Source organism: Neorhizobium turbinariae, from assembly GCF_023223505.1.
GTDB lineage: Bacteria > Pseudomonadota > Alphaproteobacteria > Rhizobiales > Rhizobiaceae > Neorhizobium > Neorhizobium turbinariae.
On record NZ_JALPRY010000003.1, the window covers coordinates 1 to 112,927 of the forward strand.

A 112,927-nucleotide genomic window follows, 5' to 3' on the forward strand; every position below is an offset into this window, starting at 1 on the left:
AAGGCAATGCCGTCATAAATAGATGGATCCCGATCTTCTCGACACCACAACACTCCCTCACGGGCCATAAACCCGAAACAAAACAATATCGCGGGGTGGAGCAGCCCGGTAGCTCGTCAGGCTCATAACCTGAAGGCCGCAGGTTCAAATCCTGCCCCCGCAACCAATCTCCCAAACAACCTCATACAGCCAAGCTCCTCAGCACCCGCCCGAGGCGCTTTTCGTGTTGGTGATCTGGATCGCAGCGCTCATCCGGGCTTCCTCGCCCACCAGAACTGATTTAGCCTGACGCTCAAGATCCTGCCCAGCTAGCAGCAGGCGGGGAGTGTTTGTTGTAGCCTTGGGACCACCTCATGAAAGCCATGTATTACGAAGCCTTCGAGCAGATGCCGGAGATCCGGGCGTTGCCGGATCCGGAGCCAAGCTTCGATGGCGTGGTCATCCAGGTGGGTGCGACCGGCTTGTGCCGCAGTGACTGGCATGGCTGGAAGGGGCATGATCCGGATATTCGCCTGCCGCATGTGCCGGGCCATGAACTGGCCGGCAGGGTCGTCGCGACAGGCAAGGGCGTCATGCGCTTCAAGGTGGGCGATCGGGTCACCGTCCCCTTCGTCTCAGGTTGCGGCCACTGCGCCGAATGCCATTCCGGAAACCAGCAGGTTTGCCCCAGCCAGTTCCAGCCGGGCTTTACCCATTGGGGATCGTTTGCGGAATATGTCGCGATCGACTATGCCGACACCAACCTGGTAACATTGCCGGACGAAATCGATGATGCGACGGCGGCAAGCCTCGGCTGCCGGTTTGCTACCTCCTTCCGGGCCGTCGCCGACCAGGCGCGCTCCGGGCCCGGCGATTGGGTCGCCGTACACGGTTGCGGTGGGGTAGGGCTTTCGGCGATCATGATCGCGACCGCTCTGGGTGCCAATGTGATCGGCATCGACGTGACGGAAGACAAGCTGGCGCTGGCGCGCCAGTGCGGCGCGGTCGCGACGGTGAATGCGAGTGGCGTCGCCGACGTGGTGGAAGCGGTACGGGAGATCACCAAGGGTGGGGCGCATGTATCGATCGATGCGCTCGGGCACCCGACGACCTGCTTCAACTCGATCAAGAACCTGCGCCGACGCGGCCGGCATGTGCAGGTCGGGCTGATGCTGGCGGAGCACGCCACGCCTCAGATCCCGATGGCGCAGGTGATCGGCCACGAGCTCGAGATCTATGGCAGCCACGGCATGCAGGCGTGGCGTTACGACGCGATGCTGGCGATGATCACCGCCGGCAAGATGAAACCGCAGCAGCTGATTTCCAAGAAAGTGAACCTGTCGGAGGCCGTGTCGGAACTGGTCAATCTCGACCGTGCCGAAACACCGGGCATCGCTGTCATCACCAGCTTCTGATCGTCGTCGTGCCATCGCCGTTGAGCGGTCGGTTTCGCTCTCCGGAACGCCCTGCCGAAGCGATTGCATCTCCCCATCACAGCTGACAGTGTCGGAGGTGAGGAAGACCGTGGGAGGAGAGGATCATGGCGGACTGGAAGTCATGGATGAAGGCGGGGCTGGCTGTTGCTGCGGCCGTGGTGATGGGCACGAGCGCCGCGCGGGCAGACGATCAATATCCCATCTCAACGGTGCGGATGATCGTACCTTACGCGCCGGGTGGCGGTGGCGACATCACGGGCCGGATGATTGCCGAAGAGATCAGCAAGCGCCTGAAAACAACGGTCGTGGTCGAGAACATCGGCGGCGCCAGCGGCACGATCGGAACTGAAAAGGCCGCGCGCGCCAAGGCCGATGGGTCGACGCTTCTGCTAGCCGGCAGCGCCATCTTCACCGTTGCGCCGCATCTGAACAAGATCGGGTTCGACCCGCTGAAGGACTTCGTGGCGATCGCCAATGTCAGCGAGTCGGTGCGGATGCTGAGCGTGCCGCCGGATCTCGGCGTGAAGAGCTACGAGGAGCTCGTCGCCTACGGCAAGGCCAATCCGGGCGTATTGAACTATGCTTCGGTCGGCGTTGGCTCGACGGGGCATATCATCGGCGTCGATTTCCTGCGCGTGGCGGGTGTCGAGGCGAAACATATCCCCTATAGCGGGGCGTCCCAGGCGGTGCAGGCGCTGCTTTCCGGCGACGTGCAGTTCGTGATCGATGCCATGGTCATTCCGCCGTCGCGCGAAGGAAAGCTCGTGCCGATCGCAGTGCCCGCCGATGCGCGCCTTGCCGATTTCCCGGACGTGCCGACTTTCCGCGAAGTAGGGCTGAAGGACGTGCGGTCCAGCGGCTGGCAGGCGGTGATGGCGCCGGCGGGGACACCGCCAGAGCTGGTGGCAATGATCGAGAAGGCGCTGAAGGACGCGAGCGAAAGCCCTGAGTTCCGCACCGCGCTTACCCGAGCCGGTTTTTCGCCGCGCTATCGGAGCAGCGCGCAGCTGCAGCAGGAACTGGAAGCCGAATATGCCTATTTCGGCGAACTGCTGAAGACCATGGACCTCAGCAAGAAGTAGTTTCCCTGAAGAAGACACGAGGAACATCATCCGACGCGCCACTTGATGGCGCGTCGCGCTTTTGTTGCAGCAGGATCCCCACATGCTCGAAAGACGCACCGCCGCCCCGACCCTTAGCGCCGAGGTCGCCAACTGGCTGACCGGATTTCCACTTGAGAACGCGCCGCCCGGAGTGCTGGAGAACACGCGGCTGCGGATCCTTGACGTGATCGGCGTGATGATAGCGTCGAGCCGGCTCGAGATGGTTTCAGCGGCCGCCAAGGCGGTGGGGGAAGCCGATGGCGGGCAGGGGAGTGCCTTTGCGGTCACCGATGCGGCGCCATTGCCGCCGGCTGCGGCGGCTTTCCTCAACGGCGTCATGTCTGCAGTACTCGAATTCGATGACACCCATATCCAGTCCAACATCCATCCGACCGGCGTCGTGCTGTCGACGCTTCTGCCGGAATGCGAAAGGCTTGGGCTGTCGGGGAGGCAGTTGCTGGAGGCGACGCTGATCGGCAGCGAGCTTCTCTGCCGGCTCGGGCTCGTGTCCCCGGTGCGGATGCATGAGGTGGGTTTTCATCCGAGCTCCGTCTACGGTGTTTTCGGGGCGGTCTGGGGGCTGGCGCACCTGAAGGGATTGTCGGTCGAACAGACGGTGCATGCGATCGGCCATGCGGCGAGCCTTTCGGCGGGCTCGATTGCGTCCTTCGAAGACGGGACGTCGACAAAGACGCTGCATATCGGCATGGCGGCATCGGCTGCCGTACGCGCGGTGGCGCTGGCGAGCCATGGCGTTTCAGGTCCGTTTCCGGTGTTCGAAGGCAAGTTCGGCTGGTTCAAAAGCTACTTCCAGTCGAAGCCCGACTTTCGCTTCTCCGCCTTGACCGATGAACTTGGTGAGCGCTGGGAAGTGCTGAACATCGCTTCGAAGATGCATCCTTGCGCCTACACGATGGTGCCCTTCATCGCGGCGACGATCGTCCTTCGGGACAGGCATGGCATCCGGCCGGAGGATGTCGAAGTCATCTATTGCGATATCATGCCGCGATCCTTTGCGACGGTCTGCGAACCGGTGGAGGAAAAACGCCGGCCGCGGACCTCCTGGCATGGGCGCATCAGCCTGCAGCATACAGTGGCGGAAGCGCTGGTGCGGGGGCGGATGGACAAGGATGCCTATGCGCCGGAGAGCCTCGCCGATCCGGTGATCAATGCGGTGGCCGACAAGGTTGTACATCGCCCTGACATGGTGGCTGCGGCCGATATCAGCCGTTCACGGGCAACGGTCTCCATTGAGCTTAAGGACGGGCAGGTGTTCACCCATACAATCGAGGACATGCCGGGCACCCGGCGCAATCCGATCAGCCGAGAGGCGTATCTGGAGAAGTTTCGGGCGAATGTTCGTGGCGTAATCTCAGAGGCGGAAGGCGAGGAACTGGCAGACACGTTGCTGCGGCTCGATGAGGTGAAGGACATCGGGTCCTTGTTTCGCAGCCTGCGCCGGTAAAAGATCTACTTGGATGAGAAACGGCCGGGGCATCACAGGATGCACCGGCCGTTTTTGTTTGCTTAGTCTGCGGCTTCCTGCGCCCCTTTTCGAACAAAGGAGGTGGTGGCGGCGAGCAGGATCGCGACGCCGAGGATCACGAAGGTGAGGCTGATCGGACGGTTGATGAAGGTCATTGGATCACCGCGCGACAGGGACATGGCGCGGCGGAAATTTTCCTCGAACATGGGGCCCAATACAAAGCCGAGGATGAACATCGCCAGGCTGCAATCGGCACGCTTCAGCAGGTAGCCGGCTGCACCGAAGACAACGAGCGTCAGGATCTGCAGTGAGGAGAAGCTGATGGAAAAGACGCCCACGCAGGCAAAGGCGAGCACGAAGAGGTAAAGCCAGTGGTAGGGTACTGAAAGCAGCTTCACCCAGAGGCCGATCAGAGGCAGGTTGAGGATGACGAGCATCAGGTTGCCGATCCACATGGAGCCGACAAGACCCCAGAAGAGCTGCGGGTTGTTGGTGATCATGCTGGGGCCGGGATTGACGCCCTGGATAAGCAGCGCGCCGAGAAAAAGCGCCATGACGGGGCTGCCGGGCACGCCGAGCATCAAGGTCGGGATGAAGGCTGTCTGGGACGCGGCATTGTTGGCGGCTTCGGGCGAGGCGACGCCTTCCACGGCGCCGGCACCGAACTGGCCGGGGGTTCGGGAAATGCTCTTTTCCACCATGTAGGCGGAGAACGAGCTCATGGCGAGGCCGGCGCCCGGCAGGATGCCGAGGAAGGAGCCAAGGGCTGTGCCACGAAGCGTTGCCGGCCAGGCGAGCCGAAATTCGCTGCGGCTTGGCCAGAGACGGCCGACCTTGGAGGTGACGAGGCCGGGCGAGGAGGGGCTGCCGATCGTGGTGATGATTTCAGAGACCGCGAAAAGCCCGACCGCGAGCACGGCGAAGTCGAGGCCATCGCGTAGTTCCGCAATGCCGAAGGTAAAGCGGAAGACGCCAGACGCGACATCGGCGCCAGCGAGCCCGAGGAGCACGCCCAGCACGGCTGAGCCGATGCCCTTGATGAAGCCACCCTTGGCGATGGAGGCCGTTGCGACCAGCGCGCAGAACACAAGGGCGGCATATTCCGCCGAGCCGAATTTGGCGGCGACCGAAGCCATGGCGGGGGCGGCGAGCGCAATGAGCAGTGTGCCGACGGTGCCGGCGAAAAACGAACTCAGGGCAGCAATGGCAAGGGCTGAGCCTGCCCGGCCCTGGCGTGCCATCTGGTAGCCATCCAAGCAGGTGATGGCGGAGGAAGCCTCGCCCGGAAGGTTGAGCAGGATGGAGGTGGTCGAGCCGCCATAGGCCGCGCCGTAATAGATGCCGGCGAGCAGAATGACCGAACCTTCCGGCGGCAAGCCGAAGGTGAGGGGCAGGAGCAGTGAAATGGTGATGATCGGCCCGACACCGGGCAGCACGCCGATCGCGGTGCCAAGCGTGACGCCAAGCAGGCAATAGAAGAGATTGTCGAGGCTGGCCGCGACCTGCAGCCCCAGCAGGATCGATGAGAAGAAGTCCGGCATGATCAGACGCTCCAGTCAACGAGATGGAACGGAATGCCGAGACCGAAATAGAAAATCCCGATGATGATGGCGACGATGGCGGTGACGAGGATCGGCAACTCCTTCAGGCGGCTGCGCTTGTCCGCGAGCCAGCCGATGCCGATCAGCGCCAGCACGCTTGGCAGCAGGCCGACGTGGTCGATCAGCAGGCCGAAGGCGAGAAGGGCGGCAAGCACCGCCAGGAACGGCCGGACCTCTTCGCGGGGCATGATGCTGGTGCCCGAGCTGCCCGCATTGGCGAGCGTGGTCTGGACGATCAGCGCGATTCCGAACAGGAACAGCACCGTGCCGAGGAGCACGGGAAGGGCCCCCGGGCCCATTTCCGACATGTCGCCGAAACCATAGTCGAAGCCAAGATAAACCGCGATACCGCCGATTGCCACGAACAGGATGCCGACCGCATGGTCTGCCTGAAAATGCATGAATGCTCCCCCGATTACTAAGTCACGTCCTCACGTGCGTTCGATTCGAGGAGCTTAACCCAGACATTGTCCAGCGGCACGGGCAGAAGTTCCATGTTCCGTCGTTCGGAACGAGGGCGCAGCTCTTGAGGTCTATTGCGGGACTGGAAGGCTAAGGCTTTCGATCACCTGGCATTCAGCAACGCTGCCGCCGTGGCAAGCTTCCAGCATCCGCTCCAGTTCGCCCTTGAGCGCCTGCAACTGCTCGATCCTCTTCTCCACCGCCGCAAGATGTCGGGCGGCGATCTCGTCGGCATGGGCGCAGGGCTCGGAGGGATGCGCGGCGAGGGTCAGCAACTCGCGGATATCGTCTACCTCGAAGCCGAGGGTGCGGGCGTGGCGAATGAAGTTCAGCCGCTCCTGGGCTGCTGTTCCATAACGTCGCTGCTGGCCGTCCGTGCGGGGCGGCTCCGGCAGCAGGCCAATCTGTTCGTAATAGCGAATGGTCGGCACCTTCACCGCGGTGCGCTTCGACAGTTCGCCGATCGACATGTCAATTTGCAAAATTCTCCGAAAAACTTTCAAGAGGCCCTTGAACCTCTAGTCACTAGAGGAACTATGTTGGGTGCAAATCGGAGAACGTCAATGGCTGATCCCTGCTGCAAACACGAAACAACCTCGTCGCGCGAGACACCTGCGCTCGATCTCGAGCATAATCTTGAGGCGCATCACCACGACCACAAACATGACCATGCGCACGAGCACGGGCACGAGCATTCCCACTCGCATGCGGAAGCATCCTGCTGCTCTGCCGGCGTGCCGACCTTCGATGGCATGGATCCGCGTTACAAGGCGATCCTGTGGATCGTGATCGCGGTCAATGGAGCGATGTTCCTCACCGAGATGATCGCGGGCCAGCTGGCTGGGTCACAGGCCCTGAAGGCCGACGCGTTGGACTTCCTCGCCGATACGGTGACCTATGGCCTCAGCCTCGCCGTCATCGGTGCGAGCCTGCGCACCCGCGCCACCGCGGCGCTGTTCAAGGGGGTATCCCTGACGTTGATGGCCATTTGGGTGTTCGGTTCCACCGTCTACCAAACGCTCATTCTCGGCGTTCCCAGTGCCGAGGTCATGGGCGTGATCGCGTTCCTGGCGCTTGCCGCCAATATCGGCTCGGTGGTGCTGCTGCGGCCTTACAAGGACGGCGACGCCAATGTCCGCTCCGTGTGGCTTTGCTCGCGCAACGACGCGATCGGCAACGTCATCGTCATGGTCGCGGCCCTTGGCGTCTGGGGCACATCGACTGCCTGGCCGGACCTTGCGGTCGCTGCCGTCATGGCCGGCATCTTCCTGAGTTCGGCGGTGCAGATCCTGCGCCAGGCCTGGGCGGAATACAAGGAAGGTGGCTCTCCCGCTCACGTGGAGGCGCATCACCACGGGTGATGCGCATCTTGCCCTAGTGATGGCGGAGGATGCCCGCGTCCTCTGCTGCCCGCAGGAAAGCGGCTTGTGCCTGGGCGCTGGTCGCCTTGCCGTCCAGCGCCTTGAGACAGACCTTGCGGGCCGCGGCAACCACCTTGCAGCGGTCCTTCGGCCAGGACGTCGCCAGGCAGGCAATGGCTTCCCGGGTGTTGCTGACACGGCGAAAATGGTCCGAGTTCTCGATCATCAGTTCCACGGGCTTGTCCCAAAGATCCTCGGTCATGTCTTCTCCTGCTATTTCGTTCATTCGCTACAATAGGAAGCAAAGCTGACCGTTCCTCAGACTTTGTGCCCATGCTGCCCGTGGTGGTATATTTCCCTCTGCCCGCCGCGCCTGATCAGGGCGCCTAGTGCTTCCGCTCCAGGTCGGCCTCGACCTTGTTCCGGCTGTTGCCGACCGCTTTCACGGATTTGCGGACGGCATCCTTGGAGACGCCTTCCTTCTTGGCCTCGTAACGAACCTCATGCTCCTGGCCGCCCGCAACGCGTGCGCGATCCTGTGCGCGACCTCGTGTCGTTGTCGACATGAAACAAACCTCCTGTTGATCGTGGTGCTGGAACGCGGCGCGATTCAGGTTGTTCCCATCGATTGCAACGTCGGCGTCCACGTTGACGCGCGCCGCCTTATCTCCCATCTGCGGAGCCATGTTGAAGAAGAACAAAAACAACGAAGCGATGCTCGTCCAGCGCTGGACCCTGACGCCTGCGGCGACCCTCGGTTCGGCGGTGCGTGCCAAGGGTATTCTGCTAGAGTTGCGGGCCCAGTTGCCGCTGGCGGTTCGCAAGTCGCTGACGCTGGTCGGTCTCGATCTGGTGCTGACGTTGCCGGAGGATGAGGAGGAAGACTTTCGCTCGGTGACGAGCCTCGTCAGCAAGGCGCTTGTCGATATCGAAAGCCTGCCGGTCATCCCGCGCGAGATCGAGGACATCCTGACGATCACCACCGGCGAGCGGCGCCGCTGGCTCGAAGACGGCCGCTTGCCGAGTGCCGGTACGCGCACCGTGAAGCTGCGGGGGCGGGCACGGCAGATCACCTTCCACGTCTTCGACCCTCGAGTGGTCGAGGACCTGCTCGACCGCGGCATCGTCGAAGACTGGCGCGAAGAGGATGCCGCCGCGGCAATTGAGAACCGGCGGCGGGCGGCGCTGAAGGCGAAGCTGACGCGCACGCTGAAGAGCGGCGCCAAGGCAAAGAAACGATCTTCGGCTGATAACAATGCCGCCGAGACGGATCTTTCCGGCTGGGAGGAGTTCGACCGAGACGGCCTGCTTCGCTAGCTGTTGCACTGGCCGAAGCGCTTCGGTGCGCCAGATGGTACGCATCGAGGTTGCCGAGGGAGGAACGCCTTGAACATCTGCATGGTTGGCCACGGGATGATGGGCACGTGGCACTCCGAAAGCCTCCAAGAGTACGACTGCGTGTTGCATAGCTTGGTCGGGCACGTGGCGGAGAAGACCGAAGCCTTCGCGACGGATCATGGCTACCTGAACTGGACGACGGATTATGCCGATGCCTTGAACGGCGACGTCGACGTTGTGATCCTCACCGGTCCAAGCGATACGCACGCCCCAATGGCAATCCAGGCGCTGGAGGCGGGCAAACATGTGCTGGTCGAGATCCCTATCGCGCTTAGTTATGCGGATGCGGAGGCCGTGGTCGAACTGGCGGAACGCAAGGGGCTAACGCTTGGCGTCGCTCATCCGATGCGGTTCCGCAAGGAGCACATTGAGCTCTGCCAGCGCGTGGCGGAAGGGCGGGAGCATGTGCGGCACGTTCATTCGCGGCTCTTTCTGCATCGCCTCGAAAACATCGGCTCGACCGGGCTCAAGCGAAGCTGGACGGACAACCTTCTCTGGCACCACGGCGCCCATCTCACGGATGTCGGGCTATGGCTCTGTGGCGGCGGCGATCCTGAAGCGGCGTTCCAGCGGAAATTGCGGGCCTTCTCGATCATGCCGCCACCGCTGGAGGCGACGGGCATCCCGATGGAAATGACCGCGACGGTAGAGACCGGCCCGCACCAGTCGATCGTCTGCACCGGATCCTACTATTCCAGGGAGCGCATCCTGGATGTGTTCGTCGTCACTGACCAAGCTGCCTACCGGCTCGACATCCTGAAGGGGACTTTGTCGGTGGATGGCGACGAGCGGCGGGTGCTTTCCGAGCAGGATAACAATGCGCAGGTAAGCCGCGACTTCGTGGATGCTGTGCGCCAGGGTCGTGCGCCGCGGGTGACCGGGCGCTCCGTGCTTCCGGCTATGCGCCTGCTGCAGGATATCGAGGACGAACAGAACCACTGGTGGGGCGAGCGGGCAAAATAACAGGTTTTGGAGAGCCCGCTCATCTTGATCTGTGGGAAGTTCATGCCGTGGCTGTTCGGCTTCCTGATTTCGGGCCACAGTCGGGCCATGACGTCCAAGATGTTCGCGCCCTTCACTAACCGGAATTACCGGCTCCAGTGGTCATCCGACCTGTTGACCTCCTGCGCGACCGAGATGGAAATCATCATTCTCGGCTGGTTCATCCTGACCGAGACCAATTCCGTTGCGCTGCTGACGCTCTACGCCTCGCTGCAATATGCCGGCACCCTGATCGCGCCGGGCTTCGGGCTTGCCGGTGACCGCGTGGGACACAGCAACATCCTGCTTTACATGCGGGTGATCTATTCGGTGCTTGCGGCGGCACTGCTGGCGCTGGCATTTGCGGGCCTGCTGGATCCGGTCTCGGCTCTGCTGATCGCGGGACTGGGCGGCCTCATCCGGCCGTCCGACCTCGGTATACGCAACGTCCTGACCAGCCAGATCGTGCCGCGGGAAAGCCTGATGACGGCAATCAGCCTGTCGCGCACGACGACTGATCTCGCCCGCATTGCCGGCGCGCTGACGGGTGCGACGGTTGTCGGCCTGCTGGGGCTTCAATGGGGATATCTTTTCATCGTCATCTTTTACGGGACGAGTGCGATCCTGATGCGCGATGTGAAGGTGGCCGCTGCCGTAACGTCCACCCTGAATGTCGCCTTCACCCCGGTCCGGGACTTTATCGACGCCATTCGCGCACTGCGCGCCACGCCATCGCATCTTGCCTCCGTGGTGCTGGCCTTCCTGGTGAACCTCACGGCCTATCCCTTCACGCTTGGCCTGCTGCCCTACCTGACGCGCGAGGTTTATGGCGCCGATCAAACGTCGCTTGGCTATCTGGTGGCAGCAACCGGTATCGGCGCCATGGCTGGATCGCTGGTCCTCAGTTACCTCGGGCAGTTGATCCCGCCGGCGCGCACCATGCTGATCTTCAGCGTCGTGTGGCACGTGCTGATCGTCGTTTTGGGCCAGACGACGTCAGTCTGGGTCGGGTTCTTCGTGCTGATGCTGATCGGCGCGGCATCCATGTTGTGCCTGCTGCCGCTCGCCGTCTTGCTTCTGCAGGGCGTCAAGCCGGAACTGCTCGGCCGCATCATCGGCATCCGGATGCAGGCGGTGTACGGCCTGCCGATCGGGCTTCTGGTCTCCGGGCCGCTGATCGGTAATTTCGGTTTCAGCATTGTGGCCGCTACCTACGGGACGATCGGCGGCCTTTGCACACTGTTGATCCTGTGGCGCTGGTACGGGCACATGTGGCCGATCAGTGCGGGGAGCAACCGCGCCTGAGAGGCGCAAAGTGCGAGAACCAACAAGAAAGCCACAGCTGCGGCGAAAGCTCGGCCGATGCCGTTTATGTGATCGGCGTTGCCTTGAGATGGTGCCTTAGTTCGGGAAGAACCCGGCCTTCATCTTTGGATTGCCGTATTATGTTCACCTCCCGACAGATCTCCCGCCGCTCATTCCTGCTGAGCTCCATGTCCATGACCGCCGCTCTGGCAGGCTGCCAGACGACGACCACCGCCACTGCGCCGGCTCCGGTGCCGCAGGCTGCCCCAGCGCGCCCGGTCGTGGCGCCGGAGGAGGCCGAACTGCAGAAGCGTTACGGTGCGTTGGAGGATGGCGGCCACACCATTCCGGCGGTGCCCTACCAGCAGATCGACCCGAAGTTCTACCGCCAGCGGGTGCCTGACCCGACGGGAGAAGCGCCGGGCACGGTGGTGGTCGATACTGCGAGCCGCTTCCTTTACGTCGTCGAGCCGGGCGGCACCGCGATGCGCTACGGCGTCGGCATCGGGCGCGACGGTTTTGCCTGGCAAGGCGAGGGGATCGTGCATTGGCGCCAGCCCTGGCCACGCTGGAAGGTGCCGGACGACATGATCAAGCGCCAGCCGCATCTGGCCCGTTATTCGGTGGAGAACGGCGGCATGGAGCCGGGCATCAAGAACCCTCTCGGCGCGCGGGCGCTTTATATCTTCCAGGACGGCAAGGACACGCTCTACCGCCTGCACGGTTCGCCGGAATGGCAGTCGATCGGCAAGGCGACCTCGGCCGGTTGCGTCCGGTTGATCAACCAGGACGTCATCGACCTCTATACCCGCGTTCCCTATCACGCCCGGATCGTTGTACGCCAAAGCGCCTTGCCGGAACCGGCTGCCGTCTGACGAGCGGCGCGACCAGATCGCTTCTTCTGCGTTGATGCACGGGCACCCCGCCCGTGTTCACAGGAGGAGAAGCATTGCCGATCGTCGCCACTGCCGCATGGTCGATCCCGAAGACCGTCGCCGACAAATTTCCGGCGGAGGGAAACGGGCTGTCGCGATACGCCTGCGTGTTCAACGGAGTGGAGATCAACACCACCTTCTACCGCCGCCACAAGCCGGCGACTTTCGCGCGCTGGGCGGAGTCGGTACCGGAGGCATTCCGCTTTGCGGTGAAGATGCCGAAGGAGATCTCGCATGTGCGCCGGCTGGAGGAGATCGCCGAGCCATTCGGCACGTTCCTGGAGGATATCGTGCCTCTCGGCCCCAAGCTCGGGCCGCTGCTTTGCCAGTTGCCGCCGTCTCTCTCCTTTGACGAGGACAGAGTGACGCGCTCGCTTGAGATGATGCGGGCCCACCACGACGGCCAGATCGTCATCGAGGCGCGGCACAAGAGCTGGGCGTCGCAAGAGGCGCTCTCCCTGCTGGAGCACCACAAGATCGGCCGGGTGCTGGCCGACCCGGCGCTGGTCTGGCCGCGCGCGAGCTTCACCGGCGATGTTCCTTATCTTCGCCTGCACGGTGCGCCGAAGATCTATTACAGCAGCTACAGCGATGAGGAGATCCGAGATTATGCCGCGCTGCTCGGGAAGAACAGCTGGTGCGTGTTCGACAACACGGCCTCCGGTGCCGCCATTGAGAACGCGCTGACGATGCTCACCGTGTTGGAGCGGGATGGACAACGCTAAGGGCGCGGCAGCATCAGCCCGTGATCGCGCTTCAGCACGTCCAGAACGATGGATGTCCTGACCTTCTGGACCGACTCGTGGGGCAGCAGCACGTCGTTGATGAAGCGCGACAGGTCGCTCAGGCTCGCCACCGCCACCTTGAGGTAATAATCCATGTCACCCGTCAGCGCGAAGGCCTCGATGACTTCCGGCAGGTCGTTGATCAGGGTGCCGAACCGGCGCGCGCCATCCTGGTTCTGGGCCGACAGCGTCACCGACACCACGACGAGGAGGTCGAGACCGACCTTGGTGCGGTTCACGATCGCCTTGTAGCCCTCGATGATGCCTTCCGCCTCTAGCCGGGAGCGGCGGCGCGAGCATTGCGACGGCGACAACGCGATGCGCTCGGCGAGGTCGTAATTGCTCAGGCGGCCATCCTTCTGCAACTCGCTCAAGAGCTTCAGGTCATAGTGGTCAAGCTTGGCAATCATCGCATCGATCCGCCTTTTCATGCACGAATGATGCATATCGTGAGCTGAGCGCGCTGATTATGCAAGGCGCTTGCGCCGGTGATGAGGCATCATGAAGACCGGAACCTGATGCCTAGCTACGGAGGAGTGCAGCATGCAGATGACGATCGGACAGTTTCTCCTGAAGCGCCTGACCGAAATTGGCATCGAGCATATGTTCGGGGTGCCCGGAGACTACAACCTCCAGTTCCTGGAGCAGGTGAAGGCGTGCGACGGGCTGCAATTCGTCGGCAACTGCAATGAACTCAATGCCGCCTATGCCGCCGATGGTTATGCCCGGCTGAAAGGTGCGGGCGCACTGCTGACGACCTATGGCGTGGGCGAGTTGAGCGCGATTTGCGGGGTGGCCGGCGCCGCTGCCGAACATGTGCCGGTGGTCTGCATCACCGGCGCGCCGCCGCTTCACGCGATGGAACAGCGCCTGCCGCTGCACCATACGTTGGCGGATGGCAACTACGACGACATGATGATCTGCTTTCGCCAGTTCACCGCGGCGCAGACGCGGATCACGTTCGCGAATGCGGTGGGTGAGATCGACCGGGTGCTGACGACCTGCCTGCGGGAAAAGAAGCCGGTCTACATCCAGCTGCCGTCCGACGTTTCTTATCTCACCGTCGAGGCGCCGGACGCGCCGCTCGATCTCTCATTTGCAAGCGATCCGCGCCAGTTGGAGGCTGCGGTGGAACATGCGCTGCGGCTGTGGTCGCAGGCGAAGCGACCGGCCTTGCTGACCGACATGGATGCCGATCGCCTCGGACTGCGCCATCTGATGGTCGAGCTGGTGGGAAAGGCGGCTGTGCCTTATGCGAGCCTGACGACGGGCAAGGCGATCCTCAGCGAGACACACGCGCTCTGGGTCGGTCATTATCTGGGCGAGGGTTCGAGCGTCGAGGCAAAGGCTTGGATTGAAGAATCCGACTGCCTCATCACCACGGCGCCGCGGTTCATCGAATTCAATTCCGGGCACTTCACGCAGAACCTGCCGAAGGACCACACCATTATGCTGGCCGGCCACAGCGTCACGATCGGCAGCGTGCGCTATGAGGGCGTGAATGCGCAGGAACTGCTGCGACACCTGCTGCAACAGGTTCCGGAGCGCGCCGGCGACAACCATCGCAGGCTGGAGGAGGAAGCCTGGTCGCCGCAAGCCGATGCGCCGCTGACGCAAGAACGCCTTTGGCAGCGGATGGCACGGTTCATCAAGGCGGGCGATACCGTGCTCGCCGAAAGCGGCACGTCCAATATCGGGCTGACGTCTCAGGCCCTGGCTCCGGATGTGACTTATATCAGCGCGAATATCTGGGGTTCTATCGGTTACACGCTGCCCGCGACGCTCGGCACCGCGCTGGCCGCCCCTGATCGTCGCCACCTTCTGTTCATCGGCGACGGTTCATTCCAGCTGACCGCGCAGGAGTTGTCCACGTTGCTCCGGTTGGAATTGAAGCCGATCATCTTCCTGTTGAACAACCGCGGCTACACGATCGAGCGTTACATCCTCGGCATGCAGGAGGCGTATAACGACGTCGCGAACTGGAAATATGCCGAACTCGCGGGCGTCTTCAGCGAGAAGGGCAACTTCCTCACCGCGCATGCGCGCACGGAAGGCGAACTCGAGGCGGTGCTGGAGAAGGCTGCCGTCAGCAATGCGTTGACCTTCATCGAACTGCATCTCGACCCGTTCGATGCCCCGGCGGCGCTGAAGAAGTTTGGCCCGGCAACCGCGGAGTTCGATTACGGCCCCTTGGGACCGCAGCGGCTTTCGGCCTGACGTGCAGCTAGTAAACCCGGCCTTCGGCCTTGCCGGTGCTGGTCGCGGTTGCCTTGAAATCGGCGAGCAGGGACTCCCGGCTGGCCGAGGGGCTGCTTGAAGAGGTTCTTGGGCGCGGGTGTGGCAACTCCTACTCGAAGAACAGGCTCACGGAGCCGCAGGGCCCGAAATCGGCGATGATCGTGTCGCCGTGGCGGGCTTCGATGGGGCGGATGAAGGAGCCGGCAAGAACGATCTGCCCCGCTTCGATCCGGTCGCCATATTGCGCCAGGCGGTTGGCAAGCCAGGCGACACCGCGCGCCGGCTGGTTCAACACGCCGGCGCCAAGGCCGGTTTCCTCGACCTCGGCGTTGCGTGAGACGATCGCGCCCATCCAGCGCATGTCGATCTGGTCCGGCCGCATGACGCGCCCGCCCGTGACGATGCCGGCATTTGCGGCGTTGTCCGCAATGGTGTCGAAGATGTTGCGTGGCTTCTTCGTCTCCGGATCGACCCGCCGGATCCGCGTGTCGAGGATCTCCAGCGCCGGCGTCACATAGTCCGTCGCGTTGAGCACGTCGTAGACGGTGACGCCCGGCCCCTGCAGCGGCGCCTTCATGATGAAGGCGATCTCGGCTTCGACGCGAGGCTGGATGAACCGGTGCTTGGGGATCGTGGCATTGTCCTCAAACAGCATGTCGTCGAACAAGACGCCGGAGTCCGGGATGTTGATGTTGAGCGCGCTCTGCATCGCCTTGGAGGTGAGACCGATCTTCCAGCCGATCACCTTGCGCCCGGCGTCGCGCTTGCGGCGCACCCACTCGGCCTGGATCGCATAAGCGTCGTCCATGGTCATGTCGGGGTAGGTCAGGGACACGAGCCCGGTCTGGACACGGGTCCGTTCGGCCTCATCGAGGGCGGATGCTGCGGCGTCGATCTGGTCCTTCGTCAACATGTCACACCTCTTCGTTGACGACGCTGTTGCGCAAGACGCCGACCCCTTCCGCCTCGACCTCGACCACATCGCCGGGTTTCAGCCAGATCGGCGGATCGAACCTTGCGCCGGCGCCGGTCGGCGTGCCGCAGACGATGACATCGCCGGGAACAAGGGTGGTGAATGCGGAGATGTAGTTGATGATCTTGCGGAAGGAGAAGATCATCCGGCTCGTCCGGTCTCGCTGACGGATCTCGCCGTTGACCCGGGTTTCGAGCGAAACGTCGGCCAGTTGCGCCTCGTCCTCATAGGGAGTGAGCCAAGGGCCCATGGAGGCAGAGGAATCGAAGTTCTTGCCCTGGGTCACGTTGAACTTGGCGTGCCGCACCCAGTCGCGGATCGTGCCTTCGTTGCAGAGGGTGAGGGCTGCAATGTGGGAAAGCGCATAGGCTTCCGGAATACGCCGGCCCCCTTTGCCGATGACGATGGCGATCTCGCCTTCGTAATCTAGTTGCTTGCTTTCCGGCGGCCGGATCAGCGGTTGCCCGTGGCCGGTAAAGGAGCGCGGAAAACGGACGAAGAGCGACGGATTCGGCGGAGCCGCCTGGCCGTCCTTGTACTCCTCGTTGCGGTCGGGGAAGTTTACGCCGACGCAGATGATCTTTTCGGGCGCGGGTATCGGGATCTCGTAGGTGATCTCGGCTTCAGCAAAATCGGCGGGCAGACCTTGCGCCTCGTCGACCAGTCGCTTCAGCGCGCCAGCCTCGATCACCTCGCGTAGCGTCGGCCATTCCGGATGCCGGATGGAGAGATCAACGATGCCGGTCTCACGGAGCAGCCCGTAACCGCTCTTTCCGCCGCGGCTGTAACTCACCAGTCGTGCACGCGTCATCCTGGGCTCCTCATGGGGCAATGATCGGCTGCGCCTTCAGGTCCGGCTCGCGGATCGTCGCGCCGTCGAACGTGCTGCCGTGCTCGAACCATGACCGCGGTGCGGGTGAGCCCCACAGCGTTTGCCGCTGCGGATCCTTCAGGTCCCATTTGATCGGTTCGAGCTCCGGATCAACCGTCTGGTAATCGGAGCAGTAGATCTCGATGCGGTGGTCGTCCGGGTCGAGGATATAAAGGAAGAAGGCGTTGGAGATGCCGTGGCGGCCGGGGCCGCGCTCGATGTTCTTTACCCAGCCGGTGGTTGCCATCAGATCCAGCAGGTCAATGATGTTGAGCGGCGTCGGCACCCAGAAGGCAGTGTGATGCAGCCGGGGTCCCCGACCATTGGTGAAGGCGATGTCGTGGACGCCGCCCTTGCGGTGTGTCCAGGCCGCCCACAGGCGGCCGGTTTCTTCGTCGGCGGTATATTCGGTAACGCGAAAACCGATCTCGTTGTAGAAGGCGACGCTTTCATCGACATTGGGTGAGAAGCAGTTGAAGTGGTCGATGCGAAGCGGCTTCACGCCTTTGTAGAGCGCGTATTTCTGGTGGATTGGCGGGAGCCGGTCCATCTTGCTGTAGAATTCCAGCGGCACGCCATGCGGATCGCGCGTCCTGAAGGTGCGACCCTGGAAGGGACGCTCCGCCCATTCCACCGGAAGCCCCTTGCCCTTGAAGAAATGCGCGGCCTTTTCGAGGTCCTCCTCATCGAAAACCTTGAAGCCGAGCTCGCCCGCCCGCGGCTCTGCGGCCTGTTTCAGCACGATGCAGTGGTGGCCGCGCTCTTCCATGGCCCGCAGGTAGATGGTGTCAGCCGTTTCGTCGGTGACCTGGAGGCCAAGCGTGTCGACATAAAAGGCGCGCGACTTGGCAAGGTCGGTAACGCAGAACTCGACATGGCTGAGGCGGACGATGTTGAAAGGCGGATAAAGATTCGGCTTGGGAAGCGGCATTGTTCCTCCTCAGATGTCATTCGCACACGATCTCGGCCCTCCCGCCGACGATCAGCCACCCAGCTTCGGGATGGCGTGTGCGCTCGTCGCAAAGGCGACGTTCTTTGTTTCCATGTAGAAGTCAAACGACCAGTCGCCGCCATCGCGGCCGATTCCGGAGCTCTTCGTGCCACCAAACGGTGTCGGCAAATGCCGGATATTTTCCGAGTTCACCCAGATCATTCCGGCATCAAGCGCATCGGTAAAGCGGAAGGCGCGGGTGACGTCCGATGTCCAGAGGTAACCGGTGAGGCCGTACTGGATGTCGTTGGCGATGCTGAGGGCTTCGGCTTCATCCTTGAAGGGGATGGCGGTGAGGACTGGCCCGAAAATCTCCTCCTGCGCAATCCGCATCGCGTTTGTCGCGCCGGTGAAGAGCGTGGGGGAGACATAACAGCCGCCACCGGGTCCATTGAACCTGGTGCCACCCGCGGCAACCGTCGCGCCTTCGGATTTGCCGATCTCGATATAGTCGAGGACCTTCTTCTCATGCACCGGATGCACGAGGGGGCCAACGACGGTTTCCGGGTCGAGCGGGTGACCGACCTTTATGCGACCGGCCTTTTCCGCCACCAGGCTAGTGAACCTGTCATAGACGCTTTCTTCGACGAGAAGCCGTGAGGAAGAGGTGCATCGCTCGCCATTCAGCGAATAGATCATGAAGACGGCGGCATCGGCCGCGCGATCAAGGTCCGCATCGGCAAACACGATGACCGGGTTCTTGCCGCCGAGTTCAAAATGCACGCGTTTCAGCGTATCGGCACCCTGTCTCATGATCGCCGAGCCGGTCCGGCTCTCGCCGACAAAGCCAATGGCCTTGATGGCGGGATGTTCGGTCAGTGCCTTGCCAGCCTCTTCGCCGAAGCCGTTGACGAGGTTCCACACACCCTTCGGCAAGCCTGCCTCTTCGGCGATCTCGATCAGCAGCCGCGCCGTAAGCGGTGAAAACTCGGCCGGCTTGTGGACGACGGTGCAGCCGGCTGCGAGCGCCGGCGCGATCTTCCAGGTGGAGAGCATGAAGGGTGTATTCCACGGCGTGATGATGCCGACCGGCCCAATCGGCACCCGCGTCGTCAGGTTGACCTGCCCCTGCGTCCTCAGGCTCTTGCCATCGCGCGCCTCGGGGGCGCGGTCGGCGAAGAAGCGGAAGTTTTCGGCCCCACGCAGGGCTGCCTTGGCCATGAACTTCAGCGCCTGGCCGGTGTCCATGCATTCCACGAACGCGATCTCTTCGGCGCGGGCTTCGATCGCATCGGCAATTTTGTGGAGGAGCTTCTTGCGCTGTTCGCCGCTGATTGCCGCCCAGGCCGGGAAGGCCTCGCGCGCCGCTTGTGCTGCCCGGTCGATGTCGGCCGCCTTGCCATGCGCCACCTTCGCCAGCGGCTTCAGATCGACCGGGGAGATTGTCTCGAAGGTCGTGCCGTCGAGGGCCGCCACAGCTTCGCCGTTGATGTGGTTCATCACGCCGTTTTCAGCAAAGTGGGCGAGGTAGCGTTGCGCCTTCGAAAGGTTTTCATCAAGCCTGGACATGTCGTCTCCCGCTCATTGCAACAGCGGCCTGAGGCCGGATCATGCGTTCGCCTGCCGCAAGCGCGGGTGGATGGCGTTCTTCTTCCAACTGAGATCCGGGTCGATCTCGCGGATCTCCATCGACAGAGCGAAGTGCGGTGTCTTGAACAGTTCTGACAACTCCTCCGCCACCACCGTGAAGATCTGCTCGCCAGCGCGCTTCTTCTCATCCAGGCTTCGGCCCACGCCGATACGGAAGGACAGGTCGACAAAGGCGTTTTCGGGAAGATTGTCCGCGACCGCATAAGCCTGGCACCGGATGGCGCGGACACGCACGGCGCCGACTTCGAACAGACCCGTGGCAAGGATGGTATCGAGCACCCGCGCGCAGAGCGCGTCGAAGTCGACCCGATCATCGAGGTTGGCGGAATATTCAAGCGTCAAGTGTGGCACGTTTCCTCCCTGCCGAGCTCAAGTCGCTTTCTCTATAATTATCATGTTAAATATGTTCCGGCCGGTGTCAACAGCATCAGTCTAGCCGCCGAAGCTGCCGATCTGGGTCGGCACATGGACATAGTTGCGGTCGAAATAAAGCAGCGCTTGCCCGTCCTTGCGGCTGCGGATCTCGGCGACTTCACCGATCAGGATATGATGCGTGCCGACGAGGTTTGCCTGCGTCAGCGAGCAATCGAAGGAAACGATCGCATCCGCGAGCGCCTGGTTGCCGGACCGCAGGACGATCCAGTCGGCGGCGGCGTAACGAGCCGCCATGTTGGCCTCGCGCCCGGCGAAAACGGCAGCAAGATCCTTGTGCTCGCCGGTCAGCACGTTGACGCAGAAGCGGCGATTCTCGAGAAACAACTGTGTCTGGGCCGAGCGGCTGTTCATGCACACAAGCAGTGTCGGCGGGTCATCCGTTACCGAACACATGGCAGTTGCCGTGAAGCCGCCGCGCCCTGCCGCTCCGTTGGTAGTGACCACGTTGACCGGTGCGCAGACCCGCGCCATGGCGTTTCGAAATTCGGTTTGGGAGACCTGTCCTGGCATGGCTGCCCTCGTTATTCGGCTGCCGTGGAAAGGCCCGTGTCATTGTTGAGCGGCGGAAGCCAGGTGTCACTCGTCCAGCCATTCTCGTCATAGTCGGACATGCATTGGTCGACGAGCGCTTCCATTTCCTTCAAGCGACCGCCGCGCTCGGCGCCTTTCAGCACCTGCAGACGAACTTCCTCCGGCGCACCGGCATAGTTCAATTCGTAGAGCGCATGGCGCCCGCCGAACTCGGTGCCGGTCGCGTCCCACAACAGCTTCATGATCTTGATGCGCTCGACATAGCCCATGTCGTTCGAGCCGCGCACATATTGCGCAAGGTAGCGGTCGATCGCGGGGTTGGCAAAATCCCTGGCCGAGGAGGGAAGGTAGATAAGGCCTGACGCGACCGTGCGGCGGATGATGTCGATGACGCGCGGATAGGCGTCCGACATGAAGGTGCGGTAGGAAAGTGCCGCTTCCAGGTTTGGCAGCACCGCGCCGCTCGCCCAGGGGATCGGGTTATAGGCCATGGCGTTGGCGAAGGACCAGAACTGGTGCCGGATGGCGATGACTTCGCCAAGCATCGCCTGGTTGCCGCGAAAGGCGTCGCCGCCGGTGGCGCGCAGCGCCTTGGCAAGCAGCCCCGCCAGGAAATCCAGCTTCACGCCGAAGCGGATGCAGCCCTGGAAACAATAACCGTGCATGAAGCCGGAGGCCGGATGGAAAGAGAGGATCTTGCCTGCATCCCGCAGCACAAGGACATCCTCCCAAGGTACGAAGACATCATCGAGCACGAGGATCGCGTCGTTTTCATCGAAGCGTGATGACAGCGGGTAATCGAACGGGTGGCCGAGCGTATTGGCCGCCTGTTCATAGGAAACGCGGCAGAACATCTTGATGCCGGGGGCATTCATCGGAACGATGAACATGACCGACAGCGACGGGTCCTCCGTGACCGTTGCCGAGCCCTGGGCGAGGAAGTTGTAGTGCGTCAGCGCCGAGGAGGTCGCGACGACCTTGGCGCCCGAGACATAGATGCCGGCATCGGTCTCGCGGGTGATATGGACAAAGACGTCCTTCACCGCATCTGCAGGCTTGTGGCGGTCGATCGGCGGGTTGACGATCGCGTGGTTCATGAACAGCACGTTTTCCTGCGCGCGCTTGTGCCATGCGAGCGCGTTGTCCTTGAACGGCCCGTACCAATCGGCATTGGCGCCGAGCGTGTTCATCAGGGCCGCCTTGTAGTCGGCGGTGCGGCCCATCCAGCCGTAGGACATGCGCGCCCAATGAGCGATCGCCTCCTTCTGCGCGACAAGATCCTGCGCCGAGCGCGCCACGCGAAAATATTTGTGGGTGTAACCGCCGGAGCCGGTGTCGGTCGGCGAAGTCAGGATGTCCTTGGTCTTTTCGTCATGCAGCGCATCGTAAAGCCGCGCCAGCGACCGGACGGAATTGCGCATCGCCGGATGGGTGGTGACGTCGCTGACGCGTTCGCCGTTGATGTACACTTCGCGGCCGTCCCGCAGCGAGGCGATATATTCGGCACCCGTCAGGGGACGGCTCTTATCGGCGCGAAAGTCCTCGGTTTTCATCGCTAATCCTCCCAGATCAAGCACAGGCTAGAACGGAGGCTGGGAAGGGGCTATGTACAGCCAAGCGAAATCGGTTGTACTTTTTCATGCCGACCACCCTGCAGTCCGTGCCAAGCTTTTTTGTCTACGGCGAGCCGGACCGGCCGCTCGACGTCGGTTTCATCCATGTCGAGACGGTGATGGCGCGCCGGCAGGTGCATTTCGGCAAGGTGGCCGCCCACAAGCACGGCCAGATGGCGCAGATCACCTTCTGGACCTCCGGCAGCGGCGCGTATTTCATCGAGGACCAGGTGATCCAATTCGAAGCGCCGGCGGTGAGCTTCATGCCAAGCGGTACCGTTCATGGCTTCAACATCGAGCCGGAAACGACGGATGCGATCGTGGTTTCAGTTGCCGATAGCGCGCTGCCGCTGGTGAAGCCCCTGGCAGCGCTCGACTTCGAGCGCCCGCTGTTCGAGTCCCGGCAAAAAGGCAGCCCGCTCTGGGACAGATTGCGGGCGACGGTCCAGCGGTTGCAGGTGGAATACCGCGAAGGTTATAGCGCGTCCCTGCCTGCACTGATTGCGGTTGCTGCCAATGACATTGCGCGGCTTGCGAGGGGGAGCACGGAAAACCCGACGCCGGATCTCGACCTCGCCCGAAAGCTGAAATCGCTCGTTGACGTGCATTTCCGCGACAACTGGCCACTTGACCGTTACCTCGAGACGCTGGGGACGACGCCGCACCTGCTGGCCAAGGCTTGCCACCAGGCTTACGGGCAGTCGGTGAAATCCTTCATCGATGATCGCCGGTTGCTGGAGGCCAAGCGCCTGCTGCTGTTCACGGTGCGGTCGGTCGAGGATATCACCTTCGAGCTCGGCTTCCACGACCCAGCCTATTTCTCGCGCTTCTTCCGCAAGCGGGTTGGCGAACCGCCGGGCGAATGGCGCGCGCGTCGCACGGAAAAACAGGCTTGAACGGCGCGCGAAACTTATCCGTCTTGTCGTTGCCCCGCAGATGGCCGATGTAACGCGGTGACGAGGAGTTGGTAGACAAACGATGTCGGACGGAAACGACAGCAGCAGGGATGAAGTCGGACACGGGGCTGGAACGGGTCCGCGTGCGGTGCGCTATTCCTTGCCGATCGCGCTGCTTCGAGCCCGCGAAGCGGTGATGAGCCATTTCCGGCCTATGCTTGCCGCGCATGGCGTCACCGAGCAGCAATGGCGGGTGATCCGTGTCCTGAAGGAGGCCGGGACGCTCGACGCCTCCGAAGTAGCCGAGCGCGCATTTATCCTGGCGCCGAGCCTGACACGGATGATCCGCTCGCTCGAGGAGCGGAACTTCATCTCCAAGCACAAGGACAGCAGCGACGGACGACGCGTGCTTCTGACGCTCGCGCCCGCCGGGGAAGCCATCATCAAGGATGTTCTGCCCGACAGCCAGGCGATCTATGACGCGCTTGAGGAGAAGTTCGGCAAGGCGCGGCTTGGCGAATTGCTGGAGCTTCTGGACGAGCTTGCGGCCTGGAGCCGTGACGATGAACCGGCTTGCGCTGAAGAGTGACAGAAGCCCTTCGTGGGCGTGTAAAAGCACATGCGCACATGCGACATTGCTAAAGATGCGGCCGCAGAGTAACCTTTGCCTCTGGCTTTAATTTGCCAGCGCTCTAACTGGTTTTGCATACGTAGGGAGGCGGACATGCAGAATAAGCTTTGGGACCATCCGGTTCGGGCTGGTGACGACCTGATTTTCAGCCCATTCCAGGCCCACCAGTTTGCCCGTTCCAAGTGGCCCGACCGCAAGGACGCCCATTTTGCCAGCGCCTATGACGCCATTCTTGCAGCACTCGATGGGCGGGTGACGCCGGATGAGGCGCGGGTAAAGTTTGAAGCCGCGCTGAAGAGTGCCGAGTTGAACTGATCAGGTTTCGAGGTTGCCGTTCGCAGCCGTGCCGGGACGACGGCGACATGGTTGCCGTCGGGTTGGCATTGTCGTGAAGAAGCCAGGAGCGTCACGTGGTTGAATGGCTGAATTCGCTCGGCATCAACTTCGACATCATTCCCCATCTGACGGCATTGCTGGTCGCCTACGCATTGGCGCTCCCGATCGGCTGGGACCGCGAGCGCAACGAACGTAGCGCCGGCCTGCGCACCTTTCCCTTGGTGGCAATCGCCACGTGCGGCTTTGTCCAGGCTGCCGAGCGCATCACCATGAGCGAGCCCGAGGCGACTGCCCGCATCGTGGAAGGGCTGATCACCGGCATGGGCTTCATCGGCGGAGGCGCCATTCTCGTGGTGAAAAACAGCGTGCGCGGCACGGCAACGGCGGCAAGCCTCTGGGCAACCGGTGCGATCGGGACTGCGGTCGGGCTTGGCGCCTATGACACCGCCGTCGTGCTTTCCTTTGTCACCTTCCTCACGCTGCGGGTGATGAAGAACTTCAAGCCATCGCATCTGGAAGAAGACATCCGCGAGGACTGACGGCGCGACGTCAGGTGTTGCGGCGCTGCGGCCAGACAGGCTGGGCAACGCTTTGCAGCGAGGCTGGGTCGGCGCCATTGATGCTGGCGATCAGGGCTTTTGCGAGTTCCCGGCCTGCCTGGCGAATGTCTTCATAGGCCGTGTAGATCTCCGGACGGATCCAGTTCAGGATATCGGTCGCCTGCTTGGATACAAGGTCTACATCGACCCCGAGCCTTTTTCCTGCCGCTTCGATTCCAGCCATCATCGCGATCGAGGAGGAGCCGCTGACGGAAATGATCCCATCCGGCGGATCGGACGAGCGCATCATCCGCTCGACATAGGCGCGAACCTCGGTCAGCGGTGTTTCGCTAGTGATGCGGCCCATCGACACCTCATGAGCGCCGAAATCGGCAAGACCACGCTCAAAGCCGACGCGGCTGTGCACATAAAACGAGAATCGGCTTTGCGGTGACAGAAGAGCGATGCGCTTGCGACCCTTCTGCACGAGCTTCTCGACCGCCTGATAGGTGTAAGCTTCGTTGTCATAGTCATGGAAGGGGTGGACGATGCCCATGTCGCTGCGTCCATGGGTGACGAAGGGAAGCTTGCGCTCAAACATAAGTCGCACACGCGGGTCTTCAGGCTCTATGCGCGAGATGATCACGCCATCGGCCGAGCCGGTGTCGAGGATATAGCGGACCGGGATCATCGCATCCTTTTCGAAGGAATGCGGCGTGACGACGAGGTGGTAGGGCGTGCCGGCCAGAACTTCGGTGATGCCGCGGACGATGTGGCTGGTGAAGCCCAGGATCTCGTCGTCGATGCTCAAGACCAGCGCGATGACATTGGTCTTTCCGGTGCGCAGGCGCACACCAGCGCGGTTCGGCTGGTAGCCGAGTTGCTGGGCAATCAGCCGCACGCGTTCCTTGGTTTCGGCGCCGATATCCGGCGCATCTTTCAGGGCTCGGGAGACAGTCGTGATGCCGAGCCCGGTCATGTAGGCGATCGTCTTCAGCGTCGGCCGTTCGTTCAGGGCCGCCGGCGCTACGCCTGCTTTTGATCTTCCTAAGTCGTCCATCATCACCGTCGCGCCGAAGCAGGAATCTCTCTTGGCCAAAAACAGCCATACACCCTTTTTACCGGGGGTGTACATCATGGTCTGCATCTTTTCCTGTAACGATACAGATGCTTTCAGGGCAGCTTTTTGAGCCGATAGGTTCGTTTACAAACGTACGCTTGTACAACGCAGGTGCGAAACCAGATTTCGCAGCTGCACAACATTTATGCTGGATCCGCGTTAAGGAATTCCGACCAAACGAGCCCGTTTGCGCCGATAATAAGCCCGCCCAGTGAAGAATCATGTCCTACGAGCACAAACGTAGGTTGTGTTTATGTACCGCTAGACGAAAGTCGAAAGAAAAGCAGTTGCCGGATCATTCATTTTGCCCTAGCCTTCTTACTGCAACGTTTCAGTGAGGGAGGAGACTCATGAATTTCCGTGCAATGGCGGCCGTACTTGCCGCAACCGTCGTGCTGCCATTGGGCGTCGCCCAAGCGACCGACCTCGAAGTAACCCATTGGTGGACATCCGGCGGCGAGGCTGCTGCCGTGAAGGAACTGGCGACGAAGTTCGATGCCAGCGGCAACAAATGGGTCGATGGCGCAATCGCCGGCGGCGGCAGCACCGCTCGCCCGATCATGATCAGCCGCATCACCGGCGGTGACCCGATGGGCGCCACCCAGTTCAACCACGGACGCCAGGCGCAGGAACTCGTTGAAGCGGGCCTGATGCGGGACCTCACGGCCGTGGCCGAAAAGGGTAACTGGAAAGAAGTCATCAAGCCCTCGAGCCTGCTCGACAGCTGCACCATCGATGGCAAGATCTATTGCGTTCCGGTCAACATCCATTCCTGGCAGTGGCTGTGGCTGAACAACGAAGCTTTCGAAAAGGCCGGCGTGCCGGTGCCGAAGGACTGGAACGAATTCGTCGCGGCGGGTCCGAAGCTGAAGGAAGCGGGCATCCATCCGCTGGCGCTTGGCGGTCAGGCGTGGCAGGCGAACGGCCTCTTCGATACGCTCTTGCTGGCGCTCGGCGGCAAGGAACTGCATGAAGCTGTCTACGTCAAGAAGGACGCAGAGGCTGCTGCCGGTCCTGAGGTCGCGAAGGTCTTCGAGGCTGCGGCCCAGGCCCGCGAGCTCTCCATGGGCACCAATGTCCAGGACTGGAACCAGGCAACCAACATGGTCATCACCGGCAAGGCCGCCGGCCAGGTCATGGGTGACTGGGCGCAGGGTGAATTCCAGATCGCCGGCAAGGTCGCCGGCAAGGACTATTCCTGCCTTCCGGGTCTTGGCGTCAGCCAGTACATCACCACTGGCGGTGACGCCTTCTACTTCCCGGTTCTGAAGAACGAAGAAGCGTCCAAGGCGCAGGATGCGCTGGCCGAAGTGCTCGTCGCGCCGGAAACGCAGGTCGCCTTCAACCTCAAGAAGGGCTCGCTGCCGATCCGTGGCGACATTGACCTCGGAACCGCCAACGACTGCATGAAGAAGGGTCTGGAGATCGTTGCCAAGGGCAATGCGCTGACCAGCACCGACCAGCTTCTGTCGCCTGACTCGCAGAGCCAGAAGCAGGACCTGATGACCGAGTTCTTCTCCAGCGCGTCGATGACGCCGGAGGCAGCTCAGAAGCGTTTCGTCGAAATCATCTCTTCGGCTGACTGATCCCCAAGCGACCGCACGGCCGGCGTCCCCGCGTGGGCGCCGGCCGCTGGAATTGGCTGCAGTCGGTGCGCCGGCCGTTTGCCGCGGCAGATCCGGGCAATCTTGCCGCGTTCGAGGAGAATTGAGACATGACAGCTCACGCGCATGCCAAGCGCCCCAACCAGCTTTTCCGCAATCTGACTGCCAAGATTGCCTCCATCCCGATGATCCTGATCGCTGTCGGGATCTTTCTCGGAGGGTCCATCTGGACCGTCGTTTATTCCTTCACCAGTTCTAGGCTGTTGCCGCGCGCCACCTTCGTTGGCCTCGACCAGTTCGAGCGGCTTTGGGCGTCGTCCCGCTGGATCATCTCGATCCAGAATCTGGCGATCTACGGCATTCTTTCGTTGATCTTCAGCATGGTCATCGGCTTCGTGCTGGCCGCGCTGATGGACCAGAAGATCCGGTTTGAGAACGCCTTCCGCACCATTTTCCTTTATCCGTTTGCGCTGTCCTTCATCGTCACCGGCCTTGTCTGGCAGTGGATCCTCAATCCGGAGTTCGGCATCCAGGGCATCGTCCGGTCGCTCGGCTGGACAAGCTTCACCTTCGACCCGCTCTACAATGCCGACATCGTCATCTACGGCATCCTGATTGCCGGGCTGTGGCAGGGTACCGGGCTCGTGATGTGCCTGATGCTTGCAGGCCTACGCGGCATCGACGAGGACATCTGGAAAGCCGCGCGCGTCGACGGCATCCCGATGTGGCGCACCTATCTCTTCATCGTCATCCCGATGATACGGCCGGTCTTCATCACCACGCTGGTCATCATCGCGAGCGGCATCGTCAAGGTTTACGACCTCGTGGTCGCCCAGACCAGCGGCGGACCGGGCAACGCGTCGGAAGTTCCCGCCAAGTATGTCTACGACTACATGTTCCAGGCTCAGAACCTTGGACAGGGTTTTGCTGCATCGACGATGATGCTGCTGACGGTCGCCATCATCATCATTCCGTGGGCCTATCTCGAGTTCGGAGGGAAAAAGCGTGGCTAACATCTCGACCCTCAACACGGCCGCCGCCGGTTTCGACGCCGTCTCCGACCAGGTCGCCACCGGCCCGCGCGGTCGCAAGCCGAGGCGCACCTTTTCGCCCCGCAACATCATGCTCTACGGCACGCTCATTGTTGCCGCGCTCTATTACCTGTTGCCGCTCTACGTGATGGTCGTCACATCCCTCAAGGGCATGCCGGAAGTGCGGATGGGCAACATCTTCTCTCCGCCGATGGAGATCACCTTCGAGCCTTGGGTGAAAGCCTGGGCGGAAGCCTGCACCGGTCTGAACTGCGATGGCCTGTCGCGCGGCTTCTGGAACTCTGTGCGCATCCTGGTGCCATCCGTCGTGGTGTCGATCGCGGTTGCCTCCGTCAGCGGTTACGCGCTTGCCAACTGGCGCTTCAAGGGATCGGAACTGTTCTTCTCGATCCTGATCATCGGCGCCTTCATCCCCTATCAGGTGATGCTCTACCCGGTGGTCATCGCGCTGCGCGAAATCGGCGTCTACGGCACGCTGACCGGCCTCGTCATCGTTCATACGATCTTCGGCATGCCGATCCTGACACTGCTGTTTCGCAACTACTTTGCGTCGCTGCCGGTGGAATTGTTCAAGGCGGCCCGCATCGATGGCGCCGGTTTCTGGCAGATCTATTTCCGGATCATGCTGCCGATGGCGCTGCCGATCTTCGTCGTTGCGATGATCCTGCAGGTCACCGGCATCTGGAACGACTTCCTGTTCGGCGTCGTGTTCACCCGACCGGATGTCTATCCGATGACCGTGCAGCTCAACAACATCGTCAACTCCGTCCAGGGCGTGAAGGAATACAACGTCAACATGGCTGCAACGCTTCTGACCGGAGCGGTTCCCCTGATCGTCTATTTCGTTTCCGGCCGGCTTTTCGTTCGCGGCATCGCCGCCGGCGCAGTTAAAGGATAAGCCTGATGCACGACGTCGTGTCCATCAAAAAGAACAGCGTCTCCATCCGCGACCTGTCCCTCGCTTTCGGATCCGTGAAGGTCCTCGAAAACCTCAACCTCGATATTCGTGACGGCGAATTCCTGGTGCTGCTGGGCTCCTCCGGTTGCGGCAAGTCCACGCTCTTGAACTGCATTGCGGGGCTGCTGGAGCCGACCGACGGGCAGATCTTCATCAAGGACCGCAACGTCACCTGGGAAGAGCCGAAGGATCGCGGCATCGGCATGGTGTTCCAGTCCTATGCGCTTTACCCGCAGATGTCGGTGGAGAAGAACCTTTCCTTCGGGCTTCGGGTCGCCAAGGTGCCGAAGGACGAGATCAACAAGCGTGTTGCACGTGCTGCCGGCATCCTGCAGATCGAGCCGTTGTTGAAGCGAAAGCCTGCCGAGCTTTCCGGTGGCCAGCGCCAGCGCGTGGCGATCGGGCGTGCGCTGGTGCGCGACGTCGACGTCTTCCTGTTCGACGAACCGCTGTCAAACCTTGATGCCAAGCTGCGTTCGGAACTGCGCGTCGAGCTCAAGCGGCTGCACCAGTCGCTCAAGAACACGATGATCTACGTGACGCACGACCAGATCGAGGCACTGACGCTCGCTGACCGCATCGCCATCATGAAGAGCGGCGTTATCCAGCAGCTCGATGATCCGGTGACGATCTACAACCGGCCGAAGAACCAGTTTGTCGCGGGCTTCATCGGTTCGCCCTCGATGAACTTCCTGCCCGGCGAACTGGCGGAAGAGGGCGGCAAGACGGTGTTCCGCACCAATGGCGTCAGCTTCTCGCTCGACGGTTACGAGGCCTCCGAACCGCTGACGCCGGGGCGCAAGGTAACGCTCGGTGCGCGTCCGGAGCACATCAAGGTCGATAGCGACATCCAGTGCGGCGAAGTGCATGAGGCGATCGTCGATATCGAGGAACCCATGGGCGCCGACAACCTGCTGTGGCTGAAGCATGCCGGTCATGTCATGTCGGTTCGTATCGGTGGCGCACGGCGTTACGCGGTTGGCTCCAAGGTACGGCTTGCCTTCGATATGAGCATGGCCTCGCTGTTTGACGCGCAGACCGAAGAACGTCTCTGATGACCGGTCGCTCCAGATGACAGCAATTGACCTTGCGGGATCCTGGCGGTTGGCAACCGCCGATAGATCACGCCGCGCCGACATTACAATCCCCGGTGACGTGCATAGTGCCCTGAAGGCGGCGGGGATCATTCCCGACCCGTATTTCGGACGCAACGAGAACCTCGTGCAATGGGTGGCGCATGAGGACTGGGTGGTGGAGCGGCAATTCACGCTCGAAGATGTCGATGGCGCCTGGTATCTCGACATCACCTATCTCGACACGGTCGCGACGATCTCGGTGAACGGCGTGCCGGTGCTGGAAGCTAACAATTGCTTCCGCCGTTATCGCCCGGATGTGACGAAGGCTCTGAAGCCCGGCGACAACACGATCCGCATCCTGTTCCATTCCAGCGTAGCCGAGGCCGCCAAGAGGCAGGCTCGCCAGCCCTTCTACATTCCGTATTCAACCGCGAACTGCCCGATCCCGAACGGCAACATGTTGCGAAAGCCGCAATGCGATTTCGGCTGGGACTGGAATATCGCGCTGGCGCCTCTCGGCCTCTATGGCGAAATTTCGCTGAAGAAGCTGCAGACGGCGCGCATCGAGGATGTCGTCACGACGCAGAAGCATCAGGATGATGGTTCCGTCGACGTCACGGTTTCGGTCACGCTCCATGCGCAGGACCAGGGCTTCCTGGCGCTGCATCTGTCGCTCGGCGAGGAGCGGGTGCGCCTCGATTGCGGCGTCGGCAAAGGCGAGACCACCATCTCTCATGTCCTCCATATCGACAACCCGAAACTCTGGTGGCCGGCGGGCAGCGGCGAACAGCCGCTCTACGAGCTGGGCGTCGAGACACCTTCCGAGACGGTGACGCGGCAGATTGGCCTTCGGACTGTCGAACTGCTGACCGATCTGGATGAGGCGGGCAGCCGGTTTGCATTCCGCATCAACGGGCGCGAGATCTTCTGCCGCGGCGCGAACTGGATTCCGGCGGACGCGCTGTTTTCGCTGACGAGCGCCGGGAAGACCGAGGATCTGCTGCGTTCGGCGGTCGATGCCAACATGAACATGATCCGCGTCTGGGGCGGCGGCTTCTACGAGCAGGACTGGTTTTACGAGAGCTGCGACCGGCTTGGACTGATGGTCTGGCAGGACTTCCAGTTCGCCTGCAACCTTTACCCCTCCACCCCGGATTTCCTTGCAGAGGTCGCCGAGGAGGTGGACTATCAGGTCCGGCGGCTCGTTTCGCATCCGTCAATCGTCCTCTGGTGCGGCGACAACGAGCTTGTGGGCGCGCTGAACTGGTTCAAGGAGTCGCTTGAAAACCGCGACCGATACCTCGTCTCCTACGACCGGCTGAACCGGGTAATCGAACAGGCGCTCGCCAAGGCGGCGCCCGATGCCATCTGGTGGCCGTCGAGCCCCGCCGCCGGGTATCTGGATTACGGTGACGCCTGGCACGCTGACGGCTCCGGCGACATGCACTACTGGTCGGTCTGGCACGAGAACAAGCCGTTCGATGATTATCGGTCCGTGCGGCCGCGCTTCTGCTCCGAATTCGGTTTCCAGTCCTATACGTCGCTTCCGGTCATCCAGACCTATGCGGAGGCGAAGGACATGAACATCGCCTCGCCGGTGATGGAGCATCACCAGAAGAATGCCGGCGGCAACGAGCGGATCGCCGGGACGATGTTCCGCAACTTCCGTTTCCCGAAGGACTTCCCGAACTTCGTTTACCTGAGCCAGGTGCAGCAGGCGGTGGCGATCAGGACGGCGGTCGACTATTGGCGGTCGCTGAAGCCGCATTGCATGGGCACACTTTACTGGCAGCTCAACGATACCTGGCCGGTCGCCTCCTGGTCGAGCCTCGATTACGGCGGGAGCTGGAAGGTGCTGCACTACCATGCCCGTCGTTTCTTCCAGCCGGTGTCGGTCATGGCCATTCCGTCCGAAGACGGCAGCGAGATCCGCTTCTCGGTCGTCAATGACACGGCAGACAATGTGACGGTGACGCTGAACCTATCTCTCCTGACGATGAATGGGGAACGGCAGTTACTGGAGACGGCGCAGGTCGTCTGTACGCCGGATGCTGCCGTTACCGCCCTGAGCCTGCCGGCGAGCCGTGTTCCCGAGCAGTCGCTGCTCGCCTGGAGCTTCACCGCATCCAACGGCATGGGCGGTGAGGGGCACTACGTTCCCGGCACCTACAAAGCGCTTGAGCTTGAACCGTCGGGCTTGGAGCTTTCCGTCTCGCCTGGCGAGGACGGCAATTTCGACGTGCTCGTGAAGTCGCAAGGCCTTGCATTGTTCGTTCTCGTCGAGACCGATGTCCCCGGCCGCTACTCCGACAACGCCTTCGATCTCGCTGCAGGCGAAAGCCGCCTCATCCGCTTTACCCCCACCGATGCCGCGGAAACGCTTCCGCAATTCCGCATTTATGACCTCTATTCCTGCCAGGCGGCAGGCTGACCTTTCCTTGGGAGGACCTCATGACGAAACTCGGTTTCCAACTTTATTGCGCCCGCAACTTCCCGCCGCTTGCCGACGTCCTCAAGAAGGTCGCTGCCGCCGGTTACACCGAGGTGGAAGGGTATGGCGGGATCTACGCCACGATGGACGAGCTTTCGCTGAAGACGCTGCGCGGAGATCTCGATTCCAACGGCCTGACTATGCCGACCGGCCATTTCGGCTTCGACCTTCTGGAAAAGGAGCCGGAGCAGGCTCTGCTGATCGCGAGGACACTCGGTGTCGAGGGGATCTATTGCCCGCATCTGGCGCCGGATGCCCGGCCGACAGACGCCGCAGGCTGGGAGGCTTTTGGCAAACGCCTGCAGGAGGTTAGCAAGCGTTACGTTGATGCCGGCTACACCTTCGGATGGCACAACCATGATTTCGAGTTCAAGCAGTTACCGGACGGCTCGGTGCCGCAGGACTATGTCTTTGCCGGCGGGCCGGACCTGAAATGGGAGATGGACGTTGCCTGGGTGATCCGCGGCGGTGCCGACCCCTTCGCCTTTATCGAAAAGTACAAGGATCGCATCACCGCCGTGCACGTGAAGGACATCGCACCGGCCGGCGAAAATCTTGACGAGGACGGATGGGCCGATGTTGGCCACGGCACCGTTGCTTGGAAGGACCTGCTCCAGGCGCTCCGTGCGACACCCGCCAAGCATTACGTGCTCGAACATGACAACCCGAAGGACCTCGACCGGCTGCTGACACGCTCGATCCAGTCCTTCCGCGCCTATTAATCCTGCATTCTCCGGAGTTTTTCATGTCCAAGGAACTTGGCGTCGGCATCATCGGATGCGGCAATATTTCCACGACCTATTTTCGACTGGCGCCGCTCTTCAAGGGCCTGAAAGTCGTCGCCTGCGCAGACCTCAACGAGAAGGCGGCCGAAACGCGGGCCGAGGAATATGGCGTGAAGGCGCAGTCGATCAGCGACCTTCTTGCCAATGAGGAGGTGGATGTTGTCGTCAACCTCACCATCCCTGCAGCACACTTTGCCGTCTCGAAGGCGATCCTGGAGGCGGGCAAGCACGTTTATTCGGAAAAGCCGCTGGTCATCACGCTGGAGGAGGGCAAGGCGCTGCAGGCGCTGGCCCAGGAAAAGGGCCTGTCGGTCGGCTGTGCGCCTGATACCTTCCTCGGCGGCGCCCACCAGCTTGCCCGCAAGCATATCGATGAAGGTCGTGTTGGCCGCATCACTTCGGGCACCTGCCATGTGATGAGCCCCGGCATGGAGATGTGGCACCCGAACCCCGGCTTCTTTTTCCTGGAAGGCGGTGGACCGATCCTCGATCTCGGGCCCTACTACATCGCCAACCTCATCAACTTCCTTGGCCCGGTGAAGCGGGTGGCGGCACTGACTTCCATGGCGAGCCCAACCCGCCTCGTCACAAGCGAACCGCTGAACGGGCAGGTCATTCCCGTGGAAACGCCGACGAACATCCACGCTCTCCTGGAATTCGTGAACGGCGCGACGATCACGCTCTCGGCAAGCTGGGATGTGTGGTCGCACCGGCACTCCAACATGGAGCTCTACGGCACGGAAGGTTCTATCTTCGTGCCGGATCCGAACTTCTTCGGCGGCAAGGTGGAAGCGAGCGGGCGCAACAAGGATATCCAGCCGCTGGAGCCCTGGGATCACCCGTTCGGCATCGAGAACCAGGAACATCCGCAGGGTCCGCGCGCCAATTATCGCACGGCAGGCCTTGCCGACATGGCCATGGCGATTATCGAAGGCCGCGATGCCCGCTGCTCGCTGGAGCGGACGCTGCATGGCGTCGACGTGATGACCTCGATCCTCAAGTCGGGCGAGGAGGGGCGGTTCATCGACCTCACCACGACCTGCACGCAACCGGCGGCGCTCGGGATCGAGGAGGCGAGGGCGCTGCTGCGCTGATGTTCGTGTTCTGAGGAGCGGCCGCTTAGGCCGCTCTCATCGCTCCGTGAGGATAAGCGACGGACACGAGCTGTTGATCTGATCCGTTGTTCGGCGAGACAAACGCGTCTTGAGGAATAGGGGCTCTGCCCCATATTGGCTCCCACGCGGCTATGGGAAGCGGGTGAGACCAAGACATGCCTGTTTCAACACGGCAAAGCGGATCGGATGCGGATGTCATCCTCGTGGGAGCGGGGCTCTGGAGCGCGCTTGTTGCCGCGCGCCTGTCCGGCCTTCCTGCCCCGCCACGCATCATCATCCTGGAAAAGTCGCCCACGCCCTTTGCCGGACATACCTGGTCGTTCCACCAGAGCGATGTCGCTGCCACCGACATGGTCTGGCTCGAGCCGATGATCGCCCACCGGTGGCAGCGGCAGACGGTTCGTTTTCCAGCCTATACGCGCACGCTTGACACGGGTTATGCCTCGCTGACCTCCGAGAGCGTCGCGCGTTATATCGAAGGCCTTCCGAACGTGAAACTGCGGGCCGAGGCGCAGGTGGAACGGGTCGAGGACGACAGGGTGCGGCTGGCGGACGGGTCTGAGTTTCATAGTCCCTGCGTGATCGACGCGAGCGGCTTTGCACCGGATCCGGCCCTGAAGCTCGGCTTCCAGAAATTCGTTGGCTTGGAGGTGGAGACCGAGAGCCCGCATGGCCTGATTGACCCGATCATCATGGATGCGACGGTGCCGCAGCTCGACGGCTACCGCTTCCTTTATTGCCTTCCGTTCGCGCCAAACCGGCTCTTGATCGAGGATACGCGTTATTCGGATGGTCCGGATGTCGATGCCGCCGAACTGGAGGCTGCGGTTCTCGATTATGCATCATCGCAAGGCTGGTCCGTCGCGCTGATCGTCAAACGGGAGCAGGGCGCGCTGCCGATTACACTGGCCTTTGATGCTGAGGCATTCTGGAGCCGCAAGCCGAAGACGGTCCCGCAGATGGGACTGAAGGCTGCACTCTTCCATCCGGTCACGGGCTACAGCCTGCCTGAGGCGGTTGCTGCCGCTAATCTGATCGCCGAGGCCTGGCCGACGACGAGCCCGCGGCTCGCCGACGCCATCCGGACATATGCCAGACGGCGCGCCAAGCAACAGGGCTTTTACCGGCTCCTCAACCGCATGCTTTTTCGCGCCGCGGCGCCGGACAAACGATATCTCGTCCTGCAGCGTTTCTACCGTCTGCCGCAGGGCCTCATCGAAAGCTTTTATGCCGGCAGAACCACAAAATGGCAGATGCTTCAGATCTTGACCGGCAAGCCCCCTGTGCCGCTCGGCAAAGCCATCACATGCATGAGCGAATCCGGATTCCTTCAGCGAGAACAGCAAACAGCATGACAACAAAAAAAGCGGCAGTCATCGGTGCGGGACTGGGCGGGCTTGCGCTCGCAATAAGGCTTCAGAGCGCCGGCATCCAGACCGTGCTCTACGAGAAGCGCGATAAGCCGGGCGGACGTGCCTATGTTTATGAGCAGGACGGCTTTACCTTCGATGCCGGCCCGACTGTCATCACCGATCCGGACTGCCTGCAGCAGCTCTGGACGTTGAGCGGCCGCGACATGGCAGATTACGTGACACTCTTGCCGGTGCATCCGTTCTATCGGCTCTGCTGGGAAGACGGCTACGAGTTCGATTACGCGGATGACCAGGACGCAATCGACCGCCAGATTGCTGAAAAATCGCCCGCCGATGTGGAAGGATACCGACGCTTCCTTGCCTATTCGAAGGAGGTCTATCGGGAAGGTTATGAGAAGCTCGGGACGGTTCCCTTCCTGAACTTCTGGTCGATGGTGAAGGTCGCGCCGCAACTGATCCGGCTAGAAAGCCATCGCAGCGTTTATTCCAAGGTCGCACAGTTCATCAAGGACGAGCATCTGCGCCAAGCCTTCTCGTTCCATTCGCTTCTCGTGGGCGGCAACCCGTTCCAGACGTCATCCATCTATGCGCTGATTCATGCGCTGGAGCGGCAAGGCGGCGTGTGGTTCGCCAAGGGCGGCACCGGTGCGCTGGTGCGCGGCATGGTGCGCCTGTTCGAGGACCTCGGCGGCCAGGTGAAGCTCAATGCAGCGGTGGACCAGGTGACAATGTCCGGCGGCAAAGCGGATGCGGTCGTCCTGAGGGATGGGACGTCCGAGCGGTTCGACATGGTCGCATCAAATGCCGACGTAGTGCACACCTACAAGCACATGCTTCGCGGGACAGAGCGCGGCACGGCCATGACCAAGAGCCTGGAGAAGAAGCGCCACTCGATGTCGCTCTTCGTCGTCTATTTCGGCCTGAAGAAAAAACATCCAGAGCTCAAGCACCACATGGTGCTGTTCGGGCCGCGCTATCGGGAGCTGGTGACAGAGATCTTTGGAACGGCAAAACTCGCGGACGACTTTTCGCTTTATCTTCACGCACCCTCGGTGACCGACGATAGCCTCGCGCCGGGAGGCTCGAGCGCCTACTACGTCCTGTCTCCTGTGCCGCATCTCGGCACAGCGGACATTGATTGGGAGATCGAGGGGCCGAAATACCGCGACAAGATCCTGCGCTATCTCAACGATCGCTATATTCCCGGCCTGCTCGATGATCTCGTGACCGTGCGGCACTTTACGCCGTTCGACTTCCGCGACGAACTAAACGCGCATCTCGGCTCGGCATTCTCGGTCGAACCCATCCTCACCCAGAGCGCTTGGTTCCGGCCGCATAACCGCGATGACGTCGTATCCAACCTCTACATCGTCGGTGCCGGCACGCATCCGGGCGCTGGAATCCCAGGGGTCGTGGGATCTGCCAAGGCAACCGCGGGACTGATGATCGAGGCGGCGTCTGCATGAGCGATACAGTCGTCCGGGAGAGCGAAGCAACGATCGCAAAGGGATCGCAGAGCTTTGCCGCGGCGGCGAAGCTCTTCGACCGCCGTACCCGCGACGATGCGGTCATGCTTTATACCTGGTGCCGCTATTGCGACGACGTCATTGACGGCCAGGAGATGGGTTACGGCAAAGGCGGCGTTCCGGCCCAGGATGAGCAGCTTGAGCGTCTGCGCGAGCTGCAATCGAAGACTGACCAGGCGCTTTCCGGCATCAGGAGCGAGGACGTCCATTTCGAGGCGCTGCGCCGGGTGGTGGAGCGCAACGACATCGATCCGCGCTATCCTCTGCAACTGCTGCAGGGTTTCGAGATGGATGTGCGGTGCGCCACATACCAGACGCTGAACGACACGAAGCTCTATTGCTACCACGTCGCGGGCGTGGTGGGGGTGATGATGGCGATGATCATGGGCGCGCGCGACCCATCCACGCTCGACCGGGCCTCGGATCTCGGCATCGCCTTCCAGCTTACCAATATCTGTCGGGACATCATCGATGATGCACGCGAGGGTCGCTGCTACGTGCCGTCGCAGATGCTCGCTGAGGCCGGAATAAAGAACGTGGATCCGGATGATCCGCAGCAGCGCGCTCTGCTCTTTCCTGTGGCGGTCTCACTCCTCCAAACCGCAGATCGCTATTACGATTCCGCCTATGCCGGGATCGCGGAGCTTCCCTTCCGTTCGGCCTGGGCAATTGCCTCGGCCAGACGGGTCTATCGTGCCATTGGGCGCAAGCTGGTGACGCTTGGGCCGCGGGCCTGGGATGAGCGCGTGTCCACCAGCCGTTGGACAAAAGCGGGGCTTGTTCTTCTCGCGCTGGGGGACGTAGTCCTCACCCGCGTCTACCGCCCTCGTTATGCGAGGGGCGACCTTTTCAATCGCCCGACTGCCTGAAGCCTCAAGCCGATGCGGCTTCGATCGGCATGATCTGAAACACGCTCTTCAGCATCACGTCGGCTTCTTCCTCGCGGATGCCACAATGCGGCAAGAGACCGTAAGCCAGCCGCAGATGCTCCAGATAGGCTGAGCGGGCTTCAGCCGGCCCAAGCCGGGAGGCCATGGTGCTCTTGCCGACATCCTTGCCGGTGTCCTTGCCGAGCACGCTCGCCGCCCCGGTGGTGTCGAGGTAATCGTCCATAGTCTGGAAGGCGGAGCCGATGTGGCCCGCGAAGGCCTTGAGTGCGATCCGCTGTTCCTCGGGCTTGTTGTCCAGCAGTCCGGCCATTTCCGCCGTTGCGCCAAAAAGGGCGCCGGTCTTCAGCCAGTTCTTCTGCTCGACATCAGCAATATTGTCCTGCCCGAAGCCGCCGTTGAGGTCGAGTTCCTGCCCGCCGGCCAGGCCTTCGTAGCCAATGGCGCTGGAGATGATTTCCACCAGCCTTGCCCTGAGCTGCGGCTCCACGCCTTCGACAGTACTGATGATATTGATGCCACGCATGAGGAGCGAGATTGCCGCGAGGATGGCAGTCGCTTCGCCGAACGCCTTATGGGTCGTTACCTGCTGGCGCCTCAAGTCCGCATTATCCATGCAGGGCAGATCATCGAGGATGAGCGAGGCGGTGTGGACCATCTCGATCCCGCAGCCGATGTCGATTGCAGCGTCTTGCTTGCTGGGGTCCCGGATCATGCTGATAAAGAACAGCGGCCTGAAACGCTTCCCGCCGCCCATCAGCGCATGTGACATGGCTCTCGAAAGGGATGCTGGAACAAAGGCATCTGTTACCAGCAGTGACTGCAGCCGATCCTCGATGATCGCCTTCATCATCTTCAACGACTGGGCGGCCTCGGCGCGAGATGTGCGCGATGCAAAGGGCGTGGTCGCCGATCCGTTACTACTTTCAGCCAAAACTGCCGAACAATCCCAGGACATTACCGAAGCCTTACCTATATTGAGTGCAACGCCGGGTTCCCGGGTGTCCGTGATATATCTGTGGCAGCTTCGGCCGGTTGAAAGGTGAAAATGCTTCTCGAGCGAAAAAAACAACATCTCGACATCGTGCTGAGCGGAAAAGCGCATGGCGTGGGGCGGGCGTCGGGCTTCGACGCGATCCGCTTTGAACACGTGGCGCTGCCGGAACTCGATCTCGATCATATTGACCTTGCTACGGAATTTCTTGGCAAGGTGATCAAGGTGCCATTCATGGTGAGTTCGATGACGGGCGGACCGGTCGAGGCGCTGACCATCAATCACAATCTCGCCATCGCCTGCGAGGACCTACGCATTCCGCTGGCCGTCGGGTCGCAGCGTGTCGCCATCGAAGGTGACGATCGGGGAGGGCTCGGCAAGGAGCTGCGGCAGTTGGCGCCCAGCACTCCAATCCTTGCCAATATCGGCGCAGCCCAGCTCAACACCGGTTTCGGCCATGCCGAAGCGCAGCGTGCCGTCGACATGTTCGAGGCGGATGCCCTGATCATCCATCTCAATCCGTTGCAGGAAGCCGTGCAGCCTGAGGGTGACCGCAACTGGTCCGGCCTTTTGAACAAGATCGGCGAGCTTTGCCGCAGCCTGCCGGTGCCGGTTGTCGTCAAGGAAGTGGGCTATGGCATTTCGCCGAAGGTCGCGCAGCGGCTGGTGGCGGAAGGTGTCGCGGTGATCGATGTCGCAGGTGCTGGCGGAACCAGCTGGACAACGATCGAGGCCGAGCGTGCCGCGACCGCCGCGCAGGCGGCGATTGCCTCGGCTTTTGCCGACTGGGGACAGCCGACTTCAAGATTGGTGGAAGCCGTGCGCTCGGCTTGTCCCGATGCAGGCATCATCGCGTCAGGTGGCATATCGAACGGCGTTGATGCGGCCAAGGCCATTCGGCTGGGTGCTGATGTGGTGGCCCAGGCGGCGCCGGTGCTGCGGGCGGCGCTGATTTCGCCGGAGGCGGTGATCGAACATTTCTCGATCATGAGCGAGCAGTTGCGTATCGCCTGCTTTTGCACCGGCTCTGCGAACCTGACGGCGCTCCGAAGCGCCCGGCTGGAAGATCAAGCTCAGGGTTACTTCTCAACCCAGTAGGATGTCGCGTTGTCGATGATTTTGGTGATCTGGCGCTGGTCGCGCCAGTCGCGCCCGATATCACGGATCACCGGCGTTTGCCGGGGTGAAAAGATGTAGTTGTCATATGGTGCGGCCATGCGTTCCAGCGCGGGATTGACGCCGGAATAGAACTGCTTTTCTGGATCACGCGTCTCATCCATCAGGGCGGCAGCCTGCCGTGCGAAGTCGCCACGCAGGATGGACGGCGATGTCGTAAACTTCGGGAAGGTGCGAAACAGCGGGATCTTGATGCCGAAGATGCGGGCGTAGTCGTTTCGCCGGTGAAGATGGCCCTTCCGAGCGATGTCCCAATTCTGGTCCGCGGTGTGAAAGGACACCTGCATCACCTTTGGGTCCAAAAACGGCTCCAGGACTTGGAGCCCGATCGTCGTCAGTGCCGTCCAGTCATCTTCGAGATGGAAGACGTAGTCTGAGCGCGTGCCGCCCCAGAGGCGCTTCACCGCTGCACAGAAGCCCGGTTTTTCCGGTTGGTATATCACGGCCTGTGGAAAATGCTCTCTGACAACCTCGATGCAGGCGACCGCGTCATCCTCGGTTCCGAAGACAGGGTCGATGTTGACGAAGGCGTTGGAGAAGGAGAACTGCGCGAACACGTCCTTCGAAAAGCTTTCGAGCGTCTTGCGCAGAAGCTTCGGTCGCCGTCCGGCAACAATGCAGAGGTCGATTGTGGATTCGTGCAAAGTCTGGTCCCCTCGCTGGTGCCGGGAGTGGGTGGAGTGTCGCAAAGCTCATAACAGGCTTGCACTCGATCCAGCAATGTCAGCCGAGAAGACGGAGAAGCAGCGGGCCACCTGGAGGTTCAGCGGCGGTAGAAGGAACGGGTGCTTCCCCAAACGAGATAAGGCTGTGGCGCGGTGAACCGCGCCACAGCCCGTGTTGATCTTAGCGGAACAGCGCCAGGATGTTCTGCGAGTCGCTGTTGGCGATCGACAGCGCCTGGATGCCAAGCTGCTGCTGCGTCTGCAGAGCCTTGAGGCGGGTCGACTCTTCGTTCATGTCGGCGTCAACCAGCTTGCTGATACCTGATGCGATCGAGTCGTTCAGGTCCTGCACAAAGTTCTTCTGCAGGTCGATGCGCTTGTTGACGGCACCGATATCGGCAGCAGCGTTGGTCATTTCCTTGAGCGCAGACTCGGTCGCAGCCAGAGTCAGCGACAGAAGGTCTGCGCCCATGCTGGTGATGTCGAGGCTGATGATGCTGCTCGTGGCCTGAACAGCAGCAACCGTCGCACCGAGCGAGTTGGTGTAGGAAACGGTGTGGTACTTCGTCAGGATACCGGTCGTCGTCAAGTGGGTGGTGCCGGTCTGGGCGATCAGCGACGAGCTGCCGGTGTTGTATTCCAGCGTCGTGAGGCTGATGTTGCCGGAGTTGTCACGGTTGAACGAGCCAACGATCGCCTGGGTGCCGGCGGTGTTGGTGCCGGTCTGGTGGTAGACCCAGTTCTGGCCCGAGAAGGAAGCAGACTTGGCGATCGAGATCAGCTGCTCCTGCAGCTGGTCGATTTCCTTCTGGATCTTCCCCTTGTCGACGCCCGGCTGCGAAGCCGCGGTGATCTTCTGCTTGATCTCGTCGACGACGGAGATAGAGCTTTCCAGGGCGGTGTAAGCAACGTCGGTCGTTGCAGCGCCAAGGCCGAGAGCGTCCTTGACGGTGCCCAGTGCCTTGTTGTCGGAACGCATGGTGGTTGCGATCGACCAGTAGGCAGAGTTGTCCGAGGCGGTCTCGACGCGGTAACCGGACGAAATACGGTTCTGGGTACGCTCCATCTCCTGGCTGATCGAACGAAGCGTGGAAAGAGCGGTCAGTGCCGAGTTGTTGGTGAGAATGCTAGCCATGGGTTAGTCCCTTTTACGAAATACTGAGTGGGACATACCGGGTTCAGAAATTACCGGTCACTCCGGTACGGCATCATGCCAACTTGGCCCTCGTTATGGAAACCAAACCCCGTCGTGTGAGGAGGTTTTCACACGTCGTTTCTTGCCAACTTCCTAATTGTCTGCCCCACCAGCAGCGCCTTCGAATCTAGGGTTAACGGATGCTGCGGAAGATGTTTAAAAAATGATTAGTTGCTCTTCGGGACCTCTTGGGATCAGTCATTAAACAATCGTCAGAACTAGAAGCTTCGGTGGTTCTTTCGATCTTCGGAAGGCGAATCATGCCGGGGCGCACGAATCAGCAGATGTTCTTCCAAAATATTTCAATGTAGAGCACAGATTTATCTTGGAGATACTGACGGTGCTGGCAGCAAAAGTGCGTTTTTAAAAGCCGAGAATCAGCACAACGATGCCGTGGTGGCTCTAGTTGATCGATATCAATCGCAGGAACGCGGCAGATCGTCGGAATCTGGCTGAAAGCTGTTCTTGCTCAATTCAAAGGTAACTTGCTGGGGTCCGTTCGTAACCGTTCGTTAACCATAATCAGATTATCTCGTCTCCATCGAACGATAAACAGGGCTACCACTCATGACCAGCATTCTGACGAACAACGCGGCAATGGCCGCTCTTTCCACTCTCCGCAACATCAGCAGCGACATGGAAACCACGCAGAAGCGGGTGTCGTCAGGCTTTCGTATCGAAAATGCATCTGACAACGCCGCATACTGGTCGATCGCAACCACCATGCGCTCCGACAACAAGGCACTGAGCACCGTTAAGGACGCTCTCGGTCTTGGCGCCGCCACGACCGACGTTGCCTACACCGCTCTCGAAAACGCCATCTCGGTTGTTGACGAGATCAAGTCGAAGATCACGGCTGCTTCGCAGCCGGGCGTCGACAAGAGCAAGATCCAGAAGGAAATCGACCAGTTGCAGGAGCAACTGATGTCGATTGCCAAGTCCGCTTCCTTCTCGGGCCAGAACTGGGTCTACCACCAGGCCGGCACCAACACTGCCGGTACCCAGGCCATCGTCGGTTCGTTCAACCGTGACAACTTCGGCAACATCAGCCTGACGAAGCTGGAATATGACACCACGAACTCGTCGCTGATCTCAATGAACGGCGCCACGATGTCGACGGCTGCGGGCATCCTGACCAAGCTCAATTCGGTGAGCTACACCAACTCTGCCGGTACGACCTCCAGCGGCACCGCAGCCAACAGCGTGATGAGCCTCGACATCAGCACCATGGGTGCAGACCTGCTCGCCCAGTCGCTGGTTGCAACGGAAGCTGCCTTGAAGGAGTTGACCAACGCGGCTGCCGACATCGGCGCCATCAACAAGCGCATCGACCTGCAGACGACATTCGTTGAAAACCTGACGGACGCGATCGAAACGGGCGTTGGCAAGCTGGTTGATGCCGACATGAATGAGGAGTCGACCCGCCTCAAGGCCCTGCAGACCCAGCAGCAGCTCGGTGTCCAGGCGCTCTCGATTGCGAACAGCTCTGCGGAAAACATCCTCACGCTGTTCCGTTAAGACCGACAGTCTTCGAACCAGCCCTATCAGAAAGGCCGCGTCATGGATGCGGCCTTTTCCCTTTTATACCGGCACTGAAGGAGAAGGCTTCAGAAAGTTAGAATGCCATGGCTTGTTGAGGGTTAACCGCGCTGCAGCCGGGTTTACCGTCCGCTAACCATAAACAAACCGTCGGCGTGATTGATCGCATTTTAAAGAAATTGATAAGAACTGACCGGCATTGTGCATCTCACACGAAGGGTTCGATCCAGACAAACAAACGGATCGGACTGGCATGATGCCCGACCACGTGACCGGTCAGTCCGGGATGTCCCAATAGTAAAGCGTAACAAAGGGACCAGTTATGTCTAGCATTCTTACCAACAACTCGGCTATGGCCGCCCTCTCCACTCTCCGCTCTATCGGCAGCGAAATGGAGAAGACCCAGAGCCGTATCTCCTCTGGTTACAGGGTCGAAACCGCTTCCGACAACGCCGCTTACTGGTCGATCGCAACGACCATGCGTTCGGACAACAAGGCACTGGGCACCGTCAAGGACGCGCTCGGCCTTGGCGCTGCCATCACCGACGTTGCTTACACCGCCCTGGAAAGCTCGATCTCCGTTGTCGACGAAATCAAGCAGAAGATCACCGCGGCTTCGCAGCCGGGCGTTGACAAGTCCAAGGTTCAGAAGGAAATCGACCAGCTGCAGGATCAGCTGATCTCGATCGCCAAGTCTGCTGCCTTCTCGGGCCAGAACTGGGTCTACCACCAGACCGGCACCAACACCGCCGGCACGCAGGCCATCGTGGGTTCGTTCAACCGCGACAACAACGGCGCCATCAGCCTGACGACGCTGGAATACAACACCGGCAGCTCGTCGCTGATCGCTCAGACCGGCACCACTCACTTGACGACAGCTGGTATCCTGACGAAGTACCACACTGTTTCCTACACCAACTCGCTCGGCGCGACGGTTGCTCCGGCCATCTCGACCAACAGCGTCATCAGCTTCGACATCACCAGCATGGGCGCAGACCTTCTGTCGCTGACGCTGGCCGTCACGGAAGCTGCCCTGAAGGAAATGACCAACGCTGCTGCTGACATCGGTGCTGTCAACAAGCGCATCGAACTGCAGAAGGATTTCGTTGAAGACCTGTCTGACTCGATCGACGCAGGTGTTGGCAAGCTGGTTGACGCTGACATGAACGAAGAGTCGACCCGCCTCAAGGCTCTGCAGACGCAGCAGCAGCTCGGCGTACAGGCTCTGTCGATCGCCAACAGCGAAGCTCAGAACATCCTGACGCTCTTCCGCTAAGAGCCTGGTCCTCAGCGCAAGCTGACTGCCTGAAACAAGAAAGGCCACGCTCGGTTTCGGGCGTGGCCTTTTGCCGTCTGCTGTCTTCCGGCGCAGTCTGGCGGTCTTGAACACAGCTTTTTCCGTTCCCAACTATCATTTTGGTCGGGGCTCAAGGGAGACCGGCCGTCACAACGACTTTTTGTGGGTGGCGTTATGGAACATGTACACAAGAGTATCCGTGACCTCAGCGTCGATGAGCGTGAGGAGATCTTTGTTTCGATTGCGCAGGTGCTTGAAGGCACGGCACGGGAAGCCTTTGCGGAAGGCAACCGACACTTCGCTGCAATCTCCAGCAACATGGCCGAGGCAATTCGCGTCAATGCTGATGAACTGGCGCGCGACAATCTCGATGCTGCCGAGCAGGTGCTTCAGCAGGCTGCAGCTGTCATCACGCAATTCAAGGCCGCCCACCCTTATCCGATGATCAGCACTGCCGTTCATTGACGGCCACATGAATACGCCGGCCCGGTAGGGCCGGCCGCTGTGCAAAGCTGATCGTCAGCGGGCCGTCTTGATGATCTCGCCCAGTACGCTGTCGAAGCGCTCGATCTCTTCGATCGTGTTGTAATGCACCATGGACACCCGCATGCAGCCTGTCTGCATGGTCAGGCCCAGCCGTTTCATCAGGCGAGGGGCAAACATGTGGCCGTCGCGGCTGCCGATCTTCCGCTTGCCCAGCTCCGCTGAAATATGTTGTGGCGATACGCCCGGGATGTTGAAGCAGATGGTCGGGACCCGATGTTCAACCTGCGTCTCGTCCGAAATCCCGTAGATTGTTGCGCCGTGCTTCTTCAGCACCGACAGCATTTTTCGCGAGAGCACCTGTTCATACGAACGGATCGCGCCCATGGCCGCCACGATCGCATCGCGGCGTGAATGATCGCCCGCGGGCAGGAACCGGCGGCCAAGGCCTTCGAGGTAACGAATCGCCGCATCCATGCCGGCGACGTTCTCATACGTGAAGGTTCCGACCTCGATCTTGTAGGGCGGCACGTCCGGAATGAAGTCTTCCTTGAAGGTCGGCAGCTTTACCAGCGCGTCATAGCGGCCCCAGAGAAAGCCCATATGCGGCGAGAAGTTCTTGTAGCCGGAGCAGACGAGGTAGTCGCAATCCCAGGCCTGCACGTCGATCAGCCCGTGCGGCCCGAAATGCACGCAATCGAGGAATACTTCCGCGCCGGCCGCATGCGCGAGCCTGCCGACGGTCGCCACGTCAACGATCGTGCCGATCGAGTGGGCGGTAACGGTGCAGGCGACAAGCCGCGTTTTGTCGTTCAGCAGCGGTTCCAGATCTTCCGTGTGGAGCATGCCGTCATCGCGCATCCGCCACCAGACGATCTTGGCACCATCCGCTTCGAGCGCAGTCCAGGTGGCGATATCGGCATCGTGATCCATGTCGGTGACGATGATTTCGTTGCGTTCCTTCAGCATTTTGGCGATGCCGAGGCTGACAAGACGGATGAAGGACGTGGCGTTGAGACCGAAGGAGATTTCTTCCGGTCGGTAGGCATTGACGAGCAGGCCCACGGAAACGCGTGCATCCGCAACGCTTTTGTCGACGCCTTGGCTATGGAGGTATGGCGCCATGCGCTGCACGTTGCAGTCCAGCAGATGCGCGGAGACTGCATCAATCACCACCTGAGGGACCTGCGCGCCGCCGGCATTCTCGAAAAAAATGAAGTCCTCGTATTTCTGAAGCGCGGGAAACTGCCGCCGCACTTCCTCCACCGGGAAGTCAGTTGCAGCGAGCTTGTTTGCGAGGATGTCCATAAAAAGTCTCCCGTGAAAGCGCCGTCGTGAGCATTTGATCAATGCTAGGACTCTCGTGGGGGGAGATCAAGCGATTAGTTGTGCGTGCAACCTCCTGTCTCGATGCGTGCCGCGCCTGATCCGGAACTCCAGCATGGTCTTGCGGGTTACCTCTCACACAACAGGAGGAATAGGCATGGGCATGGATTCGCCAAAGGCCGGAGCACCCGGCACCACAGACCAGTCCCCGCGGTGGGAGGGTCCACAGGAAAACACGCCACGCGGTTACATGCCGGCAAAGGACAATCCGGACCGCGACCGCGACGCGCTGCATGAAAACAATCGCGACCCGTCGCGTGACAAAGCCACCGATACTGGCAAGATCAAGGGAGACTGACATGACAGGAACTTCTGGAAAGTCGGGCCCCGAGGCGGATGCCAAGGGCCAGTTCGCCAAGTCACAAGGTGATCCGAAGGCAAGCGGCGTCCACAGCGCCAAGCCAACCGTCGTCACCGGGTCGGAGGACGCCACTGCGCATCGCAATCCGCCGGGCCAGAAGAAGCCCGACAAGGATTTCTCGCCGAACTATGACGAGCGGGACATGAACGAAGGCAGTTTCCGCGGATAGCAGGGTAAAGGGTCGGCAGGTGCCGGCCCTTCTGTTTTTGCGATCAGCCCGCGGCGCGCGCTTCGCTACCCACATTCGGTTCTACCGGCTGTGCACCAGTCTTGGCGAACACCTGACCGATGCCAATCAGTACCGGCTCGTTCACACCTATCAAAGCCATCGCGCCTGGCATGTCGCAAAGTTGACCTGTCCAGCGTCTCTCATTTTTTCGGCAGACGGCGCTGACAATGGCGACCGGCATGTCTGGCGTCATCCCGGCATCAACCAGGCGCCGGGCGATCTCGCCCGCGGTGCGGCCGGCCATGTAATAGACAGTCGTCAGCCGAGGGTCGGCAAGACTGTTCCAGTCGAGACTGTCCGGCAGCACGCCCTTTCGTGAATGACCGGTGACAAAACGCACGCCTTGTGCGTGGTCGCGATGGGTGAGCGAAACGCCGAGCCGGGCCGCCATGGCACTGGCGGACGTAATGCCCGGCACCACATCGACCGATATGCCGTGCGCCTCAAGGCACTCGATTTCCTCTCCCGCACGGCCGAAGATCATCGGGTCGCCGGATTTCAGCCGCACGACGCGTTTGCCGGCCTTGGCGAGCTTCACCATCATCTCGTTGATGTCTTCCTGCCGGCAACTCGTCCGGCCGCCGCGTTTTCCGACCAGCATACGCTTAGCCTCGCGGCGGGCGAGCTCCAGCACCTCGTCCGAAACGAGGTCGTCGAAGAGGATGACATCGGCCGCCTGCAGCGCCCGCACCGCCTTCAGCGTCAGCAGTTCCGCATCTCCGGGACCGGCGCCAACGAGCGTAACGCGGCCGGTTTTTTCCGGTGATGCCGCTACGAGACCTGCATCCGAGAGCAACTCGGCTTCAACTGCGGCATCTGGTGCGGCGGCAAACGCCCGATCCACGAAGCGCTCCCAGAAGTCACGTCGCATGGGGCCGGGCGGGAGGCGGGCGTTGATCCTTTCCCGCAGGGATTGGGCGAGTTGCGCCCAGTCCTTCAGCGATTGCGGCAGCAGGGTCTCGATGCGCCGGCGGATCGCTTCGGCAAGGATTGGCGCGGCGCCATCGGTCGAGATCGAGACGACGACCGGCGAGCGATTGACGATCGAGCCGAACAGGAACTGGCAGAATGCCGGTTTGTCGATCACATTGACCGGTATTCCGGCCGCCCGCGCTGCCTTGAAGAAGGCTTGCGCCTCCTGCTCATCTTCGCAGTCGGCGATGGCGATCGCCGCGTCAGCAAAGATCGCGTGATGCCATGCATGAGGATGATGTTCGAACCGGCCGTTCGGATGTTGCGTGCCGCGTGCGATCAGCAGCCTGAAGGTTTCCGAAAGTTCTCCCGCATAGACATGCACCTCCGCACCGCAGGCGGCTAGGAGCTCGGCTTTCCATGCAGCCGCATCCGTGCCGCCGGAAACGATCACCCTCTTGCCGTCCAACGCCCAGAATACGGGGAGCTTGGCAAGCGGTGCCATACGGGCACCACGAACCGGCTGGGGTTCACTCCGCGGCGGCTGCAAGACATCCATCGATGATCCCCCTGATTTCCGCGCGGCAGGAGCCGCAGTTGGTTCCGGCATTGGTGTGTTTTCCGACCGCCTCGACGGAGTGACATCCGGTGCGGACGGCGCCGATGATCCTGTTGATGCCGACCGAAAAGCAGGAGCAGACGGTGGCGCCGGGATCGGGCTGATCGGCGCCCGGGCGGCCGGCGACGATGCCTAAACGCCGGGTCAGATCGGTGTGGCGTGTCGTGAGTTGGCTGATTGCCCAGTTGCGCGCGACGGCGACCGGCTCGCGGGCAAGGAAAAATGCAGCAAGCAGCTTGTCCGCGTCGAAAAAGGCGAGGCGCAAGTCGCCGGTCTGCCGGTCCATGTAACCGAGCGGCTCAATGACGGGGCTGATGCCGAATGTGCTTTGGCACCAGTCGATCCAATCTTCGCGAGCCGTCTTGAAACCGAGTTCGGTGCGCCAACCGCCCTCGGCCTTGGCGAGCGCCCAATAGTCTGCTTGCGGCGCGGGCTTCGCTGCCGAGACGGCGAAACCGTAATAAGCGACTTCGTATGTGCGGGCGGTGACTGCGACGTTCTTGGAGGCCGGCTGGCCGGAAACCGGATCGGTGAGCGGAGGAACGAGGGCACCGATGCGCGCCTTGGCGGAAAACCGGTCGTTCCAGTGCATCGGCACAAAAACGCTGCCCGGCGCGTGCCGGTCGGTGACGAGTGCGCGGACGACCGCTTTGCCGAGCGGGCTTTCGAGTTCCACCAGCCCGGTGTTTCGGATGCGAAGTTTCGCCGCGTCCTGCGGGTGGATCTCAGCGAAGGGCTCCGCGATGTGGCTGGAAAGCCGGATGCTCTTGCCGGTCCGGGTCATCGTGTGCCAATGATCCCTAATGCGCCCGGTGTTGAGCGTCAGCGGATAAAGCGCGTCGGTACGATCGGTTGCCGGTGCAGTGACGGCGATGAAGCGGGCTTTCCGATCGGGATGGAAGAAACCGCCGTCGGCGAAGAAGCGTTTCGGTTTATCCCCGTCGGCCACCGGCGACGGCCACTGGAATGGCGGAAGTTCATCGTATGCCTCCGGACCAACGCTCGCATAGGCTCCGATATCGAAGTCCCGGCTGCCGTGGTTCTCGAAGGCCGAGAGTGCGGCATGTTCGGCAAAAATCTCGGCTGGCGACTGGTAGTCGAAACCGGCAAAGCCCATGCGGCGCGCAACCTCCGCCATCTGCCACCAGTCCGGCTTTGCTTCTCCAGGCGATGCCAAGAAGCGGCGCTGGCGGGTAATGCGGCGTTCGGAATTGGTGACCGTGCCGTCCTTCTCGCCCCAGCCGAGCGAGGGCAGGAGCACATGGGCGTGACGCGTTGTGTCGGTGTCACGCATGATGTCGGACACGACCACGAAGGGGCAGGCTTTTAACGCGGCTTCGACCGCAGCGGCATCCGGCATTGACACGACCGGGTTGGTCGCCATGATCCACAGGGCCTTGATGCGGCCGTCCGCGACGGCGCGGAACATGTCCACCGCCTTCAGGCCCGGCTTCGGTGCGATCGTTGGAGACGCCCAGAAACGCTGGACGCGGTCGCGATCTTCAGGGTTTTCGATCGCCATATGGGCGGCGAGCATGTTGGCGAGCCCGCCGACCTCGCGGCCGCCCATGGCGTTCGGCTGTCCGGTCAGCGAAAATGGCCCCATGCCGGGCCGGCCGGTGCGGCCGGTGGCAAGATGGCAGTTGATGATCGCGTTGACCTTGTCTGTGCCGGAAGACGACTGGTTGACCCCCTGGCTGTAGAAGGTGACGACCTTCTCCGTCGTTTCGAACAGGTGGAAGAACTGCTCAAGCTGCGAGGCCGTGAGGCCGGTGCGTTCGGACAATTCAGAAAATGAAAGCGCTGATGCGGCGGAAACAGCCTCGGCAAAGCCCGCAGTATGCGCCTCGACAAAAGCTCGATCGAGCGCCGCGCTCTCCGCCAGATGCGCGAGCAAGCCCATGAACAATGCGACGTCGCCATCCGGCCGGATCGCCAGATGCAGGTCGGCGATGTCGCAGGTCATCGTCCGGCGCGGGTCGATCACCACGACTTTCATTTCAGGCCGGGCTGCCTTGGCAGCAGCAAGCCGCTGGTAAAGCACGGGATGGCACCAGGCGAGGTTGGAACCTGTGAGCACCACCAGGTCGGCCAGTTCCAGGTCCTCGTAGGTGCCGGGCACGGTGTCGGATCCGAACGCGCGGCGGTGGCCGGCGACGGAGGAGGACATGCAAAGCCTTGAATTCGTGTCGATATTCGCCGAGCCGAAGAAGCCCTTCATCAGCTTGTTGGCGACATAATAATCCTCCGTCAGCAACTGGCCGGAGACGTAGAAGGCCACCGCATCCGGTCCATGTTCGGCAAGCGCCTCGGAAAACTTTCGGGCCACGAGATCGAGTGTCTCGTCCCAGCCAGTCTGCCGCCCACCGATCTCGGGAAAAAGCACGCGTCCGTCGAGATCGATCGTTTCGGCCAGCGCTGATCCCTTGGAGCAGAGCCTGCCGAAATTGGCAGGATGCTCCGGATCACCCTTGACCGAAACCGCACCATCCTCATGAACCGAGGCGATGACGCCGCAGCCGACGCCGCAATAGGGGCAGGTGGTCCTGGTCTCGACGGGCATGGGTTGCTACTCCGCCGCTTCCAGCATCACGCTTTCCAGCGCAAGGAAGAGTTGGCCGCTTTCGTTTTTCAGCGGGATGGTCCGCACGTCGCCCTCGTCTGCGCCGAGTGCCTTGCCGGTTTCGACCGAAATCACCCAGTTGTGCAGCGGGCATGTGACGGAGGTGCCGTGGACGATGCCCTCCGAAAGCGGACCCGCCTTGTGCGGGCAGCGGTTCTCGATCGCATAGGCCTCATGCTCGCCGGTGCGGAAAACTGCGATCTTCATGAAGGGCGTCTTTACGCAGCGTGCGCCGAGAAGTGGAATGTCGGAAATGTCGCCGATCGGGTGCCAGTTCATGTCCATGTCCCTCACTCCGCTGCCTGATGGAAGCCGACGGTGGCGATCGGCTTGAACTCGTGCTTGTCCTTGCCGGAGACGCGCTCCGACCAAGGGTCGACCTGGGCAAATTTCTGGGAGAAGACGAAGCGCTCGTAGTAGGCTTTGCGCTTGCCGGTATCCTCCATGATCTGCCGGCGGATCTCATCGAGACCGATGCGTTTTGCCCATTTGTAGATGCGCTCGAGGTAGCGGGCCTGTTCCCGGTACATCTGCGTCAGCGCCACGATATGCTCGAGCGCTTCGTCCTCGGTCTTCACGAGACCCAGCACTTCGGTGCCCTTGATGTCGAGACCGGCGGCGCCGGCGAAATGGATCTCAAAGCCGGAATCGACGCAGATGACGCCGATGTCCTTGCAGGTCGCCTCGGCGCAGTTTCGCGGACATCCGGAGACAGCCATCTTCAACTTCGCCGGCGTCCAGGAGCCCCACATGAACTTTTCGATGCGGATGCCGAGCCCGGTCGAATCCTGCGTACCGAAGCGGCACCAGTCGGAGCCGACGCAGGTTTTTACCGTCCGCAGACCCTTGGCATAGGCCTGGCCGGAGATGAAGCCGGCCTTGCCGAGATCGGCCCACACCGCCGGAAGATCTTCCTTTTCAATGCCGAGCAGGTCGATGCGCTGGCCGCCGGTGACCTTCACCATCGGGATCGCGAACTTGTCGACGACATCGGCAATGGCGCGCAATTCATCCGCGTTGGTGACGCCGCCCCACATGCGCGGCACCACAGAATACGTGCCGTCCTTCTGGATGTTGGCGTGGACGCGCTCGTTGATGAAGCGCGACTGGTAGTCGTCGGCATATTCATCCGGCCAGTCGCAGACGAGGTAATAGTTCAGCGCCGGGCGGCATTTGGCGCAGCCGCAGGATGTCTTCCATTCCAGCTCCTGCATGACGGCCGGAATGGTCTTCAGGCCCTTGGCCTTGATCAGGCGGCGCACATCGTCATGGCCGAGCTCGGTGCAGGGGCACATGGGCTGCACGGCCTTCGGGTTGTAGGCGTCACCGAGGGTGAGGCTCATCAACTGTTCGACGAGGCCGGTGCAGGTGCCGCAGGAGGCGGAGGCCTTCGTGTGGGCGCGCACGTCGTCCAGCGTCGTCAGGCCCTTGGCCGTCATCGTGCCGGTAATCTTGCCTTTGCAGACGCCGTTGCAGCCGCAGATTTCCGCATCATCCGGCAAGGCTGCAACGGCCGCCATAGGGTCCAGCGGCGACCCTCCCTGATAGGCCTGTCCGAAGATCAGGGTCTCGCGCATGTCGGAAATGTCGACGGCCTTTTTCTTCAGGTCGTTGAACCAGGCGCCGTCGGAGGTCTCGCCGTAGAGGACGGTGCCGATGATGCGGTTGTCCTTCAGCACCAGGCGCTTGTAGACGCCGGCGGTGGCATCACGCAGCACGATCTCCTGGCGATCGTCGCCATCGGCAAAGTCGCCGAGAGAATAAAGGTCGATGCCGGTCACCTTCAGCTTGGTCGGCGTATCGGAATGCACAAAGGCCGGTCCGGTATCCCCCGCCAGATGGGCCGCGGCGACACGAGCCATCTCGTAAAGCGGTGCGACGAGGCCGTAGACCATGCCGCCCACTTCGGCGCATTCGCCGATCGCATAGATGTCGCCGTCTGAGGTCTGCATGCCGGCGTCGACGACAATGCCGCGGTTAACCGCGAGCCCCGTGTCCCTGGCAAGCCCCGCATTGGGGCGGATGCCAACCGCCATGACCACCAGTGTCGCAGGGATGATGCGGCCATCATCCAGTTCGACGCCTTCCACCTTGCCGTCGCCGATGATCTGCTTGGTATTGGCCTTGCAGATCACCTTGATGCCGCGCTCTTCGACCGCTTTCTGCAGAAGGTACCCGGCGGCCGGATCAAGCTGGCGTTCCATCAGCGTCGGCATGACATGCAGCACGGTCACGTCCATCCCCCGCTGGGCAAGCCCTGCCGCCGCCTCGAGGCCCAGCAAGCCACCACCGATGACAACAGCCTTTTCGCGCGATTGCGCTGCCAGCAGCATGGCCTGCACGTCATCGAGGTCACGATAAGTGATGACGCCCGGCAGATCCTTGCCGGGAACGGGGATGATGAAGGGCACGGAGCCGGTGGCGATCACCAGCTTGTCGTAGCTTTCTGTCACGCCATGGTCGGAGGTGACGGTTTTTGCGGCGCGATCGATCGCCACGATCCGATGGCCCTTGTAGAGGGTGATACCGTGGTCGATGTACCAGCCGTCGCCATGGATGACGATCTGTTCATAGGTCTTCTCGCCCGAGAGCACCGGGGAAAGCATGATGCGGTCATAGTTGACGCGCGGTTCGGCGTTAAAGATCGTGACGCTGTAGCGGCCGGGGGCCTGCTCAAAGAGATGTTCCAGCATGCGCCCCGGCGCCATGCCATTGCCGATGATAACGAGTTTTTCGGTCATGTCGTTTACTCCGCGGCTTCAACGAAGCGGTGGCGTTCGTAGAGGAATTTGAGGACGGCCTCGCGGCACTTCAGATACGTGCGGTCGGAGGCGAGCTCGATGCGGTTGCGTGGCCGCGGGATCTGCACGTCCAGCACTTCGCCGATGCGCGCCCCGGGTCCGTTGGTCATCATCACGATGCGATCCGACAGCAGCACGGCCTCATCGACATCATGGGTGATCATCACCATCGTATTGCCGAGCCGGGCGTGGATCTCCATCACCGCATCCTGCAGGTGTGCGCGAGTCAAGGCGTCAAGCGCACCGAACGGCTCATCGAGCAGCAGGATCTTCGGTTCCATGGCGAGCGCCCGCGCAATGCCGACGCGTTGCTTCATGCCGCCGGAGATTTCCGACGGGTGCTTGTCCCTGGCGTGGCCCATCTGCACGAGGTCGAGATTGGCCATCACCCAGTCGTGCTTCTCGGCCCTGGTCTTGCTGTTCTTGAAGACCTTTGAGACGGCGAGATTGACGTTTTCATAGACGCTGAGCCACGGCAGCAGCGAGTGGTTCTGGAACACGACGGCGCGTTCGGGGCCCGGTTCGTTGACCTCCCGGTTTTCCAAGAGCACGGCGCCCGCAGAGATCGGCGTCAGCCCGGCGATCAGGTTGAGCAGGGTGGACTTACCGCAGCCAGAATGGCCGATGATCGAAACGAACTCGCCCTTGACGATCGTCAGGTTGATGTCCTTCAGCACCTCGGCGCGGGTGCCGCCGCGGTCGAAATGCTTGTCGATATGGTCGAGCTTCAGGTAGGCGTTCATAGGGGGCTCCTCAGGTGGCCGATGCGCCGCGGGTGATGACGGTGCCGAGCGCGGCCACGAGCTTGTCGAGGGCGAAGCCGACGATGCCGATGTAGGCGAGAGCGACGATGATGTCGGGCAGGCGCGACGAGTTCCACGCGTCCCAGATGAAGAAGCCGATTCCGACACCGCCGGTCAGCATTTCGGCCGCAACGATCGCAAGCCAGGAGAGGCCGACGCCGATGCGAAGCCCCGTGAAGATGTAGGGCGCGGCCGACGGCAGCATGATCTTGAAGAAGAACTCGAACTGGTTGAGCCGCAGCACTTCAGCCACATTGCGGTAGTCCTGCGGGATGTTGCGCACGCCGACCGCGGTGTTGATGATGACGGGCCAGATCGAGGTGATGAAGATCACGAAGATGGCGGACGGGTTGGAATCCTGGAAGGCGGCGAGCGACAGCGGCAGCCAGGCGAGCGGCGGCACGGTGCGCAGCACCTGGAAGATCGGGTCCAGCCCACGCATGGCCCAGACCGACTGACCAATAATCGCCCCGACAAGGACGCCTGCGACAGCGGCAAGCCCGAAGCCGTAGGCAACGCGCTGCAGCGAAACGAGCACGCGCCAGCCGAGTCCGATGTCCTGTGAGCCGTAGCTGAAGAACGGAAAGGCGATCAGGTCATAGGCTTCCGCCCAGACGACAAGCGGCGAGGGGAGCGAGGCATCGGGCGACGAACACAGGGTCTGCCAGATGAGCAGGATCAGTGTGATGACGACCAGCGGCGGAGCGACGTTGCGCAGGGCGGTGGCGCCCAGGTGCCTGAGGTTGATCTTGCGGACTTGCCTGCCGGAGAACGGCACGACGGTGGCTTTAGGATTTGCCGCGGTGACTGCGGCGAGCTTCGGTTGTTTTGCGAGGGCGGACATCAGCACGCTCCGTTCGAAATGGAAAAAGCCGGCACACCCCAGGGAGCGCGCCGGAGGTGGGGAATCAGGAGGCGGCCTTGATCGACAGGCTGTCGAGATAGGCGAATGGGTTTTCCGGATCGAAGACCTTGCCGTCGAAGAAGGTCTCCTTGCCGCGCGAGGACGAGGCGGGGATGTCGGCGGCGGCGATCCCCAGATCCTTGGCAGCCTCGCGCCACATGTCGTCGCGGTTTACTGCGCCGATCAACGCGTTGATGTTGGTATCTGCGGGCAGGTAACCCCAGCGGATGTTTTCCGCGATGAACCAGCTGTCATGGCTCCTGAAGGGGTAGGAGGCTTGGTCGCGCCAGAACTTCATGAAGAGGTCGGTGCCCTTCACGTTGCGCCCGTTGCCGTAGTTGATGTCGCCCTTCAGGCGCCCGAGCACATCCTTTGGCGGAACGTTGAACCACTGGCGGCGACCGAGGATCTCAGCCATCTCCACCTTGTTGTCCATGCTTTCGCACCACTGCTGGGCCTCCATCACGGCCATCAGCAGGGCTTTCGCGGCATTCGGGTTCTTCTCTACCCAATCGGCGCGCAGGCCGAGCGCCTTTTCCGGATGCCCCTTCCAGAGCTCGCCCGTGGTGGCGGCGGTGAAGCCGATGTTCTGGTTGACGAGTTGCTCATTCCACGGCTCGCCAACACAGAAGACGTCCATGTTGCGGACCTTCATGTTGGCCACCATCTGCGGCGGCGGTACGACGATGGTCGAGACATCGGTGTTCGGATCTATACCGCCGGCGGCGAGCCAGTAGCGGATCCAGAGGTCGTGCGTGCCGCCGGGGAAAGTCATGGCGGCCTTGATTTCCTTCCCCTCGGCCTTCTTTTTCTCGAAGGCAGCCTTCAGCTTCGAGGCGTCGAGCTGCACGCCTGTATCGGCATATTCTTTCGCGACCGAAATGCCCTGGCTGTCGAGGTTGAGGCGCGCCAGGATCGCCATCGGCACCGGCTTGTTGTTCTGCGTCACCCGGCCGGTGTGCACGAGGTAGGGGAGCGGCGAGAGGATATGCGCGCCGTCGATGCCGTTCGCGGCGCCGCCAAGCACGAGGTTGTCGCGGGTGGCACCCCAGGACGCCTGCTTGGCAACCTCGACCTCCGGCAGGCCATGTTTTTCAAAAAGGCCTTTTTCCTTAGCGACAATCAGCGGCGCAGCATCAGTGAGCGCGATGTAGCCGAGCTTGACGCCTTTCACTTCCGGGCCGGGCCCCGCAGCAAGGGCGCCGGAGGGAAAGGCTGTCTTGACCGCGCCGACGAGGGCTGCGGTGGTGGTGGTCTTGAGCATGCTGCGGCGGGAAAGGCCGCTCTTGAAATTCATCGTCATGCGCAGGTTCCCTCTGCTGCCAGCTTCGCTCTGGCTGGTTTTCAGGCACAAAAAAACGCCGCTCGGAGATTGCGTCTGCGGGAGGGAGGATCCCGGACAGCAAAAACCTTACGACGTCGGTGTCTTTTGCAGGCGCTTATGCCGCGCCTATCTGCCCCAGTCGCCATTGACCGGTGCAGGGTCAACCTTGCAAAGGGTGTGCCAAGTTGGTGGTGACGACCTAAGTGACTGCGGGGACTAGATAAATGGTGCGACTCTCATAATGCCTTCAAATTCGGCATCCGAAAAATATGCAAAAACGATGAGCGTCTGCATCTTCTGCGGCGCGCAAAGGATGTGCAGGAGGGTAAGCTTCAGGCTTCGTCAGGAGAGGTTGGGAGGCCAGGTTTCGTGCGTACGGAGAAGCCCTCGACATAAGCCGAAAGAGCGGACGGATCGAAGACATGGTCGTCCATGAAGGCGTCAGATACATCCGCACCTTCTGTTGAGAGATCATCAACCGCGGGTCCCGTGCCCAAGGCGGCACGATAAAGGTCCGGCCGGTAGGCACCCGCAGCCGCGGCCATGCCCTTTTCACTCCCTTCCGCCTGGCCCCAACGGATCATCTGGCTATAGATCCACAAGGCATGCCCGGGCTTGGGGTAGTTGGCGTGGCCTTCGTGGAACTGGAAGTAGTTCGGGATGACCCGCCGGTTGCCCTTGGCGTCAAGGCTGAACTCACCGGCGAGCACCTGGCGGATGATGTGAACCGGCGCGGCGAGGAAACGCTGATCTGCAAGCGCCTCAGCCAGCGCATCACGATTATCCGGGTTGTCGCACCAGCGGGCTGCAGCGTCGAGGGCGGTGACCAGGCGCGCCACCGTCTGGGGATGGTTTTCCGCCCAATCCGGCCGCATGCCGACCACCTTTTCCGGGGCGGATGGCCAGATGTCCTGCTTGGCGGCAACGATGCGGCCGACGCCACGCTCCGACGCCACCATGTTCCACGGCGCGCCAACGCAGAACCCGTCGATTGCGCCAGCTGCCAATGCGTCGGATGTCATCGGCGGCGGCACGACCACAAGCTTCACGTCCCGGTCGGGATGGATGCCGCCGGCCGCCAGCCAATAGCGGAATTCATAATTGTGGGAGGAGAACGGGTAGGTCACGCCGAAGGTCGGCAGCGGTTCACCTTGCTCTTTCATTGCTGCGATCACCGCCGCCAGCGCCTGCGCGTTTTCCAGCGCCGTCGCGGTTTCGGCAATCCCGCCAACCTGCTGCATCCGCTCGAACAACCGGGTCGACAAGGTGATGGCATTGCCGCCGCGACCGAGCGAGAAAGGCGTGATCGTCGGGGAGGGGTTGGAGCCGAGCCCCAGTTGCGCGGCAACCGGCATGGGGGAGAGCATGTGGGCGATGTCGAACTGCCGGAAGGCGAGGCGATCGCGCACATTTGCCCAGGAGACATCCTTCACCAGATCGAGCGTCAGTCCTTCGCGCGCGGCAAAGCCGAACTCCGCCGCGGCGATCAGTACTGAGGCATCGACCAGCGGTATGAAGCCGGCGCGCAGCAGTTTTGGCTCCGTGCCCGCGATACGGGATGGCGCCCCAAGACTGGATCCGGCTTCGTTCATGTTCATCACTTCCGGTTTCCTCCGGACCACTTGCTCATCGCCATCACATCAACAACCCAGCGGCCGTGACGACGCTTTGGGCGATATCCGACATCTTCTTCTTTTCGTTCATCGCGGTCTGGCGCAGCAGCCCAAAGGCCTCCTCTTCGGAGAGCCCGCGCATCTTCATCAGAATGCCCTTGGCGCGCTCGATGATCTTGCGCTCCTCCAGCGCCGATTTTGCCTCCGCCAGTTCCCGCTGCAGGCGGCTGAAGGCGTTGAAGCGGTGTACGGCCATGTCGAGGATGGCCTTGACCCGCTCTTTTTTCAGACCATCGACCACATAGGCCGAAACGCCAGCCTCCATCGCTGCTTCAATGAGCGCTGTATCGGAGCGATCGACAAACATGGCGATCGGCCGGCTGACGGTGCGGGTGAGCTGGAACAGATGCTCCATCATGTCGCGATTCGGATTCTCGATATCGATGACGATCACATCCGGCTTCGCCGTTTCGATGATGCGGGCAATTCCGTTGACTTCCTGAACCACCGTAACGTGGTTGTAACCGGCCTCCCGCAGCCCTTCCTCGATGATGGAAGCACGGATGGCATTTTCATCGATGACCAGGATGGTGAGATCGGGCGCAGGCATTCTTATAGGAATGACGCAGTGCAGCATGCTTGGCAAGCGGCTGGGAAATGAGCGGTGGGATTCGTCCCGCGATGGGGCGCTGGAAAGGACCAGTTAACCTTTATTTTCTACTTCATGTCCTAATGTACCCTCCTTGTTCATCGTACGGTTCTCATGCAGTTCACACGCCATAATCTCCCCCAGAGTTCCGACAATGCGGGCGCCAGCGACGATGGAGTCGAGATGGCGCCGCAACCCCCGCGCCCGCAGAGCTTGGCGGATTTTAACCAGCCGGTTCTGGAGCAGGCGCCGTGGCAGGCGGCCTTCCGCCTTGCGCCGAACGTGCGTTTCACACGCACGCCGGAAAGCGTGCTCGGCCGTAAGAACAACGGTGGGCGCGTTCCGCTGGAGCAGGCGGCCGCCCGCCTCGTGGAAGCCGTCGTCGAACCCATCGAGGTGATTCCCCCACAGGAGGTTCCCCAGGTTGCGCCCTCGGCACCGGTCATCGATTCGGCGCCGGCGCCTGTTGATCCGCTGGAGCAGATCACCGGCCTGCAGCGGCTGGCAGCGACCATGCGCTACCATGCGCCGGAGGTGAAGAGATTCGTGCCGCCGCAGCCGGATCCTGAATCAGCAATGGCCGCGCCGGTAGCGCCTGCACCGATCGTCGCTGCGCCGGTAACGCCTGCATCTGTTGTGGAGCCGTCGGTTGTTGCCGCACCGCGCCACGATATCGCGATCTCCGACTTCGCCTTCTGGGAGGCCATGCCTTTCGAACTGGAAGGCCCGGGTGTCGCCGAGACGCCAGTGGCACGGGCGAAGTTCGTCCCGCAGGCGGTTGTTCACCAGCCGGGCGCGCCGGTGACTGCCCTTTATCGCGAGGTGCCGCGCAAGGTCGCTGCACGCCCGGTCGTGGTTGCAGCGTCGCCGCGCCCTCAGGTTACCGCGCGGCCCAGTCCTGCCCTGACGGCAACGCCCGAGCCTGTCGTTGCTGCCATGCCGGCTGCAGCCGTCGTCGCGCCTGCACCCGCCGTCGTGGCACCGGTTGAAGCTCCAACGCCCGTCGCGACCATTCCGACCCCGGCGCCCGTTTCGATCGCCCAGCCGCAACCCGCTCCAAGCCGCGCCCGCAGCGTTCGTCCGAATGTCGCCGAGTACGAATTCCCGCCGATCTCGCTCCTGCAGGAACCGCAGGGCGAACGGGGCCAGGCGCTGCAGCCGGACGCCCTGCAGCAGAGCGCCGGTCTTCTGGAAAGCGTGCTGGAGGACTTCGGCATTCGCGGCGAGATCATCGATGTCCGCCCGGGCCCGGTGGTTACCCTTTACGAGTTCGAGCCGGCACCTGGCGTCAAGTCTTCCCGCGTGATCGGCCTCTCGGACGATATCGCCCGCTCCATGTCGGCGCTCTCGGCACGTGTCGCAGTCGTGCCCGGCCGCAATGTCATCGGCATCGAATTGCCGAACGCCACCCGCGAAACCGTCTATTTCCGTGAGCTTATCGAGTGCGAGGACTATTGGGAAACCAAGCAGCGCCTGGCGCTCTGCCTTGGCAAGACGATCGGCGGTGAGCCTGTCATCGCTGAACTTGCGAAGATGCCGCACCTGCTCGTTGCCGGTACTACCGGCTCGGGCAAGTCGGTTGCCATCAACACCATGATCCTGTCGCTGCTCTACCGGCTTCGTCCGGAAGAATGCCGCCTGATCATGATCGATCCGAAGATGCTGGAGCTCTCCGTTTATGACGGCATCCCGCACCTGCTGACCCCGGTCGTAACCGATCCGAAGAAGGCGGTGCTGGCGCTGAAATGGGCCGTGCGCGAGATGGAAGACCGGTATCGCAAGATGTCGCGTCTTGGCGTTCGCAACATCGACGGCTACAACCAGCGTGCCGCGCAGGCTCGCGAAAAGGGCGAGGTGATCACCGTCAGCGTGCAGTCCGGCTTCGACCGCAGCTCTGGCGAGATCGTCTACGAGGAACAGGAACTTGACCTGTCGCCGATGCCTTACATCGTCGTCATCGTCGACGAGATGGCCGACCTGATGATGGTCGCCGGCAAGGAGATCGAAGGCGCGATCCAGCGTCTGGCGCAGATGGCCCGTGCTGCGGGCATCCACCTGATCATGGCGACGCAGCGTCCCTCGGTCGATGTCATCACCGGCACGATCAAGGCAAACTTCCCGACGCGCATTTCCTTCCAGGTCACGTCAAAAATCGACAGCCGCACCATCCTCGGCGAAATGGGCGCCGAACAGCTGCTCGGCCAGGGCGACATGCTGCACATGGCCGGCGGCGGGCGCATCTCGCGCGTTCATGGTCCTTTCGTGTCGGATGCGGAAGTCGAACTCGTCGTGCGCCACCTCAAGACGCAAGGTCGCCCGGATTATCTCGGCACCGTGACCGAGGATGAAGAAAGCGCCGAGGAGGACGAGGGTTCGCAGGAAGCGGTGTTCGACAAGAGCGCCATGGGCGGTGACGACAGCGACGATCTTTACGAGAAGGCCGTGAAGGTTGTCATGAAGGACCGCAAGTGCTCGACCTCCTATATCCAGCGCCGCCTGTCGATCGGCTACAACCGTGCCGCCTCGCTCGTCGAGCGGATGGAAAAGGAGGGCCTGGTTGGTGCTGCCAACCATGTCGGCAAGCGCGAGATCATCTCGGGCAGCCGGCCGGCGCCGGTGGCTGAGGACTTTGAAGAGTAGACATGAAAAGAGGGGCCTTCGGGCCCCTCAGTCGTTTCAGCGCCGGCGGATATAATCGCTCAAGCGTTGGGCGGCATCTTCGATCTGGCCCGGATCGCGCAGATAGCAGGCGCGCATGAAGGCCGCGCCCCCCGGTCCAAACGCCGTGCCCGGCGCCATACCGACACCCGTCTCATCGACAATGCGGAAGGCTTCGGCGCGGCTGTCGGCGACGCCGTCGATCTTCAGGAAGGCATAAAGCGCGCCATCCGGCTTTCGCGTCTCGACCCGGTTCGTCGCGATCAGTGCGTCGCAGAGGATGTCGCGCGAGGTGCGGGCGCGTTCGATGTTGGTGCGAATGAAGTCATCGCCGTGGTCGAGGGCGGCAATCGCACCCTGCTGCATGAACTGGGCGACACCGGAGGTCGAATACTGGATGAGGTTGGTGAGCGTCTGGCCCGTTTCCGCCGGCGCCACCATCCAGCCCACGCGCCAGCCGGTCATGCACCAGTTCTTGGAAAACGAGTTGGCGAAGATGATCCGGTCATCCGGCTCCATGACATCCATGAAGGATGGCGCTCGGCCGCCGTTGAAGTGGTAGAGGCCGTAGATCTCGTCGGCGATGATCCAGAGGCCATGCTTGCGGGCAAGCTCGAGCACCGCCTTCAGGTCGTCCAGCGTTGCGGTCCATCCTGTCGGGTTGGACGGGGAGTTGATGAACAGGGCGCGGGTTTTCGAATTGACGGCCGCTTCCAGCCGCTCGGCATCCAGCACCCAGCGGCCGTCGGTAAATCCGAGTTCCACCGTCACAGGCTTTGCTTCCGCCACCGTCATGGCGTTCACGACATTGGGCCAGGCAGGTGAGAGGTAGATGATCTCGTCACCGGAAGAGGCAACGGTCTGGATTGCCAGCACGATCGACTGCATGCCGGAGCCGGTGACGTAGATGTTGTCGACTGACAATTCCCGGCCGTAGTGCCGTGCGTAGTAGCGCACGATCGCTTCGCGAAGCGCCGGGATGCCTTGCGTCCAGGTATAGAAGGTTTCGCCGGCGAGCAGTGCGTCACTTGCGGCGCGGGTGATGAAGTCGGGTGTCGGCAGGTCCCCTTCGCCGATCCAGAGCGGCATCAGGTTTTCGCGTCCGCGCGCATAGGTCACGATTTCGCCGATGCCACTGCGTGGCGCTGCCGCAGCACGGGCGCTGATGTCAGGTCTGATGATCGTCATGGAGAGCCTGTTTCGGTAGGGTGTCTCACCTGCCTAATCTGCTCCGCCTGCGTCGGTCAAATGTTTAGTGGCTTTGGAAGCGGCCGAAGGTGCCACGCGAAAAGCAGAGCGGCTCGCCCTCCCGGTGCGCGGCCCGCAGCACCCGGCCGAGGATCAGCGTGTGGTCCCCAGCGTCGTGCCGGTTGGCAAGCGCGCATTCGAACCGGGCAAGCGTTCCTTGGATCACCGGCACGCCCTCGCTGTTTTCCTGCCAGGGCAGGTCGTCGAAGCCGAGCCCGCCGCGCGTGAACCGGGTGCTGATGAGATCCTGTTCCGCGCTCAGGACATGAATGGCGAAGTGATCGGCGGCCATGAAGGCCGCGTAGCGGGAGGAGCTTTTGGCCGGAGACCAGAGAACCAGCGGAGGATCGAGAGACACCGAGGTGAAGCTGTTCACCGTCATGCCGATCGGCCCGTTCGGGGTTTTCACCGTCACGACCGCCACGCCCGTGGTGAAGGTGCCGAGGGCGTTGCGGTAGTGCTTCGCGGTGGAGGTATCCGGCACGAAGACATGCTCGCTTGCCCCCACCGTTTCGACGGCAATCGTCATGGAACTTCCTTCCCGATGGCTGCGGAATAGAGTTCGAACCAGGTCTGGCGGTCGATCGTCAGGCGGGCTGCTTCACCAATCTTCCTGATGCGGTCGAGGTTGTTGGTGCCGAGCACCGGCAGGATGCCGGCCGGGTGGGCCAGAAGCCAGGCAACGGCAACAGCGGTGGCATCGACGCCCTGTTCGCCGGCAACGCCTTCAAGGATCGACATCAGGCCGGCGTTCTTGAAGAGCGAACCGCCACCAAGTGGCGACCATGCCATGGGAGCGATCGCGCGCTCCTGCAGGTAGGCGAGATCGCCATTGGTGAAGGCGCTGGTTTCCATCAGGCTCATTTCGATCTGGTTGGTCACCAGTTCGCTTTCCATGGACGACTGCAGCAGCGAGAAATCCCAGGGACGGAAGTTGGAAACGCCGACCGCGCGCACCTTGCCGGAGGCAACGAGTGCATCGAGTGCCGGGCCGGTGACGTCCGGATCCATGAACGGGTCCGGCCGGTGGATCAGCAGCAGGTCGATACGGTCGACGGCGAGATCACGCAGTGAGGCTTCGACCGAGGCGTTGATGTGCTCGGCACTCGTATCATAGTGCTTGCCGCGCACCGCGGAATGTCGGCCGGCCGGCGCGACGATGCCGCATTTCGTGACGATTTCCATCTGGTCGCGCAGCTGTGGCGCCTGCTTGAGGGCTGCGCCGAAGATCGCTTCGGCTGTATAGCCACCATAGATGTCCGCATGGTCCATCGTGGTGATGCCCTGCTCGAGGCAGGCTTCGATCTTGGCCTGCACGTGCCTGGGCGAGGTGTCGGCATCGTCGCCGATGCGCCACATGCCGTAGACGAGGCGGCTCAGTTCGAGTTCTGGCGAAAGTGCGACGCGATCAATCTGGGTAGAAGTCATCAGTGACGTTTTCCTGTGCCGAGCGGCGTTGCGGGAGTTTCAGTCGGAACGCGGCCATAGGCGTGCGGCAGCGAGCAGGTTTTCAGTTGTGGCAGAACTTTCTGGCCGAAATGTTCGGCTTCGTCGAGATGCGGGTAACCGGAAAAGATGAAGGCGCGGATGCCCATCTTCTGGTATTCCTCGATCTGCGACAGGACCTGGTCCGTCGAGCCGACGAGCGCGGCGCCGCAGCCGGAGCGGGCACGGCCGATGCCGGTCCACAGATGCCGCTCGACATAACCGAACTTGTCGGCAAGTTCGCGCGCCTTTGCCTGATGCGAGACGCCGAGCGACTTGCTGTCATGGGCGCGGGCCCGGATCAACTGGCCGTATTCGTCATCAAGCTTGGAGACGAGGTGCTCGGCATATTCGCGGGCTTCCTGTTCCGTGTCACGCACGATCATGTGGACGCGCAGGCCGTAATCGAGCGTGCGGCCATGCGCCTCGGCCCGTGCATGGACGGCCTTCATCCGTTCGGCGAGTTGGTCCTTCGTTTCCGGCCACATCAGGTAGACGTCGCATTGGGCGCCGCAGAGTTCCAGTGCATCCGGCGAATACCCTCCGAAATAAAGCAGTGGACCGCCATTCTGCTGGTATGGCCGTGCCGGCTCCGTGGTGACGCCCTTGAAGGTGTAGATCTCGCCTTCGTGATCGATCTTATCGCGCGTCCAGGCCTGGCGCAGGATCTGCACCACCTCATGGCTGCGGCGATACCGGAAGGCGCTGTCGGCGACTTCGCCGGGGAAATCCGAGCTGATCACGTTGAGCGTCAGCCGGCCTTTCAGCATGTGGTCGAGCGTGGCGACCGTGCGGGCCAGCATGATCGGCTGCATCTCACCGCAACGGATGGCGGCGAGCATGTTGATCTTGCTGGTTACCTGCGAGGCGGCTGCCACGAAGCTCAGCGTATCTTGACCAACCTGGTAGGAGGAGGGGCAGAGGATGTTGCGAAATCCCAGTGCTTCGGCCCGCTTTACAATGTCAGAGCAATGCTCCCAGCTGGATTTCAGCGCGTCGTCCGGCACGCCGAGATAGGCGTAGTCGTCGGAGCAGAGGGCCGAAAACCAGGAGACCTCGGCTGCATCGAGATCGGGCGACGTAATGGGCACAACAGTCATCAAAATCCTCCTCGCGGCCTCCCGCATGTCTCTTGCATATCACCCAGATATGTGTAGATCAATGATGTATCAATTTTCTTTGGGAAGCCCTGGAGGAGGGGACGCGCACGAATGGAAAGCCGGCCGGGCAGCCTCCCGATCTATCTGCAGATCACCGAGCTTTTGGTGCGCGATATCGCCGCCGGCCGGCTGGTGGATGGCGAAAAGCTTGCGCCCGAACGGGATATGGCGGCAGAGCTCGGTATCGCGATCGGCACGCTGCGCAAGGCTTTGGCGGAACTGCAGAACCGTGGCCTGCTCGAGCGGGTGCAGGGGTCGGGCAACTACATCCGCGCCGTCAGCGACCCGGCGAGCGTCTACGCCATGTTCCGCCTCGAACTCATCAAGGGCGGTGGGCTGCCGACGGCCGAAATCATCGACGTGTCGCGGCTCGACAAGCCGAAGGACCTGCCCCGCTTCGGCTTTTCGCCGGAAGGTCATCGCATCCGCCGCATCCGGCGTCTGTCCGGCCAGGTCGCCGCTTTGGAAGAGATCTGGCTCGACGGGTCCTATGCGCCGGTGATTGCCGCCGAGGACCTTTCCGAGTCGCTCTATCTCTTCTACCGGACACGCCTCAATCTCTGGATCGTGCGGGCGGAAGACCGGATCGATCTCGACCAGGTGCCGGACTGGGCGCCGCCGGAATTCGGGCAGAAGCCCGGCGCGCCGATCGCGCATGTGTTGCGAACCAGCCAGTCGCAGGACGGCGCGGTCGCGGAAGTTTCCCGTACATGGTTCGACCACGCCGTGGCTCGCTACGTGTCACGCCTGAGGTAAGTCTCCATGGATCTGAGTGCCCGCAAAATGCAGCTGCAAACAACGCCTGACGGTTTTTCGCTTCTTCTCGATGACCGGGTTCTGCTGCGCCACTCGGCGGCCGCGCCTGCCATCTACGTCGGTCATGGCCAGGAGCGCATGGACATGTACCGCGGCAACTTTGAGATCGAGGACTACATCACCGAGCGCAGTGCGCTGCGCCACGTGACAGTCGAAGGCAGCCGCATCAGCTTCTCGCAAGCGGAAGGAATGGCACCGCGGCTCGAGATGACGCTGGCCGGTACCCATATCCATTTCCGCTCGCTCGATAACAGCATCAATCGTTTCTGGATTCGCATCCAGGCGGAAGGTGACGAGCATGTCTGGGGCGGCGGCGAGCAGATGTCCTATTTCGACATGCGCGGGCGCCGCTTCCCGCTTTGGACCTCGGAACCTGGGGTCGGACGCGACAAGACCACGGAGATCACCTTCAAGTCGGACATGGCGAAGGCCGGCGGCGACTACTACAACACCAACTATCCCCAGCCGACCTATGTCTCGTCGCGCCGTTATGCGCTGCATGTCGAGTCGACTGCTTACTCGGTCTTTGATTTCCGCCGCGAGGCATTTCATGAGATCGAGGTTTGGGCGGTGCCGGAGCGGATCGAGTTCCACTCGGCGCCCAGCTTCATCGAACTTGTCGAGCAGTTGTCGCTGCGGTTCGGCCGCCAGCCGGAATTGCCGGACTGGGTCTATCGCGGGGCAATCATTGGCCTCAAGGACGGGATGAATTCGTTCTCCCGGCTGGAAACCATGCGGGCCGCGGGCGTGCAGGTGTCTGGCCTCTGGTGCGAGGACTGGGTCGGCATTCGCCAGACATCCTTCGGGTCGCGGCTGTTCTGGGACTGGCAGGCGAACGAAACGCGTTATCCAGGCCTGCGCGACAAGATCGTTGAGCTCAACGAGCAGGGCATCCGCTTCCTGGGCTACGTCAACCCGTATCTCTGCGTCGACGGTTCGCTGTTTCCGGAAGCCGAGGCGGCCGGTTATTTCGCCAAGGACCAGCTGGGTCGCACCGCGATCGTCGACTTCGGCGAGTTCGATTGCGGCGTTGTCGACTTCACGAATCCCGAAGCAGCCGAATGGTTTGCCGAGGAGGTGATCGGGCGGCGGATGCTGGACTATGGCCTTTCCGGCTGGATGGCCGATTTCGGCGAATACCTGCCGATCGACGTCGAACTCGGAAACGGCATCGACGCAAAGCTGATGCACAATGCCTGGCCGACGCTCTGGGCGGAAGTCAACGCCAAGGCGGTGGCGAGCCGAGGCAAGACGGGCGAAGCGCTGTTCTTCATGCGCGCCGGTTTCACGGGGGTGCAGAAACATTGCCCGCTTTTGTGGGGCGGCGACCAGTCGGTGGACTTCTCGCGCCACGACGGGCTCGTCACCGTCATGTGCGCCGCGCTTTCGTCAGGCCTGCTCGGCAACGCCTACCACCATTCCGACATCGGCGGTTACACGAGCCTGTTCGGCAATGTCCGCACGCCGGAACTGCTGATGCGCTGGGCCGAGATGGCAGCGTTTACGCCCGTGATGCGCTCCCACGAGGGCAATCGCCCACGCGACAACATCCAGATCGACCAGGACCCTGAGGTGCTTTCGCATTTCGCCCGGATGACGCGGATCTACGTGCATCTGGCACCCTACCTGAAGACCCTGTCGAAGGAGGCCGCAACCCTTGGCCTGCCGGTGCAGCGGCCGCTCTTCCTGCACCATGAGCATGACCGCCGGACCTATGCCATCCAGGATGCCTACCTTTACGGCCGTGACCTGCTCGTGGCGCCGGTCTGGCAGGCGGCGCAGGCGGAGCGTCCGGTTTATTTGCCGGAAGGCGAGACGTGGGTGCATGTCTGGACGGGTGAGGTCTATGACGGGGGCCAGATGGTGACGGTTCCGTCGCCCATTGGCAGTCCTCCCGTCTTCTACCGCAAGTCGTCCACCTTCGCCGAGACCTTCAAGGCGCTCGCCGAGATCTGAGCGGGTTCAGAAGGTCTCGATGCGGATATCCGGCGTGCGGGAATGCTTGAGCACGAAGCGCCCGTTCGGAAGGTCGTTTCCGTCGAGCTTCCAGGTGATGCCGGCCTCGTCCAGCCCATAGTGGACCCAGCGCGCCCGAAGCCGTTCGCGAAGCACCGGCTCGGATGGTGCAAGCAGGATCGTCAGGTCGAACAGCGGTGCTGCACGCGACCATGGTTCCTGATCCACCAGCAGGTAATTGCCTTCTGTGAGCACGATTTGGGTGTCGGGTGAGATTGGTCGAGCGGAGGCGATGGCGATTTCTCGAGAACGGTCGAAGACCGGAACCAGCACCTCCTCTTTTGCGGCGCGCACGGCCTGCAGGATATCGATCAGGCCACGGACGTCGAACGTCTCGGGGGCGCCCTTGCGCGACAGCAGCCCGCGAGCTTCAAGCACGGCATTATCCATGTGAAAGCCGTCCATCGGCAGCACTTCAGCCGTCTCGTCTTGCCGGGTCAGCGCCTCGCGCAACGCATCCGCCAGCGTCGATTTTCCCGAGCCCGGCGGGCCGGCGATGGCGACGATAAAGCGATCTCGGCCTTGAGCCTTGTCGACGATGGCCTGCACAATGTCCTGGAGCGTCATTGATAACTGCCTGGATGGGAAAACGAGTGGAGCGTCAGCCTATTTGACGCAGCGCAGCCCGTCCATCAGCAGGGTGATCAGACGGTGGGAGCGCTCGCGCCATTCCGGCGTGTCGGGAATAGAGTAGATACTGGTTAAGGCATTCATGACATCCGCCGCATCGACATCGCCGCGGACAGCGCCCGTGTCTCGCGCTGCCACGAGCAGCGTTTCCAGCGCGCCCCTCACATGGCCGAACTTTTCTGCAAACATCGAGCCGTGCGAAGTCATCAGGATGCGCAGGCTGTTCGACATGCCGCGCTTCGTCGCCATGAAGCTCACGAAGCGGCGCATCCATTCTTCGAGCGCCACATCGGGCGGATGTTTTTCGGAAAGTTCCGCCGCCGCGCCGGCCATGGCCTCCAGTTCGCGGCGATAGACCACTTCCACCAGGTGCTCGCGGGACGGGAAGTGCCGATAGAGCGTGCCGATGCCGACGCCCGCGCGCTTGGCGATGTCTTCCAGCGAAGCCTCCGCGCCGTTATCCGCGAATGCCAGTGCTGCCACCTCGATCAGTTTCTGCCGATTGCGGCGCGCGTCTGCCCGAAGCTTCGGCGGTGCGGATGTGGCTGTGTCTGGCTCGGCCGCGGCCAATTCTGACTCCCATGGAAACGGGGGCTTGACGAAAACCTGCAAGCCGTTAACTTAACCGGAGGCTCCTCCGTTTATCCGGAGTGCCTTCAACTTCTTAATCCAGAAGTTTGGGGAATGTCATGCCGAATTCGCGCGGCGCGTCCCACGACCAAGACCGATATAGCGTCCGGCCGAGCCTCGGCCAGCCCTTGTAGACTTTCGATAATCCATACTCGTGACGATAGCAGGAGCTTTCATGACACGAACGATTCATCTCACGCTCGACATCAATGGCCAGCGCCATGACCTGGATGTCGAGCCGCGCGTCACGTTGCTCGACGCGCTTCGCGAACACCTTGGCCTCACCGGTACCAAGAAGGGTTGCGACCAGGGCCAGTGCGGCGCCTGCACCTGCCATGTCGATGGCAAGCGCGTCCTCTCCTGCCTGACGCTCGCGGCCCAGGCTGAAGGGCGGCAGGTGACGACGATCGAGGGACTGGCCGGTCCGAATGGCGAACTGCATCCGGTGCAGTCCGCCTTCATCGAGCATGACGCCTTCCAGTGCGGTTATTGCACACCAGGCCAGATCATGTCGGCGGTTGCCTGCATCCGGGAAGGCCATGCCGGATCCGACGAAGAGATTCGCGAATACATGTCCGGCAATCTCTGTCGGTGCGGCGCCTATAACAGCATCGTCACGGCGGTGCGCGAAGCGGCGGAGATGGCGTGATGAAAGACTTCTCCTACCTTCGCGCCGCCTCCGCGGAAGAGGCAAGCCGTGCCGCGCAGCAAGCGGGCGCCATGTTGCTGGCCGGCGGGACGACCCTTCTCGACCTCGCCAAATGCGGCGTCACCGAGCCGGATACGGTGGTTGATATCACCCGTCTTGCCGGGCTCGATACGATCAATGTCGGCGAGGGCGGCCTGACGATCGGTGCGCTTGCGACCATGAGCGCCGTTGCCGATCATCCTGAGGTCAAGACGCAGTTTCCGGTTGTCGCGCAGTCCCTGTCGCTGGCCGCCTCGGCGCAGCTTCGCAACATGGCCACGATCGGCGGAAACCTGCTGCAGCGGACACGCTGCGCATACTTTCGGGATCCTCAAGCCTTCCCCGCCTGCAACAAGCGTGCGCCGGGTTCCGGCTGTTCGGCCTTGGGTGGCGTGACCCGCAACCACGCCGTCCTCGGCACCAGCGAAAAATGCATCGCGAGCTACCCTGGTGATCTTGCGGTCGCACTTGCGGCCTTTGACGCGGTGGTGGATCTCGGTACCCGGCAGGTGCCGGTGGATGACTTCTTCCTGCCTTATGGCGAGGCGCCGGAGCGGGAAACGCTTCTGCAGCCGGGCGAGATCATTCGCGGCCTCACCGTTCCGGCTTCGGTTGCGGCCCGGCAGTCGGTCTATCTCAAGGTTCGTGATCGCCAGTCTTATGAATTTGCAGCAGCCAGTGCCGCCGTCGGGCTGGAGCTCGAGGCGGACGGTCGGACCGTGAGCGATATCCGCGTTGCCTTGGGCGGCGTCGCCACCAAGCCGTGGCGGGCGCTTGCGGTGGAACAGGCCCTCATTGGCAAGGCGCTGGATGCGGATCTCGTGCGCAGCGCGAGCCGGCTCTCCATGGAAGGCGCCGTCAGCCACGGCGACAACGCCTACAAGATCGAGCTTGCGCCGCGCGTCGTTGCGCGCGCCATCCTTCAACTGGCTCCAAGCCTGGGAGACCTCGCATGACCATCATGGCACCTCGAAAATTCGGTGATTCCTCCGACGGCGTCGTGGGCGGACGCCAGACGCGTTTTGAAGGTGATCTCAAGGTCACCGGCGCGGCGAAATACGCGCTCGAACACCCGGTGGAGAATCTGGCCCATGGCGTGCTCGTGCCGAGCACCATCCCTGCGGGTCGGGTGGTTTCGGTCGACGCGCAGGCAGCGCTCGCTTCGCCTGGCGTTCTCCTGGTGCTGACGCCCGAGGATGACTTCGGCATGCGTGTCGCGACCGACTGGGGCGGCAATCGCCCGGACGAACCTTATTACCCGCTGTCGCGTGAGGTCCGTTACAATGGCGAGCCGGTCGCGGCCGTGATTGCGGAAAGCCGGGAACAGGCCGTTGCGGCCGCCAAGCTGATCCGGGTGACCTATGAAGAGGCTCCGCATGTGGCGAGCCTTGATGATCCCAATGCCGGTGAAGGCAATCTGCTGGAGCATCTCAGCGCCAGTTGGGGCGATGCGGAAGCCGCCTATGCCGCCGCACCGGTCAAGGTCGAGGCCGAATACAAGACACCGCGGGAATACCATGTGGCGATGGAGCCGCATGGGCTCACTGCAAAGTGGGATGGCGACCAGCTGACCGTATGGGAGCCGAGCCAATGGTCGCACGGCATGGCCCGATCCTATGCCGAATGGTTCGGCCTGCCGTTTGAAAACGTCCACCTGATTTCGCCCTTCATCGGCGGCGGTTTCGGTTCCAAGGGCGCGGCGCTGGCGCATGGTGCCGTTGCCGCATTCGCGGCGCGCAAGCTCGGTCGGCCGGTCAAATTGGCGTTGACGCGTCCGCAGAACTTCACCGGTTACGGTGGACGCGCGGCAACCCGCCAAACGATCAAGCTCGGCGCAACGAAAGACGGCGTGCTGCAGGCGATCGTACATCGCGGCGCCAGCGAAACCTCGACCTATGGCGTCTGGCCCGAGCAGACGGGCGCGGCGACGCCCATCATGTACAAGGTCGAGAATCTTTCGAGCGAACATCGGGTCGTGCCGGTCAACACGGTGACACCCGGCGCCCTGCGTGGCCCAGGCAAGAACCCGAGCGCGTTTGGCATCGAGACCGCGATGGATGAGCTTGCCGCACAGTTGGGCATGGATCCGCTGGAGCTTCGGCTGAAAAACTATGCCGACCGCGACTACCAGTCAGGCAAGCCATGGTCGACGCGCCGCCTTCGCGAGGCCATGACCGAGGGTGCAGAGGCCTTCGGCTGGTCGAAGCGAAATCACGCGCCGCGCTCGATGAGGGACGGCCGCACACTGATTGGCTGGGGCATGGCCTGCGGCACCTTCCCGGTGATCCAGGCACCGAGCGAGGCGATGATCCGCATCCTCGGCAATGGCCGGGTCGAAGTTGTCAGCGGTGCGATCGACATGGGCCAGGGCACCTATACGATCCTGGCGCAGACGGCGGCCGAGATCTTCGGCGTGCCTGTCGATCAGGTCGAGGTGCATCTTGGCGATTCCCGCATGCCGGGCTCGGCGATTGCGGGCGGCTCGATGCTCGCCGGTTCGATCCTGGGCGCCGTCCACAAGGCGGCGTCAGCTGCCCGCGACGAACTGATCGGGCTCGCGCTCAGCGAGCCAAACTCGCCGCTGCGCGATACCGGCGCCAATACGCTGACCTTTAGCGGTGGACGGGTATCTGTGGGAGGGGAGGGCCCGTCGCTCACCCTGCCGGAACTGATGCAGTCGCTCGGCCGCGATGTCCTCGAAATCCGTCGCAACACATTGCCGGATGGCGCGAGCATGGAAGACCAGCGCCAAGCCTGGACCACCATGGCCAAGGTGGAAGGACCGACCATGGGCGAATACTCCATGCACAGCTGGTGCGCCCACTTTGCCGAGGTCCGGGTGGACGAGGATTTCGGTACCGTGCGCCTGTCGCGCATGGTCTCGGCATTTGACTGCGGCCGGCTCTACAATCCGCGTATGGTGGAAAGCCAATGGCGTGGCGGCATCATCATGGGCATCGGCCAGGCTCTTCTGGAAGAGGGGTTGGTCGACATGCGCAACGGGCGCACCGTCAACAACAATGTTGCCGACTATCTCGTGCCGACCAATGCCGATGTCCCGGATATCCAGGTCATTTCGGTCGGGGTGCCGGATTACAACGCGTCAGCCTTGGGCGGCAAGGGTGTCGGCGAAGTCGGTATCGTCGGCGTTGCCCCGGCGATCGCCAATGCCGTGTTCCACGCCACGGGCAAGCGGGTCCGCGAGTTGCCGGTGACGCTGGAGAAGCTGATCTGAAAGCAAATGAGGGGCACCGCGCAAGGTTGCCCCTCATCCGTCCCTTCTCAATCCTCGTCATAGCGCTGTTCGGCCCAAGGGTCGCCGCGCATATGGTACCCGTTCTTTTCCCAGAAGCCGGCCTGGTCACGGCTGAGGAACTCGATCCGCTGCAGCCATTTGGCGCTTTTCCAGAAATACAGATGCGGCACCACGAGCCGTACCGGCCCGCCGTGTTCCTCGGTGAGCGGCTGCCCTTCCCATGAATGCACGATGATCGCGTCCGGCGACGCGAAGTCGGCGAGCAGCAGGTTGGTGGTGTAGCCGTCGTAGCTCGTCAACATCACCGCAACCGCCTCGTCCTTCGGGTCGACCGCGTCCAGAAGGTCGTGGGTGGCGACGCCTTTCCAGTTGTTGTCGTAGCGCGACCAGGTCGTGACGCAGTGGATGTCGGAGCGCGTCTCGCTCTGCGGCAGGGCGTTGAAGGCAGCCCAGTCGAAGGTGATCGGGTTGTTGACGAGCCCGCGCACGTCGAGCTTCCACTGGGTAGTGGGAACGCGCGGCTGCTGGCCAAGATCAAGCACCGGCCAGTTCTTCACCAGGTGCTGGCCGGGCGGCAGGCGGTCCGTTTCAGGCCTCGTGATGCGGCCGGTGAGGAACTTGCCTTGCTCGGCCCATTGGCGCTTCGTGCGCGTGAGCTTTGAGTCCTCCGGCTGCCCATCGTCCAAAGGCGTATCATTCGCCATATCGGTTCTCCTTGCGTATCCCAATAATCTGATCAACAAGGGGGACAAATCAATCGCATCTCCGGAATATCGATGTCCTCCTTCAATCCCGTTGTCGAAAAGCTCTCGCCGCCTCCCGTTCCCGCCGTTGCCGCCTGGGGCAGGGCCTACCGCGGAACCCATGGTCCGCTGATCGACCTTTCACAGGCGGTTCCGGGATATCCGGCCCATCCGGAGATGCTGAGGCTCCTGGGGGAGACAGGATCCTCGACCGGGTTTACCGGCTACGGCGCGATCGAAGGCGAGCTGTCGCTGCGCCAGGCCTATGCCGCGCACCTTTCACAAGTCTATGCCGCTGAGCTTCGGGCGGGCAACATCCACATCACCTCCGGCTGCAATCAGGCCTTCGTCTGCGCCGCCATGACGGTGGCGGGTGCCGGCGACACGGTACTGATGACCGAGCCCTTCTACTTCAACCACGAAACCACGCTGGCGATGATGGGCGTTCGGACCGCCTTCGTTCCATGCCAGGCGCAACGCGGCTTCCTGCCGGATCTTGCGGCGATCGATGCCGCCATCACGCCTCAGGTTCGCGCTCTCGCGCTTGTCTCGCCCAACAACCCGACCGGCGCCATCTATCCGCCGGACCTGCTTCGCGCGATCTTCGACCTCTGCCGGGACAAAGGCATCTGGCTGATCCTCGACGAGACCTATCGCGACTTCATGCCGGAAGCGGGACGCGCGCCGCATGAACTGTTCTCCATGGCCGGATGGGAAGAGACCCTGATCAGCCTCTACAGCTTCTCGAAATCCTTCTGCATCCCCGGCCATCGATTGGGCGCGATCACCGCGGGTGCCGCGACGGTCGAACAGATCGCGAAGATCATGGATAATCTGCAGATCTGCGCCCCGAGGGCGGCCCAGGCTGCGGTGGCGCAGGCGCTGCCGCTGCTGGCCGATTGGCGGGAAACGAACCGCCAGGAGATCGGCCGCCGCGCCGAGGCCCTGAAGACCGTGATGCGCTCCGTCAACGACTGGAAGCTTGATGCGATCGGCGCCTATTTCGCCTTCGTGCGGCATCCCTTCGCGGGCCATAGCTCCGTCGAAGTGGCGGAGAAGCTTGCGAAGGAAGCCGGTATCGTCTGCATTCCCGGCGTCTATTTCGGCGAAAAGCAGCAGGACTATCTGCGGTTCGCCTTCGCCAATGCCGACGCGCCGACCATTGCGCTCCTGCAGGAACGTTTGAAGAACTTTTCGCTGTCGTGAGGGCTGCCGCCCGTATATAATCGGGCGATGGTTCAACGCGCAGGCAGTGCCGATCTTCCCCTTCATGGCGGCCGGGTTCCCCGGTGGCTCGGCGAGCGCATGACCAAGCTCGGCGCGGTCATCACCCAGGCTATTGTCATGGAATATGGGCGTGACGAACTGCTGCGGCGGCTGGCGCATCCCTTCTGGTTCCAGTCCTTCGGCTCCGTCATGGGCATGGACTGGCACTCCTCCGGCATCACCACCAGCGTCATCGGCGCCTTGAAGCGCGGCCTGACGCCGATGGCCGGGGACCTCGGCATCCATGTCTGCGGCGGTCGCGGCAAGAATTCTCGGGCCACCCCGAACGAACTGATCGCCATCGGCAACCGCGTCGGGATCGATGGATCCGCGCTGGCGCAGACAAGCCGGCTGGTCGCCAAGGTCGATAGCGCTGCCGTGCAGGACGGCTTTGACCTTTACCTGCATGGCTTCATCGTCACTGACGATGGCAAATGGGTCGTCGTGCAGCAGGGCATGAATGGCGACAGGCGGCAGGCGCGGCGTTACCACTGGCTGTCGGAAGGCATCACCAGCTTCGTCGACTCGCCGCATGCCGCGATCGAGGGGCGCCGACAGGGCGAGATCGTCAACCTTGCCGACAAACGCGCCGAAGCCTCGCGCAAAGGGCAGCTCGATCTCCTGGCGACACTTGGGCCGGACCGTATCGTGCGCGAGGTCATTGCACTTGATCCGGGCTTGAAGACAAAGGAGACGGCGCAGCCGATGCTGCCGCACCTCATCATGCCGACGCATCACGATGTCCGCGAGGAAGACGTCAACATGCGGCGGCTGCACGGGACGCTCGCGGCGGCCGCCGATCGGGGCCCGGAAGATTTCGAGCAACTGCTGCTGACGCCAGGTGTCGGCGCCCGTACGGTCAGCGCGCTCGCCATGGTCGCCGAAGTGGTGCATGGTGCGCCGTGCCGCTTCTCCGACCCAGCGCGGTTCTCGCTCGCCCACGGCGGCAAGGATCGCGAGCCTTTTCCGGTGCCGATCAGGGTCTATGACGAGACGATCCGGGTGATGAAATCAGCCGTCTCCAAGGCAAGGCTCGGCCAGCAGGAGGAGATGCAGGCGCTCAGACGTCTGGACGACCAGGCCCGCCAGCTGGAGCGTTACGTAACGGGTCCGGACCTCAAGGAAATCATCGCCGGCGAGTTCCACCGCTCGCATGACTGGGGCGGCCGCAGTGTCTTCGGCTTCGAACCGCCGCCGACTGATGATGTGGAGCGCCGCCGCGGCTGAACGGGAACGATGCCGGAGCCCACTGGTTCTCCCCTTGAACCCAAGGAGGATCCGATGGAAGACAAGGACATCAATTCCGGCCCGACGAACTTCGGTGGCAGCGAACCCGACATTGCGAAAAGCTCAGGCACCGGAGAGGTGCCGCACAAGCAGGGCGGCGATCCGACATCGAAAGACCTCAACAAGGCACGCAAGGTCTGGGGTGCCGACGGCACCAGCGACCTGAGCGGGCGCGTCGCCGACGCCGGTGATGGCGGCGGAACACATTCCATGCCTTACGACATCGAGACCGCCTCGGATGCCGTGAACCGGCAGACCAAGCAGAGAGACGCGTGACGCTTAGCGAACGTGCAGCGGCGCTTCGGCGTTGCGGGTCGCGATACGGCCCGCAAGCTCGCCAACCCGAGCCATCGCCGTTGCCAGCACATCGTCCGGCACGGTCAGCGAAATGCGCAGGAAGCCTGCCGCCTGGTCACCGAAGGAGGTGCCGGGCATGACCGCCACCTTCTCCTCGCGCAGCAGTTCCCAGGCAAACTCCTCGCCGTTGAGGCCGGTCGCGGTGACATCGAGAAGGATGAACATGCCACCTTCGGGCGGCATCGGCTTCACCAGATTGCTGCCGGTGAAGGCCTTCTCGACGATCGCCGCGCGACGGCGATAGTTCTCCCGCATCACGTCCGCCGTATCGAACTGTTCGGACAGCGCCATCGCCGTCATGTCGGCGATGAAGGGCTGCACGCCGAACAGCATGGTCTCGGAAACCGGCAACAACTTCTCGCAGAATTCCTCCGGACCGGCGGCCCAGCCGCTGCGGAAACCCGGTGCGGCATGCGACTTGGAGATGGAGGAAACGACGATCGTGCGTTCCGCCAGTTCCGGCATGTCGAAAGGTGATGCGAAGCCGATGCCTTCGAAGATCAACTGCTCGTAGACCTCGTCGCAAACGATCCAGAGGTCGTGCTTGCGGCAAATCTCGCCGATCGCGGTGATCTCGGGTGCCGTCAGCACGGCCCCTGTCGGGTTATGTGGCGTGTTGAGCAGCAGCACGCGGGCTTCGGGGGTGATTGCCCGCTCCAGGTCTTCGGCCTGCAGGTGGAACTTCTTTTCCGGCCGCAGCGGCACGGGGATCATGTGCGCGCCCGTGGAGGCGATGACGCCCTCGTAGGTCGCATATAACGGATCGCCCACCAGCACGCCGTCGCCGGCTTCCACCAGCCCGGTCATCACGCCATAAAGAGCCGTCTGGGTGCCGGGAAAGCACAGGAAGTTGCGCTCGGTGACGCCCGGCCGGCGCGTCGAATATTTATCGACCAGCGCCTGCAGCACCGGTGGCTCGCCACGGCCGTTGGAATAACGCGTGCGCCCGGCATACATGGCACGCGCTGCCTCATCGAGCAGCGCCTTGTCCGGGGCAACATCCGGCTCGCCGATGGTCAGCTCGATGATGTCATCGCCCGCCGCCTTCATGCGCCGTGCAGTCAGGTGAAGCGCCCATCGGCCGGAGCCGAGATGGGCGAGACGGTCGGTGATCGAGGCATAGCGCATGATGGTTCCTTCGGCTCAAAATCACCGCAGGCTCTAGCAAATGCTAATGCGCGGAGCAAACCCAAGGGCAAACGGGTAACAACCGCTCAGCGCTTGCCGCCGGCGAGCCGTCTGGCTTCCGGCCTCGTTCTCAAAAGCAGCATGGCGGCGGCGCCAAATGCCGGGCCGATCGCCAGAACCGCGAAAGTCCATCGCCAGCCGCCGAAGAGTGATGCCAGGTGCGGCAGCGCCCAGATCATCAGGATGGTGAGCGCAAAACCCATGCCCATCTGCAGTGACAGCGCCGTGCCGATATAGCTGCGGTCGGCAAGCTCAGTAACGGCGGCGGAAAACTGCGCGGAATCGCCGATGATCGAAACGCCCCAGATGATCACCACCAGCGCCAGCAGCCAGAATGGGCCGTCGAAGACAAAGCCGATCAGCAAAGCGCAAGTGCCTGAAACGATCATCATGCCCGCCGTGGTGGCGGTGCGGCCGAAACGGTCGGACAGGATACCGCCCGCAAAACAGCCGAACACACCGGAGGCGACGGCAATGAAGGTAAGCAGCGATGCCTGCGCGCTGAGGCCCGTGCCGTTGGTGTCGAGGGCTGCCGTCAGGTAAGCCAGCAGCCACGCCCACATCGCATAAAGCTCCCACATGTGGCCAAGGTACCCGCCGTTGACGAGCAAGAGGTCGCGGTCCTTTAGCACCCGGCCGATCTGGCGCGGATCAAACACCGCCTTGCCGAATGGATAGGGGCCTTCGCGCGTCCAGAGGAGGAAGACAAGCGAGCTTGCCAGTGCCGCCACGCTCGAGAGCAGCAGTACATATCGCCAGTCGACCAGCGATGACATGCCACGGAAGAGATGCGGCAGCGAGGATCCCGCAGTGATCGCGCCAATCACGCCGGCGAGTGCCAGCCCGCGGCCGGAAATGAACCAGGTCGAGACGAGCTTCAGCGCCGGCGGGTAGACACCGGCAAGCGCAAAGCCGGTGATGACGCGGAAGAAGATGGCGCCCGCGGGGTCGGGCTCCAGCAGCATCGCGGCATTGGACAGCGCTGCCAGCAGGCCGGAGCCTGCCATCAGACGGTTCATGCGCACGAGGTCGGGCAGGTTGAAAAAACTCGCCGCGAGCGCGCCGATCACGAAACCAATCTGTACGCCGTTGGTCAGCCATGCCGCCTGGGCTTCGCTCAGCGACCATGCCCGGATCAGTTCCGGCGCGACGGCATTGGCGGAGAACCATGTCGAAAACGACAGCACGACCGCCACGCACAGCACCGCCAGCATCCGCCAGCGGTATGGGGCAGGGGCGCCTTGTGCGGTCGCCTTCATCTCTCGCACCACCGCGTCATCTCGCGGTCCGATACTTCGCCGCAATGTGCCGGTCTGCCAGCCGTGGCGTGCCAAACAGCTTTTCGCGCAGGGTCCCGTCGCTGTAAGCGGTCTTGTAGAGCCCGCGCTCCTGCAGGATCGGGATCACCAGTTCGATGATGTTGTCGAAACATTCCGGCACCACAGTGCGCGACAGGTTGAAGCCGTCGACGCCGGCCTCATCCATCCACGCCGCCAGCTTGTCGGCGATCTGTTCTGCAGAGCCGACCATCGGCGCCTGGCGGCTACCGAGCACCATCTGCTCCAGGAGCTTGCGCTTTGTCCATTGCGGTCCGGCGGTGCGGGTCATCGCCTCGACATTCGAGACGATCGCGGAACTCTTGCCGGTCTCGATCGGCTCGTCGAGATCGTATTTGGAAAAATCAATACCGAGCGAGGCCGCCGCATGCACGAGCGCGCCTTCGGAACTTGCATAGGCGCGATAATCCTCGAATTTTTCGCGCGCTTCCTTTTCGGTTCGGCCGGTAACGATCGTCGCGCCGACGAAGACTTGGAGGTCATCCTCGTTCCGGCCGTAGCTCACGGCGCGGCTGCGGATATCGTCGACAATCGCCTTCACCCCCTCGACCTTCTGGCCGTTGACGAAAACACATTCGGCATGGGTGGCGGCGAACTGGCGCCCGCGGGTCGATGAACCGGCTTGGTAGAGCACCGGGGTGCGCTGCGGCGAGGGTGCGCACAGATGCATCGCGTCCAGCCGGTACTGCTTCCCCTCATGGTTGATCTTGTGGACCTTGGCTGCGTCCGCATAAATCCGGTTGGCGCGGTCGAAGAGCACCGCGTCATCTTCCCAGCTGCCTTCCCACAGCCGGTACATGATCTCCATATATTCGTCGGCGAGGTCGTATCGGTCGTCGTGGGCAGCGATGCCATCGAGCCCGATCGCCTTGGCGGCGCTGTCGAGATAACCGGTGACGATGTTCCAGCCGATCCGACCGCCGGTGAGGTGGTCAAGGGTGGACATGCGCCGCGCAAACAGGAAGGGCGGCTCGTAGGTGAGGTTGACGGTGATGCCGAAAGCAAGGTGCTGCGTCACCCCGGCCATCGCCGGCACGATCATCATCGGATCATTGACCGGCAGTTGCACCGCACCCCGCACCGCCGCATCGGCTCTGCCGCCATAGACATCGTTGACGCCGACAACATCGGCCAGGAAGATGCCGTCGAACAGCCCGGCCTCGAGTTTTCTCGCGTAATCGGTCCAGTAATGAAGCTCCGCATAACGATGCGACTGGTCGCGCGGATGCGCCCAAAGGCCTTGCTGGATATGGCCGACCGTGTTCATGTCGAAGGCGTTGAACCGGATTTCGCGTGCCATGCTGTCCCCTTGATCCTTGCCGTTGAAGATTCGGAATGTTTCTTATATGACTACGTCGTCTACTATATAAGACGATCAAGGGAAGGCAAGCGGGATGTCAGCAGATCCGGATCCAGTTCATGCCATCGCCGCCCGGCTAAAGCTGGAGCGGGAACAGCGCGGCTGGTCGCTGGCGGAGCTCGGCGAGCGATCCGGCGTCTCGAAGGCGATGATCAGCAAGATCGAGCGGATGGAGGCGAGCCCGACCGCCACCGTGCTTGGCCGCCTGTCCGGCGCGTTCGGGCTGCCGCTGTCCGTGCTGCTGGCGCTGGCGGAACGGCAGGAGCAACGCCTCAGCTTCTCTGCCGAGCAGCCCATCTGGACCGACCCGGAGACTGGTTATACACGCCGCGCGGTCTCGCCTCCCAACGCGCTGGTCGAGCTTCTCGAGGTGGTCCTGCCGCCGGGCGTGCGGGTGCCTTATCCGGCGGCCGCCTTTGCCTTCCAGCAACAGCAGATTTGGGTTCTAGAAGGGAAACTCGATTTCCATGAGGGGGCGGCGCTTCATCACCTGGGGCAGGGCGATTGCCTGATGCTCGGCCCGCCGGCCGACTGCGTGTTCTTCAATCCGACGCCCGAAGCCACGCGTTATCTCATCGCGTTGACGCGTCGATGATCGATAAAAGAACGGCGCTTCCCGGGCAGGGAAGCGCCAGTTGGGGAGGGTACTTATGACGCTGTCGTACGTATGGAGGTCACGCGTGCGACACGGCTTGAACACGAGTTCGTGAGTTTTGTTCCAACGAAACTTGGCAGATTTGCGTCAAAGGCGCCGCGTAAATCGTGGAACATAAGCATGGTGTTCCGGTTCTGCTTTCACACGAGGAAAGGAGAACCGGCCATGAGCAAGGCAGTCGAAACCACCGATCACAAGCAGATTCGCCAATGGATTGAAGAGCGTGGCGGCCATCCGGCTCGCGTCAAGGGCGCCGGCGAAGGTGGCCTTTTACGCGTCGATTTTGGCAAGCCGGAAGACTCGCTGGAAGAAATCGAATGGGACGACTTCTTCTCGATCTTTGACGAAAACAAGCTGGCATTCCTTTTCCAGGAAGAGACCGAAGCCGGCAAGACGAGCCGCTTCAACAAATTCGTGTCCCGCACGAAGCACTGAGGTCGCGCGTCACCTCGCGTGACAGAACCAGAGCCAAGGAGGACCATGATGTCCACGTCCAAGCACTTCAAGACGCACACGCCGAGCGATGCCGACCTGCGCAATGACCCCGGTATCGGCCAGTCGAAGGGCCTGAACCGCTTTACCGGAGATGAAGCGATCGCAGGCGAAAACACTGAGGAAGGTGATGTCGCAAACGACACCAATCGCTTCGGTGGCGTTGATCCCGACCAGCGCGGCCGCGCCAACAAATAAGCCAAAGGAGGTTTTTCCATGCAAGTCGACAAGAACCTGCAGGGCACCAAGACCCACCAGCAACAGCGCGCGATCCTTGAAAAGCAGGTCAACACGGCCAATGCCGGCAAGGATTTCGATGCTGAAACTGATCTGAAGCGCAGCGACGAGGCGCGTGACGCCTTCCGTCGCGGCGACAACCTGGACATGCGTGCCGCAGACGTCTCGATGAACGATGACCCATCGATCATTCGCGGGCACAACCAGGAAAGCGAACACAACAACGGTCGCGGCTAAGCCGCCGGATCCGAAACCGAGGGCCGGGTGTGGAACCCGGTCTTCCTCCCAAAGGTTGACGAACCCGCCCCGGGTGTCGACGTTGCAGGTCTGATTTCGATGACCGAATGACATGACCGGCGGGTCTGGGAGGATGACATGCTTGCGCAACGCTCTACTTTTTCCAATCGAGCAGATGCCGGACGACAGCTCGCAGAAGCGCTTCTGGCCAGCGACCTCCATGACCCGGTGGTGGTGGCCCTGCCGCGTGGCGGCGTGCCCGTGGGCTTCGAGATAGCGCAGCGGCTTGCCGCGCCGCTGCATGTCCTGATCGTCCGAAAGATTGGTGCGCCGGGGCATCCGGAAATCGGCATCGGCGCCGTCGTCCATGGGCGCGAGCCGCATGTGGTGGTGAGCGAGGAAGCCGCGCGGCAATTCCAGCTACCACCGGGCTATATCGCGGCCGAACGCGACCGCCAGCTCGCGGAGATCGACCGCCGCCGCCGGATGTATCTCGGCGAGGATGCCGACAAGACGCCGGATCATGCCGGACGCCCAATCGTGCTTGTCGATGATGGCGTCGCGAATGGCGTGTCGATACGCGCCGCCATCGCACGGCTGAGGGAGATCGGCGTGTCCAGCATCCATGTCGCCGTACCAGTTGCGCCCGCCGCTGTCGTCGAACTGCTTAGCCAGGAGGTGGAACAGGTGACGTGCCTTGCCACACCGGAGCGGCTTGATGGCGTCAGCCTCTTCTACGACGACTTCGACCAGGTCGATGACCAGGAGGTCATCCGGCTTCTGAAGCTGGCACGCGAGGATATGGCGCGTCGTGCCCGGTCAGACGTCCACCGTGGCGAGTAGGGGCAGGTGGTCTGAGGCGCGACGCGCCAGCGGTGTCGAGACGACAGTCGTTTCAACCGCGTCCACTCCGTCCGAGACAAATATGTGGTCGATCTTCATGAACGGAAAGCGCGAGGGATAGGTGGCGGCATTGCGGCCGTTCGTCTTGCGTTGCGCGTCCGTAAGCTGGCGGGCAATCGCCTTGTGGGTGGCGGTGATCGGCGGGGAGTTGAAGTCGCCGATCAGGATGCGCGGCTTGCCAGCCGCATCCGGATGGTTGATCCAGGAAGGCCCGAGCAGTTCGCCGATCTGATTCAGCCTATCGGCGCCCCGCAAGCCAAGGTGTGTGTTGAACACCTGCAGCTTCTTGTCGCCAACATCCACCTCGACCCATAACGCGCCGCGTTGCTCGCCGGTGGAGCGCAGGTCGCCCGCCTTGATAAGACGGGCCGGAAGTGCGGTCAGGATCGCGTCGCCATAATGCTCCTCCTGCACCCGCAGTGCCGGGTGAAAGTGGAACTCCATCTTGAGGAGCGACGCGATCGTGTGCGCCTGGTCGACGCCCGCCGTGCGCATGCGGCCGACGTCCAGTTCCTGCAAGCCGATGATGTCCGGGTTCACCTCGGCAATGACTTCCGCGATGCGTTCCGGATCAAGCTTCCGGTCGGTGCCGATGCAGCTATGCACGTTGTAGCTCAGCACCTTCAGGCGCGTTCTTGCGACAAGCGGTGGCGATGCGGGCGGGGTATCTGGGGCTGCAAGGGGCTTATTCATAGCGCAGGGAACCCGTTTGGCGGCTTTTCGTTCCGCTCTTGGAACTTTGTGCAAGAGAGGGGCCATGATCACCAGACACCACATCCTGAAGGTCTTTGTTGGCGTCGTGATCTGCCTGGCCGCCTTGCTCATCTATCGCAGCCTCGGCCGCTATACCCTTGATGAGATCGAGGAATCGGTGATGTCGATTTCCCGATGGCGCCTGCTCTCTGCCTTCGGCTTCGTCGTGCTGTCCTATCTCTGCCTGACCGGCTTCGACACGCTTGCGGCGCGTTATGTCGGAAAGTCGCTGGCCTATCGGCAGACGGCGCTCGCCTCCTTCACCGCCTTGTCGGTCGGCCATAACCTCGGCTTCGCGGCGCTGAGCAGCGGCGCCGTCCGTTATCGCTTTTACTCGCGTTGGGGTCTGAGCGGCGAACAGATCGCCAAGATCATCCTGTTCTGTGGCGTCACGGTCGGGCTCGGCCTGCTGACGCTCGCGGGCCTCGCGCTCATCCTGCAGCCGAGCGAGAAGGAAAACCTGCTTGGCCTCGATCTCGTCGGCCGCATTGCCGCCGGGCTCGTCTGCCTTGCCGGTCCAGCCGTCTACCTGCTGGTCTGCGCCACTATCCGCCGGCCGCTGCGGCTGTGGAATTGGCGATTCGAGCCGCCGAGACTGACGATTGCGCTCGGACAGATCGGCATTGGCACGCTCAACTTCGCCTGCGTGGCGGCCTGTATCCACCAGCTTCTCGCCGGTTTCACCAGTGCCAGCTACATGGATGTCGCGACCGCTTATGTAACCGCCAACATCGCGGCGCTGGTGAGCCATGTTCCGGGCGGGCTTGGCGTGCTGGAAGCGACGATGCTCAACATCTTGCCGACGACGGCTGCCATCGGCGCGCTGGTTGCGTTTCGCGTGCTTTATTTCTTCATCCCGCTGCTCGTCGGCATCCCGACGCTGATTGCCAGCGAGGCCTACCATCGTCATCGCGGCGGCCGTTATTCACAGCAGACGGTGATGTGACAGCCGGTGGAAGAGCCGACCGAACAGACGTCGCGCACCCGAACGGATCTCGGGAATCGGCCAGAACGGCTGCTTCGGATCCATGATTCCCGTTCCCGGAAGCGAGCTGACCTCACCCTTATGGGCATCGACATCAAAGGCGCGCAGGCCACGCGGCTTGACGTTCAGCTGATCCACGGCGGCGATCATCGAGCCCGTTTCGCGGATGATCCTGTCTACCTCGGCCGGATCGGCATCGAGATGCTCCGCCAGCAGGTCGCTGCGCAGCGCCACGATCGCCTCGCGACCGTTCGGGTCTATGGTCTCGACCGCAAGGTCGGCCTCCGTGTCCAGCCCTTCCGATCGGTTGTTCAGGTTCGAGGAACCGACGCGGACGAAACGGTCGTCAACGATGATCAGCTTGGAATGCACGATGATCTCGCGGTCGTTGCCGGTCTCGTCCGGCACGGTCGCGTAGAAGATGCGCAGGCGGTTGTAGCGGTCGGCGCGCATCAGGCGACGGATCAGCCGGGTGCGGTTGTTGCCCATCATCAGCTTCTCCAGGAAGCCGTGCGACTCCCGGGTGACGATCACCACCACTTCGGGCCCGGTCGCCTTCTTGAGTTGGCGCGCCAATGTGTGCGCTACGCCGAAGGAGGCAAGATACTGGGTTTCGATGTAAAGATGACGGCGGGCCGCCTTCAGCGCATCATGCGTCAGGCGGATCGCCTCGCGATGGCCTCGACGACCCTTCCATTTCCAGGGTTCGGTCAGCGCCAGCCCTGCCTTGCAGTTCAAAAGCGCAGGCGGGAGATCCTCAGGCCATGGCGCATCGTTTGCTGATGTCTCTACCGGCTGCACCGGCTCCTTGGTCGCTTTCTTCCAACGCCGCCGGGTCACGTCACCGATCAGCTTGGCGATGTCACCGGTCACGATGGTTTGCATGTCATGCACCGGGCCGTAGCAGGTGCCGTCGGGAGAGCAGCGGGTGGGATTAACGACAGCATGTGAGCGGTCGTCCCACCGCCGCGCGGTCAGGTCGATGCCGCCAAGAAAGGCGGTGCGATCATCAATCGCCACGATTTTCTGGTGATGGCTCGCCCGCAGGGGATGTTCGAAATCAAACTCCAGCCGGATGCGCGGATGGTCGCTCCACTCCATCTTGCCGAACATCTTGAGGCTCTTGCCGGAATAAACCGGACCCATGCCCCAGACGAGGATGCGCACTTCCAGTCCCGGCTTTTCCTCGACAAGGCTGCGAAGAAGCATGCCGAGCGTTTCGCTGCCTTCTTCCTTCGGCCTCAGGCGGATGCCGGGATTGAAGTCCCAGCCGACGATGAAGATCGAACGTTCGGCCTGACGCAGCACCTGGTCGAGCCTGCGGAAATATTCATCACCGTCGATCAGGAAGGCGACCTTTTCGGCCTTTGCGCTTCCGAATGCATTTCGCCCGGGCCGGATGATCGGCTCCAGTCGCCCATCCTGGACCTTAGAATTCGTCGTAAACTGCACCTACGCCACCTCGCCACGAAATGGCCGGTCAACGCATCAATTTTGCAAATTGTTCCAAGCGCGGGCATGGCTGCCCTGCAGCGTGCTCCGTTTCCTCTCAGGCCGCCGGTGGGGTGTAGACCGGCGGGTTGGGGTTTTCGTCCGGGTTCGGGATCGGATCCTCATCCGGCAGCCGATCGGGCTCGGGCTCGTTGATCGGCGGATCCGGTGTCCAGATCGGTGGCGGCATCGTCGGAACTTCGCCCGGTTCCTGAGGATCTGGTGTCATCGCAAAACTCCTCGTTGTTCTACAAACCGGCGCGCGGCACCCTATGTTCCCGGGACGAGGCGCACTGGCATCATGGAGGGTCAATCCCGCGCCGCATGCGTTGGTTCCCTCACACGTGGGAGGAACCCTGCGTGCTGGTTTGGGGTTGAAGTGGCGCCTGAACTGTCCGCTCCTGCGGATGAAGATGAGGAGAGGCGCATGACACATGCCCGAGACAATTTCCTGGCCTGGCTTCGCGCAGCCCATGCCATGGAGGAGCAGGCAATCACCATGCTGACGGACCAGGCGCGGCGCATCGAAAGCTATCCGGACCTGAAGGAGCGCATCCTGCGGCACCTGGAAGAAACGCGCGGCCATGAACAGGCCATCAAGGAACTCATTGAGACATTTTCCGCCTCGAGCGGCGTGCTGGTGCTGAAGGAAGTTGCCGCCAAGCTCGCGGCCAAGACACGTAACGTCGGCAGCATGCTGACCAATGACGAGGTGGTCCGTGGCGCCGTTGCCAGCTACGCCTTCGAACATCTCGAGATCGGGCACTATCGCATGCTGATCGCCGCCGCCGACGAACTCGATGAACAGGCGGCCAAGGCGATCCTGGAGCGCATCCTCGCGGAAGAGATTGCCATGGCCGACTGGCTCGCGGCCAATCTCGACGCTACCACGCGCATCTTCCTGATGCGCGACGAGCGCGACCTGATGGCCAAGCGGTAAGGGATCGCCAGCCGTAGGAACAAAAGCGCGGCTGGCGGTATGGTTATCTTGAAGTCAGGCCCGAGCCCAAACGGGAATGCAGGCATTGCTCATCGCGAACGCCCTGCTGGTAAAGTTCGATAATACGGGCGGCGAGATCATCCTCGTCGAGGCTGTCGCCTGCGATCCCGCGGGATGCGCGGGCATCCTTGAACAGGCGCTGCAGGAACGCCAGTTCGCTGGGCTCGAAAGTATTTGTTGAAGCTGTCGGATACATCGTTTCTGCCCCCATAACGAGGCGAAAGCGCTTGTCGTCTTCCAGTCGCCGTTGTGCCGTGAAAGTTCCGGCGATGGGGTAAGCCTACGCCTTCCCCACCTCAGTGCAAGCGGGGAAGGCCTGATAACGCTGCTATCGGGGCTCCGAACGCCCGCTTCTCACCTAGTCGTGAAGATCTGCTACGACTTCAACTGGTTTGCCTCGTTGTCGTGGAACTGTTCGTTCTGGATCGTCTTGCTGTCCAGCCCGCGTTCCTGCGAGTGCTGCGCCTTGTCACGGTTCGACAGGACCATGTTTTCCGGCACAAGGTCCTTGTCGATGTCGGTCATGGCACCGGTCCCATCACCCTTGCCCTGGTTGCCGGCACCCATGTTCTTCGAGCTTGCGTTCGCCACGACTTATCTCCTTGTTTCTTCAACATGGACCCAACAAGCAGGATGGCGTTTTGATCCTTGTTAATTAGCCAACCGCGGTGGATGGGGCGGATGGCATCGCTTGCGGACGCTGGGAGGCGAAAGCCTCCAGCCACAGTTGGGTGGAGAGAATGCCGACGAAGGCAGCGTTGTCGCGGAAGCCGGAGACCGTCTGGCTGCGGCACTTGGCGTGCAATCTTGCGACGGCACGCGCATCGAAGAGTCCGCCGGCTGAAATGGCCTGTTCGCCCAAGAGGTGGGCAACATAGGCACGCTCGCCATTGCCGACGAAGGAACGGCTGTCGGGTGCCCGATACGGCTGCTTCGCCCGACTGCTGATCGACTGCGGCAGTACGTCCCTCGCGACCTGTCGCAGGATGTGCTTTTCCTTCAATCCATTCAGCTTGGTGTGCGGCGAGAGCGCGTTTGCGAACTCCACCAGTCGGTGGTCAAGGAAAGGGAAGCGCCCTTCAACGCCATGCGCCATGGCCACGCGGTCGCCCTGGCTCGACAGGATATAGCCAGGCAGCAGGAAGCGCGCTTCGGGATATTGCGCCTGATGCAGCGGGTGCCAGCGACGGAAATTGTCTGGCAGGCGAGCGGCAAGGTCTTCCGCCGCATCATAACCTTTGAGAGTGGCGCGCAGGTCATCGGAATAGAAGATCTTGGTGGCGGAAGTCGATTTGAACCGTGGCCGGTGGGAAAACAGCGGGTCATCCTGACCATCTCCACCCACCCCGAAGAAAGCCGATAGATACTCCGCGGACTGTTGTTTCAGGCCCGGCAGGTAGGGATAAAGCTTGCGAAATAGATGCGGCCTGATCTTCGAACCTGGTTGGCGGCCGCAGAACCGGCGGATCTGCGCCTCGCGGAAGATATCGTAGCCGGCGAATATCTCATCGGCGCCCTCGCCGGTCAGCACCACCTTCATGCCGCTGGATTTCACCAGCCCGGCCAGCAGGTAAAGCGGAGCAGGTGCCGTGCGCAGCACCGGTTGCTCGGCGGCGCGGATCACAGCGGCGAAGTTTTCCGCAATGTCGTCGGGGCCGCAGGCAACGGCGTGGTGACGGGTGCCGAGCGCCCGCGCCACCTCCATTTGGAAGGCGCTTTCATCGTGTTCGGCGCTGTCGAAGGTGACCGAGAATGTATTGAGCCCCGTCGGCGCCATGGGCGCTGCGAGCGCCGTGATCAGCGACGAGTCGAGCCCGCCGGACAGGTAGGCGCCAACCGGCACATCGGCCCGCATCCGGATTCGCACGGCATCGGTGAGGAGCGCCCTCAGCTCTTCTTCTTTAGGCTTGGGATCATAGGCGTGGTCGGCATCCGGATAATCGAGCGTCCAGTAGGAACGAAGCTCGGTGCGCTTGCCCTCGCAGATCATCAACTGGCCGGGCTCCAGCTCAGAAATGTTCCTGAAGGCAGTGCGCGGCGCGATCGGCGCCCAGAGGGTGAAGATCTGGTCGAGCGCGATGGGATCCAGTTCCGCCTCGACCCCCGGTAGCGCCAGCAGCGCCTTCACCTCGGAGCCGAAATAAAGAACACCAGCGTGTTGTGTATAGAACAGCGGCCGCACGCCCATCCGGTCACGCGCCAGGATCAGCCGACGCGCCAGCCCGTCCCAGATGGCAAAGGCAAAATCGCCGTTGAGCCGCTGCAGGCAGGCCTCGCCATAGGTCGCGTAAAGCTGCAGCAGCACTTCGGTATCGCTGCCCGTCCGGAAGACAACGCCACGCGACTTCAGCTCCTCGCGAAGCTCCACGTAGTTGAAGATCTCGCCGTTGAAGGCGATCGTGAAACGGCCACTCGGATCCGTCATCGGCTGGTGCCCGTCGGACAGCCCGACGATCGACAACCGTACATGCGAAAGGCCGACACCCGGAGCGGCGAACGTGCCTTGACCGTCGGGGCCCCGGTGGGCAATGGCATGCCCCATGGCAGAAAGGAGCGCTGCCGACCGCTCCGTGCCCCATGTCTCTCCTACGAAGCCTGCGAAACCACACATGTCGTCCACCACAGTCGTTGGTCCCTATCACTTCTACCGGGAATGGCTGGAGGACCTGTTAACGCGATGTCAGGCGGGCTGCATGCCGAGGATCACCGTCGGCCAGAGCTCCGAGACCGTCGGATGGATGGGCACGGCCCAGCGCAACTGGTCGTATGTCGCGCCGGCATTCATCATGTCGAGCACGCCGTGGATCGACTCGTCGCCTCCTGTGCCGAGAATTGCCGCACCGAGGATTTCGCGCGTATCAGCATCTGCAACGATCTTCATGAAGCCCTGCGTCTCGCCTTTCTCGACGGCGCGGCCGACGCGCTCCATCGGCCGTGTCCCGACCAGCACCTTCCTGCCGGCCTTTCGCGCCTGGGTCTCGCTCATGCCAACGCGCCCGAGCGGCGGATCTATGTAGAGTGCATAACCGAGCACCCGGTCGGATACCTTGCGTTCCTCACCATCGAAGAGGTTGGCGGCGGCGATCTCAAAGTCGTTATAGGCGGTGTGGGTGAAGGCGCCCTTGCCGTTGCAGTCGCCGAGCGCCCAGATGCCGGGGACATTGGTGGAGAGGTAATCATCAACCTTGATATGGCCGCGGTCATCCGTCTCGATGCCCGCCTTATCGAGATCAAGGTCATCGGTGTTCGGACGGCGACCGACGGCGAGCAGGATGTCCGAGCCGATCACGTCTGGCGTGCCGGCGCTGACATGGACGGCCACGCCATCACCGTGCTTGCGGAAACGGATGTCATCGGCGCCAGTGCGGATGGTAATGCCTTCCGCTTCCAGGATGCTCCGGATCGCCTCCGAAATGTCCTCGTCCTCGCGCGAGACAAGCCGCGGCCCCTTCTCGATCACCGTCACCTGCGCCCCGAAACGGCGGTACATCTGCGCAAATTCAAGCCCGATATAGCTGCCGCCGATCACCACCAGGTGCTCCGGCACCCGGTCGAGCACCACGATGTCGCTGTTGGTCATGTAGGGTACGTCATGGATGCCCGGGAAATCGGGGATGATCGCCCGGCCGCCGACATTGAGGAAGATCTGCGGTGCGGTGAGCCGTTCATCGCCGACGCGCACCGTGTTCTTGGCTTCAAAGCGCGCGTGGCCGCGGATCAAGGTGCAGTTCGGCATGCCGTCCAGCCAGCTTTCGTTGCTCTGGCGCGAGTCGAGCGTGACCTTGTGCGACCGGCGCATCACCGCCGGCATGTCGACCTTCACCGGGCTGTCGAGCACGATGCCGTAGTCCCGGCTGCGGCGCGCCAGATGGGCGGCATAGGCGCTCGCCACCAGTGTCTTCGTGGGTTTGCAGCCGGTGTTCACGCAGGTCCCGCCGACATGCTTGCGCTCGATGATGGCAACCGTCTTGCCGGCATCGTTGAAGCGGCCGGCGAGCGGTGGTCCGGCCTGGCCGGCACCGATGATGATCGCGTCGAAGTTCTTCATGTGACAGCCGTCATGGTGGGTAGGGCAGAGACGATGAGATAGGCGCCGATGATGGCGATGGCATCCTCGAAGAATGCGGCCGGCGGATCCTTGCCGAAGCTCGCCGCCAGCCGGGCACGCCCCGCCGCCCCGCCATAGGTGCCGATTGTCGCGCCGATGACGCCGGCGATGAGGCAGCCGATCCAGGCGCCGTAGGGGATGCCGATTGCCGCACCGGTCAGTGCGCCCATGATGAGCCGGGCGGCAAGCTGCGGAGGAACGGTGCGGCTTGGGGTGGATGCAAGCTGGTCCGTCACCAGCTCGGCCAGCGCCAACATGGTGAGGATGCCGACGGCCCAGACGGAGCCGAGAAAGGCAAGCCAGGAGCCGGAAAGATCAAGCCAGCCGAGATAGGCTGCCCAGGCAATTGCTGCGGGCGCCGTCATGGCGCGAAGACCGGCAACCACGCCGATCAGAAGTGCAAGCAGGTAGATCACGAGACACTCCCACGGTTGAGCGCGGATCGCACTCTGGCGGCGATTGCTGGATCGAATGCCTGATCTGCCGCCAAGTCAAGCCTGCCGGCACCGCCGCCGGTTGTGTGCTTCGCCAAGATTCGATGGCCTTCATCAACGCAAGCTTCTAAAATGGAGCACGAAGAACGGTCGGGAAGGAGCCTCACCAATTGAAGTTGCGTCTGCTGCTGGCGCTGGCGATAGCCCTTGCGATCGGTCTGGCCTTGACGTTCAAGGGCAGCGCGGTGGTTGGGCGCATCTACATGAAGGAGGCGACCACCCAGGCCGCCACGACGCTTCGGCTTGCCGTTGCGGCGCTTGACGGGCACCTGAAGCGCTACGAGGCGCTTCCTGCGCTGATCGCCAGCCAGAACAACATCGAGGCGCTTGTTTTCGACCCGAAGAACGAGGGCCTGCGCGCCCGCACCAACGCCTATCTGAAGGAGATCAACGCGCTGCTGACCTCCTCGGACATCTATGTGATGACGATGGACGGGCAGACGATTGCCGCCAGCAACTATGACTCGCCCGTTTCCTTCATCGGCGAGAACTTCATCTACCGCCCCTATTTCCAGGATGCCGCACAAGGCCGGCAGTCGCGCTTTTATGCGCTCGGCACCACATCCTCGAAGCGCGGTTACTATTTCGGCTCGCCGATACTGGTCGACGGGGTGATCCGCGGCGTCATCGTCTTCAAGGTTGATATCGATCTGATCGAAGACAGCTGGAAGGGCACGGATGACCGGATCTTCGTGTCGGATCCGGAAGGCATCATCTTCATGACCGGCAGTCCGGAATGGCTCTATTCCAGCATCAATCCGCTGACGCCGGAGCGCATTGCCCGCACCGAAGCCTCGCGGCGGTATGCTGATGCCAAGCTTCGGGAACTGCCGTTCCAGCCCGGTACCTATGCCGGCCATGATGTCGTGAAGATCAGGGACGAGGGCAAGGAGCAGGAATACCTGATCCTCTCGCAGCCGATGCCGGAAGCGGGCTGGACGGTAAACGTGCTGATGAACACTGCGCCCGTGCGCATCCAGGCCAATACCACGGTTATCGCCGTCATCCTGACGCTGTGCCTTGCGGGTCTTGCGATCGCGATCGTTTTGCAGCGTCGCATGCGGCTCGCCGAGCGCATGCAGTTGCAGGCGGAAGCGCGCAACGAGCTGGAGCGCCGGGTCGTGGAACGCACCGCAGATCTGGCGCGGGTCAACAGCCGGATCAAGGAAGAGATTGCCGAGCGCCGCCTGACGGAGCAGCGGTTGCGCCAAACTCAGGCCGATCTCATCCAGGCCGGCAAGCTTGCGGGGCTTGGGCAGATGTCGGCGGCGCTCTCGCATGAGCTCAACCAGCCGCTCGCGGCCGTAAAAACCTATGCCGAAACCACCAGCGTCCTGATCGACCGCGGGCGCATTGAGGAGGCGAGCGACAATCTTCGCCGCATCTCGGCCCTGATCGACCGAATGGCGTCGATCAGCAAGCACCTGCGCAACTTCGCCCGCAAGCCGAACGAGAAGCTCGGTCCTGTGTCGGTCGCCGATGTGCTGCGCGATACGCTTGAGATTGTTGACGCCCGCCTCAAGGCAGCCGATGCGAAGCTTGAAACCGAGATTGCACGCGGCGTACCGGCGGTGAAGGCGGGGGCGGTGCGGCTGCAGCAGGTGCTGGTCAACATCATCACCAATGCGGCCGACGCCGTGGAGGGCCTGGAAGACCGTCGCATCACCTTCACCGCCAGCGCAAACGGCAACAAGGTCGTGTTGTCGGTGCGCGACCGCGGGCCCGGCGTGCCATCGGCCATCCATGAGCGCATCTTCGATCCCTTCTTCACGACAAAGGGCGTCGGCAAGGGGCTGGGGCTCGGTCTTTCTATCTCCTACAACATCGTCAAGGATTTCGGGGGCAGCCTTTCTGTCGCCGATCATCCGGAGGGCGGCGCGGTGTTCTTGATTGAGCTGGATGTCGCTGACGACAATCTTCTGGAGGCAGCAGAGTGAATACGCAGCGGGTTCTCTTAGTCGATGACGAGGAGGAACTGCGTCGCTCGACGGCGCAGGCGCTCGAACTCTTCGGCCTCGATGTCCAGACCTTCTCCAATGCCGATCATGTACTCGAGCTTGCCGGCTTCGGTTTCGACGGCGTGGTCGTCAGCGACATTCGCATGCCGGGCATGGATGGCATGACGCTGATGCAGAAGATCCGCGAGCTGGACCCGGAGCTTCCGGTGATCCTGGTGACGGGTCATGGCGACGTGCAACTGGCGGTCAAAGCCATGCGCGAGGGCGCCTATGACTTCCTCGAAAAACCGTTCACGCCGCAGCATCTCGCCGGCATTATTCGCCGTGCGCTCGATCGGCGCGGCCTGATCCTGGAAAACCGCAGGCTGCGGGCCGTTGCCGGCAAGCGCGACGATCTCGAAACGCGCCTTCCAGGCCGTACCCAGGTGATGGTCGACCTGCGCTACCGCATCCGTGCGATCGGTGCTGCCGATGCGGATACTCTGGTCATTGGGCCAACCGGCGCCGGCAAGGAGGTCGTGGCCCGCGCGCTGCACGATATCAGCCCACGCGCCAACCGGCCGTTCATCGCCATCAATTGCGCCGCCCTTCCGGAAAACCTGATCGAGAGCGAATTGTTCGGGCACGAGGCCGGGGCTTTCCCGGGCGCATTGCGACCGCGTTTCGGCAAGTTCGAACATGGCCGCGGCGGCACGATCCTGCTCGACGAGATCGGCTCCATGCCGTTCGACCTGCAGGCGAAGTTCCTGCGCGTGCTGCAGGAGAGGGTGATCACCCGGCTCGGCTCCAACGAAAGCGTGCCTCTGGATGTCCGGTTCATTGCGACCAGCAAGGTGGATCTTGAGGCCGAGGTGGCCGCAGGCCGCTTCCGTGCCGATCTCTTCTACCGGCTGAATGTGGCGACCATCCACGTGCCCTCGCTGGCGCAGCGTCGACCGGATATTCCGCTGCTGTTTCTCCAACTGGTGCGCGAAGCGGCAGCCCGCTACGGTCGCGAAGACGCGGATGTGTCCGCCGAGATCATTTCCGCCGTCGCCCATCGCGACTGGCCGGGCAATGTCCGCGAACTGCGCAATGCCGCAGACCGTCTGGTGCTGGGGCTCGACATGGGGCCGGGGGATCAACCCGCGGTGCCCAAGGAAGGGGCAGGGCGGCTCGCCGACAAGGTCGCCGCCTTCGAGAGGAGCCTGATTGCCGGCGAGATCGCTGCGCATGGCGGGGCGCTCAAGCCCGTCTATGAGTCACTCGGCATCTCGCGCAAGACGCTCTACGAGAAGATGCAGAAATACGGGCTCGACAAGAAGATGTTGGGTTTCGATACACTTCTGCAGGATGAACGGGACGTTTGATCCGCAGGCGCTGATACTGTCAATGGGTGGAAATCCACACATCGATTGCTCGTGTTGTTTCTGAATCCACCCATGCCGCTGCTTTAAACCTTAACAAATTGCTGCCGAAGGTTCGCGCTGCGGTTGCCTGCTGTTTCGCGCTCGCCGCAAATGGGGCCGAGGCTGGCGCCGGAGGAGACTTGGCGTCGGCTGAGCCGTGATTTCATCTTGGAGGAACCGATGAAAATTCTGAACGCCGTCCTTGGCGCGACTGCACTTGCTGCCGTTTCCCTTGTTTCCACCATTGCTCAGGCCGCCGGTTATCCCGAGCGCCAGATCACCATGGTCGTTCCGTTCGCCGCTGGCGGTCCAACGGATACCGTTGCCCGCCTGGTGGCGGAATCCATGTCGAAGACGCTTGGCCAGCAGATCGTGGTCGAAAACGTCGGTGGCGCCGGCGGTACGCTCGGTGCGGCTCGCGTCGCCAATGCGGACGCCGACGGCTACACCGTTCTCCTGCACCATATCGGCATGGCGACCAGCGACACGCTGTACCGCAAGCTGCCTTATGAGACGCTGAACGCCTTCGAATATGTCGGTCTCGTCACCGAAGTTCCGATGACGCTGCTGGCTCGCAAGGACATGGAAGCCAACGACCTTGCCGGCCTCATCGAATATGCCAAGGCCAACAAGGACAAGGTCACCGTTGCCAACGCCGGCATTGGCGCTGCCTCGCATCTTTGCGGCATGCTGTTCATGAGCGCCATCGAGACGCCTCTCGTCACCGTTCCCTACAAGGGCACGGGCCCGGCCATGACCGATCTTCTCGGCGGCCAGGTCGACATCATGTGCGACCAGACGACCAACACCACCAAGCAGATCCAGGGCGGCACCGTTAAGGCTTACGCCGTGACCTCGCCGGAGCGGCTCGAGATCCTCAAGGACCTGCCGACCGTCAAGGAGGCCGGCCTGCCGCAGATGGAAGTTGGCATCTGGCACGGCGTTTATGCGCCGAAGGGCACGCCGAAGGAAGCTGTCGACAAGCTGAGCGAAGCCCTCAAGGTCGCGCTCAAGGACAACAACGTGTCGACGCGCTTTGCAGAACTCGGCACCGCGCCGTCGCCGGAAAGCGATGCCACCCCGGAGGCGCTGAAGGCAAAGCTTGAAAGCGAAATCGCTCGCTGGAAGCCGGTGATCGAAGCTGCCGGCCAGTACGCCGACTAAGCGACCTTAAAATACTCCACCCTGACCCTCTCCCCGGCTGCGGGGAGGGGGCCTGCCTTGCCCATCTCTTGCGACCGGCCTTCATCGTCGCGGCAGTTGGATCAGGGCAGGTTCCGATACCCTCTCCACACTCCCGGGAGACAACATGAATTCCCTTCGATTTGACATGGCCAACCTTCTTTGCGGGTTGCTGCTCATCGCCACGGGCATCTTCTTTGCCTTGGAATCGCTAGACCTTGAGCTTGGAACAGCATTGCGCATGGGCCCCGGCTATTTCCCCTTCATTCTTGCCTGTGCCCTGATATTGTTCGGTGCGATCATCCTCGTCCAGGCGTTCCGCGCCGAAGGAGAGCCGATCGGCCCGATCGCCATCCGCGGCATGCTTTTCATCCTGCCGGCACCGATCATCTTCGGCCTGATCCTGCGCGGCATGGGCTTCGTGCCCTCGATCTTCCTGACTGCCTTGTTCGCGTCCTTCGCGTCGCAGCGCATGACGCCGCTTTATGCAGTGCTGCTCTCTGCCGGTCTGACGATCTTCTCGCTGCTCGTCTTCGTTTACGGCCTTAACCTGCCGTTCCGCGCATTCGGGCCCTGGCTCGGCTTTTAGGATTATTGAGCCATGGATCTTTTCAACAATCTCGCGCTCGGCTTTGCCACAGCGTCTTCCATTGAAAACCTGTTCTTCTGCCTGATCGGCGTCATCCTTGGTACGCTGATCGGCGTGCTTCCGGGCATCGGCGCCACGGCGACGATCGCCATGCTGTTGCCGATCACCTTCCAACTGGAGCCGGTCTCCTCGCTCATCATGCTTGCCGGCATCTATTACGGTGCCCAGTATGGCGGCTCGACGACGGCAATCCTCATCAACATGCCTGGCGAATCCTCGTCCGCGGTGACCGCCATCGACGGTTACCAGATGGCCCGCAAGGGCAAGGCGGGCTCAGCGCTTGCGATTGCCGCCATCGGCTCCTTCTTCGCCGGCACGGTTTCGACCTTCCTGGTGGCAATCTTTGCGCCGCCGCTGACGGAAGTCGCGCTCAAGTTTGGCGCCGCCGAATACTTCTCGCTGATGGTCGTCGGCCTCGTTTCCTCCATTGCGCTGGCGCACGGCTCGATCGTCAAGGCCTTGGCCATGGTGGCGCTCGGGCTTCTGCTCGGCCTCGTCGGCACCGACATCTACACCGGCACGCCGCGTTTCACGCTGGGTGTGCGCGAATATGCCGACGGCCTGAATTTCGTGGCGGTCGCGGTGGGCGTCTTCGGTATCGCCGAAATCCTGCGAAACCTTGAAAGCGAAAAGACCCGCTCGATCCTGATGGCCAAGGTTACCGGCCTTCTTCCATCGAAGGAAGATTTCAGGGCAATGATCGCGCCCGTGCTGCGCGGCACGGCGATCGGCTCGGTCCTCGGCATTCTGCCGGGCGGCGGCGCCATCCTTGCGTCCTTCGCCTCCTACACGGTCGAGAAGAAGATCTCGGATCATCCGGAAGAGTTCGGCAAGGGAGCGGTGGCAGGTGTCGCGGGTCCGGAATCGGCCAACAACGCCGGCGCCCAGACCTCGTTCATTCCGCTTCTTACCCTCGGCATCCCGGCAAACCCGGTCATGGCCTTGATGATCGGCGCAATGATCATCCAGGGCATCGTGCCGGGCCCGAACGTCGCAAGCGAACAGCCAGCGCTGTTCTGGGGCATCATCGCCTCCATGTGGATCGGCAACCTGATGCTCGTGGTGCTCAACCTGCCGCTGATCGGGCTTTGGGTGAAACTCCTGACGATCCCGTATTACGTTCTCTTCCCGATCATCATGACCTTCTGCGCGATCGGGGTCTACAGCGTCAATTCCAACGTCTACGACCTCTATTCCGTCGCCTTCTTCGGTCTCATCGGATACGTGCTGGCGAAACTGCGTTGCGAGCCCGCACCGCTGCTCCTCGGCTTCGTGCTGGGTCCGCTTCTGGAAGAAAACCTGCGGCGCGCCATGATCCTGTCGCGCGGCGACCCGATGACCTTCATCAACCGCCCGATCAGCGCCGGCCTGCTGATCTGCGCGGCGCTCGTGCTGGTCATCGTCTTCCTGCCGAGCGTGAAGAAGAAGCGCGCCGAAGTCTTCGTCGAAGAAGACTGAGAGACAACCTCAGGCACTTCAGAGCGTCTGGAGTGCCTGAAGTTCACCCACCGGCACCGGCCCTCCGATCCGTTTGAGAAGCAGCCGGCCCATCAGCAGTCCGGCTTCAGACAGATCCTCATAGATCGTTTCCACCCGCGGCCGAACCTGGTCGAACAGGCCGGATGTCTGCTTTGCCACCAGGTGCACGTCGCGGCCGAGTTCGAGATCGTGGTCATAGGCAGAGGCCATCACGGCCATCGCCGAAACCTCCCCACCACAGATGAACCCATCGGGCCGGTCCGCCTGGGCCATCTGCTTGTAGACATAGTCGCGGATTGCATCCGACTTGCTGTCGAGCGTTACGTCCTTTGCAATCTCGAACCGCACTCCTTCCTCGCGCACAGCGGTCATGAAGCCGTGGCGCATGTGCTGGGCGAAGGTGAACCGGTCCGGCGGCAGGATGATCGACAGCTTGGTTGCGCCGGACGCGATCAGCCTGCGCGCCGCATGATAGGCGAAGGCGTAGTTGTCGTAGTCGACATAAGGATGCGCGGTCGCAAGCTCGGTGCGCCCATGGCAGATGAACGGAAAATCATGCTCCACCAGCAGTTTGACCCGCTCGTCGGCCGGCTCCGTACGCGTGAAGATGATCCCGTCCGCCATGCGGTTGCGCATGATATGGCGCACCGGATCAATCGCCGGCGTGTCGGAAAAATGCGGCGTAATGACGAGGTGGTAGGGCGTGCCACGCAGCGCCTCGCTCAAGCCGTCGATGATCGAGGTGGCATAGCCCAGGATTTCCTCGTGCGGATCGAGCACGAGGCTGATGACGTTGGTGCGCCCGGTGCGCAGGCGCTGCGCTGCCCGGTCCGGCATGTAACCGATCTCTTCGGCCACCTGGCGCACCCGCATGCGGGTCTCCAGCGCGATCTGCGGCGCGTCCGCCAGGGCGCGTGACACGGTGGTCACCGCGAGCCCTGTCAGCTCGGCGATTGTCTTCAAGGTTGGTTTCGCACCGGCGCGATCGGCGGATCGCTCCCGGCTCGCCCGCCGACCTCGTTCCCCCAGGTCATCCAGCGACATCTTTCCCTCCACTGCCTCTTTTTCCCGCAGCTTCGAAATCTGTATCGTTGTAAATGATCGAAAATGCATCAACTATTTTTTCAGTGCATGCGAAATCCTGCCGTTTGGTGGCCGCAGACCCATTGGAAAACATAACCTTAAGCCTTACGCCCACCTGTGGAAGAATATTGTGCAGTCGGGTTGACACCGGCAACGTTTATATCGTTATAAATCGCCAGTTCCGGAGAGGAGCCCGGACACATAGGGAGAATCTGATGAAGATTTCAAAGATTGCCAAACTCGCCGCTGGTGCGGCACTCATCGCCATGACGGCTGGTGCCGTTAAGGCCCAGGAACAGGTTGAAGTCCTGCACTGGTGGACGTCTGGCGGCGAAGCTGCCGCGCTCAACGTGCTCAAGGAAAACCTGCAGAAGCAGGGCGTCACCTGGAAGGACATGCCGGTTGCCGGCGGCGCTGGTTCTGCTGCCATGACCGCGCTTCGCGCTCGCGTCACCGCAGGTGACCCGCCGACCGCCGTCCAGTTGCTCGGTTTCGACCTGAAGGACTGGGCCGAGATGGGCGTTGCCGCCAACCTGAACGAACTGGCCGAGAAGGAAGGCTGGGACAAGGTCATTCCGGCTGCCCTGCAGGACTTTTCGAAGTATGACGGCAACTGGATTGCCGCTCCGGTCAACATTCACTCCACCAACTGGCTGTGGATCAACAAGGCTGCCCTCGACAAGGCTGGCGGCAAGGTTCCGACCAACATCGAAGAACTGATCGCCATGCTCGACGCCTTCAAGGAGCAGGGCCTGACGGCGCTCGCCCATGGTGGCGTTCCGTGGCAGGACGGTACGCTCTGGGAAGCCGTGGTTCTGTCCACCGGCGGTCCGGAATTCTACAAGAAGGCCGTTCTCGAAGCCGATCCGGCTGCCCTGTCGGGTGAAGAGATGAAGAAGGTCTTCGACACCATGTCGAAGCTTCGCACCTATTTCGACCAGAACTTCTCCGGTCGCGAATGGAACCTCTCCACCGCCATGGTCATCGAAGGCAAGGCTGGCGCCCAGCAGATGGGTGACTGGTCCAAGGGCGAATGGCTGCGCGCCGACAAGAAGCCGGGCACCGACTTCGTCTGCATCCGCTTCCCCGGAACGCAGGGCTCGGTCCTGTTCAACGCCGACCAGTTCATGATGTTCGACGTTGGTGGCGACGCTGAAAAGGCACAGATGAAGATGGCATCCGCCGTCGAAGATCCGGCCTTCCAGATCGCCTTCAACACGGTGAAGGGTTCCGTGCCCGCCCGTACCGACATCTCCGACGAAAAGTTCGACGACTGCGGCAAGAAGGGCATGAAGGACCTGGCGGAAGCTTCGTCCAACGGCACGCTGATGGGCTCGCTCGCCCATGGTTACGCCCAGCCGGCCGCCATCAAGGAAGCCATGCTCGACGTCATCACGCAGCACCTCAACGGCCAGCTCACCACCGAAGCTGCCCTGAAGCGCCTGCCGGAAGCCGTCGCGGCCGCCAAGTAAGTGGCTGACACTTCGCTCTGACATTGGAGTGGCCGGATCCCGTTTCCGGCCACTTTTGAAATTCCACCTTCTTTCGGATGTTGCCGGAGGTCATGATGACGACAATCGAGCCGGCTCCGGTCGTGGTGCCGCAAAGGCAAGGCCGCAGCTTCGCAGATGGATTGCGCAACGCGCTGCCGAAGATCGTGCTTGCACCCTCCTTCGCCGTGATCCTCGTATTCGTCTACGGGTTCATCCTCTGGACGATCACCCTTTCCCTGACGACATCCCGCATCCTGCCCGTCTACAAATGGGGCGGGTTCGACGCCTACTATCGCCTGTGGTCGCAGCCGAACTGGTATGTCGCCATGCAGAACCTGGCGATCTTCGGCATCCTCTACATCGTGCTCTGCACCGCGATCGGCCTGTTCATCGCGATCCTGATGGACCAGCGCATCCGTGCCGAAGGCGTGCTGCGGCCGATCTTCCTGTATCCGATGGCGCTGTCCTTCGTCGTTACCGGTACGGCCTGGAAATGGTTCCTCAACCCCGGCCTCGGCCTTGAGCACACCATGCGCAACCTTGGCTGGGAGAGCTTCACCTTCGACTGGCTGGTGAACCCGGACATGGCGATCTACACGATCGTGATTGCCGGCGTCTGGCAGGCGTCAGGTTTCGTGATGGCAATGTTCCTGGCTGGCCTGCGCGGCATCGATGGCGAGATCATTCGCGCCGCACAGATCGATGGTGCCTCGACGGTCGCGATCTATCGCCGGATCATCATCCCGATGCTGCGGCCGATCTTCCTGTCCGCCTTCATCGTGCTCGCGCACATGGCCATCAAGTCCTATGACCTGGTAATTGCGCTGACCGGTGGCGGCCCGGGCAATGCAACCGAGCTGCCGTCCACCTTCATGTATTCCTACACGTTCAACCGCAACCAGATGAACGTCGGTTCGGCCAGCGCCGTGATGATGCTGATGGGCATCACCGCAATCATCGTGCCTTACCTGTATTCGGAACTGCGGGAGAAGAAGCAATGAGTGCTGCCACCGAAACCGTCAGCGCCGGCTCGGCCCGCGCCGCGCGTTATTTCATCTACGGCACGCTTATCGTGCTGGCGCTCGTCTATCTGCTGCCGCTCTACGTGATGCTGACGACGTCGCTGAAGTCGCTCGAGGAAATCCGCGGTGGCGACATGCTGGCACTGCCGCGCGACCCGTCGGCCGCAGCCTGGGTGAAGGCCTGGGGCGAGGCCTGCATCGGTGTCTCCTGCGCCGGCATCAAGGGCTACTTCTGGAACTCCATCAAGATGGTGATCCCGGCCGTTCTCATCTCGACGCTGCTTGGCGCGCTGAACGGCTACGTGCTCACCAAATGGCGTTTCCCGGGACACAAGATCGTCTTCGGCATGATGCTGTTTGCCTGCTTCATCCCGTTCCAGGCGGTTCTCATCCCGATGGCGCGGCTGCTCGGCCTGATGGGCCTTTCGGGTACGACAACCGGCCTCGTCATGGTCCACGTCATCTATGGCCTCGGGTTCACGACGCTGTTCTTCCGCAATTACTACGAGGCGTTTCCGGACGAGCTCATCAAGGCGGCCATGATGGACGGCGCGGGCTTCTTCCGGATCTTCTGGCGCATCCTGCTGCCGACGTCCGGCCCGATCATCGTCGTCACCATCATCTACCAGTTCACCAATATCTGGAACGACTTCCTGTTCGGGGTTTCCTTCTCGGGCGGCGCGTCCTCGCCGATGACGGTGGCGCTCAACAACCTCGTTTCCTCTTCCACCGGCGTGAAGGAATATAACGTCGACATGGCTGCCGCGATCTTCGCCGCCCTGCCGACCCTCTTCGTTTACGTCGTCGCCGGACGCTATTTCGTGCGTGGCCTCATGGCCGGCGCCGTCAAGGGATAACCGCTCATGAGCTTTCTCGAAATCAAGAACATCCGCAAGAAGATCGGTCCGAACGAGATCCTGAAGGGGATCGACATCGAGCTGGAAAAGGGCGGCTTCCTGGTTCTGGTCGGTCCTTCCGGCTGCGGCAAGTCCACGCTTCTCAACGTCATCGCGGGTCTCTTGCCGCAGACGTCTGGCGATATCGTCATCGACGGGCAGGTGGTCACTGACCTTCACCCGTCCAAGCGCGATATCGCCATGGTCTTCCAGTCCTACGCGCTCTACCCGAACATGACGGTGGAAGAGAACATCGCCTTTGCGCTGGAAATGCGCGGTGTGGAAAAGGCGCAGCGCGAAGCGGCGGTCAAGCAGGTGGCCAAGACACTGCAGATCGAGCATCTCCTGAAGCGCCGCCCAAGCCAGCTTTCGGGTGGCCAGCGCCAGCGTGTCGCCATGGGCCGCGCGCTCGTTCGCCAGCCGCGCGTCTTCCTGTTCGATGAGCCGCTGTCAAACCTCGACGCGAAGCTGCGCGTCGAGGTCCGTGCCGAGATCAAGGCGCTGCACCAGAACACCAACGCCACGATCGTCTACGTCACCCACGACCAGATCGAGGCGATGACGCTTGCGACCAAGATCGTCGTGCTGAAGGAAGGCACGGTCCAGCAGGTCGGCACGCCGGCGGATATCTACAATCGCCCCGCCAACCTGTTTGTCGCCGACTTCATGGGCTCGCCGGCGATGAACATGCTGAAGGGCAAGGTTTCCGACGGCGGTATCGCGCTGTTCGGTAGCGACGGCATCAAGGTGGACATGCCGCCCTCCGTCACCACGAGCCTTCCTGACGGCAAGGAGGTCATCCTCGGCCTTCGTCCTGAAGCCATTTCCGATACGGGCCTGCTCGACCCGAACGTGCGGTCGGTGGCGCGTATCGATGCGGACGTCACGATGGTGGAACCGACGGGTTCGGATACATTCGTCACCGGCAAGGTCGATGGCGCGACATTCACGGCACGCACGCGCGCCGACGTGCATGTGGCACCCGGCGAAAAGTTCACCTTCGCCTTCAACCTCGACAAGGCGGTGGTCTTCGATCCGCAGACGGGCAACCGGATCAGCTAAGCCAGTCGCCCTTCATAGTCATCCTTGGAGAAAGCCGCGATTCCCGTCGCGGCTTTTTCCGTTTCGGCTGCCCCTCACGGGCCCAGGGAGGAACATTCGGCCATAGGTCCCGTTCGGTCTTTTGTCCTGCTTTTTCGAACCACCTTCGGCAGGGCCAAATCCAAGCTGAGGAGACACGATATGGCCAATGGACCTTATTCCCAGTCGGGCGGGTATAGACACGACCGGATGCGCGATGAGCGCGACCATTCCCGCGACGAATCTTTCCGCGATAGAGACCGCGGCTCCTCCGGTGGCTACCGCCCGGGCGATACGGGTTATGGCAGCGGCTACAGCGCCGGCGACCGCGATGACGACGTGTTCGGCGGCCGCGACACGGATGATCGCTCCCGGTCCTCGCGCTACGGGCGTGGCGAACACTGGGCTGACAACGACTTCGGCCACGAACGCGGTTACGGCGACACCGGCCAGTCCCGCATCTGGGCGCGTGACGCCTATCGCGGCCGTCCGACCTCGTTCAGTTATGATCCGCGCAGCGATCGGGTGAACCAGGTCGAGAACCAGTATTATGGCTCGGACTACGAGCACCGGCAGGATCGCGATTACCGGTACGAGCCGAACGCCCGTTCGCGCTCACAGGGCGACGACCAGCGCGGCCGCTCGTTCATGCAGCGCGCCGGTGATGAAGTGGCATCCTGGTTCGGTGACGAGGATGCCGAGCGCCGCCGCGACATGGACGCCCATCGCGGCAAAGGGCCGAAGGGTTACCAGAGGTCCGACGCGCGCATAGAGGAAGACGTCAACGACCGGCTGAGCGACGATCCGATGCTTGACGCGTCGAATATCAGCGTCACGGTCAGCCAGGCCGAAGTCACCCTCGATGGCTTCGTGTCGAGCCGCGCCGACAAGCGACGCGCTGAAGACCTCGTCGACAACATTTCCGGCGTTCGGCACGTCCAGAACAACCTTCGGGTGGGCGATGGCCAGGCTGGCACAGACTCTGGAGCGCCCGCGATCTAAGACAAAAGCCTCGGCAGGATCGGCGTCTCTCGGATGCCCGGTCCTGCCGAAGATACCCTCCATTTCGTCGTCCACAAATTTCTGCCGCGGGCTCCGGAATTTGCCGGAATGGCGGATATTTGCCTAATGACCCGCCTTGGCCCCATCCCATCCTGTATTGACACGATACAATTCGCCGAGTCGGGCCTGCTTGGGCGCTGATGCGCGTCCGTCTGCTACAGGACACAGACCCATCGCGTGCAATCAATCGCTTGGACAAGGGGCCAAAACCGGTTAGACAGATTTCGCTAATACATTAGCAAAGGGCGGGACACGAATATGGAAACTGCGAACAGGTGGCGCAGGCCCCTGGCTCGTCTTCGTCGGCTAACCGCGCGGAATGATTAGGCTTTCGCGCTTTTTCCCGACCGCTCCGATTGGAGCCTATCTGGTTGCCCTGGTGGCCGGAGTGGCGCTGCCTTTGCTGATCTTCGTTGGTTACCTGATGATGGAGCTGGAGGCCAACGAGCGCGAAATCCTTGCCAATGAGACCGCCGAGGATGCCCAGCTGGTCGCCCGGTCGGTGGACCGCGAATTGCAGGACATGGCAACGACTCTGCGTCTCCTGGTAACCTCTCCGGAGCTCGAACGCGGCGACCTCAAGGCTTTCCACAACCGCACCCAGAACAGCCTGCGGTCCGATTCGCTGTTCGTCCTGGTGGCGGACGCGGACGGCCAGTTGAAGCTCAACACGCGCGTGCCCTTCGACACGCCGCTCGGCAAGACCGGCAACATGCCGGCACTTCAGTCCGTCCTGAAGAACGGGGTGACGGAAGTCTCCAACGTGTTCCGCGGCACGACCAGCGGAAGGCCCGTCTTCAACGTGGCGATGCCGCTGCCGCCGTCCGCCTCCAGGGCCGGTGCTGCCATCATCATCACCCAGAATGCCGATGATCTGCAGAAACTGCTGCCGACGGAAAGTTTGCCGGCCGGATGGTCGTTCGCGGTGGTCGACAGGTCGGGGCATGTGGTGACCTCGCTTGGCGCTCAAAGCCTGGAGCCGGGCAATGCATTCCCGGCTGAAATGCTGAAGCTGATGACCGGCTTCCGCGGCTCGATCCAGGATGTCGATGGCGACGAAATGCAGATGTACGGTTATTCGCAGATCACCGGCTGGACCTGGAAGGCGATCGTCTGGGGGCCCATCGATGCGGCGCAGGCGAGCATTCTTTCCACCTGGCGGCAACTGATTTCCGGCGGGGCGATCTTCCTCACGGTTGCGATGCTGATCGCCTGGCTGGTCGGCCGCCAGCTGCGTTTCCCGATCCGCCAGCTTGCCGAGATGGCGGAGCGCATGGGACAGGGGGAGATCGTCTCTCCCGTTGAAACGAAGATCAAGGAAGCCAACCAGGTCGCGATCGCCCTCTCAAACGCCTCCTTCGATCGCAGTCAGGCGGAGGATCATATCCACCTCATCCTCCATGAATTGGTGCATAGGACGAAGAACATCCTGACGCTTGTGCAGGCGATGATGCGCCAGCTGGCGCGTCAGGACACCAGCATGGAGGAGTTCCAGAAAGCGATCGGCCATCGCCTGCAGGGGCTCGGCAAATCGATCGAGGCGCTGGCGAAGGAACAGTGGGCCGGCGTTTCGATCAGCCGCGTGATCGATGTCCACATGAGCACCTTCGCCGATGTCGCCGACCGGATCGACCTTCAGGGCGAGGATTTTACGCTGAAGGCGGAAGCGGTCCAGAACTTCGGCCTCATCCTGCACGAGCTTGCGACGAACTCGGTGAAGTATGGGGCGCTTTCGGTGCCGCAGGGCAAGGTGCGGATCACATGGCAGGAACTTCCCAGGGATGGCGACGACCTGATGCTGCGGCTGAGCTGGGAAGAGATCGGCGGGCCGGAGGTGGTCGAGCCCTCGCGCACCGGCTTCGGCACCACGATCATCAAGCGCCATGCGGAAGCGGCATTCCAGGGGCAGGTCCAGATAGACTTCTTCCCGCATGGCCTGCGCTGGGTCATGGATGCGCCGCGCGCCTCGTTTGAACGTCTTGAAGCCCCTGTGGGCATAACCGTCGTCGCCGTCTGAGAACCGGAGGTTGTTCGGGGAACGAAGACGCGTGGCTGCCGTTTAAGCGGCCATGGACGCTCTCATCACGCCCCTCGATATCGACCAGGAATCGCTTGAGATCATCGGTCTCAGCTATGTCAGCGACACGGAGCCCGGCATCCGCCGCCTGCGCCGCGGCAAGGGATTTTGTTACAAGCTGCCGGATGGCAAGCTCGTGACGGATGAGGAGGAGCGGCGGCGCATTGCAGCGCTCGGCCTGCCACCAGCCTACGAGAATGTCTGGATCTGCCTGAACCCGCGCGGCCATCTGCAGGCCACAGGTTACGATGCGCGCGGCCGCAAGCAGTACCGCTACCATGTCGATTGGCAGAACCTGCGCAGCGAGCGCAAGTTCGACCAGCTCATGCGGTTCGGTGAGTCCCTGCCACGCATACGCAACAAGGCGAAGCGGGACCTTGCCTCAGGGCTTGATAAATCGGAGGCCGTGCTGGCGGCGATCGTGTCGCTGATGGACGCGACGCATCTGCGCGTCGGCAACAAGGCCTATGCCAAGGAAAACAAGACCTATGGCGCGACCACGCTTCTGAAGCGCCACATGATGCTGTCGGGTGACGCGATCGTGCTGCGCTTCACCGCCAAGGGCGGCAAGAAGGTGCGCCACACGCTCAAACACCCCCGCCTGCAGCGCATCCTGGAAGAGATTGCCGACCTGCCGGGCCGGCAGCTGTTCTCCTGGCCGGATGAAAACGGCGTGCCGCATCCGGTCGATAGCGGGCGGCTCAACGCCTATATCGCCAAGGCCGCGGGGTTTGCCGTGTCTGCCAAGACCTTCCGCACCTGGGGCGGCAGTCTTGCGGCACTGATGGCGGCCTGGGATCACGTGGCGCAGCAGGGTACGGCGCCGAAGGTGAAGCTCATGACCCATGCAGCATCAGAAGCGCTCCACAACACGCCGGCCGTCTGCCGTTCGAGCTATATCCACCCGGCAATCCTTGCGCTGGCGGATGATGTCACGCCGCTCCAGACGGTGATGGCGGCACGGCCGGTGGTGAACGGGCCGAAGGGCCTTCGCGCTAACGAACGCCGGCTCCTTGCCTTCCTGCAGGAAACCACGGCTTCCCCGGAACAAGAAAAGGCCGCCGGCGTCGAAACGCAAGCGGCCTGAAGGCTTTCGTCGATCTTGCTTTTAAGCTGCCCGCCGGTTGTGGCGGCCTTCGCGGACTTCCTCGACGATCTTGTCCACGAACTGGGGCAGGTCCTTTGGCGAGCGGGACGTGATGATCCCGGCATCCACCACGACCGCTTCATCCTTCCACGAGGCACCTGCATTGCGCAGGTCTGTGCGGATGGAAGCATAGGAGGTTGCCTTTCGGCCACGCAGCGCATCGGCTTCAACCAGAAGCCATGGGCCGTGGCAGATGGCGGCAACGGGCTTGCCGCTCTTCACGAAATCGCGCACCACCTGCACGGCCTCTTCATTGGCGCGCAGGACATCCGGGTTGATCTGCCCGCCCGGAAGCACGAGTGCGTCGAACTCCTCGGCCTTGACGTTCTTTGCCTCGAGATCGACAGGCACCGTGTCGCCCCAATCCTTCTCGTCCCAGCTCTTGATTTCGCCGGTCTTGATGGATGCGATCTTCACCGTCGCGCCACGCTTGCGCAGTTCCTCAAGCGGAACCCGCAGTTCGGAGCGCTCATATCCATCGGTTGCGAGAATAAGGATATTGGCAGCTTCGATATTGGTCATGCTGTCTCCTTGTTGGTCAGTTTCTTCTTCTCCCGGCCTTAGAGGCGGCCGGTGGACAGGTCCCTGCCGTTGATGGAGGCTGGAACGCTGATTTCGTCATGCGGGGACTTGGGTAAGGGCAGAAACACCGAGGCAGGCACCGCGACCTGCGGGCCATGTCCCTGAGCATCCGCCAGGGACCCGCTGTCCCCGCGAACCGCCAGCGGTTTCTTCACCGTGTCGTAGTAGTTCTGCATGATCGCTCTCCCGTTGCGAACCAGGGGCGTCATGCCCCCAATGGTATGAGAACCCAGCGCTTCCCAAATCGTTCCACATTTTTGTCCGTCCGTTAAGGAAAGTGATCGAGCGGCAGGAACAAATCCCCCTGATGCGCGTTTGACGCTGAATGTTCTGGGGACAGTGAGATGGGTTCAGGCGCGCATGGGCGATAGTGGTTTGACGGAGCGCCGCCGGCCAGTGTCCGTGAACATCAGCCTTTGCCATGACGCGCGTCCCTCTCGACCGCACAGCCTTTATCTCCTCTTCCCCATTCTCCTTCTCACCGGCTGCTCCGGCGTGCAGTCGGCGCTTGACCCGGCGGGCCGCGAGGCCGCCGACGTCGCGACGCTGTCTTTCGTCATGTTCATCGGTGGCGCACTCATCTGGACCGGCGTGGTGACGCTGCTGCTCTATGCCTCGTCGCGGCGGAAGCAGGTCTATCCGGAGAAGAAGGCGGGCAGGCTCATCCTCTGGGGTGGTGTCGCGTTCCCGGTCATCACCCTCGGCCTGCTTCTTTCTTATGCCGTCTGGCTGATGCCGAATGTCCGCCCGTGGTTCCAGGGCCAGGACGAGGAGTTGCGGCGCATTGAAGTCACTGGCGAACAGTTCTGGTGGCGGGTGCGTTATCCGGAAGAAGGCGGCGAGGCTGCGATCGAGACGGCCAACGAGATTCGTATTCCGGTGGGGGAAAGGGTGTTGTTCCTGCTTGATGCGCCGGATGTCATCCACTCCTTCTGGATCCCGGTGCTCGGTGGCAAGATGGACATGATCCCCGGCCGCCAGAACCGGTTGACGCTGCAGGCCGAGCGCCCCGGCACCTATCGCGGCGTCTGCGCCGAATTCTGCGGCACCTCCCATGCATTGATGGCCTTCACCGTGGAAGCCATGGAGCCTGACGCTTTCCGGGCCTGGCTCGCCGCGCGGCGCAATGCCTCCGGGTCGCAGGATGCCGAAGGACTTGCCCTGTTCCTAAGGCACGGTTGTTCAGCCTGCCACACGATCTCCGGCACGGAGGCCCGCGGCACGATTGGCCCGAACCTGACTGCCTACGGTGCCCGTGGTTCGGTCGCAGCCGGCTCGCTTGAAAACACGACGGAAAACATCGCCCGCTTCATCCGCCAGCCGGATGCCATCAAGCCGGGCGTCTTCATGCCGCATTATTCCATGCTGCCGGAGGCCGAAATTAACCGTATCGCCGCTTACCTGAAGGGGCTCCAATGACCGTCGAGCTCGGAGATTTTTCGCCAGAGGAGCGGGCCGCGCAGGAGGAGCGCCTTCGCAAGGTATGGGAGACGCCGAAGGGGATCCGCTACTGGACCTCGGTCAACAACAGCGAAATCGGCCTCTGGTACGGCATGACCGCCTTCGGCTTCATGCTGTTTGCCGGTCTGCTTGGGCTCCTCATCCGCCTGCAACTGGCGGTGCCGCAAAACGACCTCATCTCCGCCGAGATCTTCAATCAGGCCTTCACCCTGCATGGCACGGTGATGATGTTCCTGTTTGCCGTGCCGATCTTCGAGGCGGTGGCGATCTTCCTGCTGCCGTCCATGCTCGGCGCCCGCGAACTGCCGTTCCCGCGGCTCTCGGCCTTCGGCTTCTGGAGCTTCCTTCTCGGCGGCGTCTTCGTCTGCGGCTCGATCTTCTTCAATGCAGCGCCCAATGCCGGCTGGTTCATGTATCCGCCGCTTGCAACGAACAAGGAGCAGGCGGGCATCGGCGCAGATATCTGGTTGCTTGGCCTGTCCTTCATCGAAGTCGCCTCGATTGCCGCGGCGGTCGAGATCATCGTCGGTATCATGAAATGTCGGGCACCCGGCATGCGCATCAACATGATGCCGATGTTTGCCTGGTACCTGCTGGTGGTGGCCGGGATGATCCTGTTTGCCTTCCCGCCGCTAATTGCCGGCGACATCCTCTTCGAGATGGAGCGGATGTTCGACTGGCCGTTCTTCGATCCGTCACGCGGCGGCGATCCGTTGCTGTGGCAGCACCTTTTCTGGATCTTCGGCCACCCGGAGGTCTACATCATCTTCCTGCCGGCGATCGCGCTAATGGCGATGATCGTGCCGACCTTCGCGCAGCGGCCGATCGTCGGTTATTCCTGGATCGTGCTGG

109 protein-coding genes and 1 tRNA gene (1 of these 110 cut by a window edge) are annotated in these 112,927 nt (G+C 62.2%); 62 read left to right on the plus strand and 48 right to left on the minus strand.

Annotation, left to right across the window (positions count from 1 at the left end; translation table 11 throughout):
- Window positions 1-89 precede the first annotated feature (89 nt).
- The 4 genes from M0654_RS02110 (at window position 90) to M0654_RS02125 (ending at window position 3,983) form a co-directional block, all read left to right on the plus strand.
- Window positions 90-166, plus strand: a tRNA-Met gene (locus M0654_RS02110).
- 187 nt (window positions 167-353) lie between these two features.
- On the plus strand, window positions 354-1,394 hold the full coding sequence (locus M0654_RS02115; protein ID WP_248681632.1) for a zinc-dependent alcohol dehydrogenase family protein: 1,041 nt from the start codon (window positions 354-356) through the stop codon (window positions 1,392-1,394).
- 125 nt (window positions 1,395-1,519) lie between these two features.
- Complete coding sequence (locus M0654_RS02120; protein WP_248681633.1) at window positions 1,520-2,497, plus strand: Bug family tripartite tricarboxylate transporter substrate binding protein; 978 nt, start codon at window positions 1,520-1,522, stop codon at window positions 2,495-2,497.
- An 82-nt stretch (window positions 2,498-2,579) separates the two neighbouring features.
- Entirely contained in the window at window positions 2,580-3,983 is a 1,404-nt protein-coding gene (locus M0654_RS02125) for an MmgE/PrpD family protein (RefSeq protein WP_248681634.1), read from the plus strand.
- 62 nt (window positions 3,984-4,045) lie between these two features.
- On the opposite strand, the gene M0654_RS02130 is transcribed toward M0654_RS02125, so the two are convergent.
- The 3 genes from M0654_RS02130 to M0654_RS02140 all read right to left on the minus strand — a co-directional run bounded on the left by M0654_RS02130 (window position 4,046) and on the right by M0654_RS02140 (window position 6,537).
- Complete coding sequence (locus M0654_RS02130) at window positions 4,046-5,545, minus strand: tripartite tricarboxylate transporter permease (protein ID WP_118850674.1); 1,500 nt, start codon at window positions 5,543-5,545, stop codon at window positions 4,046-4,048.
- A 2-nt stretch (window positions 5,546-5,547) separates the two neighbouring features.
- Window positions 5,548-6,006: a tripartite tricarboxylate transporter TctB family protein gene (locus M0654_RS02135; protein WP_248681635.1), complete on the minus strand. Its 459-nt coding sequence runs from the start codon at window positions 6,004-6,006 to the stop codon at window positions 5,548-5,550.
- 132 nt (window positions 6,007-6,138) lie between these two features.
- Window positions 6,139-6,537 (minus strand): MerR family transcriptional regulator, encoded by a 399-nt coding sequence (locus tag M0654_RS02140; RefSeq protein WP_282571511.1) that lies wholly within the window; start codon window positions 6,535-6,537, stop codon window positions 6,139-6,141.
- Window positions 6,538-6,630: 93 nt separating this feature from the next.
- Between M0654_RS02140 and M0654_RS02145 the strand changes: the two genes are divergently transcribed.
- Window positions 6,631-7,428, plus strand: a complete 798-nt coding sequence (locus M0654_RS02145; protein WP_248681636.1) for a cation transporter — start codon at window positions 6,631-6,633, stop codon at window positions 7,426-7,428.
- Between the two features lie 13 nt (window positions 7,429-7,441).
- Here M0654_RS02145 and M0654_RS02150 read toward each other — a convergent pair whose 3' ends face one another.
- A complete protein-coding gene (locus M0654_RS02150; protein ID WP_118850670.1) occupies window positions 7,442-7,690 on the minus strand; it encodes a DUF982 domain-containing protein in 249 nt (82 codons plus the stop codon).
- A gap of 124 nt (window positions 7,691-7,814) precedes the next feature.
- The gene (locus M0654_RS02155; RefSeq protein WP_118851640.1) at window positions 7,815-7,994 is read right to left on the minus strand and encodes a DUF3606 domain-containing protein; all 180 of its coding nucleotides are present in this window, start codon (window positions 7,992-7,994) and stop codon (window positions 7,815-7,817) included.
- A 118-nt stretch (window positions 7,995-8,112) separates the two neighbouring features.
- On the opposite strand from M0654_RS02155, the gene M0654_RS02160 reads away from it, so the two are divergent.
- The 5 genes from M0654_RS02160 (at window position 8,113) to M0654_RS02180 (ending at window position 12,772) form a co-directional block, all read left to right on the plus strand.
- Complete coding sequence (locus tag M0654_RS02160) at window positions 8,113-8,745, plus strand: hypothetical protein (RefSeq protein ID WP_248681637.1); 633 nt, start codon at window positions 8,113-8,115, stop codon at window positions 8,743-8,745.
- Between the two features lie 69 nt (window positions 8,746-8,814).
- Window positions 8,815-9,789 (plus strand): Gfo/Idh/MocA family protein, encoded by a 975-nt coding sequence (locus M0654_RS02165; protein WP_248681638.1) that lies wholly within the window; start codon window positions 8,815-8,817, stop codon window positions 9,787-9,789.
- 42 nt (window positions 9,790-9,831) lie between these two features.
- On the plus strand, window positions 9,832-11,112 hold the full coding sequence (locus M0654_RS02170) for an MFS transporter (protein WP_248681639.1): 1,281 nt from the start codon (window positions 9,832-9,834) through the stop codon (window positions 11,110-11,112).
- Window positions 11,113-11,252: 140 nt separating this feature from the next.
- Window positions 11,253-11,987, plus strand: a complete 735-nt coding sequence (locus M0654_RS02175; protein WP_248681640.1) for a L,D-transpeptidase — start codon at window positions 11,253-11,255, stop codon at window positions 11,985-11,987.
- A gap of 74 nt (window positions 11,988-12,061) precedes the next feature.
- Window positions 12,062-12,772 carry a DUF72 domain-containing protein gene (locus M0654_RS02180; RefSeq protein WP_248681641.1) on the plus strand — a complete coding sequence of 237 codons (711 nt, stop codon included), beginning with the start codon at window positions 12,062-12,064 and terminating at the stop codon, window positions 12,770-12,772.
- Here M0654_RS02180 and M0654_RS02185 read toward each other — a convergent pair.
- Window positions 12,769-13,242: an Lrp/AsnC family transcriptional regulator gene (locus tag M0654_RS02185; protein ID WP_248681642.1), complete on the minus strand. Its 474-nt coding sequence runs from the start codon at window positions 13,240-13,242 to the stop codon at window positions 12,769-12,771. The genes M0654_RS02180 and M0654_RS02185 overlap by 4 nt on opposite strands.
- Window positions 13,243-13,375: 133 nt before the next feature.
- Between M0654_RS02185 and M0654_RS02190 the strand changes: the two genes are divergently transcribed.
- Window positions 13,376-15,049, plus strand: coding sequence for an alpha-keto acid decarboxylase family protein (locus M0654_RS02190; RefSeq protein ID WP_248681643.1), 1,674 nt, complete (start codon window positions 13,376-13,378; stop codon window positions 15,047-15,049).
- 130 nt (window positions 15,050-15,179) lie between these two features.
- On the opposite strand, the gene hpaH is transcribed toward M0654_RS02190, so the two are convergent.
- The 7 genes from hpaH to M0654_RS02225 form a co-directional block, all read right to left on the minus strand.
- A complete protein-coding gene (gene hpaH, locus M0654_RS02195; protein WP_248681644.1) occupies window positions 15,180-15,983 on the minus strand; it encodes a 2-oxo-hept-4-ene-1,7-dioate hydratase in 804 nt (267 codons plus the stop codon).
- A 1-nt stretch (window position 15,984) separates the two neighbouring features.
- On the minus strand, window positions 15,985-16,854 hold the full coding sequence (locus tag M0654_RS02200) for a fumarylacetoacetate hydrolase family protein (RefSeq protein ID WP_248681645.1): 870 nt from the start codon (window positions 16,852-16,854) through the stop codon (window positions 15,985-15,987).
- A 10-nt stretch (window positions 16,855-16,864) separates the two neighbouring features.
- Complete coding sequence (gene hpaD / locus M0654_RS02205) at window positions 16,865-17,845, minus strand: 3,4-dihydroxyphenylacetate 2,3-dioxygenase (RefSeq protein ID WP_248681646.1); 981 nt, start codon at window positions 17,843-17,845, stop codon at window positions 16,865-16,867.
- Window positions 17,846-17,896: 51 nt separating this feature from the next.
- Window positions 17,897-19,414, minus strand: a complete 1,518-nt coding sequence (gene hpaE / locus M0654_RS02210) for a 5-carboxymethyl-2-hydroxymuconate semialdehyde dehydrogenase (RefSeq protein WP_248681647.1) — start codon at window positions 19,412-19,414, stop codon at window positions 17,897-17,899.
- 39 nt (window positions 19,415-19,453) lie between these two features.
- Window positions 19,454-19,846, minus strand: a complete 393-nt coding sequence (locus M0654_RS02215) for a 5-carboxymethyl-2-hydroxymuconate Delta-isomerase (protein WP_248681648.1) — start codon at window positions 19,844-19,846, stop codon at window positions 19,454-19,456.
- A gap of 81 nt (window positions 19,847-19,927) precedes the next feature.
- Window positions 19,928-20,440, minus strand: a complete 513-nt coding sequence (locus M0654_RS02220; protein ID WP_248681649.1) for a flavin reductase — start codon at window positions 20,438-20,440, stop codon at window positions 19,928-19,930.
- Window positions 20,441-20,451: 11 nt separating this feature from the next.
- Entirely contained in the window at window positions 20,452-22,014 is a 1,563-nt protein-coding gene (locus M0654_RS02225; protein WP_248681650.1) for a 4-hydroxyphenylacetate 3-hydroxylase family protein, read from the minus strand.
- Between the two features lie 86 nt (window positions 22,015-22,100).
- Here M0654_RS02225 and M0654_RS02230 point away from each other — a divergent pair, with 86 nt between their 5' ends.
- From M0654_RS02230 to M0654_RS02245, 4 genes are all read left to right on the plus strand, one after another.
- Window positions 22,101-22,970 (plus strand): helix-turn-helix domain-containing protein, encoded by an 870-nt coding sequence (locus M0654_RS02230; protein WP_248681651.1) that lies wholly within the window; start codon window positions 22,101-22,103, stop codon window positions 22,968-22,970.
- 82 nt (window positions 22,971-23,052) lie between these two features.
- Window positions 23,053-23,559 carry a homoprotocatechuate degradation operon regulator HpaR gene (gene hpaR / locus M0654_RS02235; protein WP_248681652.1) on the plus strand — a complete coding sequence of 169 codons (507 nt, stop codon included), beginning with the start codon at window positions 23,053-23,055 and terminating at the stop codon, window positions 23,557-23,559.
- A 135-nt stretch (window positions 23,560-23,694) separates the two neighbouring features.
- On the plus strand, window positions 23,695-23,916 hold the full coding sequence (locus M0654_RS02240) for a DUF982 domain-containing protein (RefSeq protein ID WP_118850656.1): 222 nt from the start codon (window positions 23,695-23,697) through the stop codon (window positions 23,914-23,916).
- A gap of 95 nt (window positions 23,917-24,011) precedes the next feature.
- Window positions 24,012-24,476, plus strand: a complete 465-nt coding sequence (locus tag M0654_RS02245; protein ID WP_118850655.1) for an MgtC/SapB family protein — start codon at window positions 24,012-24,014, stop codon at window positions 24,474-24,476.
- 10 nt (window positions 24,477-24,486) lie between these two features.
- Here the strand turns inward: M0654_RS02245 and M0654_RS02250 are convergent, their stop codons facing one another.
- Window positions 24,487-25,536, minus strand: a complete 1,050-nt coding sequence (locus tag M0654_RS02250; protein WP_248681762.1) for a LacI family transcriptional regulator — start codon at window positions 25,534-25,536, stop codon at window positions 24,487-24,489.
- Between the two features lie 410 nt (window positions 25,537-25,946).
- Here M0654_RS02250 and M0654_RS02255 point away from each other — a divergent pair, with 410 nt between their 5' ends.
- From M0654_RS02255 to M0654_RS02300, 10 genes are all read left to right on the plus strand, one after another.
- The gene (locus M0654_RS02255) at window positions 25,947-27,182 is read left to right on the plus strand and encodes an ABC transporter substrate-binding protein (RefSeq protein ID WP_118850654.1); all 1,236 of its coding nucleotides are present in this window, start codon (window positions 25,947-25,949) and stop codon (window positions 27,180-27,182) included.
- A 128-nt stretch (window positions 27,183-27,310) separates the two neighbouring features.
- A complete protein-coding gene (locus tag M0654_RS02260; RefSeq protein WP_248681653.1) occupies window positions 27,311-28,213 on the plus strand; it encodes a carbohydrate ABC transporter permease in 903 nt (300 codons plus the stop codon).
- Entirely contained in the window at window positions 28,206-29,150 is a 945-nt protein-coding gene (locus M0654_RS02265) for a carbohydrate ABC transporter permease (protein ID WP_248681654.1), read from the plus strand. Before M0654_RS02260 ends, M0654_RS02265 begins: the two co-directional genes overlap by 8 nt.
- Before the next feature lie 5 nt (window positions 29,151-29,155).
- The gene (locus M0654_RS02270) at window positions 29,156-30,265 is read left to right on the plus strand and encodes an ABC transporter ATP-binding protein (protein ID WP_248681655.1); all 1,110 of its coding nucleotides are present in this window, start codon (window positions 29,156-29,158) and stop codon (window positions 30,263-30,265) included.
- 16 nt (window positions 30,266-30,281) lie between these two features.
- The gene (locus M0654_RS02275) at window positions 30,282-32,717 is read left to right on the plus strand and encodes a beta-mannosidase (protein ID WP_248681656.1); all 2,436 of its coding nucleotides are present in this window, start codon (window positions 30,282-30,284) and stop codon (window positions 32,715-32,717) included.
- Window positions 32,718-32,737: 20 nt separating this feature from the next.
- Window positions 32,738-33,499 (plus strand): sugar phosphate isomerase/epimerase family protein, encoded by a 762-nt coding sequence (locus M0654_RS02280; protein ID WP_248681657.1) that lies wholly within the window; start codon window positions 32,738-32,740, stop codon window positions 33,497-33,499.
- Between the two features lie 23 nt (window positions 33,500-33,522).
- Window positions 33,523-34,656, plus strand: a complete 1,134-nt coding sequence (locus tag M0654_RS02285) for a Gfo/Idh/MocA family protein (protein ID WP_118850648.1) — start codon at window positions 33,523-33,525, stop codon at window positions 34,654-34,656.
- A gap of 176 nt (window positions 34,657-34,832) precedes the next feature.
- Window positions 34,833-36,032: a lycopene beta-cyclase CrtY gene (gene crtY, locus M0654_RS02290; protein ID WP_248681658.1), complete on the plus strand. Its 1,200-nt coding sequence runs from the start codon at window positions 34,833-34,835 to the stop codon at window positions 36,030-36,032.
- Window positions 36,029-37,516, plus strand: a complete 1,488-nt coding sequence (locus M0654_RS02295; protein ID WP_248681659.1) for a phytoene desaturase — start codon at window positions 36,029-36,031, stop codon at window positions 37,514-37,516. Before crtY ends, M0654_RS02295 begins: the two co-directional genes overlap by 4 nt.
- Entirely contained in the window at window positions 37,513-38,445 is a 933-nt protein-coding gene (locus M0654_RS02300; RefSeq protein WP_248681660.1) for a phytoene/squalene synthase family protein, read from the plus strand. The genes M0654_RS02295 and M0654_RS02300 overlap by 4 nt, the downstream gene beginning before the upstream one ends.
- A 4-nt stretch (window positions 38,446-38,449) precedes the next feature.
- Here the strand turns inward: M0654_RS02300 and M0654_RS02305 are convergent, their stop codons facing one another.
- The gene (locus tag M0654_RS02305) at window positions 38,450-39,313 is read right to left on the minus strand and encodes a polyprenyl synthetase family protein (RefSeq protein WP_248681661.1); all 864 of its coding nucleotides are present in this window, start codon (window positions 39,311-39,313) and stop codon (window positions 38,450-38,452) included.
- Here M0654_RS02305 and M0654_RS02310 point away from each other — a divergent pair.
- Entirely contained in the window at window positions 39,300-39,509 is a 210-nt protein-coding gene (locus M0654_RS02310) for a hypothetical protein (RefSeq protein ID WP_248681662.1), read from the plus strand. The genes M0654_RS02305 and M0654_RS02310 overlap by 14 nt on opposite strands.
- 2 nt (window positions 39,510-39,511) lie before the next feature.
- Window positions 39,512-40,555, plus strand: coding sequence for a type 2 isopentenyl-diphosphate Delta-isomerase (gene fni / locus M0654_RS02315; RefSeq protein WP_248681663.1), 1,044 nt, complete (start codon window positions 39,512-39,514; stop codon window positions 40,553-40,555).
- Here fni and M0654_RS02320 read toward each other — a convergent pair.
- Together M0654_RS02320 and M0654_RS02325 are read right to left on the minus strand one after the other, a co-directional pair.
- Complete coding sequence (locus M0654_RS02320; RefSeq protein ID WP_248681664.1) at window positions 40,537-41,277, minus strand: hypothetical protein; 741 nt, start codon at window positions 41,275-41,277, stop codon at window positions 40,537-40,539. The genes fni and M0654_RS02320 overlap by 19 nt on opposite strands.
- Window positions 41,278-41,479: 202 nt before the next feature.
- Window positions 41,480-42,433 carry a flagellin N-terminal helical domain-containing protein gene (locus M0654_RS02325; RefSeq protein WP_248681665.1) on the minus strand — a complete coding sequence of 318 codons (954 nt, stop codon included), beginning with the start codon at window positions 42,431-42,433 and terminating at the stop codon, window positions 41,480-41,482.
- Window positions 42,434-43,060: 627 nt separating this feature from the next.
- Between M0654_RS02325 and M0654_RS02330 the strand changes: the two genes are divergently transcribed.
- The 3 genes from M0654_RS02330 (at window position 43,061) to M0654_RS02340 (ending at window position 45,794) form a co-directional block, all read left to right on the plus strand.
- On the plus strand, window positions 43,061-44,011 hold the full coding sequence (locus tag M0654_RS02330) for a flagellin N-terminal helical domain-containing protein (protein ID WP_118850641.1): 951 nt from the start codon (window positions 43,061-43,063) through the stop codon (window positions 44,009-44,011).
- Window positions 44,012-44,354: 343 nt separating this feature from the next.
- The gene (locus M0654_RS02335) at window positions 44,355-45,308 is read left to right on the plus strand and encodes a flagellin N-terminal helical domain-containing protein (protein WP_118850640.1); all 954 of its coding nucleotides are present in this window, start codon (window positions 44,355-44,357) and stop codon (window positions 45,306-45,308) included.
- 195 nt (window positions 45,309-45,503) lie between these two features.
- On the plus strand, window positions 45,504-45,794 hold the full coding sequence (locus M0654_RS02340; RefSeq protein ID WP_248681666.1) for a hypothetical protein: 291 nt from the start codon (window positions 45,504-45,506) through the stop codon (window positions 45,792-45,794).
- Between the two features lie 54 nt (window positions 45,795-45,848).
- On the opposite strand, the gene M0654_RS02345 is transcribed toward M0654_RS02340, so the two are convergent.
- Window positions 45,849-47,120, minus strand: a complete 1,272-nt coding sequence (locus M0654_RS02345) for a cysteine desulfurase-like protein (RefSeq protein WP_248681667.1) — start codon at window positions 47,118-47,120, stop codon at window positions 45,849-45,851.
- Window positions 47,121-47,295: 175 nt separating this feature from the next.
- On the opposite strand from M0654_RS02345, the gene M0654_RS02350 reads away from it, so the two are divergent.
- Both M0654_RS02350 and M0654_RS02355 read left to right on the plus strand, forming a co-directional pair.
- The gene (locus tag M0654_RS02350) at window positions 47,296-47,496 is read left to right on the plus strand and encodes a hypothetical protein (RefSeq protein ID WP_118850637.1); all 201 of its coding nucleotides are present in this window, start codon (window positions 47,296-47,298) and stop codon (window positions 47,494-47,496) included.
- A 1-nt stretch (window position 47,497) separates the two neighbouring features.
- Entirely contained in the window at window positions 47,498-47,728 is a 231-nt protein-coding gene (locus M0654_RS02355; protein WP_118850636.1) for a hypothetical protein, read from the plus strand.
- Between the two features lie 43 nt (window positions 47,729-47,771).
- Here M0654_RS02355 and cysG read toward each other — a convergent pair whose 3' ends face one another.
- The 9 genes from cysG to M0654_RS02400 form a co-directional block, all read right to left on the minus strand.
- A complete protein-coding gene (gene cysG / locus M0654_RS02360; protein ID WP_248681668.1) occupies window positions 47,772-49,259 on the minus strand; it encodes a siroheme synthase CysG in 1,488 nt (495 codons plus the stop codon).
- On the minus strand, window positions 49,231-51,882 hold the full coding sequence (locus M0654_RS02365; RefSeq protein ID WP_248681669.1) for a nitrate reductase: 2,652 nt from the start codon (window positions 51,880-51,882) through the stop codon (window positions 49,231-49,233). The genes cysG and M0654_RS02365 overlap by 29 nt, the downstream gene beginning before the upstream one ends.
- 6 nt (window positions 51,883-51,888) lie before the next feature.
- Window positions 51,889-52,227 (minus strand): nitrite reductase small subunit NirD, encoded by a 339-nt coding sequence (gene nirD, locus M0654_RS02370; protein ID WP_248681670.1) that lies wholly within the window; start codon window positions 52,225-52,227, stop codon window positions 51,889-51,891.
- Between the two features lie 5 nt (window positions 52,228-52,232).
- A complete protein-coding gene (nirB, locus tag M0654_RS02375; protein WP_248681671.1) occupies window positions 52,233-54,683 on the minus strand; it encodes a nitrite reductase large subunit NirB in 2,451 nt (816 codons plus the stop codon).
- Between the two features lie 5 nt (window positions 54,684-54,688).
- Complete coding sequence (locus tag M0654_RS02380) at window positions 54,689-55,486, minus strand: ABC transporter ATP-binding protein (protein ID WP_248681672.1); 798 nt, start codon at window positions 55,484-55,486, stop codon at window positions 54,689-54,691.
- Window positions 55,487-55,496: 10 nt separating this feature from the next.
- Complete coding sequence (gene ntrB, locus M0654_RS02385) at window positions 55,497-56,390, minus strand: nitrate ABC transporter permease (RefSeq protein WP_248681673.1); 894 nt, start codon at window positions 56,388-56,390, stop codon at window positions 55,497-55,499.
- A gap of 64 nt (window positions 56,391-56,454) precedes the next feature.
- On the minus strand, window positions 56,455-57,753 hold the full coding sequence (locus M0654_RS02390) for a CmpA/NrtA family ABC transporter substrate-binding protein (protein ID WP_248681674.1): 1,299 nt from the start codon (window positions 57,751-57,753) through the stop codon (window positions 56,455-56,457).
- A 353-nt stretch (window positions 57,754-58,106) separates the two neighbouring features.
- On the minus strand, window positions 58,107-59,372 hold the full coding sequence (locus M0654_RS02395; protein ID WP_248681675.1) for a CmpA/NrtA family ABC transporter substrate-binding protein: 1,266 nt from the start codon (window positions 59,370-59,372) through the stop codon (window positions 58,107-58,109).
- Window positions 59,373-59,409: 37 nt separating this feature from the next.
- Window positions 59,410-60,024 (minus strand): ANTAR domain-containing response regulator, encoded by a 615-nt coding sequence (locus M0654_RS02400; RefSeq protein WP_390919450.1) that lies wholly within the window; start codon window positions 60,022-60,024, stop codon window positions 59,410-59,412.
- Between the two features lie 195 nt (window positions 60,025-60,219).
- Here M0654_RS02400 and M0654_RS02405 point away from each other — a divergent pair, with 195 nt between their 5' ends.
- The gene (locus tag M0654_RS02405; protein ID WP_390919452.1) at window positions 60,220-62,676 is read left to right on the plus strand and encodes a DNA translocase FtsK; all 2,457 of its coding nucleotides are present in this window, start codon (window positions 60,220-60,222) and stop codon (window positions 62,674-62,676) included.
- Between the two features lie 36 nt (window positions 62,677-62,712).
- Here M0654_RS02405 and M0654_RS02410 read toward each other — a convergent pair whose 3' ends face one another.
- The 4 genes from M0654_RS02410 to M0654_RS02425 form a co-directional block, all read right to left on the minus strand.
- Window positions 62,713-63,882 (minus strand): pyridoxal phosphate-dependent aminotransferase, encoded by a 1,170-nt coding sequence (locus M0654_RS02410; protein ID WP_248681678.1) that lies wholly within the window; start codon window positions 63,880-63,882, stop codon window positions 62,713-62,715.
- Window positions 63,883-63,946: 64 nt separating this feature from the next.
- A complete protein-coding gene (locus M0654_RS02415) occupies window positions 63,947-64,471 on the minus strand; it encodes a flavin reductase family protein (RefSeq protein WP_248681679.1) in 525 nt (174 codons plus the stop codon).
- Complete coding sequence (locus M0654_RS02420; RefSeq protein WP_248681763.1) at window positions 64,468-65,355, minus strand: aldo/keto reductase; 888 nt, start codon at window positions 65,353-65,355, stop codon at window positions 64,468-64,470. Before M0654_RS02420 ends, M0654_RS02415 begins: the two co-directional genes overlap by 4 nt.
- A gap of 14 nt (window positions 65,356-65,369) precedes the next feature.
- Window positions 65,370-66,527, minus strand: a complete 1,158-nt coding sequence (locus M0654_RS02425) for an LLM class flavin-dependent oxidoreductase (RefSeq protein WP_248681680.1) — start codon at window positions 66,525-66,527, stop codon at window positions 65,370-65,372.
- A gap of 111 nt (window positions 66,528-66,638) precedes the next feature.
- On the opposite strand from M0654_RS02425, the gene M0654_RS02430 reads away from it, so the two are divergent.
- Both M0654_RS02430 and M0654_RS02435 read left to right on the plus strand, forming a co-directional pair.
- On the plus strand, window positions 66,639-67,343 hold the full coding sequence (locus tag M0654_RS02430; protein ID WP_248681681.1) for a GntR family transcriptional regulator: 705 nt from the start codon (window positions 66,639-66,641) through the stop codon (window positions 67,341-67,343).
- Window positions 67,344-67,370: 27 nt separating this feature from the next.
- Complete coding sequence (locus M0654_RS02435) at window positions 67,371-69,359, plus strand: alpha-glucosidase (RefSeq protein WP_248681765.1); 1,989 nt, start codon at window positions 67,371-67,373, stop codon at window positions 69,357-69,359.
- 6 nt (window positions 69,360-69,365) lie between these two features.
- Here the strand turns inward: M0654_RS02435 and M0654_RS02440 are convergent, their stop codons facing one another.
- Window positions 69,366-69,986, minus strand: a complete 621-nt coding sequence (locus tag M0654_RS02440; RefSeq protein ID WP_248681682.1) for a nucleoside triphosphate hydrolase — start codon at window positions 69,984-69,986, stop codon at window positions 69,366-69,368.
- Window positions 69,987-70,025: 39 nt separating this feature from the next.
- Window positions 70,026-70,619: a TetR/AcrR family transcriptional regulator gene (locus tag M0654_RS02445; RefSeq protein WP_248681683.1), complete on the minus strand. Its 594-nt coding sequence runs from the start codon at window positions 70,617-70,619 to the stop codon at window positions 70,026-70,028.
- A gap of 235 nt (window positions 70,620-70,854) precedes the next feature.
- Between M0654_RS02445 and M0654_RS02450 the strand changes: the two genes are divergently transcribed.
- The 3 genes from M0654_RS02450 to M0654_RS02460 are packed head-to-tail and all read left to right on the plus strand — an operon-like array spanning window position 70,855 to window position 74,602.
- A complete protein-coding gene (locus M0654_RS02450) occupies window positions 70,855-71,328 on the plus strand; it encodes a (2Fe-2S)-binding protein (RefSeq protein WP_248681684.1) in 474 nt (157 codons plus the stop codon).
- Entirely contained in the window at window positions 71,328-72,323 is a 996-nt protein-coding gene (locus M0654_RS02455) for an FAD binding domain-containing protein (protein WP_248681685.1), read from the plus strand. The genes M0654_RS02450 and M0654_RS02455 overlap by 1 nt, the downstream gene beginning before the upstream one ends.
- Window positions 72,320-74,602, plus strand: coding sequence for a xanthine dehydrogenase family protein molybdopterin-binding subunit (locus M0654_RS02460; protein ID WP_248681686.1), 2,283 nt, complete (start codon window positions 72,320-72,322; stop codon window positions 74,600-74,602). Before M0654_RS02455 ends, M0654_RS02460 begins: the two co-directional genes overlap by 4 nt.
- Before the next feature lie 47 nt (window positions 74,603-74,649).
- On the opposite strand, the gene M0654_RS02465 is transcribed toward M0654_RS02460, so the two are convergent.
- The gene (locus M0654_RS02465) at window positions 74,650-75,327 is read right to left on the minus strand and encodes a sulfite oxidase-like oxidoreductase (protein WP_248681687.1); all 678 of its coding nucleotides are present in this window, start codon (window positions 75,325-75,327) and stop codon (window positions 74,650-74,652) included.
- A gap of 72 nt (window positions 75,328-75,399) precedes the next feature.
- Here M0654_RS02465 and M0654_RS02470 point away from each other — a divergent pair, with 72 nt between their 5' ends.
- Genes M0654_RS02470 through M0654_RS02480 form a run of 3 tightly spaced genes read left to right on the plus strand, consistent with a single transcriptional unit; the run spans window position 75,400 to window position 78,195 of the window.
- A complete protein-coding gene (locus tag M0654_RS02470; protein ID WP_248681688.1) occupies window positions 75,400-76,572 on the plus strand; it encodes an aminotransferase in 1,173 nt (390 codons plus the stop codon).
- 27 nt (window positions 76,573-76,599) lie between these two features.
- Window positions 76,600-77,859, plus strand: a complete 1,260-nt coding sequence (locus M0654_RS02475; RefSeq protein WP_248681689.1) for a DUF763 domain-containing protein — start codon at window positions 76,600-76,602, stop codon at window positions 77,857-77,859.
- 54 nt (window positions 77,860-77,913) lie between these two features.
- Entirely contained in the window at window positions 77,914-78,195 is a 282-nt protein-coding gene (locus tag M0654_RS02480) for a hypothetical protein (RefSeq protein ID WP_248681690.1), read from the plus strand.
- Between the two features lie 3 nt (window positions 78,196-78,198).
- On the opposite strand, the gene M0654_RS02485 is transcribed toward M0654_RS02480, so the two are convergent.
- The 3 genes from M0654_RS02485 to M0654_RS02495 all read right to left on the minus strand — a co-directional run bounded on the left by M0654_RS02485 (window position 78,199) and on the right by M0654_RS02495 (window position 82,101).
- Window positions 78,199-79,404, minus strand: coding sequence for a pyridoxal phosphate-dependent aminotransferase (locus M0654_RS02485; protein WP_248681691.1), 1,206 nt, complete (start codon window positions 79,402-79,404; stop codon window positions 78,199-78,201).
- An 86-nt stretch (window positions 79,405-79,490) separates the two neighbouring features.
- Entirely contained in the window at window positions 79,491-80,723 is a 1,233-nt protein-coding gene (locus tag M0654_RS02490) for an MFS transporter (RefSeq protein ID WP_248681692.1), read from the minus strand.
- Window positions 80,724-80,739: 16 nt separating this feature from the next.
- Complete coding sequence (locus tag M0654_RS02495; RefSeq protein ID WP_248681693.1) at window positions 80,740-82,101, minus strand: LLM class flavin-dependent oxidoreductase; 1,362 nt, start codon at window positions 82,099-82,101, stop codon at window positions 80,740-80,742.
- Between the two features lie 94 nt (window positions 82,102-82,195).
- On the opposite strand from M0654_RS02495, the gene M0654_RS02500 reads away from it, so the two are divergent.
- From M0654_RS02500 to M0654_RS02520, 5 genes are all read left to right on the plus strand, one after another.
- Window positions 82,196-82,756 (plus strand): helix-turn-helix domain-containing protein, encoded by a 561-nt coding sequence (locus M0654_RS02500; protein WP_248681694.1) that lies wholly within the window; start codon window positions 82,196-82,198, stop codon window positions 82,754-82,756.
- A 225-nt stretch (window positions 82,757-82,981) separates the two neighbouring features.
- Entirely contained in the window at window positions 82,982-83,251 is a 270-nt protein-coding gene (locus tag M0654_RS02505; protein WP_118850611.1) for a hypothetical protein, read from the plus strand.
- A 48-nt stretch (window positions 83,252-83,299) separates the two neighbouring features.
- Window positions 83,300-83,506: a hypothetical protein gene (locus tag M0654_RS02510; protein WP_248681695.1), complete on the plus strand. Its 207-nt coding sequence runs from the start codon at window positions 83,300-83,302 to the stop codon at window positions 83,504-83,506.
- 18 nt (window positions 83,507-83,524) lie between these two features.
- A complete protein-coding gene (locus M0654_RS02515) occupies window positions 83,525-83,782 on the plus strand; it encodes a hypothetical protein (RefSeq protein WP_390919457.1) in 258 nt (85 codons plus the stop codon).
- A 138-nt stretch (window positions 83,783-83,920) separates the two neighbouring features.
- A complete protein-coding gene (locus tag M0654_RS02520; RefSeq protein ID WP_248681696.1) occupies window positions 83,921-84,625 on the plus strand; it encodes a phosphoribosyltransferase in 705 nt (234 codons plus the stop codon).
- Here the strand turns inward: M0654_RS02520 and M0654_RS02525 are convergent.
- Window positions 84,602-85,378 carry an endonuclease/exonuclease/phosphatase family protein gene (locus M0654_RS02525; RefSeq protein WP_248681697.1) on the minus strand — a complete coding sequence of 259 codons (777 nt, stop codon included), beginning with the start codon at window positions 85,376-85,378 and terminating at the stop codon, window positions 84,602-84,604. The genes M0654_RS02520 and M0654_RS02525 overlap by 24 nt on opposite strands.
- 64 nt (window positions 85,379-85,442) lie before the next feature.
- Here M0654_RS02525 and M0654_RS02530 point away from each other — a divergent pair, with 64 nt between their 5' ends.
- Entirely contained in the window at window positions 85,443-86,384 is a 942-nt protein-coding gene (locus M0654_RS02530) for a lysylphosphatidylglycerol synthase domain-containing protein (protein WP_248681698.1), read from the plus strand.
- On the opposite strand, the gene M0654_RS02535 is transcribed toward M0654_RS02530, so the two are convergent.
- Window positions 86,364-87,875, minus strand: a complete 1,512-nt coding sequence (locus M0654_RS02535) for a phospholipase D-like domain-containing protein (RefSeq protein WP_248681699.1) — start codon at window positions 87,873-87,875, stop codon at window positions 86,364-86,366. The genes M0654_RS02530 and M0654_RS02535 overlap by 21 nt on opposite strands.
- A 97-nt stretch (window positions 87,876-87,972) precedes the next feature.
- Window positions 87,973-88,143 carry a hypothetical protein gene (locus M0654_RS02540; protein WP_248681700.1) on the minus strand — a complete coding sequence of 57 codons (171 nt, stop codon included), beginning with the start codon at window positions 88,141-88,143 and terminating at the stop codon, window positions 87,973-87,975.
- A 198-nt stretch (window positions 88,144-88,341) separates the two neighbouring features.
- Between M0654_RS02540 and M0654_RS02545 the strand changes: the two genes are divergently transcribed.
- Window positions 88,342-88,854 (plus strand): ferritin-like domain-containing protein, encoded by a 513-nt coding sequence (locus tag M0654_RS02545; protein ID WP_248681701.1) that lies wholly within the window; start codon window positions 88,342-88,344, stop codon window positions 88,852-88,854.
- A gap of 43 nt (window positions 88,855-88,897) precedes the next feature.
- Here M0654_RS02545 and M0654_RS02550 read toward each other — a convergent pair whose 3' ends face one another.
- From M0654_RS02550 to M0654_RS02570, 5 genes are all read right to left on the minus strand, one after another.
- On the minus strand, window positions 88,898-89,110 hold the full coding sequence (locus tag M0654_RS02550; protein ID WP_248681702.1) for a hypothetical protein: 213 nt from the start codon (window positions 89,108-89,110) through the stop codon (window positions 88,898-88,900).
- 179 nt (window positions 89,111-89,289) lie between these two features.
- The gene (locus tag M0654_RS02555; RefSeq protein ID WP_118850604.1) at window positions 89,290-89,505 is read right to left on the minus strand and encodes a hypothetical protein; all 216 of its coding nucleotides are present in this window, start codon (window positions 89,503-89,505) and stop codon (window positions 89,290-89,292) included.
- A gap of 64 nt (window positions 89,506-89,569) precedes the next feature.
- Window positions 89,570-91,525: an asparagine synthase (glutamine-hydrolyzing) gene (gene asnB / locus M0654_RS02560; RefSeq protein WP_248681703.1), complete on the minus strand. Its 1,956-nt coding sequence runs from the start codon at window positions 91,523-91,525 to the stop codon at window positions 89,570-89,572.
- Between the two features lie 69 nt (window positions 91,526-91,594).
- The gene (locus M0654_RS02565; RefSeq protein ID WP_248681704.1) at window positions 91,595-92,962 is read right to left on the minus strand and encodes an FAD-containing oxidoreductase; all 1,368 of its coding nucleotides are present in this window, start codon (window positions 92,960-92,962) and stop codon (window positions 91,595-91,597) included.
- Window positions 92,959-93,438, minus strand: coding sequence for a DUF4126 family protein (locus M0654_RS02570; protein ID WP_248681705.1), 480 nt, complete (start codon window positions 93,436-93,438; stop codon window positions 92,959-92,961). The genes M0654_RS02565 and M0654_RS02570 overlap by 4 nt, the downstream gene beginning before the upstream one ends.
- A gap of 188 nt (window positions 93,439-93,626) precedes the next feature.
- On the opposite strand from M0654_RS02570, the gene M0654_RS02575 reads away from it, so the two are divergent.
- From M0654_RS02575 to M0654_RS02595, 5 genes are all read left to right on the plus strand, one after another.
- Window positions 93,627-95,453: a sensor histidine kinase gene (locus M0654_RS02575; protein ID WP_390919462.1), complete on the plus strand. Its 1,827-nt coding sequence runs from the start codon at window positions 93,627-93,629 to the stop codon at window positions 95,451-95,453.
- Complete coding sequence (locus M0654_RS02580) at window positions 95,450-96,823, plus strand: sigma-54-dependent transcriptional regulator (RefSeq protein WP_248681706.1); 1,374 nt, start codon at window positions 95,450-95,452, stop codon at window positions 96,821-96,823. The genes M0654_RS02575 and M0654_RS02580 overlap by 4 nt, the downstream gene beginning before the upstream one ends.
- A 219-nt stretch (window positions 96,824-97,042) precedes the next feature.
- Window positions 97,043-98,026: a tripartite tricarboxylate transporter substrate-binding protein gene (locus M0654_RS02585; protein ID WP_118850599.1), complete on the plus strand. Its 984-nt coding sequence runs from the start codon at window positions 97,043-97,045 to the stop codon at window positions 98,024-98,026.
- 145 nt (window positions 98,027-98,171) lie between these two features.
- Window positions 98,172-98,633 (plus strand): tripartite tricarboxylate transporter TctB family protein, encoded by a 462-nt coding sequence (locus M0654_RS02590; protein WP_248681707.1) that lies wholly within the window; start codon window positions 98,172-98,174, stop codon window positions 98,631-98,633.
- Between the two features lie 12 nt (window positions 98,634-98,645).
- Complete coding sequence (locus tag M0654_RS02595; protein ID WP_248681708.1) at window positions 98,646-100,151, plus strand: tripartite tricarboxylate transporter permease; 1,506 nt, start codon at window positions 98,646-98,648, stop codon at window positions 100,149-100,151.
- 18 nt (window positions 100,152-100,169) lie between these two features.
- On the opposite strand, the gene M0654_RS02600 is transcribed toward M0654_RS02595, so the two are convergent.
- Window positions 100,170-101,216 carry a LacI family transcriptional regulator gene (locus M0654_RS02600; RefSeq protein WP_248681709.1) on the minus strand — a complete coding sequence of 349 codons (1,047 nt, stop codon included), beginning with the start codon at window positions 101,214-101,216 and terminating at the stop codon, window positions 100,170-100,172.
- Window positions 101,217-101,470: 254 nt separating this feature from the next.
- On the opposite strand from M0654_RS02600, the gene M0654_RS02605 reads away from it, so the two are divergent.
- The 7 genes from M0654_RS02605 to M0654_RS02635 all read left to right on the plus strand — a co-directional run bounded on the left by M0654_RS02605 (window position 101,471) and on the right by M0654_RS02635 (window position 109,972).
- Window positions 101,471-102,727, plus strand: coding sequence for an ABC transporter substrate-binding protein (locus M0654_RS02605; protein ID WP_390919465.1), 1,257 nt, complete (start codon window positions 101,471-101,473; stop codon window positions 102,725-102,727).
- 95 nt (window positions 102,728-102,822) lie between these two features.
- A complete protein-coding gene (locus M0654_RS02610; protein WP_199925292.1) occupies window positions 102,823-103,749 on the plus strand; it encodes a carbohydrate ABC transporter permease in 927 nt (308 codons plus the stop codon).
- Complete coding sequence (locus tag M0654_RS02615) at window positions 103,746-104,627, plus strand: carbohydrate ABC transporter permease (protein WP_118850595.1); 882 nt, start codon at window positions 103,746-103,748, stop codon at window positions 104,625-104,627. The genes M0654_RS02610 and M0654_RS02615 overlap by 4 nt, the downstream gene beginning before the upstream one ends.
- A gap of 6 nt (window positions 104,628-104,633) precedes the next feature.
- On the plus strand, window positions 104,634-105,728 hold the full coding sequence (locus tag M0654_RS02620) for an ABC transporter ATP-binding protein (RefSeq protein ID WP_118850594.1): 1,095 nt from the start codon (window positions 104,634-104,636) through the stop codon (window positions 105,726-105,728).
- A 180-nt stretch (window positions 105,729-105,908) separates the two neighbouring features.
- Window positions 105,909-106,748: a BON domain-containing protein gene (locus M0654_RS02625; RefSeq protein WP_248681710.1), complete on the plus strand. Its 840-nt coding sequence runs from the start codon at window positions 105,909-105,911 to the stop codon at window positions 106,746-106,748.
- Between the two features lie 379 nt (window positions 106,749-107,127).
- A complete protein-coding gene (locus M0654_RS02630) occupies window positions 107,128-108,825 on the plus strand; it encodes a sensor histidine kinase (protein WP_248681711.1) in 1,698 nt (565 codons plus the stop codon).
- 79 nt (window positions 108,826-108,904) lie between these two features.
- Entirely contained in the window at window positions 108,905-109,972 is a 1,068-nt protein-coding gene (locus M0654_RS02635) for a DNA topoisomerase IB (protein WP_248681769.1), read from the plus strand.
- A 21-nt stretch (window positions 109,973-109,993) separates the two neighbouring features.
- Here M0654_RS02635 and M0654_RS02640 read toward each other — a convergent pair whose 3' ends face one another.
- Both M0654_RS02640 and M0654_RS02645 read right to left on the minus strand, forming a co-directional pair.
- Window positions 109,994-110,554, minus strand: coding sequence for a type 1 glutamine amidotransferase domain-containing protein (locus M0654_RS02640; RefSeq protein WP_118850591.1), 561 nt, complete (start codon window positions 110,552-110,554; stop codon window positions 109,994-109,996).
- A 38-nt stretch (window positions 110,555-110,592) separates the two neighbouring features.
- Window positions 110,593-110,790, minus strand: coding sequence for a hypothetical protein (locus M0654_RS02645; protein ID WP_248681712.1), 198 nt, complete (start codon window positions 110,788-110,790; stop codon window positions 110,593-110,595).
- A gap of 220 nt (window positions 110,791-111,010) precedes the next feature.
- On the opposite strand from M0654_RS02645, the gene coxB reads away from it, so the two are divergent.
- Entirely contained in the window at window positions 111,011-112,033 is a 1,023-nt protein-coding gene (gene coxB / locus M0654_RS02650) for a cytochrome c oxidase subunit II (protein WP_248681713.1), read from the plus strand.
- A protein-coding gene (gene ctaD / locus M0654_RS02655; protein WP_248681714.1) for a cytochrome c oxidase subunit I crosses the window boundary here: on the plus strand, window positions 112,030-112,927 show its start. Its footprint extends 1,616 nt past the window's final position; only the first 898 of its 2,514 coding nucleotides appear in the window; its start codon is at window positions 112,030-112,032; its stop codon lies beyond the right edge, outside the window. Before coxB ends, ctaD begins: the two co-directional genes overlap by 4 nt.

Excerpts from the sequence above, each read along its gene's own strand:
- M0654_RS02115 (WP_248681632.1), top strand. The coding sequence starts at position 354 with ATGAAAGCCATGTATTACGAAGCCTTCGAGCAGATGCCGGAGATCCGG.
- M0654_RS02120 (WP_248681633.1), top strand. The coding sequence starts at position 1,520 with ATGGCGGACTGGAAGTCATGGATGAAGGCGGGGCTGGCTGTTGCTGCG.
- M0654_RS02125 (WP_248681634.1), top strand. The coding sequence starts at position 2,580 with ATGCTCGAAAGACGCACCGCCGCCCCGACCCTTAGCGCCGAGGTCGCC.
- M0654_RS02130 (WP_118850674.1), bottom strand. The coding sequence starts at position 5,545 with ATGCCGGACTTCTTCTCATCGATCCTGCTGGGGCTGCAGGTCGCGGCC.
- M0654_RS02135 (WP_248681635.1), bottom strand. The coding sequence starts at position 6,006 with ATGCATTTTCAGGCAGACCATGCGGTCGGCATCCTGTTCGTGGCAATC.
- M0654_RS02140 (WP_282571511.1), bottom strand. The coding sequence starts at position 6,537 with ATGTCGATCGGCGAACTGTCGAAGCGCACCGCGGTGAAGGTGCCGACC.
- M0654_RS02145 (WP_248681636.1), top strand. The coding sequence starts at position 6,631 with ATGGCTGATCCCTGCTGCAAACACGAAACAACCTCGTCGCGCGAGACA.
- M0654_RS02150 (WP_118850670.1), bottom strand. The coding sequence starts at position 7,690 with ATGACCGAGGATCTTTGGGACAAGCCCGTGGAACTGATGATCGAGAAC.
- M0654_RS02155 (WP_118851640.1), bottom strand. The coding sequence starts at position 7,994 with ATGTCGACAACGACACGAGGTCGCGCACAGGATCGCGCACGCGTTGCG.
- M0654_RS02160 (WP_248681637.1), top strand. The coding sequence starts at position 8,113 with ATGTTGAAGAAGAACAAAAACAACGAAGCGATGCTCGTCCAGCGCTGG.
- M0654_RS02170 (WP_248681639.1), top strand. The coding sequence starts at position 9,832 with ATGCCGTGGCTGTTCGGCTTCCTGATTTCGGGCCACAGTCGGGCCATG.
- M0654_RS02175 (WP_248681640.1), top strand. The coding sequence starts at position 11,253 with ATGTTCACCTCCCGACAGATCTCCCGCCGCTCATTCCTGCTGAGCTCC.
- M0654_RS02185 (WP_248681642.1), bottom strand. The coding sequence starts at position 13,242 with ATGATTGCCAAGCTTGACCACTATGACCTGAAGCTCTTGAGCGAGTTG.
- M0654_RS02190 (WP_248681643.1), top strand. The coding sequence starts at position 13,376 with ATGCAGATGACGATCGGACAGTTTCTCCTGAAGCGCCTGACCGAAATT.
- hpaH (WP_248681644.1), bottom strand. The coding sequence starts at position 15,983 with ATGTTGACGAAGGACCAGATCGACGCCGCAGCATCCGCCCTCGATGAG.
- M0654_RS02200 (WP_248681645.1), bottom strand. The coding sequence starts at position 16,854 with ATGACGCGTGCACGACTGGTGAGTTACAGCCGCGGCGGAAAGAGCGGT.
- hpaD (WP_248681646.1), bottom strand. The coding sequence starts at position 17,845 with ATGCCGCTTCCCAAGCCGAATCTTTATCCGCCTTTCAACATCGTCCGC.
- hpaE (WP_248681647.1), bottom strand. The coding sequence starts at position 19,414 with ATGTCCAGGCTTGATGAAAACCTTTCGAAGGCGCAACGCTACCTCGCC.
- M0654_RS02220 (WP_248681649.1), bottom strand. The coding sequence starts at position 20,440 with ATGCCAGGACAGGTCTCCCAAACCGAATTTCGAAACGCCATGGCGCGG.
- M0654_RS02225 (WP_248681650.1), bottom strand. The coding sequence starts at position 22,014 with ATGAAAACCGAGGACTTTCGCGCCGATAAGAGCCGTCCCCTGACGGGT.
- M0654_RS02230 (WP_248681651.1), top strand. The coding sequence starts at position 22,101 with ATGCCGACCACCCTGCAGTCCGTGCCAAGCTTTTTTGTCTACGGCGAG.
- hpaR (WP_248681652.1), top strand. The coding sequence starts at position 23,053 with ATGTCGGACGGAAACGACAGCAGCAGGGATGAAGTCGGACACGGGGCT.
- M0654_RS02240 (WP_118850656.1), top strand. The coding sequence starts at position 23,695 with ATGCAGAATAAGCTTTGGGACCATCCGGTTCGGGCTGGTGACGACCTG.
- M0654_RS02250 (WP_248681762.1), bottom strand. The coding sequence starts at position 25,536 with ATGGACGACTTAGGAAGATCAAAAGCAGGCGTAGCGCCGGCGGCCCTG.
- M0654_RS02255 (WP_118850654.1), top strand. The coding sequence starts at position 25,947 with ATGAATTTCCGTGCAATGGCGGCCGTACTTGCCGCAACCGTCGTGCTG.
- M0654_RS02260 (WP_248681653.1), top strand. The coding sequence starts at position 27,311 with ATGACAGCTCACGCGCATGCCAAGCGCCCCAACCAGCTTTTCCGCAAT.
- M0654_RS02270 (WP_248681655.1), top strand. The coding sequence starts at position 29,156 with ATGCACGACGTCGTGTCCATCAAAAAGAACAGCGTCTCCATCCGCGAC.
- M0654_RS02275 (WP_248681656.1), top strand. The coding sequence starts at position 30,282 with ATGACAGCAATTGACCTTGCGGGATCCTGGCGGTTGGCAACCGCCGAT.
- M0654_RS02280 (WP_248681657.1), top strand. The coding sequence starts at position 32,738 with ATGACGAAACTCGGTTTCCAACTTTATTGCGCCCGCAACTTCCCGCCG.
- M0654_RS02285 (WP_118850648.1), top strand. The coding sequence starts at position 33,523 with ATGTCCAAGGAACTTGGCGTCGGCATCATCGGATGCGGCAATATTTCC.
- crtY (WP_248681658.1), top strand. The coding sequence starts at position 34,833 with ATGCCTGTTTCAACACGGCAAAGCGGATCGGATGCGGATGTCATCCTC.
- M0654_RS02295 (WP_248681659.1), top strand. The coding sequence starts at position 36,029 with ATGACAACAAAAAAAGCGGCAGTCATCGGTGCGGGACTGGGCGGGCTT.
- M0654_RS02300 (WP_248681660.1), top strand. The coding sequence starts at position 37,513 with ATGAGCGATACAGTCGTCCGGGAGAGCGAAGCAACGATCGCAAAGGGA.
- M0654_RS02310 (WP_248681662.1), top strand. The coding sequence starts at position 39,300 with ATGATCGCCTTCATCATCTTCAACGACTGGGCGGCCTCGGCGCGAGAT.
- M0654_RS02305 (WP_248681661.1), bottom strand. The coding sequence starts at position 39,313 with ATGAAGGCGATCATCGAGGATCGGCTGCAGTCACTGCTGGTAACAGAT.
- fni (WP_248681663.1), top strand. The coding sequence starts at position 39,512 with ATGCTTCTCGAGCGAAAAAAACAACATCTCGACATCGTGCTGAGCGGA.
- M0654_RS02325 (WP_248681665.1), bottom strand. The coding sequence starts at position 42,433 with ATGGCTAGCATTCTCACCAACAACTCGGCACTGACCGCTCTTTCCACG.
- M0654_RS02330 (WP_118850641.1), top strand. The coding sequence starts at position 43,061 with ATGACCAGCATTCTGACGAACAACGCGGCAATGGCCGCTCTTTCCACT.
- M0654_RS02335 (WP_118850640.1), top strand. The coding sequence starts at position 44,355 with ATGTCTAGCATTCTTACCAACAACTCGGCTATGGCCGCCCTCTCCACT.
- M0654_RS02340 (WP_248681666.1), top strand. The coding sequence starts at position 45,504 with ATGGAACATGTACACAAGAGTATCCGTGACCTCAGCGTCGATGAGCGT.
- M0654_RS02345 (WP_248681667.1), bottom strand. The coding sequence starts at position 47,120 with ATGGACATCCTCGCAAACAAGCTCGCTGCAACTGACTTCCCGGTGGAG.
- M0654_RS02350 (WP_118850637.1), top strand. The coding sequence starts at position 47,296 with ATGGGCATGGATTCGCCAAAGGCCGGAGCACCCGGCACCACAGACCAG.
- M0654_RS02355 (WP_118850636.1), top strand. The coding sequence starts at position 47,498 with ATGACAGGAACTTCTGGAAAGTCGGGCCCCGAGGCGGATGCCAAGGGC.
- cysG (WP_248681668.1), bottom strand. The coding sequence starts at position 49,259 with ATGGATGTCTTGCAGCCGCCGCGGAGTGAACCCCAGCCGGTTCGTGGT.
- M0654_RS02365 (WP_248681669.1), bottom strand. The coding sequence starts at position 51,882 with ATGCCCGTCGAGACCAGGACCACCTGCCCCTATTGCGGCGTCGGCTGC.
- nirD (WP_248681670.1), bottom strand. The coding sequence starts at position 52,227 with ATGGACATGAACTGGCACCCGATCGGCGACATTTCCGACATTCCACTT.
- nirB (WP_248681671.1), bottom strand. The coding sequence starts at position 54,683 with ATGACCGAAAAACTCGTTATCATCGGCAATGGCATGGCGCCGGGGCGC.
- M0654_RS02380 (WP_248681672.1), bottom strand. The coding sequence starts at position 55,486 with ATGAACGCCTACCTGAAGCTCGACCATATCGACAAGCATTTCGACCGC.
- ntrB (WP_248681673.1), bottom strand. The coding sequence starts at position 56,390 with ATGTCCGCCCTCGCAAAACAACCGAAGCTCGCCGCAGTCACCGCGGCA.
- M0654_RS02390 (WP_248681674.1), bottom strand. The coding sequence starts at position 57,753 with ATGACGATGAATTTCAAGAGCGGCCTTTCCCGCCGCAGCATGCTCAAG.
- M0654_RS02395 (WP_248681675.1), bottom strand. The coding sequence starts at position 59,372 with ATGAACATGAACGAAGCCGGATCCAGTCTTGGGGCGCCATCCCGTATC.
- M0654_RS02400 (WP_390919450.1), bottom strand. The coding sequence starts at position 60,024 with ATGCTGCACTGCGTCATTCCTATAAGAATGCCTGCGCCCGATCTCACC.
- M0654_RS02405 (WP_390919452.1), top strand. The coding sequence starts at position 60,220 with ATGGCGCCGCAACCCCCGCGCCCGCAGAGCTTGGCGGATTTTAACCAG.
- M0654_RS02410 (WP_248681678.1), bottom strand. The coding sequence starts at position 63,882 with ATGACGATCATCAGACCTGACATCAGCGCCCGTGCTGCGGCAGCGCCA.
- M0654_RS02415 (WP_248681679.1), bottom strand. The coding sequence starts at position 64,471 with ATGACGATTGCCGTCGAAACGGTGGGGGCAAGCGAGCATGTCTTCGTG.
- M0654_RS02425 (WP_248681680.1), bottom strand. The coding sequence starts at position 66,527 with ATGACTGTTGTGCCCATTACGTCGCCCGATCTCGATGCAGCCGAGGTC.
- M0654_RS02430 (WP_248681681.1), top strand. The coding sequence starts at position 66,639 with ATGGAAAGCCGGCCGGGCAGCCTCCCGATCTATCTGCAGATCACCGAG.
- M0654_RS02435 (WP_248681765.1), top strand. The coding sequence starts at position 67,371 with ATGCAGCTGCAAACAACGCCTGACGGTTTTTCGCTTCTTCTCGATGAC.
- M0654_RS02440 (WP_248681682.1), bottom strand. The coding sequence starts at position 69,986 with ATGACGCTCCAGGACATTGTGCAGGCCATCGTCGACAAGGCTCAAGGC.
- M0654_RS02450 (WP_248681684.1), top strand. The coding sequence starts at position 70,855 with ATGACACGAACGATTCATCTCACGCTCGACATCAATGGCCAGCGCCAT.
- M0654_RS02455 (WP_248681685.1), top strand. The coding sequence starts at position 71,328 with ATGAAAGACTTCTCCTACCTTCGCGCCGCCTCCGCGGAAGAGGCAAGC.
- M0654_RS02460 (WP_248681686.1), top strand. The coding sequence starts at position 72,320 with ATGACCATCATGGCACCTCGAAAATTCGGTGATTCCTCCGACGGCGTC.
- M0654_RS02465 (WP_248681687.1), bottom strand. The coding sequence starts at position 75,327 with ATGGCGAATGATACGCCTTTGGACGATGGGCAGCCGGAGGACTCAAAG.
- M0654_RS02470 (WP_248681688.1), top strand. The coding sequence starts at position 75,400 with ATGTCCTCCTTCAATCCCGTTGTCGAAAAGCTCTCGCCGCCTCCCGTT.
- M0654_RS02475 (WP_248681689.1), top strand. The coding sequence starts at position 76,600 with ATGGTTCAACGCGCAGGCAGTGCCGATCTTCCCCTTCATGGCGGCCGG.
- M0654_RS02480 (WP_248681690.1), top strand. The coding sequence starts at position 77,914 with ATGGAAGACAAGGACATCAATTCCGGCCCGACGAACTTCGGTGGCAGC.
- M0654_RS02485 (WP_248681691.1), bottom strand. The coding sequence starts at position 79,404 with ATGCGCTATGCCTCGATCACCGACCGTCTCGCCCATCTCGGCTCCGGC.
- M0654_RS02490 (WP_248681692.1), bottom strand. The coding sequence starts at position 80,723 with ATGAAGGCGACCGCACAAGGCGCCCCTGCCCCATACCGCTGGCGGATG.
- M0654_RS02495 (WP_248681693.1), bottom strand. The coding sequence starts at position 82,101 with ATGGCACGCGAAATCCGGTTCAACGCCTTCGACATGAACACGGTCGGC.
- M0654_RS02500 (WP_248681694.1), top strand. The coding sequence starts at position 82,196 with ATGTCAGCAGATCCGGATCCAGTTCATGCCATCGCCGCCCGGCTAAAG.
- M0654_RS02505 (WP_118850611.1), top strand. The coding sequence starts at position 82,982 with ATGAGCAAGGCAGTCGAAACCACCGATCACAAGCAGATTCGCCAATGG.
- M0654_RS02510 (WP_248681695.1), top strand. The coding sequence starts at position 83,300 with ATGTCCACGTCCAAGCACTTCAAGACGCACACGCCGAGCGATGCCGAC.
- M0654_RS02515 (WP_390919457.1), top strand. The coding sequence starts at position 83,525 with ATGCAAGTCGACAAGAACCTGCAGGGCACCAAGACCCACCAGCAACAG.
- M0654_RS02520 (WP_248681696.1), top strand. The coding sequence starts at position 83,921 with ATGCTTGCGCAACGCTCTACTTTTTCCAATCGAGCAGATGCCGGACGA.
- M0654_RS02525 (WP_248681697.1), bottom strand. The coding sequence starts at position 85,378 with ATGAATAAGCCCCTTGCAGCCCCAGATACCCCGCCCGCATCGCCACCG.
- M0654_RS02530 (WP_248681698.1), top strand. The coding sequence starts at position 85,443 with ATGATCACCAGACACCACATCCTGAAGGTCTTTGTTGGCGTCGTGATC.
- M0654_RS02540 (WP_248681700.1), bottom strand. The coding sequence starts at position 88,143 with ATGACACCAGATCCTCAGGAACCGGGCGAAGTTCCGACGATGCCGCCA.
- M0654_RS02545 (WP_248681701.1), top strand. The coding sequence starts at position 88,342 with ATGACACATGCCCGAGACAATTTCCTGGCCTGGCTTCGCGCAGCCCAT.
- M0654_RS02550 (WP_248681702.1), bottom strand. The coding sequence starts at position 89,110 with ATGTATCCGACAGCTTCAACAAATACTTTCGAGCCCAGCGAACTGGCG.
- asnB (WP_248681703.1), bottom strand. The coding sequence starts at position 91,525 with ATGTGTGGTTTCGCAGGCTTCGTAGGAGAGACATGGGGCACGGAGCGG.
- M0654_RS02565 (WP_248681704.1), bottom strand. The coding sequence starts at position 92,962 with ATGAAGAACTTCGACGCGATCATCATCGGTGCCGGCCAGGCCGGACCA.
- M0654_RS02585 (WP_118850599.1), top strand. The coding sequence starts at position 97,043 with ATGAAAATTCTGAACGCCGTCCTTGGCGCGACTGCACTTGCTGCCGTT.
- M0654_RS02590 (WP_248681707.1), top strand. The coding sequence starts at position 98,172 with ATGAATTCCCTTCGATTTGACATGGCCAACCTTCTTTGCGGGTTGCTG.
- M0654_RS02595 (WP_248681708.1), top strand. The coding sequence starts at position 98,646 with ATGGATCTTTTCAACAATCTCGCGCTCGGCTTTGCCACAGCGTCTTCC.
- M0654_RS02600 (WP_248681709.1), bottom strand. The coding sequence starts at position 101,216 with ATGTCGCTGGATGACCTGGGGGAACGAGGTCGGCGGGCGAGCCGGGAG.
- M0654_RS02605 (WP_390919465.1), top strand. The coding sequence starts at position 101,471 with ATGAAGATTTCAAAGATTGCCAAACTCGCCGCTGGTGCGGCACTCATC.
- M0654_RS02610 (WP_199925292.1), top strand. The coding sequence starts at position 102,823 with ATGACGACAATCGAGCCGGCTCCGGTCGTGGTGCCGCAAAGGCAAGGC.
- M0654_RS02615 (WP_118850595.1), top strand. The coding sequence starts at position 103,746 with ATGAGTGCTGCCACCGAAACCGTCAGCGCCGGCTCGGCCCGCGCCGCG.
- M0654_RS02620 (WP_118850594.1), top strand. The coding sequence starts at position 104,634 with ATGAGCTTTCTCGAAATCAAGAACATCCGCAAGAAGATCGGTCCGAAC.
- M0654_RS02625 (WP_248681710.1), top strand. The coding sequence starts at position 105,909 with ATGGCCAATGGACCTTATTCCCAGTCGGGCGGGTATAGACACGACCGG.
- M0654_RS02630 (WP_248681711.1), top strand. The coding sequence starts at position 107,128 with ATGATTAGGCTTTCGCGCTTTTTCCCGACCGCTCCGATTGGAGCCTAT.
- M0654_RS02640 (WP_118850591.1), bottom strand. The coding sequence starts at position 110,554 with ATGACCAATATCGAAGCTGCCAATATCCTTATTCTCGCAACCGATGGA.
- M0654_RS02645 (WP_248681712.1), bottom strand. The coding sequence starts at position 110,790 with ATGCAGAACTACTACGACACGGTGAAGAAACCGCTGGCGGTTCGCGGG.